Raw genomic sequence first — 114,459 nt, forward strand, 5'->3', positions numbered from 1 at the left:
GCCCGGGGAGAAGTGGCGTTGGTGTTTCGTGGATCACGTACTCGTGTGACCTCGGTCCGGGACGGTTCGACCGTCTGAGGCCTGGGTACGTCAACCCGGCGCGCGCTCTTCCGATTTGAGCCCGCCGAACCCCTAGCCACTGTGTGTGTTCATGTGTTTACTATGAGTGACAGCAAGGGGTTGGGGTCTCGGGGACAGGAAAGTTCGGAGCGCGATAACGTCACCGCTGAACCACGTATCGCGTTACCCCGAGACGAACCTCGGCCCTGTAACGCTTGTACCACCTTGGAGGTGAGGGTGTCCCAGATCGCAGGCGAGCCCGCGACCCAGGACTTCGTCGAAGTCCGGCTGCCGGCCGCGGGTGCCTACCTGTCGGTGCTGCGTACGGCCACGGCCGGCCTCGCGGCCCGTTTGGACTTCACCCTCGACGAGATCGAGGACCTGCGCATCGCAGTCGACGAAGCCTGCGCGATCCTGCTCCAGCAGGCCGTGCCCGGCTCGGTGCTCAGTTGCGTCTTCCGCCTCGTCGACGACTCGCTCGAGGTCACCGTCTCGGCGCCGACCACGGACGGCCACGCCCCCTCGCGGGACACCTTCGCCTGGACCGTGCTGTCCGCGCTCGCGGGCAAGGTCTCCTCCGCCGTGGACGAGGACAACACCGTTTCGATCAGCCTCTACAAACAGCGCGGCGCGGGACCCGGGCCGGCGTGAGGAACGGGGACGGGCCGGTGCGGGACGAAGAGCGCGGCACACGGGAGCGGCCGGCCGAGGGCACACGTGCCGGGAACGAGGCCCGAGGCATGGCGGACGGCATCGACGGCATCCCCGAGCAGGCCCGGCCGCATCCTCAGGACGAGGCCTCGCCCGAGGCCGTCGTCCCGGGCGACGGGCAGCTGGCCGGGGACACCCCCGTGCGACCCGTCCGAGCGGAGGCGAAGGCTCGGGAAAGGGCAACGGGCGGGACGATGAGCGAGCACGAGCGACACGCCGAGGAAGACGCGCCGGGTGCACGGGGCACGCAGGGCACGCGCCACGACCCGCAGGACCGCAGCGGGGCGCGCCTGATGTTCGCCGAGCTGCGCACCCTGGAGAAGGACAGCCCGGAGTACGCGGAGCTGCGCAACCGGCTCGTCCGCATGCACCTCCCCCTCGTCGAGCACCTCGCGCGCCGCTTCCGCAACCGCGGGGAGCCCCTGGACGACCTCACCCAGGTCGCCACCATCGGACTGATCAAGTCGGTCGACCGCTTCGACCCGGACCGCGGGGTGGAGTTCTCCACGTACGCGACCCCCACGGTCGTCGGCGAGATCAAGCGGCACTTCCGGGACAAGGGCTGGGCGGTGCGCGTTCCGCGCCGGCTCCAGGAGCTGCGGCTGGCCCTGACGACGGCCACCGCGGAGCTCTCGCAGCTGCACGGCCGCTCCCCCACCGTGCACGAACTCGCCGAGAAGCTGTCGATCTCGGAGGAGGAGGTCCTGGAGGGCCTGGAGTCGGCCAACGCGTACTCCACCCTGTCCCTGGACGTCCCGGACACCGACGACGAGTCCCCGGCGGTCGCGGACACCCTCGGCGCCGAGGACGAGGCGCTGGAGGGCGTCGAGTACCGCGAGTCGCTCAAGCCACTGCTGGAGGACCTGCCGCCGCGGGAGAAGCGAATCCTGCTGCTGCGCTTCTTCGGCAACATGACCCAGTCGCAGATCGCCCAGGAAGTGGGCATCTCCCAGATGCACGTGTCGCGGCTGCTGGCGCGCACGCTGGCGCAGCTGCGGGAGAAGCTGCTGGTCGAGGAGTAGCCGCGGCGACGGAGAGCGCCGGGCGCCGGCTACTTCTGCGCGCTGCCGGGGCCCCGGATGCCGAGCGCCTGGGTGGTCGCGGGGTTCACCAGCAGCACCAGCGCCGTGACCGCCACGACGGCGAGCACGATGCCCGCCGGGATGGCGACGCTGTCGGCGTTCAGCATGTTGTAGGCCACGGGCAGCGCCATGATCTGCGTGACGATGGCGGGCCCCCGGCTCCAGCCCCGCCGCGCGAGCAGACCGCGGGCGGCGAACAGCGGCAGCAGGGCGAGGACGATCAGGGTGACGCCGCCGGTGACGGCGGAGGTCCGGTCGTCGGGGTGGCCCGTGAGACCACCCACCAGCATCCAGGCTCCGCCGACGACGAGCGCCAGCCCCTCCAGGGCGGCCAGGGCGGCCGCGGCGGTCAGCCGCCCGGGGCGGGGGCCCGACTCTTCGGCGGCTTCGGGGGTGGGGTTCTGCTCACTGCTCACCCCTGAAGGGTAGCCCTCGCCGGCACCGGCGCCCGTGGGGGCGTCCGGCACGACGCGCGCAATGCGGCCCGCAGCGATCTCCCCCTCGGGCTGGGCCGGGTACCGCCCAGTAGGTACCCTGCACAGCATGCGTGCACTTCTCGTGGTCAATCCGGCGGCAACCACCACGAGCGCGCGCACGCGCGACGTCCTGATCCACGCGCTCGCCAGCGAGATGAAGCTGGAGGCCGTCACCACGGAGTACCGCGGGCACGCGCGCGACCTCGGCCGGCAGGCGGCGCAGAGCGACGACATCGAGCTGGTGGTGGCCCTCGGCGGCGACGGCACGGTGAACGAGGTCGTCAACGGCCTGCTGCACGCCGGCCCCGATCCGGAGCACCTGCCCGGCCTCGCGGTGGTCCCCGGCGGCTCCACCAACGTCTTCGCCCGCGCGCTGGGCCTGCCCAACCACGCCGTGGAGGCCACCGGCGCCCTGCTCGACGCGCTGCGCGACGGCAGCGAGCGGACCGTCGGACTGGGTCTTGCCTCCGGCACGCCCGGCACGGAGGACGAGGCGGTGCCGGCCCGCTGGTTCACCTTCAACGCCGGACTGGGCTTCGACGCCGGCGTGGTCGGCCGCGTCGAGCAGCACCGCGAGCGCGGCAAGAAGTCGACGCACGCCCTCTACGTCCGCCAGGTGATGCGCGCGCTCATCGGCGAGCCGCACCGCCGCAGCGGGACGATCACCCTGGAGCGGGCGGGCGAGGACCCGGTCACCGATCTGGTCCTGTCCATAGTTTCGAACACGTGCCCCTGGACGTTTCTCGGCAATCGCCCGATCTACGCGTCGCCGGAGGCCTCGTTCGACACCGCGCTCGACGTCTTCGGCCTCAGCCGCCTGTCGACGGCCGCGGTCGCCCGGTATGGGACCCAGTTGCTCACTTCGTCCCCCGAGCGCGGACCCCGTGGCCGACACGCCGCCTCCCTGCACGACCTGACCGACTTCACCTTGCATTCGAAGGTGCCACTGCCCCTCCAGATGGACGGTGACCACCTGGGGCTGCGGACCAGCGTGACGTTCACAGGCGTACGCCGTGCACTGCGTGTGATTGTGTGAGCAGAAGGGGCTAAAGTCCTTTCACTCGAACGTTTAGACCAGGGTCCACCCTCAGGAAGTACGGCTGTGACCTAGTCGACACCGATGAATCAAAAAAAACTTTCCGGAAGGGGTTGTATCCGCCGCCGAGGTTTGCGAGTCTCTTCTTGGCGATCGGAACGGCCCGCAAGACCGGCCTCCACAGATCACCGGAACCCCTCTTCAAATCACAGGACCACGCCGGGCAACCTGGCGGTAGGCCCTTCCCTTGTTGAGGGATTCGTGAAAGCGTTCACATTCACAAGCACCCTGCATGTAATACCAAGGAGAGGTAGCAGCCATGGACTGGCGTCACCGCGCCGTTTGCCGCGAGGAAGACCCCGAGCTCTTCTTCCCCATCGGCAACACCGGTCCCGCGCTGCTGCAGATCGAGGAAGCCAAGGCCGTCTGCCGTCGCTGCCCTGTCATGGAGCAGTGCCTGCAGTGGGCGCTCGAGTCCGGTCAGGACTCCGGCGTCTGGGGTGGTCTCAGCGAGGACGAGCGCCGCGCAATGAAGCGCCGTGCCGCCCGCAACCGGGCTCGTCAGGCCTCCGCCTGACCAGCCACCCCTGCTGACAGCCTGAGCTTGGCGGCGTGTACAGCGCGTACACAACCCCCGCTCCCGAGCCGCAGCGCGCAGTACCCCCGATGCGCATCGGACGATGGATCGCACGAGCACTGGCCTCGGACCTTCACGGGTCCGGGGCTTTTTGCTGTCCGGAGCGGTGACGGTCCGGTGCAGTCCGGACCGCGGCCCTCCCGCTACTTCTGCGTGGGCACCGGGATGTCCAGGATCACCCGGGTACCGCGCTCGGGGGCGGGGACCATGTCGAAGCTGCCGCCGAGCTCGCCCTCGACCAGGGTGCGCACGATCTGCAGCCCGAGATTGCCCGAGCGGTGCGGGTCGAAGTCCTCGGGGAGGCCGAGCCCGTCGTCCTGGACGGTGACCAGGAGCCGGGCCTCCTTGGTCGTGCCGCCGCGGACGGCGGAGACCTCGACCGTGCCGGTGTCGCTCTCCCGGAAGCCGTGCTCCAGCGCGTTCTGCAGGACTTCGGTCAGCACCATCGACAGGGGGGTGGCGACCTCCGCGTCCAGGATGCCGAAGCGACCGGTGCGCCGGCCGGTGACCCGGCCCGGCGAGATCTCCGCGACCATCGCCAGCACGCGGTCGGCGATCTCGTCGAACTCCACGCGCTCGTCCAGGTTCTGGGAGAGCGTCTCGTGCACGATCGCGATGGAGCCGACCCGGCGCACGGCCTCCTCCAGCGCCTCGCGGCCCCGGTCGGACTCGATCCGCCGCGCCTGGAGGCGCAGCAGGGCCGCCACCGTCTGGAGGTTGTTCTTCACCCGGTGGTGGATCTCCCGGATGGTGGCGTCCTTGGTGATCAACTCGCGCTCGCGGCGGCGCAGTTCCGTGACGTCGCGCAGGAGCACCAGCGATCCGATGCGGGTGCCCTTGGGTTTGAGCGGGATGGCGCGGAACTGGATGACCCCGTCGTGCGCCTCGATCTCGAACTCGCGGGGTGCCCAGCCGCTGGCCACCTTGGCGAGCGCCTCGTCCACCGGCCCGCGGGACGGGGCGAGTTCGGCGGTGGTCCGGCCGAGGTGATGGCCGACCAGGTCGGCCGCGAGGCCCATGCGGTGGTAGGCCGACAGGGCGTTCGGGGAGGCGTACTGGACGATGCCGTCGCCGTCCACTCGGATCAGGCCGTCGCCGACGCGGGGCGAGGCATCCATGTCGACCTGCTGGTTCTCGAACGGGAAGGCGCCCGCCGCGATCATCTGGGCGAGGTCGGAGGCGCTCTGCAGGTACGTGAGTTCCAGGCGGCTCGGGGTGCGCACGGTGAGCAGGTTGGTGTTGCGGGCGATGACGCCCAGGACGCGGCCCTGGCGGCGCACCGGGATGGACTCGACGCGGACCGGGACCTCCTCGCGCCACTCCGGGTCGCCCTCGCGCACGATCCGGCCCTCGTCCAGGGCGGCGTCCAGCATCGGACGCCGGCCGCGCGGCACGAGGTGGCCGACCATGTCGTCCTGGTACGAGGTCGGGCCGGTGTTGGGGCGCATCTGGGCGACGGAGACGTACCGCGTGCCGTCGCGGGTGGGGACCCACAGGACCAGGTCGGCGAAGGAGAGGTCGGAGAGGAGCTGCCACTCCGAGACCAGCAGATGGAGCCACTCGAGGTCGGAGTCGTCGAGTGCTGTGTGCTGGCGTACGAGTTCGTTCATGGAGGGCACGTGGCTGAGCGTACCTGGCGGTTTCCCGGGAACACCCGCGGGCCGCGGCGCCTGAGAGGGACCCTCAACCCTCCCGGCACCGCAGCCCGGAGCAACAACGGCCGTGGGGTGTGCGGTCCCGGTCGGCCGAAGGATGAGGAGCCGGGGCAGTCAGGGCAGAGAGCACCGGTTCCTCGGTCCGCCCTCCTGTGCGGGGAAGGCGGAAGCCTGACGATCACCTTGCGTGATACTCACGGCAAGTGTCTCAGTCGCCATTGTGGACTAGACCACTCGCCGTGTCCATGCGGTGGACGTCGTTTGTCGTTGTCGCATCCACCGACTGCTCGCACGTCCGAGCACCCGGCAGAAGCCTAACCCTGTTGGCTCAGGCACGGGGCCAGACGGCCAGGGCAATTTCCGCGAGCGCCTCCAGCTCGGTCCGGCTCGCGCCGTCGCGCGCCTGCTGGGACATGCCCTGGATCATGGCGCCGGTGTGCCGGGCGAGGGCGGCCGCGTCGGTGTCCGGGGGCAGCACGCCCGCGGTGACGTCGGCGTCGATCCGGCTCTCGATCGCGGCGATGTTGGCGTTGCGCCGGCGGCGCAGGGACTCCTCGACCTCGGCGATCGAGCAGTTGGCGGCCGCGTGGACGACGAGGCAGCCGTGCGGGCGACCGGGGGCGGTGTACTCGGCCGCGGCCTCGCGCAGCATCCGCGCCGTACCCGCCCTGGCGGTCGGCTCCTCGGCGAGGGCGCGCTCCCCGAAGGAGCCGTAGCGCTCGCCGTACTCCTGGACGACCTCCTCGAAGAGCGAACGCTTGTCGCCGAAGGCGGCGTAGAGACTCGGGGCGCCGATGTCCATGGCACGGGTGAGGTCGGAGACCGACGTCGCCTCGTACCCGTGCTCCCAGAAGGCCATCAGCGCCTTCTCCAGGGCCGTCGCGCGGTCGAAGGATCGGGGGCGGCCACGGGTCCTGCCGCTTCGGGGCGGCGTCGCGGCCCGTTCGTTCTTCTCGTCGCTGCTCACCATGGAGTGCATTTTATAGCGGGCACTAGAAAAATGTCGCCGGCCTGCTGTACGGTCATTTCTGTAGCGACCGCTAGACAATATCGAAGGGGGCGCCGACATGGGCGTGCTTGCGGGCAGGACGGCTCTCGTCACGGGGGCGAGCAGGGGCATCGGGCGAGGGATCGCGGAGCGGCTGGGCCGCGACGGCGCGCGGGTCGCGGTGCACTACGGCAGGAACGGGGCGGCGGCGAAGGAGACGGTCGCCGCGATCGAGGCAGCGGGCGGCTCGGCGTTCGCGATCGAGGCCGATCTGCGCGCCCCCGGGGCGGCCGAGGCGCTGTGGGAGGAGTTCGACCGGCACGCCGACGGGCTGGACATCCTGGTGAACAACGCCGGTATCGGCAGTGCGCGCCCGATCGGGGAGATAGGCGAGGAGGAGTACGACGCGGTCTTCGCGGTCAACGTGAAGGCACCGTTCTTCATCCTCAAGCACGGCATGGAGCGACTGCGCGACGGCGGCCGGGTCGTCAACATCTCCTCGGGACTGGCCCGTACCGCGGTGATGCCGGACAACGTGGCGTACGCGATGACGAAGGGCGCGCTGGACGTGCTCTCGCGTGACCTCTCCAAGGTACTGGGCACTCGTGGCATCACGGTGAACTCGGTGGCGCCCGGCATCATCGACACGGACAACACGGCCGAGCTGCTGCACGGGAGCACGGACGGCTGGGACCGGGCGGCGGCGCTCTCCGCGCTGGGCGGGGTGGGGGCCCCGGCCGAGGTCGCCGACGTGGTCGCGTTCCTCGCCTCGCACGAGGGCCGGTGGGTCACGGGGAGCTGGGTGGACGCGACGGGAGGTTCGCTGACGTGACACCGGCGTGAGGCCGCCACCGTCGGGCCGTGCCACCTGACCGTTTCGCCGCGCCCGCGGGGCCCGGCTCTGTTAGATTGGTCTAAACCACATAGCCAGTCCCGGACCCCGGGTGAGTCCTCTCTTCGAAACGGCAGGCAAGCGTGGAAGTTGTCATCGTTCCCGACGCCAGGGCAGGCGGCGAGCTGATAGCCGAAGCCATGGCGCAGTTGCTCCGGCGCAAGCCCGACGCCCTGCTCGGGGTGGCCACCGGCTCGACGCCGCTGCCGGTGTACGAGGCGCTGACCGCAAAGGTGCGCTCGGGCGCCGTGGACACCGCGCGGGCGCGGATCGCCCAGCTCGACGAGTACGTGGGGCTCCCGGCCGAGCATCCGGAGTCGTACCGCTCGGTGCTGCGGCGCGAGGTGCTCGAGCCGCTGGGTATCGACATGGACGCGTTCATGGGCCCCGACGGCACGGCGGCGGACGTACAGGGCGCGTGCGAGGCGTACGACAAGGCACTGGGCGGGGCCGGCGGGGTCGACCTCCAGCTGCTGGGGATCGGGACGGACGGGCACATCGGCTTCAACGAGCCGTGTTCCTCGCTCGCCTCCCGGACCCGGATCAAGACGCTCACCGAGCAGACCCGCGTCGACAACGCGCGCTTCTTCGACGGCGACATCGACCAGGTGCCGCACCACGTGATCACGCAGGGCATCGGCACCATCCTCGAAGCCCGGCACGTGGTGCTGCTCGCCACCGGCGAGGGCAAGGCGGACGCGGTGGCCGCGAGCGTCGAGGGGCCGGTGGCCGCCGTGTGCCCGGCGTCCGCGCTCCAGCTCCACCCGCACGCCACGGTCGTCGTCGACGAGGGCGCCGCCTCCAAGCTGAAGCTCGCCGACTACTTCCGGCACACGTACGCCCACAAGCCCGACTGGCAGGGAATCTGAGCGCACCCGGTCCCTCGCGACCGGACAGCCGCGTGCGGAGAGGGCGCCGTCCTGGGCGGACGGCGCCCTCCGTCGTCTCCGGCCTGCAACGCTCCACGCCGCCCCGACACGGGACGCCCTACGCCGACCCGACGCGTGACGCCCTACGCCAGCCCGACACGTGACGCCCTACGCCAGCCCTTCGGGTGGCGCCCTACGCCCCCTTGGGCGCGCCCGTTCGTCCTTCCGGCGGGCATCGGCGCCCCTCGCCCCCGGCAGGCGGCTCCCCACTCCTCCGGCGGAGAGCTCCCTTCGCCGTCCCTGTGGGCGGTGCGCCTCGTCGTCGCGGCGGGCCGGCCCTTCCCCGTCCGCCCCCTGGGGCGGAGGGCGGACCCGGCGGGGTCGGGGGCCGTGCGGCGGGGTGGGCAGCGTCCGCCCAGTGCCTGCCCACGGACACGCCCCGGCACCGCGCAACACCCCCAACCCCGTCCCACCACACCGCCGAACTCCCGCCCGCCGCCCCGCCCCGGCCCGGTTCGGTTCGGACGGGGCACGGACCCGCCGCCGATGGCGCGGGCCCCCAGCGCCTGGCGCGCCCCACCACCGCACCGTCGAGCACTCCGCCCCGCACGGCCTGACGCACCCCACCCACCGCACCGCCGAGCACCCCGCCCCGCACCACCGCCGAACGCCCCGGAACGCCGAAGGCGCCGGCCCTCACTCGAGGGGCCCGGCGCCTTCGGCGTTCCGGTGGACGTGGACGTGCGCTACGCGCCCGCGACGGCCTCCGCCGCCGCTCGGCCGCAGACGCGGGCCGCGCCGTGGGTGGCCAAGTGGAGGGAGCCGCGGGGTTCGGCGCGGGGAACGCCCATCTCGACCACGATCGTGTCGGGGCGGGCCGCCAGCAGCGTGTCCAGGGCCGCCGCCATCCAGGGGTGCCGGTGCTCGTCGCGGACGACGGCCACGATCCGGCGCTTCCCGGCGGCGGCCAGCACCTCTCCCCCGGCGTCCGGGCCGGTGAAGCTGCCGGTCTCCGTCCCGGGAAGCAGACGGGAGAGCTCGGCGGCGATGCCCCAGGGCGTCTCGTCGCCGACCGCGATGTTCGCGACCGGCGTCAGCGCGGCGACGTACGGCGGTGCGGTGAGCGGTGTGAAGCCGTCGGCGCCGGTGAGCCGCAGGGCGCGGCGGGCGGCGCGCAGGCCCACCTCGGTGTCGGCGGTGTCCCCGGCCCGGCCGTCCGGACGGTTCGCCGCGGCCCAGCCGGCCAGGGCACGGACGCGTTCGGCCGCGTCGGCCAGGCGTTCCTCGGGCAGCTCGCCCGAGCGGACGGCCTCGACCAGGGCGTCGCTCAGCCGCCGTACCGTGTTCTCGTCGGAAAGGCCCCCGCCCACACAGATCGCGTCGGCGCCGGCGGCGATGGCCAGCACACTGCCGCGTTCGATGCCGTACGTGCCGGCGATCGCCTGCATCTCGATGCCGTCGGTGACGATCAGGCCCTCGTAGCCCAGTTCGCCGCGGAGCAGGTCGGTGAGGATGCGCCGGGACAACGTTGCCGGACGGTCCGGGTCCAGCGCCGGGGCCAGGATGTGGGCGCTCATCACCGCACGGCTGCCGGCGGCGATGGCCGCACGGAAGGGGACCAGGTCGCGTGCGGCCAGCACGTCGCCGTCCACGTCGATGCGCGGCACGGCGTGGTGGGAGTCGACGGCCGTGTCACCGTGTCCGGGGAAGTGCTTGGTGCAGGCGGCCACGCCGGACGACTGCAGGCCGGTGACGTACGCGGCGGTGTGCCGGGCGACCAGATCGGTGCCCGCGCCGAAGGAGCGCACGCCGATCACCGGGTTGTCCGGGTTGGAGTTCACGTCGGCCGACGGGGCCCAGTTGAAGTTGACCCCGCAGTCCGCGAGCCGGCGGCCCAGTTCCGCGGCCACCTCGCGGGTGAGCCCGACGTCGTCCACCGCGCCGAGGGCGAGGTTGCCGGGGAAGGAGGAGCCGGTGCGCACCTCCAGGCGGGTGACATCGCCGCCCTCCTCGTCGATGGCGACGAGGACGTCCTCGCGCTCGGCACGCAGCCGCGCGGTCAGCGCGGCCACCTGCTCGGGCGTGCTGACGTTGCGTCCGAACAGTGCGACGGACGCCAGGCCCTCGCCGAGGCGGCGCAGCAGCCAGTCGGGGGCGGTGGTGCCGGTGAAGCCGGGCTGGAGGACCGCGAGCGCGTCGCGCGTGAGGGTGTCGGTGGCCCTGGCGATGGTGGTCATCGGTGGCGTCATCCCTTCACGGCGCCGGAGGTGAGGCCGGCGGCCATCTTCTTCTGCACCAGCATGAAGAACGCGACGACCGGTATCGCGATCAGTGTCGAGGCGGCCATGAGCGCGCCGTAGTCGGTGCCGCGGTCGGTGGTGAAGTTCATCAGCCACACGTTGAGGGTGTACTTGTCGTTGTCCTGCAGCACGATGTAGGCGAGCAGGTACTCGTTCCACGCGTTGATCAGGGAGAAGATCGACGCCGCCGCCAGTCCGGGGGCGAGCAGCGGGAAGATCACCCGCCAGAAGGCGCCCATGCGGGAGCAGCCGTCCACCATCGCCGCCTCTTCCAGCTCCTTGGGGATGTTCACGACGAAGCCGCGGATCATCCAGGTCGCGAACGGCAGCGTGGAGACGAGGTAGATGATGATCACACCCCAGTACTCGTTGATCGCGCCCAGGTCGTTCAGCTGGATGTAGAGGGGGATGAGCATGGTGGTCGGCGGCAGCAGCTGCACCAGCAGCAGAATGATCATGAAGACCTTGCGGCCGGCGAACTGGAAGCGCCCGATGGCGAAGGCGGCGATCGTGGAGAGGATCATCGCGCCGACGACCGCGGTCACGCAGATGATGAGGCTGGACTGGATCGCGGTGCCGAAGTTGGGCGCGTCGATCGCCCGGGAGAAGTTGTCCAGGGTGAGGGAGGACGGCCACAGCGTCTGGTCGTAGGACCGGATCTCGTGGTTGGGGCGCAGGGCGCTGATCACCAGCCAGTACACCGGGAAGGCCATCACCACGAAGGCGACGAGCCCCACGAGGTTGTAGAAGTGCCGGCTGCGCTTCTTGCGGTCGGGCCGCAGGGCGGTGTCGAGCGCGGGCTCCGTCGCGCCCGGGGCGGTCGTGGCGGTCGTGGTGCTCACTCGACGTCTCCGATCTTGATCAGCTGGCGCAGGTAGTAGACGGCCACGCCGGACAGGAGCAGCACGGTGATCAGCGCGATGGCGGCGCCCTGGCTGAAGGAGTTCGACTCGAAGGCCTTCTCGTAGGAGTACAGGCCGAGCAGGTTGTACTCCGGCTCCGGCTTGTTGCCGCGCATCAGGAAGACCTGGCCGAAGACGTTGAAGTCCCAGATCACGGAGAGCGTGGCGACCATCTGGAAGACCGGCTTGATGACGGGCCAGGTCACGTACCGGAAGACGCCCATGCGCCCGGCGCCGTCGAGTTCCGCGGCCTCCTCCAGCTCGGCGGGCACCTGGGTGAGCGCCGCGTACAGGGTGACGGCCACGAACGGCACCGCTCCCCACACCACCACGGCGCCGATGACGACGAAGCCCTGCTTGGGGTCGAGGAACCAGTTGTGGCCCTGGAAGTCGAGCCCGAGGTACTCGGTCAGCACCATGTTGGCGACGCCGTAGTCGGAGTCGGCGAACCAGCGGAAGATCGAGGTGGCCACGAGCAGCGGCAGCGACCAGGCGGCGATGAGCGCGCCGGTCAGCAGCAGCCGTACGGCCTTGGTCATGCGCTGCATGGAGTGGGCGAGGAAGAGCCCGATGGCCATGGTGGCGACGACGCATATGACCATGAACAGCACGGTGCGCCACAGGACGTCGTAGAACTCGCTCTCGCCCAGGATGTTGGTGAACTGCTCCAAGCCCACCCATTCGGCGGCCTGGCCGGTCCACAGTTCCCGTCTGCCCACGTCCTGGAAGGACATGATCACTGTCTTGATCAGCGGCCAGAGGAACACCGCGGCGAGTGCCACGGCGGCCGGCGCGATCAGGAGATAGGGCAGCAGGGGCCCGTTCGTCCACCGGCTTCGCCGGGGTGCGGACGGTGCCGGGCCGTCACCGGCGGGTGGCCGCGGGGCGGGCACCTCCGGGCCGGCGGTCTTGATGTCGGCGGCACTCACTGTGCTGGCCTTCCGTTCGAAGGGTTCTGCGTCGGAGCGGTGGCCGGTCCGCCGGAGGCGGTCGGCCACCCGACCGGCCCTGCCCGGCCGCATGGCCGGACAAGGCACCGGAGGTCAACGAGGATCGAGCGGGGAGGCTCAGGCGCTCTCGTTGATCAACGAGTTGATCTCCGCGTCCGCCTCCTTGGTGGCGTCGGCGACCGACTTGCCCTTGAGGATGTCGAGCAGCATCGTCTCGAGCGTTTCCTTCTTCTCGATCGCGGCCCAGCCGGGGGCGATCGGGGTGAACCAGGCGTCGGGGACCGCGTTGGCGACCGGGGCCGTCTTCGGATTGGCCTTCAGCGGCTCCAGCTGCTTGGTGTTGTTGGGCAGGATGTCCTTCTTGGCCCGCGCGGCCTGGGACTTCTCGTTGGTGAACAGCGCGATCCAGTCCTGCGCCATGTCCTGCTGGTCGGACTTGGCGATGGTGGCCAGGTCGGAGCCGCCGATGAAGGAGGGCAGCGCCTTGCCGTTCGGGCCGGGCATGCCCGCGGTGGCGATCTTGCCTTCCAGCTTCGGGTTGCCGTTCGTCTTCGAGTCGACGACGCTGCCGGCTTCCCAGGCGTTGCCGTAGAGCAGGGCCGTCTTCTCGTTGGCCATGACGTTGGCGTGGTCCTGCTCGTCCTTGGTCTGGTCGCCGTGGTTGTACTTCTTGACCAGGTCGATGAAGTGCTGGATGCCCTTCTGGGCCTCCGGCGTGGAAAGGCTGGCCTTCCACTCCTTGCTGCCCTCGTCGTACTTGGCGATCTCGCCGCCGTACGCGGCGACGTAGGACATGGCGGCGTACCAGTAGCGGCCCGGCAGGTACAGCGCGGAGAAGGCGTTGTCCGCCTTGTACTTGTCCTGGACCTTGTCGAGGGCCTTGAGCAGGTCCGCCTCGGTCGTCGGCAGCTTGTCCGACCCGGTGCCGGCCTTGAACATGTCCTTGTTGTAGACGGCGACGCGGGCACCCGCGTAGTACGGGACGCAGTACAGCTTGCCCTCGTACGTGCAGGTGTCCTCGAGACCGTCGATCCAAGTGTCCGAGTTGTCGTACTTCTTGGCGTCGACCTCGCCGAGGGCACCGTTGAGGATGTAGGTCATCGTCTCGGTGTTGCCGAGCTCGACCACGTCGGGGAACGAGTCGCCGGACAGGGCGGCGTCGAGCTTCTTGGTCTTGTCCGCCCACTGCTGGTACTGGACGTTGACCTTGACGCCGGGGTACTTCTTGTTGAATTCGTCATTGGCCTGCTTGACCAGTTCCGGCCAGCTGCTCTGGGCGTCCACCATGAGCCAGACGGTGAGTTCGCCCTCGCGGTCCTTCGGGTTCTGCTTGGACGATCCGTTGTCGTCGGAGCCCCCGCACGCCGCGATGGATGCCATCATGCCCGCGATACCGATCGCGGCTATCAGCTTGCGCTTCACGCCACCCTCCTCAGGGATGCCACAAACCCCCCTGCCTCCCTGCGGTTCAAGCGTGAACGCGTACCGCTCCTGGGGCCGGGACCTGGACCAATGGTGTAGACCAGTACGGGGAGCTTGGCCCAGACCAATAGGGCTGTCAAGGGTGTTCAACCACGCTCCCCGCGTCCGTGATGCGACCGAGATATGCAGGGACCTTTCATTGCGCAAGCGGCAGATCGGACGGACCCGGACCGGGTGTACCACTGCCCCGCGAATGACGTGCCGGTACGGTTCCGAACGCGGGTACCAGCACCGTCCGGCGGCGCTGTGGACTAGACCAACAACGGTCCCGGAGGTATACAGAGGGGATCACGGAGCGTGCCGGACCATGCCGGCGCGAAGCCGTGCCACGATGTGAGCCGTGGCCGACAGGGATAGCGGTCGCTTCGGCACCCGGAGCCGGGAAGGCAGAGCATGAGCACCGACGTCAGCAGTGCGGAGAACGAGGGTGGGACGACGGTCCGTACCGCGCGCGTGCCCAAGTACTACCGCCTGAAGAAGCACCTGCTCGACATGACCCGCACCCAGGCCCCGGGCACCCCGGTCCCGCCCGAGCGCACTTTGGCCGCGGAGTTCGACACCTCACGCACGACCGTGCGCCAGGCCTTGCAGGAACTGGTCGTCGAGGGCCGCCTCGAGCGCATCCAGGGCAAGGGCACGTTCGTAGCCAAGCCCAAGGTGTCGCAGGCCCTGCAACTCACCTCGTACACCGAGGACATGCGCGCCCAGGGCCTCGAACCGACCTCGCAGCTCCTGGACATCGGCTACATCACCGCCGACGACCGGCTCGCCGGGCTGCTGGACATCACGGCCGGCGGGCGGGTGCTGCGCATCGAGCGGCTGCGCATGGCCAACGGTGAGCCGATGGCCATCGAGACGACCCACCTCAGCGCCAAGCGCTTCCCGGCCCTGCGCCGCTCCCTGGTGAAGTACACCTCCCTCTACACCGCGCTCGCCGAGGTGTACGACGTCCACCTGGCCGAGGCCGAGGAGACCATCGAGACCTCCCTGGCCACCCCGCGCGAGGCCGGCCTGCTCGGCACCGACGTCGGCCTGCCCATGCTGATGCTCTCCCGGCACTCGCAGGACCGGACCGGCCAGCCCGTGGAGTGGGTGCGCTCGGTGTACCGGGGCGACCGCTACAAGTTCGTCGCCCGCCTCAAGCGGCCGCAGGACTAGACCAAGCCCCACCTGCACGGTCCCGATGCACGCCCTGACATTGCGTTTGGGGACCGATATGCGGACGAGGGCTTCCGCTGTCCTGAACCCGTCACCTACATTTCGTGCGCACTGCCACGAGGTGATCAGCGAGGGGACGGAGCCACCGCATGTCACAAGCCCCACCAGAGAGCAGAGAACCGGTGGTGACGCCGGTGCGCGTCGTCATCGGGCTCTGCCTTCTCGCACCGTTCGTCGCCATGCTCTGGGTCGGTTCGTACGCCAAGTCCGACCCGGCCTTCATCGGCATCCCGTTCTTCTACTGGTACCAGATGGCGTGGGTCGTCATCTCCACCGCGCTGACGATGACGGCGTACAAGCTGTGGCAGCGTGACCAGCGCGCCCGCCGGGAAGGCGGTTCCAAGTGAACGACGGCGTGAACGGCGTCGCACTCGCCGTCTTCATCTTCTTCTTCGTGCTCGTCACCGCCATGGGCTTCCTGGCCGCCCGCTGGCGCAAGGCCGAGAACGAGCACAGCCTCGACGAGTGGGGCCTCGGCGGCCGCTCCTTCGGCACCTGGGTCACCTGGTTCCTGCTGGGCGGCGACCTGTACACGGCGTACACCTTCGTGGCCGTTCCGGCGGCGATCTACGCGGCGGGCGCGGCCGGCTTCTTCGCGGTGCCGTACACCATCCTGGTCTACCCGCTGATCTTCACCTTCCTGCCGCGCCTGTGGTCGGTCTCCCACAAGCACGGGTACGTGACGACCTCGGACTTCGTGCGCGGCCGGTTCGGCTCGAAGGGGCTGTCGCTGGCGGTCGCCGTCACCGGCATCCTCGCCACGATGCCGTACATCGCGCTCCAGCTGGTCGGCATCCAGGCCGTACTGGACGTGATGGGCGTCGGCGGCGGCAAGGACACCAACTGGTTCATCAAGGACCTGCCGCTGCTGATCGCCTTCGGTGTGCTGGCGGCGTACACCTACTCGTCGGGGCTGCGCGCGCCCGCGCTGATCGCGTTCGTCAAGGACACGCTGATCTACATCGTGATCGCGGTGGCGATCATCTACATCCCGATCAAGCTCGGCGGCTTCGACGACATCTTCGCCTCGGCGAACGACAAGTTCACCGAGACGGGCAAGGGTGGGCTGATACCGGACCACGGCGGCCAGTGGACGTACGCCACGCTGGCGGTCGGCTCCGCGCTCGCGCTCTTCATGTACCCGCACTCGATCACCGCGACGCTGTCCTCCCGCAGCCGTGAGGTGATCCGCCGCAACACCACGATCCTGCCCCTGTACTCGCTGATGCTGGGCCTGCTGGCGCTGCTCGGCTTCATGGCGATCGCGGCCGGAGTGACGGTGGAGAACGGGCAGCTGGCGATCCCGCAGCTGTTCGAGAACATGTTCCCGGACTGGTTCGCGGGCGTGGCCTTCGCCGCGATCGGCATCGGCGCGCTGGTCCCGGCGGCGATCATGTCGATCGCCGCCGCGAACCTCTTCACCCGCAACATCTACAAGGACTTCATCAAGCCGGACGCCACCCCGGCCCAGGAGACCAAGGTCTCCAAGCTGACGTCCCTGCTGGTGAAGGTGGGTGCGCTGGTCTTCGTCCTCGGCATGGACAAGACGGTCGCGATCAACTTCCAGCTGCTCGGCGGCATCTGGATCCTGCAGACCTTCCCGGCCCTGGTCGGCGGCCTGTTCACCCGCTGGTTCCACCGCTGGGCGCTGCTCGGCGGCTGGGCGGTCGGCATGGTCTACGGCACGGTCGCCGCGTACGGCGTCGCCTCGCCGACGCAGAAGCACTTCGGCGGCTCCTCCGACGAGATCCCCGGCATCGGCGAGATCGGCTACATCGGCCTCACCGCCTTCGTGCTGAACGTCCTGGTCACCGTGGTCCTCACCTTCGTCCTGCGGGCGGTCAAGGCGCCCGACGGCGTCGACGAGACCAAGCCGAGCGACTACACGGCGGACGCGGGCGACCCGGGCGTCCAGGTGGAACTGCCGCCGGCCACGGCGGGCTCCTCGCACTGACCCTCGTATCGATGCGGGCCGCCGGAGGAATCCGGCGGCCCGTTGTCGTACCGGGGCACTGGCCCACGTACCGCGACACGACACCGGGACACAACATCTGGGGGTGCTCGCGCCGGTCGGCACAAGATGTATGCTCGTGCTCGCTGTCGCCGCAGGGGAATCCGGTGCGAATCCGGAACTGTCCCGCAACGGTGTACATGCGTGCATCCGTACGTCTCCGCACGTGCGCGCACGCATGTCCAGTCCGAGGACCTGCCGACGGTGCGCCCGGCCGCCTTGGCCCGGGTGCCATGACGTCCGGGCCTCGTGGAGTGGGCCGGTGGACGCGACGCCGTGCGCGCTCGTGAGCTGCCCCCTGCCCCCCGCCAGGCCCCGTGCCGAGCGAGGGAGTGCTCCACGTGACCATCGCGCCAGCCGATCCGGCTTCAGCGACCCCGGTGACGGCGACCGGGGAACCCGACGGACCCGGTGCCGCGCTGCTGCGGACCCTGACCGGGCTGACCGCCGACCTCCCCGACGCCGACCCCGGCCGGGTCGCCGCCGCCGCGCTGCGCGGCCGCTCCGCCCGCGCGGACGAGGCCGAGCTGCGCGAGCTCGCCACCGAGGCGGCGGCCGGGCTCATCTCCGAGGACCCGGTCTACTCGAGGCTCGCCGCCCGCCTGCTGGCCATCGGCATCCGCGCCGAGGCCGCCTCGCAGGGCGTCACCTCGTTCAGCGGCTCGGTCGCCACCGGTCACCGCGAGGGCCTGATCGCCGACCGCACCGCCGCGTTCGTACGGCTGCACGCGGAACGCCTGGACGCGCTGGTCGACCCGGCCGCCGACGACCGCTTCGGCTACTTCGGCCTGCGCACCGTGTACAGCCGCTACCTGCTCCGGCACCCGATCACCCGCAAGGTCGTCGAGACGCCCCAGCACTTCATGTTGCGGGTGGCCGCCGGACTCGCCGAGGACGAAAGCACGCGTTCGACCGACGAGGTGGCCGCGCTGTACGGCCTGATGAGCCGCCTGGACTACCTGCCCTCCTCCCCCACCCTCTTCAACTCCGGCACCCGGCACGCCCAGATGTCGTCCTGCTACCTCCTGGACTCCCCCAAGGACGAGCTGGACTCCATCTACGACCGCTACCACCAGGTCGCCAACCTCTCCAAGCACGCCGGCGGCATCGGCATCGCCTACTCCCGCGTCCGCGCCCGGGGTTCGCTGATCCGCGGTACCAACGGGCACTCCAACGGCATCGTGCCGTTCCTGAAGACACTGGACGCCTCGGTCGCCGCCGTGAACCAGGGCGGCCGGCGCAAGGGCGCCGCCGCCGTCTACCTGGAGACCTGGCACGCGGACGTCGAGGAGTTCCTGGAGCTGCGCGACAACACCGGCGAGGACGCCCGCCGCACGCACAACCTGAACCTCGCGCACTGGGTGCCGGACGAGTTCATGCGCCGGGTGGACACCGACGAGCCCTGGTCGCTGTTCTCCCCGGCCGACGTGCCCGAGCTGGTCGACCTGTGGGGCGCGGAGTTCGACGCCGCCTACCGCAAGGCCGAGGCGGCGGGGCTGGCCCGCAAGACGCTGCCCGCACGGGAGCTGTACGGCCGCATGATGCGCACCCTCGCGCAGACCGGCAACGGCTGGATGACCTTCAAGGACACCGCCAACCGCACCGCCAACCAGACCGCCGAGCCGGGCCACGTCGTCCACTCCTCCAACCTCTGCACGGAGATCCTGGAGGTCACGGACGACGGCGAGACGGCGGTCTGCAACCTCGGCTCGGTCAACCTCGGCGCGTTCGTGGACCGCGCGGCCGGTGACATCGACTGGCAGCGGCTGGACGCCACCGTCCGCACCGCCGTCACCTTCCTGGACCGGGTCGTCGACATCAACTTCTACCCGACCGAGCAGGCGGGCCGCTCCAACGCCCGCTGGCGTCCGGTCGGCCTCGGCGCGATGGGCCTCCAGGACGTCTTCTTCCAGCTCCGGCTGCCCTTCGACTCCCCCGAGGCCAAGGCCCTGTCCACCCGCATCGCCGAGCGGATCATGCTCGCCGCGTACGAGACCTCCGCCGACCTCGCGGAGCGCGACGGCCCGCTGCCGGCCTGGGAGAAGACCCGCACCGCCCGGGGCGTGCTGCACCCCGACCACTACGGCGTCGAGCACACCTGGCCCGAGCGCTGGGCGGCGCTGCGCGAGCGCATGACCGCCACCGGGCTGCGCAACTCCCTGCTCCTGGCGATCGCCCCGACCGCGACCATCGCCTCCATCGTGGGCGCCTACGAGTGCATCGAGCCGCAGGTGTCCAACCTGTTCAAGCGCGAGACGCTGTCCGGCGAGTTCCTCCAGGTCAACTCCTACCTGGTGGACGACCTCAAGCGGCTCGGCGTGTGGGACGCCCGCACCCGCGAGGCGCTGCGCGAGGCCAACGGCTCGGTACAGGGCTTCACCTGGATCCCCGAGGACGTCCGCGCGCTGTACCGCACCGCCTGGGAGATCCCGCAGCGCGGCCTGATCGACATGGCCGCCGCCCGCACCCCGTACCTCGACCAGGCCCAGTCGCTGAACCTGTTCCTGGAGACGCCGACCATCGGGAAGCTCTCCTCGATGTACGCGTACGCCTGGAAGCAGGGCCTGAAGACCACGTACTACCTGCGTTCGCGCCCGGCGACCCGCATCGCCCGCGCCGCCGCGCGAGCCACCACCGTCCCCGTGCAGGCCGGCCCGGACCCCGAAGCCGTCGCCTGCTCCCTGGAAAACCCCGAGTCCTGCGAGGCCTGCCAGTAATGACCACCGAGACCCCCGCACAGCCCACCACGAAGAACCTGCTCGACCCGGGCTTCGAACTGACCCTGCGCCCCATGCGCTACCCGGACTTCTACGAGCGCTACCGGGACGCCATCAAGAACACCTGGCACGTCGAGGAGGTCGACCTCCACTCGGACGTCGCCGACCTCGCGAAGCTGAGCCCCGAGGAACAGCACCTGATCGGCCGGCTCGTGGCCTTCTTCGCCACCGGCGACTCGATCGTCGCGAACAACCTGGTGCTGACGCTCTACAAGCACATCAACTCACCCGAGGCGCGGCTGTACCTGTCCCGGCAGCTCTTCGAGGAGGCCGTGCACGTCCAGTTCTATCTGACGCTGCTGGACACCTACCTGCCCGACCCGGACGACCGGGCCGCCGCCTTCGCGGCCGTGGAGAACATTCCCTCCATCCGCGAGAAGGCCGGTTTCTGCTTCAAGTGGATGGACTCGGTCGAGTCGATCGACCGTCTGGAGACGCGGGCCGACCGCCGCCGCTTCCTGCTCAACCTGATCTGCTTCGCCGCCTGCATCGAGGGCCTGTTCTTCTACGGCGCCTTCGCCTACGTCTACTGGTTCCGCAGCCGGGGCCTGCTGCACGGCCTGGCCACCGGCACCAACTGGGTGTTCCGGGACGAGACGATGCACATGTCCTTCGCCTTCGACGTGGTCGACACCGTGCGCAAGGAGGAGCCGGAGCTGTTCGACGACCGGCTCCAGCAGGAGGTCACCGACATGCTGCGGGAGGCCGTCGAGGCCGAGCTGCAGTTCGCGCGCGACCTGTGCGGTGACGGCCTCCCGGGGATGAACACCGACTCGATGCGGCAGTACCTGGAGTGCGTGGCCGATCAGCGTCTGACGCGGCTCGGCTTCGCCCCGGTGTACGGCTCCGAGAACCCCTTCTCCTTCATGGAGCTGCAGGGCGTTCAGGAGCTGACCAACTTCTTCGAGCGGCGCCCCTCGGCGTACCAGGTGGCGGTGGAGGGCACCGTCGACCTGGACGAGGACTTCTGAGTCTCCTCTCCCTCCCGGGTCATCTCCTGGGCCTCCCTGAGCTGACGGTCGATGCGCTTGTCGCGCACGATACCGATCACCGAGGGGAGGACCATGAGGACCAGGAGCCCGAAGGTCACGAGCATTCCGATCAGGGCTTCGATCTGGTTTCCGGTCATGACACCACTGTCGCTCCGGATACTCCTTACCGGGAGTGGCAGGACTGCCGTAAGGCCTCGATTTCCTGCCACTTCCGAGGCACACTGGCGGCATGCTGCAGAACGTGGCCGCCGTCCTGCTGGACGGCGTGCATCCCTTCGAACTCGGCGTCGTCTGCGAGGTCTTCGGCATCGACCGGAGCGACGAGGGCCTGCCCGGGTACGACTTCGCGGTGGTGTCGGCTCAGGGCCCGGCGCTGAGCACCCACGTCGGCGGGCTCTCCGTCTCCACGCCGTACGGCCTCGACCGGCTGGAGGAGGCCGACCTGATCGCCGTCCCGGCGGGCAGCGACTACGCCCGCCGGGAGTACCCGCCCGAGCTGCTGGCCGCCCTGCGGCGGGCGGTGGACCGGGGCGCGCGGGTGCTGAGCGTGTGCTCCGGGGTGTTCGTGCTGGGCGCCGCCGGGCTGCTGGACGGGCGGCGGTGCGCGGTGCACTGGCACCACGCCGAGGAGCTGGCCCGGCAGTACCCGACAGTGGCCGTCTCGCCCGACGTGCTCTACGTGGACGAGGACCCGGTGATCACCAGCGCGGGCACCGCCGCCGGCATCGACGCCTGTCTGCACATCGTGCGCAAGGAGCAGGGGCCGGAGGTCGCCAACCGGATCGCCCGGCGGATGGTCGTACCGCCGCACCGGGACGGCGGCCAGGCGCAGTACATCGAGCGGCCGCTGCCGCGCTCCTCCTGCGACACCGTCGGCGAGGTGCTGGCCTGGATGGAGCAGCACCTCGACGAGGAGGTCACCGTCGACCAGCTCGCGGCCCGGGCGCACATGTCCCCGCGCACCTTCGCCCGCCGCTTCCAGCAGGAGACGGGGACGACTCCGTACCGCTGGATACTGCGCCAGCGCGTGTTGCTGGCCCAGCGGCTGCTGGAGGCGACGGACGAGACGATGGACGCGATCGCCTGGCGCACCGGCTTCGGTACGGCGGCGGCCCTCAGGCACCAGTTCGTCAGGGCCCTGGGGACCACCCCGCACGCCTACCGGCGCACCTTCCGGGGACCGGAGGCGGTCACGGGCGCCTGAGCGTCACCGCGCCACGGGCCTGACCAGCAGGTCGTGCGGACGCAGCGTGATGCCGACGCGGACCGCGTCGTTCGAGCCTGCCACCTGCTCGAAGCGGTACTTCGTGGCGAGCGCCGCCGTGATCAGGGTCAGCTGCGCCATGGAGAAGTGGTCGCTCGGGCACTTCCGCTTGCCCGCGCTGAACGGCTTCATGGCGTATTTCGGCACATTCCCCGCGCGTTCCGGCAGCCACCGGTCCGGGTCGAACTCCAGGTTGTCGGCGTACGACTTCGGATCGCGCTGGATTGCGTACGGACTGTAGATGATGTCCGACCCGGCCGGAATGCGATAGCCACCGAGTTCGGTCTCGACGACCGCGCGGCGCGTCAATACCCATACGGCGGGCCGCAAACGCATGGCCTCCACGATGACATTGCCGGTGTGCGTGAGCTTGCGGACGTCCTCGAATGCCACGGGACGGCCGCCGGTGACCGCTTCGACTTCGTCGCGTATGCGGTCGGCATGTTCCGGGTGGTCGGCAAGTGCCTGCAGCAACCACATGATCGTGGAGGCGATGGTTTCACTGCCGGGGGTGAGTATCGCGACCACTTGGTCGTGGATCTCCTGTTCCCCGATCGGGTCCCCATTGTCGTCCTTCGCCTCCAGCAATGCCGTCAGCAAATCGTCCGGCTTTTGACCGGATGCGCGGCGCTCGGCGATGATCTCGTCGACCAGGCGGTGCAGATCGGCCAACGCGTCGTTGAAGGCGCGGTTGGCCGGAAGCGGCAGCCGGTACAGCGGCCCCAGCGGGACGACCATCCGCCGGTACATGCCGCGGAAGACGGTGGCGAGGGCGGTGCACAGCCGCTCGGCCCGCTCGTCCATGTACTGGCCGCGCAGCAGGCAGCGGGCGGCGACCCGCACGGCGACGCGGAAGGACTCCGAGGTGGCGTCGACGGTCCGTCCCGGCCGCCAGCGCTCGGTGAGGGCGTGCGCCTCCTCCTCCATGATCGGCCCGTAGGCGGGGATGGCGTCGAGCCGGAACGCCGGCTGGATGGTGCGCCGCTGGCGCCGGTGGAGCGGGCCGTTGGCGGTGGCCACGCCCTCCTTGCCGAGCAGGCCCTCCAGCGACTCCCACAGCGGGCCGGCTATGTGGTAGTCGGGGCTCAGGGCCAGGGCGCCGGTGAGGTCGGGGCTGGTGACCGCGTAGACGGTCTTGGGGCCGAGCTTGATGCGAACGATGTCACCGTGGTCGCGCAGCTGGGACATGAAGGCCAGCGGGTCGCGGGCCAGCCGCCAGCCGTGGCCGAGGAGCGGGACGCCGCCGCCCGCGACGGGCGGCTCGCGCAGCTCCGGTGCCGGGCCGGTCTGATCGGTCCGGGTCTCGGGATTGACGGACTCGACGGTCATTTTTCCTCACCTGCCGCTTCGTTGTTGACGTACGGGGGCGTGGACCGGTCGTCCCAGCTGTCGACCATGTACCGGCCGGACTCGTGATGGAACCAGTAGACGGAACTGAACCAGTTCCGCATATTGCCGACGCAGGCCCGTACGGCGCCGCTCAGTTCCTTTCCGCGGACGGTCCCGTCGGCGAGCGAGTCGGCGAACCGCAACGCGTCCTGTTCCACGGCGAGGAATTCGGTAATGCATTCCTCGACGCGTCGCCTGACTTCCCCGATGGCTTCTTCGAGGGTCAGTCCGTGATGCGTGATGAGACTGATTCCGAGATTGTGGACCTCGTCGCCCGCTATTTCCTTGGGCAGTGAGCAGAGGTCGTTGTACCAGGCGGCGAATTCCTGACTCAGCAGGGCCGCCCGACGATACGCCGGGTGCTTTCGAACGGCGTCCGGCAGTTCGCACCCCGCGCTCGGCTCCAGCAGGTCGGTCCAGATCCAGTGGGCGAACGTGAGCCGGCGCAGTTCGAGGTACTCCTCGACGCCGGGCACGATTGAGTGCGTGCGGTTGTGGAATTCGCGGTCGTAGGCCTCGATCACCGCGTGGAAGTGCCGGGCGAACCGGGCGTTCCAGGTCGCCGGCGCCGGCAGGAAGGAGTGCAGCCGCCGCACACTGTCGGCGAACCCGGCCACCAGTGTGTCCTCGTGGTGCAGGTGGTCCCCGGGTGAGTCGAGTGCCGTGTGCAGCCGGTCCCGCAGCCGTCGCCAGGCGGCGGGCCGGCCGTGGACGACGTCCCGGTCGTGCCGGTCGTCCCAGACGAAGAACCAGGCGCTGTAGTCCGCTATCGCCTGCATGACCTCGTCGGGGGCGCCCAGGTAGTACCCCGCCATGAGGTCGGTGTAGCACAGGCCATCGGCATATTCCGCGACCTTGTCCGCCGGCATGAGCCGTTTTTCGAGCATCCAGGTGCGTGTCTTCTCCTGGAGCTTCGGCCAATACGGGTGCAGTTGCCGGGGAAATGCCGCCTCGATCACCGGAAGGCGGAGCGATGGCGGTACCGCGATCGCGGTCGGTGTCGCTGTGGAGCCCTGTGAGAAAGCGTGCACGGACAAACCCCTCTCAGCCGCCGGTGGCGCACCCCCCGCACCGAGCGGGGCGTGCGCCGTTGCGTATCCCCGCACTTCCCATTCAGCACCACAACTGACCGTTCTGGGAACGGATTTGCTCCATTCACTACCCCAGCGTGCCGGAATTCTCCTGTTGTGTGGTGGCTTCAGGCAAACGAACGGCGCCCGCCCGGAGGAGACCCGGGCGGGCGCCGAACGCGCGTGGGGCGTGGGGCGGGTGACGCGTCGTCAGTCGTTCGCGACCACGGGATAGCGCGGCTCGTTCTCGGCCATCTGCCGCAGCGCGTCCTTGCGTTCGCGCTTGGAGAGCCGGTCGATGTAGAGGTACCCGTACAGGTGGTCCGTCTCGTGCTGCAAACACCGTGCGAAGTAGCCGGTGCCGCGCACCCGGACCGGGTTGCCCTTCTCGTCCTGCCCGGTCACCTCGGCGTAGTCGGGGCGGGCGAGCGGCGCGTAGGCGGTCGGCACGGACAGGCAGCCCTCGTTGCTGTCGTCCAGGCTGCGCCGGTCGGCGGGCAGCTCCACGAGGGTCGGGTTGCAGACCACGCCGACGTGGCGCACGCCCTGGTCGTCGGGGCAGTCGTAGACGAAGACCTTCTTCGAGACGCCGATCTGGTTGGCGGCCAGGCCCACGCCCTCGGCGGTGCGCTGGCTGGCGAACATGTCCGCGACCAGCTGCTGGAACTCCTCGCCGAAGGCGGTGACGTCCGCGCACTCCTTGTGCAGCACCGGGTTGCCGACCACCGTGATCGGCCGCGAGGTGCCGCGCTCACGCCAGGCGGTCTCGCGCTCCTCGCAGTCCTCGGTGTCGACGACGAACCCCTCGTCGTCGACGGGGAGCACGCCCGCGTGCTGCTGATCGGTGTCCTGCTGGGCCATGACCGACGTATGCCTTCCTCGTACAACCAAGGGGTGGTGCTGCTGGTGGTGACTGCTGCTGGAGTCTCCTGGTAAAGACTACGGGGCCGCTCAGCAGACCTCTTCCAGGTCCCGCCAGTCACGCGAATCCGGGCTGTCCGCGACCCACCCGTCCAGCAGCCCCTTCACCAGCCCCGCCGGCGCGGCCACCCCGCACTCCCGCTCCGGCACCCACATCTGCCCGTCGGTGCGGTGGCCGAGCGGCCCCGGATGACCGGGCTCACTGTGGTCGTGCGGGTCGAGGTGCTCGCCGTCTCCCTCGTCGGAGGGCATCCGGGACTCCGAGCACATGCGGCACAGCAGCCGTACGGACGACGACCAGTCCTCGGCGGCGAACCCGGCGTCGGCGGCGAGCTGCTCCAGGGCGTCCCGGTCGGACTCGGTGGCGGCCTCCAGGAGGACCACCCAGGTGGGCACGGGCGAGGGCGCCCACAGCTCGATCTCGTCGAAGACGGGGAAGGAGTGCCCGGCGGTGGTGGTCCGTTCCCCGTGCGGCACGCCGTCGTGCAGGACGACCTCGCCCCAGCGGCGGCCGGAGGACGGCAGCGGGATGGACAGCACCTCGATGCGGGCGGGGTCCAGCCGCCGCCCCCACACGACCTCGGCCTCCCCCTCCGGGGACAGCCGTACGGCCGCGCTGCCGAGGTCCATGCCGAGCGGCTCCCCGGCGTCGGTCGCGGCCCCTGGGGTGCGCAGTCCGTAGGCCTGCCAGGCGCGGCGGGCCAGCGGCCAGTCCTGGAGGGCGGTCGCGGCGATGCCCACGTTCCACCAGTCGGGCGCACCGGTGTCCCGGTCGAGCAGCGCCACGGCCCGCAGGCCCGCCGCTCTGGCCTGCTCCCAGTCGTGCCGGAACTTGTGCAGCAGCGCGAGGTTGAACCACGACTCCGACAGCCACGGTTCCAGGTCGGCGGCGCGCGTCAGCAGTGCGCCCGCGTCCTCGTAGCGACCGTCGCCGATCAGCGTGAACGCGCGGTCGGTGGCCTGCCGCCAGGAGGCGGAGGGCCGGTGCCGTCCCTTGCCGAAGATCCTCACGATTCCCGCCTGCCAGTTCCGTTCAGTGGGCTGGCTGTGCCTTTCCGCGCCCCCGGACACCTTCTCCTTCGCATCCAACCACGTACGGCCACGAGGTCGCTCATTACCCATGGGTTACCCAGTCGCGGGCACGCTAAGGCAGCCTCGTGACAGCACTCGGGCCAGTGCTTCCACGACGTCGGGAGCGTAGTCGTCCGCGGGGGCCAGCCGCAGCTCCTCCAGCGCCGTGAGGCCGCCGCCGGGGCCCGCGCCCCGTGCCTTCTCCTCGTAGGCGTTGACGGCCCGCACGATGCGCGCGGCGACCGGCTGCTCCCGGCACGGGTCGGCCTGCCGCTCCACCACCACCGCGACCGCCGCGTCGACGCCGGTCTGGCGGACGACGGCCCCGCCGAGCAGCGCGATCCGCCGCTGCTCGGTGACGGGCAGGGCGGCGGTGGCTCCCGCCGGGACCGGGTCGACCAGGCTCAGCTGGCCGATGTCGTGCATGAGGGCCGCGTACTCGAGAACGGTCAGCCCGGTGCCGGACAGTCCCAGTTCCCGTCCCACGGCGCTGCTGAGCTCGGCGACGCGACGGGCGTGCCCGGCCGGGGTGTACCCGGCGATCTCGGTGGCCCGGGCCAGGGAGGCGATGGTCTGCCGGTAGGTGGCGCGGACGGCCGCGTAGCGCCGGTAGGACAGCTGGGTGAGCAGCAGCGGCACGCTGAGGACGGGCAGCGCCCACAGTCCCGCGACGGCCACCGCCAGCGCCATCACCGCGCCCGTGGCGCACACCGCGGAGGTGATGCCGAGCATGCCGCGCAGCTCCTCGCGCAGCAGCGGGCCGAAGGGCCAGCCGGTGCGGGCGTGCGCGGGTGCCGCGGCGAGCAGGGCGTCGCACAGCGCGGTCAGGACGAGCAGCGCGATCAGCAGCAGCGCCTGGGCGGGGCCGCCCCAGTCGCGCCAGACGCCCTGGGTGGACAGCGGCTGGAAGCACACGGCGGCGAAGGCGACGGTGAGCAGGCGCCGCGCGAGGTGGTCGAGGACGGGTCCGCCGCCGCGCGCGATGTGCGGCACGCTGCCGAGCAGCGAGGCGGCGAGCACGACGGTGACGGTCTGGGCGACGCCGTGGTCGGCGGGCGTCCCGGCGACGTGCCCGAGCAGCGCGTACGCCAGCGCACCGGCGGCCGCCAGGGGCGCGGCCTCCCGGGTGTCGGCACCGGTGCGCCGGGTGAGTTCGCCGAGGGCGACCAGAGCGGCGAAGGCGAGGGCGACGGGCCGCTGCGCGAGCCCCGACCACAGCACGGAGGCGAGGCAGCCGAACGCGAGGAGCCCCGCGCCGGCGGGTATCAGGAGGAGCGGCGCCGGACACCGCCGTCGGTCCGGCGTCACGACGCCCCCTTGCCCGCGCCGTCCCGCGCCTCACCGCTCCGGCCCGCGGGCACCCCGGCGGGAGGCGGGGGACCGCCGTCGGACGTCACCGCCGGACGCCAGCCGTGCCGGCCCAGGGCCCGGACCAGCGCCCCGACCATCCGCGGGTCGAACTGTGCCCCGGCGCACCGCTGGAGCTCCGCCACGGCCACCGTGACGGGCCGGGCCCTGCTGTAGGAACGCGTGGACGTCATCGCGTCGAAGGCGTCGGCGACGGCCACCACCCGGGCCGACTCGGGGATGCGGTCGCCGGCCAGTCCGTAGGGGTAGCCACTGCCGTCGAGACGTTCGTGGTGGTGGAGGACGGCGGCCCTGGCCTCACCCAGGAAGCGGATGCCGCGCACCATCTCGTGCCCGTACTCGGGATGCAGTTCGATCACCCGGCGCTCCTCGGGCGTCAGCGGCCCGTCCTTGCGCAGTAGCCGGGTGGGCACCCCGAGCTTGCCCACGTCGTGCAGGATGCCGGCGAAGCGGAGCGTCTCGACGCGCTCGTCGTCCAGGCCCAGCTCACGGGCGATCATCATGGAGGCCTGGCCGACGCGCTCGCTGTGCCCGCGCGTGTAGCCGTCCTTGATGTCGACGGCCTGCACGAGGGCGCGGATGGTCGCCTGGTGCGCGGCCCGTTCCCGGTGGTACTGGGCGAACGCCCACCACGCCACGCACATCGGCAGCAGTACGAGCAGCGCGGCGACGGGGCCGTAGGGGCTGCGCCACAGGACGGCCATCATGAGCCCGGCGAGCCCGTGCACGGCGATCGGCCCGAGCGAACGGGAGAACAGCCCCCGCCAGGCCCGCCGTGCCGGCACCCGGTCGGCAAGGAGCAGGACGCCGCCGTCCAGCACGGTCAGCACCAGGCAGAACGCCAGTACCGCCGCCCCGGCCGGGACGAGCGCGTAGGGGAAGTCGGGGGCGACGACCGCGTCCCGGCCGCCGCACTCCCAATGCACCCGGGCGGCGGCCCACACGGCGAGCGTCAGTTGCGCGGCCCGCCAGATCCGCCGGAGCACGAAAGGACGCTGCGCCACCGGGGACAGCAGCGCCCCGGGCAGTGCCACGAGCGCGGCGGCCGGCGGCGGCAGCAGGAACGCCCCGGCGAGCAGCACGGGGTAGCAGGTCCCGACGAGACGGGACCTGGCGACCAGCTCCGAGCCCGCGTACAGCCCGGCGAGCAGGAGCACCGCCCACCACGGCGTGTGTGTCTGAGGCAGCGGGTGCAGGACGACCAGCGCGGCGAGGACGGCAACGGCGACGTACGCGCGCGCCCCCGCCGGTACCGCGTCCATGAGCCCCTCCCCCGGCCATGCCAGTCAGGCTCCGGAGCCTAGGGCGGCGGCGGGAGGGCGCGGGCAGATAACCCGCGGATTAGCACGTACGGGTGACGGCTCAGGACTCCTGCGGAGCCGGCGGCGCGGCCGTCACGTCGTGCTCGGGCACGGCCTGCCCGGAGCGGATCAGGTCGATCCGGCCCATGACCTTGGAACGCAGGTCACCCGGCACGTCGTCCTGTCCGCAGCACCGCTTGACCAGCTTCTTCACGGCCTGCTCCAGCCCGTACTTCTCCAGGCAGGGCGAGCACTCCTCGAAGTGGTGCTCGAACTTCACGCAGTCCGAGTCCGGCATCTCCTTGTCGAGGAACTCGTAGAGATGATCGAGGATTTCGCTGCACTCCGTCTCGTGCGGCTCTCCGCAGCTCATGACCCCGAGCCTTTCGCTTCGTTCGACTTGCCGGCGCCGGCCGGGACCAGACCGCGGTCGCGGGCGTAGTCCTCCAGCATGCCGCGCAGCTGACGGCGTCCACGGTGCAGCCGGGACATCACCGTACCGATGGGTGTCCCCATGATGTCGGCGATCTCCTTGTAGGCAAACCCCTCGACGTCCGCCAGGTACACGGCGATACGGAACTCCTCGGGGATGGCCTGGAGCGCCTGCTTCACATCCGAGTCGGGCAGGTGGTCGAGCGCCTGCGACTCCGCGGAGCGCAGACCCGTCGACATGTGCGACTCGGCGCGCGCGAGCTGCCAGTCCTCGATCTCCTCGGCCGCGCTGCGCTGGGGTTCGCGCTGCTTCTTGCGGTACGAGTTGATGAAGGTGTTGGTGAGGATGCGGTACAGCCACGCCTTGAGGTTGGTGCCCTCACGGAACTGGTGGAAGGACGCGTACGCCTTGGCGTAGGTCTCCTGCACCAGGTCCTCGGCGTCGGCCGGATTACGTGTCATGCGCAGCGCCGCCGAGTACATCTGGTCGAGGAACTCGAGCGCGTCCCGCTCGAAGCGCGCGCTGCGCTCCGCGGTCGACTCCGCGCCCGTTCCCCGGCCCTCGGGCTGCTCCGCCTGGCCGTGTTCGGTCCCTGCGTCGGTCCCAGTGACCGGACCCACCTCCTCCAGTGTTGTCGTGAAACCGAGACCGGTCTCACTCGAATCGGAGGATAGACGACGATCCGGTCCGCCCGCCGCCCGAATAGGGGCGGTCTTCGCCGCGTGCAGCACCGTCCAGTCCAGGTCGGATCGGCTGCTACGACTCGAATCCGACGCTGCCGGGCGCAGCCCGTCCACGGGGTGGTGGTGGGAGACGGGTGGGCAGAAGGTCGAACCCATGCGGCGGACTTCCTCTCCTACGGCGTCGGTGCTGATTCTCAGCAACGTATGTCCGCCACAACAGCGGGCGCCCGCCGGTCATTCCCGGGCGTTCACCCGAGTGAGCCGACCCACTTCGCGACTCCCTCGGTGATCAGTTCCAGGGCCCGCTCCTGCGTGATCTCCGCCCGCTTGGGCACGGCGAAGCCATGGTCGCCGTAAGGGATCTCGATCAAGTCGTACGTCCCTCCGGAAACCGCGGGGGCCTCGGGGAACTCCTCCGGCCTGCCGAACGGGTCGTTGCCGCCCTGCACGACGAGGGTGGGGACGCCCGCGCCGAGCAGTTCGTCCGCACGGGACTTCTCGGGCTTGCCCGGCGGGTGCAGCGGGAAGCTGAGGGCGAGTACGGCGTGGGCGCCCAGTTCGGCGGCGGTACGGCAGGCGACGCGGGCGCCGGCGCTGCGGCCGCCGGCGATCACCGGCAGGCCGGGCGCCTGGAGCGCGGGCCAGATTCCGCGCCAGCCGGTGTCCAGGGTCTTCGGCGCGGGCGCCAGCTTCTTTCCCGCCACCCGCCAGGGCTGCTCGACGAGGGCGACGGTCACGCCGTGCGCGGGCAGCGCGGCCGCCAGCGCCCGCAGGTCGCGCGCCTCGATGCCGCCGCCGGCGCCGTGGCTCGCGGCGAGGACGAGGCGGGGTTTCCGGGCGGGGTGCCAGGTGATGCGGGCGGGACCGGTGTCGGTGTCGACGTTCTCGGCGGTCTCGATGATCTTCTCGGTGTTCTCGCTGGTCACGTCAGAAGAGTGTGCCCTCTTCGGGGCCCTCCAGCTCCTTCAGCAGCTCCGGCCCGTTGTTGCGGACGTTGCTCACGGCCGTGGAGACGGGGAACGCGCGCATCAGTCCGGCGGGCGGGGGCGTGAGGAGGGAGGTCAGCTCGTCGGGGTCGGTGCGCGCCGGGTCGAGCCAGTCGTCCCAGCGGTCCGGCGTGAGCATCAGCGGCATCCGGGGGTGGATGTCGGTGAGGGCGTGCGGACCGTCGGCGGGGGCCACGGCGAGCGGCGTGGTCTCCGCCTCCGTGGTGATCACCGAGCAGGTCACCCACCAGGCCTGGGGGTGGTCGTCGGGCAGGGTCTTGTCCCGCCAGAACTCGTACAGACCGGCCATCGCGAAGACCGTGCCGTCGGCCGGGGTCACGAAGTAGGGCTGCTTCCGCGGGCGCTTCTTGCGGCCCTCCACCTCCAGGTCGCGCTCCTGCTTGCCGGTGACCCACTCGTAGTAGCCGTCGGCGGGCAGGATGCAGCGCCGACTGCTGAAGGCGCGGCGGTAGGAGGGCTTCTCGTGGACGGTCTCCGCGCGGGCGTTGATCATCCGGGCGCCGCCCTCGGGCGTCTTGGCCCAGGACGGGACGAGCCCCCACTTCAGCTTCCGCAGCTGGCGAACCGGCTTCGGGTCCTCGACGTCTTTCAGAGGACGGTCCAGGACGGCGTAGACCTCCTTGGTGGGGGCCACGTTGTAGTCGGGCTCCAAGGTCTCCTTGGGCTCCCACTTCTCGATCTCGAAGATTCCCGCGAGATCCTCGGGTCGACGACTCGCCGCATACCGTCCGCACATACGTGCCACACTGCCAGACCCCGCGTTCTCACGAGGAGCCCCCGCCCGAAATGGACCACCTCGCAACGGCCTCGCTCGCCTCCCTCTGGGACGAGGTCTCCGGCACCCAGCCCGATCCCGACCTGTGGGTGGTGATCGCCACCCTGGTCGCCGCGCTCGCCGTCGTGGTGCCGCACGGGCTGTGGCGGATAGCGCGCAACGCCATCACCATCGCCCACGAGGGCGGTCACGGGCTGGTGGCGCTGCTGACCGGGCGTACGCTGACCGGCATCACGCTGCACTCCGACACCAGCGGCCTCACCGTCAGCCGCGGCAAGCCGCACGGGCTCGGGATGATCCTCACCGCGGTGGCCGGCTACACCGCTCCCCCGCTGCTGGGTCTTGGCGGGGCCGCGCTGCTGGCCTCGGGTCGCATCACGCTGCTGCTGTGGCTGGCGACGGCGCTGCTCGTCGCGCTGCTGGTGATGGTCCGCAACGCGTACGGGGTGCTGACGGTGGTGCTGACCGGCGGCACGTTCGTCCTGGTGTCGTGGCTGGCGGGCCCGCAGGTGCAGGCGGCGTTCGCCTACGCGGTGGTCTGGTTCCTGCTGCTGGGCGGAGTGCGGCCGGCGTTCGAGCTGCAGGCCAAGCGGGCGCGGGGCGGCGCCGGTGACTCGGACGCGGACCAGTTGTCCCGGCTGACGCACGCGCCGGCCGGGGTGTGGTTCTTCCTGTTCCACGCGGTGTCGCTGTGCTCGCTGATCGGCGGGGGGCGCTGGCTGCTGGAGCTGTGACGCCCGGGCGCCCTCTTGCGGGCGCAGTGGTCGGCGCATATATGCACGGCAAGTGCACTGTCGCGATTTCGGTGCGGTTTCGACGCTTTTGATCAAGATCTCCGGTCGCGTTCAGCCATTAAAGTGGGGCCCATGACCGTGAACCCCGCGCACACCGCCCTCTGGCCCGCCCCGCACGCGAGCGGAGCCGTCGACGCGACCGTCCACGTGCCGGGGTCCAAATCGGTCACCAACCGCGCCCTGGTGCTGGCCGCCCTCGCCTCCGAGCCCGGCTGGCTGCGCCGCCCGCTGCGCTCCCGCGACACCGTGCTGATGGCGGAGGCGTTGCGCGCGATGGGCGTCGAGATCGAGGAGGGCGTCGGTCCGGACGGCACCGGCGAGTTCTGGCGGGTCATCCCGGCGGGCCTGCGCGGCCCGGCCACGGTCGACGTCGGCAACGCCGGCACGGTCATGCGCTTCCTGCCGCCGGTCGCCACCCTGGCCGACGGCGCCATCCGCTTCGACGGCGATCCGCGTTCGTACGAGCGTCCCCTGCACGGCGTGATCGACGCGCTGCGCGCCCTGGGCGCCCGCATCGACGACGACGCGCGCGGCGCGCTCCCGATGACCGTGCACGGCGGCGGCGCCCTGGAGGGCGGGCCGGTCGAGATCGACGCGTCGTCGTCCTCGCAGTTCGTCAGCGCCCTGCTGCTGTCCGGCCCGCGCTTCAACCAGGGCGTCGAGGTCCGCCACACCGGCTCCGCCCTGCCGTCCATGCCGCACATCCGCATGACCGTCGACATGCTGCGCGCGGTCGGCGCCCAGGTCGACACCCCGGAGTCCGGCGGCGAGCCCAACGTCTGGCGGGTCACGCCGGGCGCGCTGCTCGGCCGGGACCTCACCGTCGAGCCGGACCTGTCCAACGCCCAGCCGTTCCTGGCGGCGGCGCTCGTGACCGGCGGCAAGGTCCTGATCCCCGACTGGCCGTCCCGCACCACCCAGCCCGGCGACCGGCTCCGCGAGATCTTCACCGAGATGGGCGGTTCCTGCGAACTGACGGACTACGGTCTCGTCTTCACCGGTTCGGGCGCCGTGCACGGCATCGACGTGGACCTCGGCGAGGTCGGCGAGCTGACCCCGGGCATCGCCGCCGTCGCCGCCCTCGCGGACTCGCCCTCCACCCTGCGGGGGGTGGCGCACCTGCGCCTGCACGAGACGGACCGCCTGGCCGCGCTCACCAAGGAGATCAACGAGCTGGGCGGCGACGTCACCGAGACCGCCGACGGCCTGCACATCCGCCCGCGCCCGCTGCACGGCGGCGTCTTCCACACCTACGAGGACCACCGCATGGCCACCGCCGGCGCGGTCATCGGCCTCGCGGTCGAGGGCGTGGAGATCGAGAACGTGGCGACGACGGCCAAGACGCTGCCCGAATTCCCCGACCTGTGGACCGGGATGCTCGGGGCGTAGGGACGGATCGCCATGCGCCGCTACGGCAAGCACACCGACGAGGACGACATCCGCTCCCGCCCCAACCGCAAGGGCAACCGTCCGCGCACCCACACCCGCCCCAAGCACGAGGACGCCGCCGAGGGCCTGGTCCTGACCGTGGACCGGGGCCGCCTGACCTGCCTCGTCGAGGACCGGATCGTCATGGCGATGAAGGCCCGCGAACTGGGCCGCAAGGCGGCGATCGTCGGCGACCGGGTGGCGCTGGTCGGCGACCTCACCGGCAAGAAGGACACCCTCGCGCGCATCGTCCGCATCGAGGAACGCACCTCCGTCCTGCGCCGCACGGCGGACGACGACGACCCGTACGAGCGCGTCGTCGTCGCCAACGCCGACCAGCTCGCCATCGTCACGGCCCTCGCCGACCCGGAGCCACGCCCCCGCCTCATCGACCGCTGCCTGGTCGCGGCGTTCGACGGCGGCCTCACGCCGCTGCTGGTGATGACCAAGTCGGACCTCGCCCCGCCCGACGAACTCCTGGAGCTGTACGGCGCGTTGGACATCCCGTACGTCGTCACCAGCCGCGAGGAGCTGGAGAACGGCGCGGCGGCCGACCTCGTACGAGAACACCTGGACGGCAGGATCACGGCCTTCGTCGGCCACTCCGGCGTCGGCAAGACGACCCTCGTGAACACGCTGGTGCCCGAGGACCGCCGTCGCGTGACGGGCCACGTCAACGCGGTGACCGGCCGCGGCCGGCACACGACGACCTCGGCCCTCGCCCTCCCCCTGTCCTCCGAGGCGGGCGGCTGGGTCGTGGACACCCCGGGCGTACGGTCGTTCGGGCTCGCGCACATCGACCCGTCCCGAGTGATCAACGCCTTCCCCGACCTGGTGCCCGGCACCGAGGGCTGCCCGCGCGCGTGCAGCCACGACGAGCCCGACTGCGCGCTGGACGCGTGGGTCGCCGAGGGGCACGCCGACCCGGCCCGGCTGTACTCGCTGCGCCGGCTGCTCTCCACCCGGGAACGGAAGGAAGGCGACTGACGTTCGCGTTGTTCGCCGTACTGACCTTCGCGTTGTTTGCCGCGCGTTGGGACCGGTAAGGGCATAATCGCACCAAGCCGGATGCAAGCCTGAGCAAAACCGGACGCAGCGGTCACGGTACGACGGGACTACGGGAGGACATGACATGGCGTGGCTGCTGGTCATAGTGGCCGGGGTGCTCGAAACCGGTTTCGCCGTCTGCCTGAAGCTGTCGCACGGCTTCACCCGCCTCTGGCCCACCGTCGCCTTCTGCGTGTTCGCGCTGGGCAGCTTCGGTCTGCTGACCATGTCGCTGAAGAAGCTCGACGTCGGTCCGGCGTACGCGGTGTGGACCGGCATCGGCGCGGCGGGCACCGCCATCTACGGCATGATCTTCCTCGGCGACCTGGTCTCCACGCTGAAGATCGTCTCGATCAGCCTGGTCATCATCGGCGTGATCGGGCTGCAGTTGTCGGGCTCGGCGCACTGATCACCCGACGTCGGCGTCAGGACGCCAACTGGCGCGGCAGGACGGTGCGTACGAGTTCCGCCACGCCGCCCGAGCCTGGCGGGGCCGCGACGCAGGACAGGGCGAGGCGTACGGCCAGTTCGCAGGAGCGGGCCAGGTCAACGGTGTCCGGTGAGGGGTCGCCGTTCAGGGCGGCGACGGCGCGGTCGCGGACCAGAGCGACGAAGTCGCGGGGCGAGGGCAGCGGCCCGTCGGCCCGGCGCTGGGCCGGCACGACGGACGAGGACGGCACCGCCGTCAGGGGCGGGGCGGGCAGCCGCTCGCTCCAGCATCCGGTGAGCATCGCCCGGACCAGAGCGTTGTCGCGGGCGACGGAGACGGTCCACTCGGCGGTCGCGGTGAGCCGGTCACGGCGGGCGCCGGGGCCGCCACCGGCGAGCGCGCGCTCCACGCCGGCCAGGTACCCGTCCGCCTCCCTGCGGACGAGCGCCCGGGCGAGGCCCTCCTTGCTGCCGAACTCGTTGTAGAGCGTCTGCCGGGACACCCCGGCCGCCGCCGCCACGTCCACCATCCGCACGGCGGACCAGGGCCGACGCTCCAGGGCCAGGTAAGCGGCATTGAGCAGGGACTCCCGGGCTGCAGGCACCATCGCCTCCTCGGGCCGAGCGACTTGCCGCCCAGATTTGACGGGTATGCGCCCACTGTCAAGCCCCTTCGCACGCCCCGCCACCGCCCCAGCTGCGGGCAGTCGTGCCTCCCCCAGTGCCTGAACGGCCTGGGAGGTACCCCCAGGGCGGCACGGGTGGGCGGTGGGGGCACCTCCCGCTCGAGCGGAGCCGAGAGTGGGGGAGGCACCCCGCAGCGCCGGGTTGCGCACCCACCCCCGGCCCGCACCGACGCCGCGCGCCCTCCGCAGCCAGCCTCACCAACCCGATCGCGCCCCCGACAACCTCGCCACGCCCGCCAAACCCCTGGTAGCCCCTCCCCACCCCCGCCAGATACCGTGACCCGCATGCCCGACTACCTCGACGACCTCCGCCTCGCCCACGTCCTCGCGGACGCCGCCGACGCCGCGACGATGGACCGCTTCAAGGCCCTCGACCTCAAGGTCGAGACCAAGCCGGACATGACCCCGGTGAGTGAAGCGGACAAGGCCGCCGAGGAACTGATCCGCGGTCACCTCGCCCGAGCCCGCCCACGCGACGCCGTCCTCGGCGAGGAGTACGGCACCGAGGGCACCGGCCCCCGCCGCTGGATCATCGACCCGATCGACGGCACCAAGAACTACGTCCGCGGCGTCCCCGTCTGGGCCACCCTCATCTCCCTGATGGAAGCGGGCGAGGGCGGCTACCAGCCCGTCGTCGGCCTCGTCTCCGCTCCCGCCCTCGGCCGCCGCTGGTGGGCGGTGAAGGACCACGGCGCGTTCACCGGCCGCAGCCTGACCTCGGCCTCCCGGCTCCGTGTCTCCCAGGTCTCGACCCTCTCCGACGCCTCCTTCGCGTACTCCTCGCTCAGCGGCTGGGAGGAACAGGGCCGGCTCGACGGCTTCCTGGACCTGACCCGCGAGGTCTGGCGCACCCGCGCGTACGGCGACTTCTGGCCGTACATGATGGTGGCCGAGGGCTCGGTCGACATCTGCGCCGAACCCGAGCTCTCCCTCTGGGACATGGCCGCGAACGCGATCATCGTCACGGAGGCCGGCGGCACCTTCACCGGCCTCGACGGCCGCCCCGGCCCGCACAGCGGCAACGCGGCCGCGTCGAACGGCCGGCTCCACGACGAGCTGCTCGGCTACCTCAACCAGCGCTACTGATCCCCCTCAACGCCCTCCGACCGCCCTCTTGTTGACCCGCCCTTTACCTGCCACTCTGAGAGTCCCCACACTTGTGAACTTGTGAATCCATGAACTAACTCATGGATCACCGGCAGGAGGTGGCTCCACCCATGCTCGTCCGCGAAGCCATGAGCACGGTCGTCCTCACCATCGGCCCAGCCCACACCCTCCGCCAGGCCGCCGCGCTGATGGCCGCGCGCCGCGTCGGCGCGGCGGTCGTCCACGACCCCGACGCCGGCGGCATCGGCATCCTCACCGAACGCGACGTCCTGATCTCCGTGGGCCTCGGCCAGGACCCCGACACCGAGCGCGCCCACGCCCACACCACCACCGACGTCGTGTTCGCCTCGCCGTCCTGGACCGTGGAGGAGGCCGCCCGGGCGATGGCACACGGCGGCTTCCGCCACCTGATCGTCCTCGAGCGCGGCGAGCCCGCCGGCATCGTCTCGGTCCGCGACATCATCCGCTGCTGGGCCCCGGCCCGGGAGAGGACGCAACGCGTACCGGCCTGACGCTCCGCACCCGGCACCCGGAACGCGAAGCGGGCCGGAACCCCCGTCCCCGGGGATTCCGGCCCGCCGCCACGACAAGCGGTCCAGTGCTGGATGTGTCAGCCGCGCAGGGCCTGGACCGCGGCCTCCAGCCGCTTGCCGAAGTCACCGTCGGCCTGACGGAAGTTGTTGACCGCGCGCTCGATGATGTCGTCGCGCGAGACGCCGGAGAGGGCGCCGGCCAGGTTGTTGATCAGCCGCTCCTTCTCGTCGTCCGTCATCAGCCGGTAGAGGTTGCCCGCCTGGACGAAGTCGTTGTCCTCGGCGTGCGACGGAGTCGCGGTCTCGCCGGTGACACCGGAGACTGCGACCGGCTGCCACAGGGGCTTGTCCGTCTGGAACGGGCCGCCGAAGCTGTTCGGCTCGTAGTTCTTCGCACCCTTGTGCCGACCGTCGTACAGGTAGCCGTCACGGGAGTTGGTGCGCGCCTCGGTGGCGTGCGGACGGTTCACCGGCAGGTGGTCGGCGTTGATGCCGACGCGGTAGCGGTGGGCGTCGCCGTACCCGAACAGTCGGCCCTGGAGCATCTTGTCCGGGGACGGGCCGATGCCGGGCACGAAGTGCGCCGGGGAGAAGATCGACTGCTCGACCTCGGCGAAGACGTTCTCCGGGTTGCGGTTGAGCTCCAGCTTGCCGAACCAGACGATCGGGTAGTCCGCGTGCGGCCACACCTTGGTCAGGTCGAACGGGTTGAAGCGGTACGTCGCGGCCTCGGCGACGGGCATGATCTGCACGCCGACGGTCCAGGACGGGAACTCGCCCCGCTCGATGGCCTGGCGCAGGTCGCGCTGGTGCGAGTCGGGGTCCTCACCGGCGAGCTTGTCGGCCTCGGCCTGCGTGAGGGTCTTGATGCCCTGGTCGGTCTTGAAGTGGTACTTGACCCAGAAGGCCTCGCCGGCCTCGTTGTTCCACTGGAAGGTGTGCGAGCCGAAGCCGTCCATGTGGCGGTACGACGCGGGGATGCCGCGGTCGCCGAACAGCCAGGTCACCTGGTGCGTCGACTCGGGCGACAGGCCCCAGAAGTCCCAGACGTTGTCCATCTCCGTCGAGCCCGTGTACGGGTCGCGCTTCTGGGTGTGGATGAAGTCCGGGAACTTGATGGCGTCCCGGATGAAGAACACCGGGGTGTTGTTGCCGACGAGGTCGTAGTTGCCCTCTTCGGTGTAGAACTTCAGCGCGAAGCCGCGCGGGTCGCGGACGGCGTCCGCCGCACCCAGGTTGCCGGCCACGGTCGAGAAGCGGAGGAAGGTCTCCGTCTCCTTGCCGACCTCGGACAGGAACTTCGCCCGGGTGTACTTGGTGACATCGGCGGTGACCGTGAAGGTGCCGTAGGCGCCGGCGCCACGGGCGTGCACGACACGCTCCGGGATGCGCTCACGGTTGAAGTGGGCCAGCTTCTCGAGGAGGAGCTGGTCCTGGACGAGCACGGGGCCGCCGACGCCCGCGGTCTCGCTGTTCTGGTTGTCGGCTACCGGAGCACCGGCCTCCGTAGTAAGCGGTCCCTGAGTCACGTACGCCTCCTGCGCCAATCCTGCAAAACCTGTCCCTTGGCTAATGCCGGTACCGATCCTACAATGGACATTGTCTAAGTCAAGTAAGACTCCAAAGTCACACACGTTCGGGACCTGGTCCCCCTTGCTGTTAGGCTGGTGCGTATGAGTGACCTACTGGAACGGCTGCGTGGACGCGGCTGGCGCATGACCGCGCAGCGGCGCGTCGTGGCCGAGGTCCTCGACGGCGAACACGTCCACCTGACGGCCGACGAGGTGCACGCCCGCGCCGTGGGCAAGCTCCCGGAGATCTCCCGGGCGACCGTCTACAACACTCTGGGCGAGCTGGTCACGCTCGGCGAGGTGCTGGAAGTCGCGACGGACAAGCGCGCCAAGCGCTACGACCCGAACGCGCACCGGCCGCACCACCATCTGGTCTGCGCCCAGTGCGGCGCGATCCGCGACGTGCACCCGACCGGCAATCCGCTCTCCGACCTCCCTGACTCGGAGCGCTTCGGCTTCACCGTCTCGGACGTCGAGGTGACGTACCGCGGCACCTGCCCGAACTGCGCGGCGGCGTAAGCCCTCGCACGAAAGCCCCGGCACCGATGGGCGCCGGGGCTTTTCGCGTGGGCACCACCAACGCACCGAGGGCCGGAACCCTTTCGGATTCCGGCCCTCGGCCTTCAGTAGCGGGGACAGGATTTGAACCTGCGACCTCTGGGTTATGAGCCCAGCGAGCTACCGAGCTGCTCCACCCCGCGGCGATGAATGAAACATTACGTCAACCCCACGACCAGAAGCAAATCGCCTTAGCCGCCCTAGCTACGGGCAGCCGCGCCACCCTAGCTGCGAGCAGTCGCGCCTCCGTAGCTGCGGGCAGTCGTGCCGCTGGGGCGGCACGGGTGGGCGCAGCGGCACCCCGCCACGCCGGGCCGCGACACCCACCCCCGGCCCACGCCCTCACCGGCGAGCCCGCAACCCGCCCCAGCCCAGCGCAGCGTCACGCCGACAACTCCTGCCGCAACGCATCCCGCAGCCGAGCCGCCCGCTCTCCCACTTCCCGCGGCCCCAGCGACACCGCCCGTTCGGCCCACCGCTGCCCCTCCGCGAGCTCCCCCCGCCGCGCGCACACCAGCGCCAGCCGCAGCGCCGCCCGCCCGTGCCCGGCGTCGGCGGCCCGCCGCCACCACACGACGGCCTCCGGTTCGCTTCCCTCCCGGGCCAGCAGCAGCCCCAGGTTGAACGCGCCGTTGCGCGACCCGGCCTCGGCGGCCTCCCGGTACCACCGCGCCGCCTCCACCACGTCACCCCGCGCCGCGGCCATCATCCCGACCCGCACCTGGGCCCGCCGGTGCCCCTGGGAGGCCGCCCGCTCGTACCACTCCTCGCACTCGGATTTCTCCTGCTCCGGCTCACCGAGCTCGTGCTCGGGCGCCGGCGGCCGGCGCGCGTCGAGCACCGTCGCCAGCCGGTACGCGGCCTCGGCGCTGCCGCCGCCGGCCGCACACCGCAGGAACCGTTCGGCCTCGCGCTCGTCGCCGTCGCGCAGGCGCGCCATCCCCACCTGCAGTGCCGCTTCCGTGTGCCCGGCGGAGGCGGCCCGCTCGTACCAGCGCAGCGCCGCCCGCTCCTCGCCCCGCCCGGCGTGCAGGATGCCGAGGTTGAAGGCGGCGTCGACGCTGCCCGCCTCGGCGGCCTTGGAGAACCAGGGCTCGGCACCCGTCTCGTCCCCGGCCCGCAGCAGCAGGATCGCGAGCGCGTTGGACGCCTCCCGGTGCCCGGCGTACGCGGCCCGCCGGTACCACTGCTCGGCCTGCGTGGTGCGGCCCTGGTCGGCGCAGAGGAGCCCCAGGTTGTACGCCCCGTTGTCGTCCCCGGCGTCCATCGCGGCGCGGTACCAGCGTTCGGCGGTCTGGGTCTCGCCGCGCTCCGCGTGCAGCGCGCCCAGGGCGTTGGCGGCGTTGCCGTCTCCGTCCTGCGCGGCTCGCAGCCACCACACGGCGGCGCTCTCGGTGTCGCCGGCGTCCCGCAGCAGGAAGCCGAGCGCGCAGGCGGCGCGGGCCTCGCCGTCCTTGGCGGACGTCAGGTACCAGCGGCCGGCCTCCTTGAGCTCGCCCCGCCTCTCCAGGATCGTCCCGAGGTGCAGTGCGGCCCGCCGGTGACCGCGTGCGGCGGCCTGGCGGTACCACTGCTCGGCCTCGTCGGCCGTGTCCGTGTCATCTTCATCGCGCCCCCGCCCGGCGCACCGGTCCAGCGTCCGGGCCAGCCGGTACGCGGCCTCCCGGTGCCCGCGCTCGGCCGCGGCCCGCATCCACCGCTCGGCGCCGGCCTCGGCGCCACGGTGTTCCAGCAGGTCGGCGAGTGCGTAGGCGCCGAGAACATGCCCCTGCTCGGCGGACTGGCACAGCCAGTACTCGGCGGCGGGCTCGTCCCCGCGTTCACGGAAGTGGCGCCCCAGCGCGTGGGCGGCCGCGGCGGAACCGGCGACGGCGGCGATCCGCCACCATCCCGCGGCCTCGTCGGCGTAGCCGCGCTGGTGCAGCAGGACACCCAGGTTGTTGGCGGCGGCCCGGTCACCGGCGGCGGTGGCGGCACGCAGGTGGGTCTCGGCTCCGTCGAAGTCGCCGCGGCGCAGCAGCATCGCGCCGAGGACGCTCATCGCCTCGACGTCACCGGCTTCGGCGGCCAGCCTTCGGCGTACTTCCTCGGCGGCCTCGTCGGCGGCTTCCTGAGCCTCGTCCGCGGCCTCCTCCTGATCGGACGGCTGCGCAAAACGCCCTGTCCCGAACAGATTTGCCATGTCCCCCATAACGTCCATCGTCGCACCACCTGCAACCTGGGTACATCCGGTATACCGCAGCCAGTGAGGTCACTTCAGCGTTTTGTCGACATGCCCACAGGGAGACAAGTCAAACACAGATCTCCCCAACTTCCCCTGGCGGCGCGGCCGTCGGGCCCACCGGCACATGCGTTCGCACACCACGAAGGCCCGGATCCCTTAAGGGATCCGGGCCTTCGTGGTCGTTCGCACAAAGCTCACGAACTTCAGTAGCGGGGACAGGATTTGAACCTGCGACCTCTGGGTTATGAGCCCAGCGAGCTACCGAGCTGCTCCACCCCGCGCCGTTGTGTTCACAACCGTATCACGGCGCGGGACGGTCCCTGACCAGCCCTGACGGCCGACGGGGAGCAGCGTGGTCAGCCGGTGTCCGAGCCCGAGCCCGAGCCCCCGGTATCCCCGGTGGGCGTCGCGCTCGGCGTGGACTCGCCTTCCTGGGCCTTGTCCCCGCTCTTGTCGTCACCGTTCTTGTCGCCGGCGCCCTGGTCGGCCTGGGCCTGGGCCTTCTCGGCCCGCTCCAGCGCGTCCTCCAGGTCCTTCTGCGCCTCGGCGTACGCGGCGAGGTCCTTCTGCTCCAGCGCCTTCTGGCCGGCGTCGAAGGCCTTCTGCGCGTCGCTCAGCGCTTCCCGGACCGTCGGGTTGGTGGACGTCGGTGGCGGTTCGGTGGTGTCCTCGCCCTCGTCCGCCGGCGGATCGGTCCCGGCCGCCTGCTCTCCGAAGACCTTGTTGAGAGCCTCGTCGAGGGTGTTCTCGAAGGCGGTGTTGCCGCCGTAGCTCACCAGCACCTTGCGCAGCAGTGGGTACTTGAGGTCGCCACCGCGCACGTAGACCGGCTCCACGTACAGCAGTCCGCCGTCGAGCGGCACCGTCAGCAGGTTGCCGTACTCGACCTCGGAGTCGCCGCCTCTCAGCAGCCTGATGGTCTCGGCGATGTCCTGCTCCGAGTTCAACTGGCTCTGGACCTGTTTCGGTCCGTTGACGGTCGTGCTCGTCGGCAGTTTCAGGATTCTGATCTTGCCGTAGCCCTCCGTCCCCGCCTCGGCGTCGACCGCCATGAACGCGCTGAGGTTGTCGCGTCCGTTGGGCGTGAACGTCGTCGTCAGCGAGAACGCCTGCTGGTCCTGGTCGGGCATCTTCATGCTCAGGTAGTACGGCGGCACCGCGTCACCCGACTTGTTGGTCGGGTCGTCGGGCACCTGCCACACCTCGCTACCGCTGAGGAACGTGTTGGCGTCCTTCACGTGGTAGCGCGTGAGCAGCTCGCGCTGGACCTTGAACAGGTCCTGCGGGTAGCGCAGGTGCGACATCAGCTCGTCGCTGATCTCGCTCTTGTCCAGGACCGTGTTCGGGAAGGCCTTCATCCAGGTCTTCAGGACCGGGTCCTTCTCGTCCCACTGGTAGAGCTTGACGTCACCGCTGTACGCGTCGACGGTCGCCTTCACGGAGTTGCGGATGTAGTTGACCTGGTTCTGCTGGGCCACCACCGCCCGCTGGTCGTTGGCCGCGGTCAGCGAGTCGGCGGTGGTGTCGCCGAGCGTCGTGCGGGAGGCGTACGGGTAGCCGTTCGTCGTCGTGTAGGCGTCGACGATCCACTGGATACGGCCGTCCACCACCGCCGGGTAGGCGTCGCCGTCGATGGTCAGCCACGGGGCGACCGCCTCGACGCGCTCCTTGGGCGTGCGGTTGTACAGGATCCGCGAACCCTCGCCGATGGCACCGGAGTAGAGGATCTGCGGCTCGCTGAAGGCCGCCGCGTACGCCGCCCGGTTGATCGGGTTGGACAGGTCCACCCCGCCGTCGCCCTTGTAGCTGAAGGTCTTCTCGCCGGAGTCGTCGGAGTAGTCGATCTCCTTCTGGGGACCGCCGACGATCGAGTACGTGTTGGTCTTCTCGCCGTAGTAGATCCGCTGCTCGTACGTGCCGAGGTCGCCCTTGGACGGCAGGTCGGACTCGATGAAGACCGGGCGGCCCTCGGAGTCGACCTCGGTTCCCTTGGCCGCGACCACGCCGTAGCCGTGGGTGTAGCGGAAGTGGTTGTTGATCCAGTTCTTCTTGGGGATGCCGGCCAGGTTCAGCTCGCGCAGGCCGATGACCGTGTCCTGGTCCTTGCCGTCCTTGGAGTAGCGGTCGACGTCCAGGTTGGTCGGGAACGCGTAGTAGTTACGCATCTGCTGGAGCTGCTGGAACGTCGGCGAGATGACGTTCGGGTCCATGATCCGGATGGACGCGGCCTCGTCCACGTCGTCACGGAGCTTGGTCGGGTCCTTGGTCTTGCTGACGCCCGGGTACTCGGTGACCTGGGTGCCCTCGATGCCGTAGGCCTCGCGCGTCGCCTTCAGGTTCTTCTCGACGTACGGCGCTTCCTTGGCCTGCTCGTTCGGCTGGACCTGGAACTTCTGGACCAGTGCCGGGTACAGACCGCCGATGAGGATGGCGGAGAGCACCATCAGCCCGAAGCCGATCACCGGCAGCTGCCAGGTGCGGCGCCACAGGGTCGCGAAGAACAGCAGCGCGCAGATGACGGCGATGCAGAACAGGATCGTCTTGGCCGGCAGATAGGCGTTGGCGTCGACGTACCTGAGGCCGGTCCAGCTGTCGGTCGCCTTGAAGTCGCTGGACTTCACCGCCAGCCCGTACCGGTCGAGCCAGTAGGCGACCGCCTTGAGGGCGACGAAGACACCGATGAGCACCGACAGGTGCCCGGTGGCGGCGGCCGTGGCACGGGCGCCCGGGCTGGTGACGCGCAGCCCGCCGTACAGGTAGTGGGTGAGCGCGGCGGCGATCACCGAGATGATCACGGCCGCGAAGCCGAAGCCGAGCAGGAACCGGTACCAGGGCAGGTCGAAGGCGTAGAAGGAGACGTCCAGCTTGAACTGGGGGTCCTTCTGCCCGAAGGAGACGCCGTTGACCCACATCAGCCAAGTCCGCCACTGACCGGACGCGGAGGCGCCGGCGATGAGGCCGACCAGGGCGGTGATGCCGAGCAGCAGCCACTTCTTGTACGGGGCGATGCCCATCCGGTAACGGTCGAGATTCTGCTGCTCCATCGACATGGCGCTCAGCGGCGGACGCAGCCGGTGTGCCAGCCAGATGTTGAACCCGACGGCGAGCGCCATGAGCAGGCCGAAGACGAAGAAGAGACCGATCTTGGTCCACAGGGTCGTCGTGAAGACCGACGAGTAGTGGACCGACCGGTACCAGAGCCAGTCCGTCCAGAATCCCGCGAACATGGTGAACGCCATGCCGAGCACGGCGAGGACACCAAGTGTCATCAGCAGGGTTCGGACACGCCGGGACGGGCGGCCCACTCTGATCCGCGGCCCCGTCGGGGGGCCTCCGCCGCGGTCCGGCATCTGGAAAGCCAAGGTGCGCACCTCGAAGTTCGCTGTTGATCCGTCAGGCCCTCGGGTTCGTGGGCCCCCCGTGCGCCCCCGTGATCGTGGGCCCACACTTATGCAACTTACTCATCGTTTACTCGGTTCCCGATTCGGGCCAGTAACGAGGCAGGATTGTGACCATGTCCAACACCCCCATGGCAGCGAGCCCCCTCACCCGGGCCGTACTCGAGATCGACGAGTACGTCTCCGGACTCGGCTGGGACCAGCCCGCACGCCTCTTTGCACTTGTCGACACCGCGCGGCTGAGGGCCGATCAGCCCTCACTCGCGGACCGGCTCGGTCTTCAGGACGAGCCGGAGAGCTCCGGCCTGACCCCGATCGAGCAGGACGAGATTCCAACGGACCAGGCGCTCGACGAGTTCCTGGGCACCATCGCCTGGCCGGACGCGGTGGTCGGCTGCGCCCTCGTCGTGGAACGCCTGATGCTGCCGCCGTCCGCCGAGGCCCAGGTCCCGCAGGGCCTGAACGAGGCCAAGCTGGCGCAATGGGTGGCCGAGCACCCGGATCGCCAGGAGGTCCGCATGACGGTCGCGGTGCTGCGCGACGGTGCCCGCGACTCCGCGCTGCGGCTGCGGGAGAAGGACTCCGCCACGGACGTCCTCACCGGCTCCGACCTGGTGCCGGGCCTGGCCCAGGCACTGTCGGCGACCTTCGAGGAGTAGCTCCGGGCGTACGGGCTGTCCGTCCGGTCAGCCCTTCGCGCACGTCGGCAGGTCGTCCGTCTTCCCGGAGCGGATGTCCTCCAGCGCGCCGAGGGCGTCGTCGATGGTGTCCACCTTCACCAGGGTGAGCCCGTCGGGGGTGTCCTCGGCGGCGGCCGCGCAGTTGTCCTTGGGCGTCAGGAAGTACCGGGCGCCCTTGTCACGCGCGCCGATGGTCTTCATCCCGATGCCGCCGATGGGGCCGACCTCGCCGGTGTCGTCGATCGTCCCGGTGCCCGCGACGAACTTGCCGCCGGTGAGGTCGCCCGGCGTGAGCTTGTCGTAGATGCCGAGGGCGAACATCAGACCGGCGCTCGGTCCGCCGACGTCGGCCAGCTTGATGTCGATGGTGAACGGGAACGTGTGGTCGGTCCCGGCGGAGATCCCCACGATGGCGCGCTTCTCACCGCCGTCGTCGGAGGTCGCGGTGGTGACCGTGACCTTCTCCGTCCTGGTGGGCGTCCGGCCCTCCTTCTCCGCGTCGGCCTGCTCCTCGGCGGGCACGATCGTGAAGACGACGTCCTGTCCGGGCTTGTGCTCGGTCACCAGGTCGGCCACGTCGGTGGGCTTCTTGACGGGCGTGCCGTCCACGGCCTTGATCACGTCACCGGCGTGCAGCTTGCCCTCGGACGGGGAGTCCTTGAGCACCGTGGAGACGACCACCCAGGACTTCACGGGGATGTCCAGGGCCTTCAGAGCGGCCACCTTGGCGCTCTCCTGGGACTGGCTGAACTCCTCGGCGTTCTCCTGGGTGGCCTCTTCCTCGGTCTTGCCGTCCGGATAGAGGGTCTCGTGCGGCACCACGCGGTTGTCGTGCGCCAGCCAGCCGTAGACCGCCTCCACGAGGTTCATCTTGTAGTCGGCGCTGGTGACCCGCACGGTGGTCATGTTCAGATGACCACTCGCCTCGTACGTCTTGTGCCCGGAGATCTGCAGCACCGGCTCGCCGTCGTGGTCCCCCAGCGTGTTCACCGTCGGCCCCGGGGACATCTCCGAGTACGGCACGGGGATGAACACACCCGCGCACAGGAGTGCGATGAGCATCAGGGTGGAGGCGAGCATCGTTGCGGTACGGCGTGGCATGGCACGACAGTACGGGACGCGGCTGTCAGAACACCGTCAGGGCGTTCGGTCAGGTTCCGGTGCGGGGACGCTCCATCGCCTCGCGGAAGCGGGCGTACCCGTCGAGTTCCGGGCCGTCGCCACGGATCTTGCGGGTCCGGTTGGCCCAACTGCCCCACAGCCCCGCGCCGACAGCAGCCACAAGCGGAATCAGCAACCAGGCAAGCGCTGCCATGCCGACCTCCCAACCCCATGAGCGTCCGCTACTGACTGATCAGCAGATTAACCTTCCGCAGTGACAACGCTCACGCCGGGGGGTGGGTTACGCAACCGCAGCTTCGGGGGCGGCACCGCTGTCAGCAGGCGCCCACCCACTCCTCGGTGCCGTCGGAGAACGTCTGATGCTTCCAGATCGGCACCTCGTGCTTGAGGTCGTCGATCAGCTTGCGGCAGGCCTCGAAGGCCTCGCCCCGGTGCGGGCAGGACACGGCGACGACCACGGCCAGATCGCCGACCTCCAGATCGCCCACACGGTGGACCGCCGCAAGCGCCCGAACGGGGTACTCCGCGACGACCTTCCCGGCGATGCGTCGCATCTCGGCCTCGGCGCTCGGATGACAGGAGTACCCGAGCCGGTCGACGTCGGTGCCGCCGTCGTGGTTGCGCACGGTCCCCACGAACAGCGCGGTGCCTCCGGCCGCGTCGTCCCCCACGGCCCGGAAGACCTCGTCCACGGAGAGCGGCGTCTCCCGGATGCCGATCAGCTTCACGGGGTCGGGGGCGGCCAGCTCTCCGGGGTGGTCGTTCGTGGTTGCCATACGCCCATCGTGCCCCACGGCACGACGGCGTGGAATAGCGTGATCGCCCGGTACGCGCGCGTACGGCCTTGGAGCCTCCTACAGCGCCGCCGTCCCGGGCGGTGCGCCGGCGGTCCGGCGGCCACCGCGTCAGATCCGGCGCCGGGCCTTCCGCGCCCGCCGCACCACCGCGGCCGCACCCAGCAGCGCCACCGTCGCTCCGGCGGCTCCCGCGGCCGTCGCGTCCTTGCGCCCGAGGCGCCGCCCGGCGACCGTGTGCCGCCCGGAGACCTCCTCCAGCAGCTCCGCCAGCACCTCCTCGTTGGTGTACTTCGGCCGCCAGCCCGCGTCGTGCAGCCGGCTGCCGCTCACCACCCAGGGGTACATCGTGTACGCCAGGTCCCCGGCCGGGGAGGGCGTCAGGCCGATGCGGTGCAGTCGGGCCGCCGCGCCGAGCGCGACCGCCGAGGGCAGCTCCATCCGACGGATGCCGCTGAGCTCCTCGACCTCCTCCTGCTCCAGCCAGCCGTCGCACCCGACGGCCAGCTCACCGTCGGCCTTCTCCAGAACGGCGTACTCCAGGGCGCTGCACAGGTCGTCGACGTGGCAGAACTGCCAGGCCGGCCGCGACCCGGCCACGACGAGCAGCCGGGGCGACTCGAAATACCTGGTCAGCGCGGTGTCCATGCCTCCGACCAGCACCGCGGGGCGGACCACTGTCACATTGAGACCGGGGTGGGCGCGCGGCGCGCGCCGCGCGAGCCGCTCGATCTCCAGCAGGTCGCCGACGCCCGTGGCCTCGGCCGTGGCGCGGAGCTCGGCGTCCTCGGAGAGCGGCAGCTCGTTGTCCGGGAGGGCGCCGTAGACCATGGCCGAGGTGCAGAGCACGACCCGGTGCACGCCGGCCGCCGCGGCGGCGGTCAGGACGGTCTGCGTCCCCCGGACGTTGTAAGCCGTCCGGGCTGCCGCGTCGGTCTCCAGGTCGAGGTCGAGCGCCAGGTGCACGACGACGTCCGCGCCGCGCAGTTTCTCGGCGATGGCCGGGTCCCGCACGTCCAGGACCTGCCACCGCGCCGCCGCGCACTCCCCCCGCCGTTCGTCGATGGCCACGACCTGTCTGACCTCGTCGGACGCGGCCAGCCGCTCGGTGAGCAGCGCCCCGATCCCGGATGCGGCACCGGTGACCGCGACGACGGGTCCGCGCGCGCCGGGGCGTGCGGAACTGGTTGACTGGTTTCGCGCTGCGCGAACCTGCGGATCTGGGGAACTCACCGGGCGTCTCCAGCGGTTGTCTTCAGTACGAGCGCGCTCGACGCGTACGTACCAGGTGGCATCCATCCTGCCGCAGGCCGTCAGTCGGCGAAGCACCGAGGCCCGAACCGCCCCGGGTGTCTACGCTGGGTGGTGAAGTCGGGCAGCCGTGCCGCCGGAAAGAACCGGCGGCCCTACCAGCCGAGGAACCCCGTGAGTGACACCCCATTCGGATTCGGCCTTCCGCCGGAGGAGCCGGACGACGGCGACGAGGGCAAGAAGAAGGACCAGCAGAGCGGCGGTGGTCAGGGACCGGCCAACCCGTTCGGTTTCGGGATGCCCGGAGCCGGAGGCTTTGGCGGCCCCGGCGGCCCGGGCGCGGACAACCCGTTCGCCGCCATGTTCGGTTCCATGAACCCCAACGACCTGGGCGCCGCGTTCCAGCAGCTCGGCCAGATGCTCTCCTACGAGGGCGGCCCGGTGAACTGGGACATGGCCAAGCAGATCGCCCGCCAGACGGTCGCCCAGGGCACGCCGGACGGCACCAAGGACGCCAGCGTCGGCCCCGCCGAGCGCAATGCCGTCCAGGAGGCCGTCCGCCTGGCCGACCTGTGGCTGGACGACGCGACGGCCCTGCCCTCGGGCGCGGGCACCGCGGTGGCGTGGAGCCGCGCGGAGTGGGTCGAGGCGACCCTGCCCGCCTGGCGGGAGCTGGTCGACCCGGTCGCCGAGCGCGTCGGCACCGCCATGGGCGACGTGCTGCCCGAGGAGATGCAGGCCATGGCCGGCCCGCTGATCGGCATGATGCGGTCCATGGGCGGCGCCATGTTCGGCACGCAGATCGGGCAGGCCGTCGGCGTCCTCGCCGGCGAGGTCGTCGGCTCGACCGACGTGGGCCTGCCGCTCGGTCCGGCCGGCAAGGCCGCGCTGCTGCCGGCGAACATCGAGGCCTTCGGCAAGGACCTCGGCGTGTCCCAGGAGGAGGTGCGGCTGTACCTGGCCCTGCGCGAGGCCGCCCACCAGCGCCTCTTCGCGCACGTGCCGTGGCTGCGCTCGCACCTGTTCGGCGCCGTCGACGGCTACGCCCGCGGCATCAAGGTGGACACGGCCAAGCTCGAGGACGTCGTCGGCCAGTTCGACCCGCAGAACCCCGAGCAGCTGCAGGAGGCTCTCCAGCAGGGCATGTTCCAGCCGGAGGACACTCCGGAGCAGAAGGCGGCCCTGGCCCGTCTGGAGACGGCTCTGGCGCTCGTCGAGGGCTGGGTGGACGCGGTGGTGCACGCCGCCGCCAAGCCGCGCCTGTCGTCGGCCGACGCCCTGCGCGAGACGCTGCGCCGCCGTCGCGCCTCCGGCGGCCCGGCGGAGCAGACGTTCGCCACGCTGATCGGCCTGGAGCTGCGCCCGCGCCGCCTGCGCGACGCCTCCCGCCTGTGGGCGTCCCTGACGGACGCGCGCGGTGTCGACGGCCGGGACGGCCTGTGGGCCCACCCGGACATGCTGCCGACCGCGACCGACCTGGACGACCCGGACGGTTTCGTCCACCGCGAGCAGCTCGACTTCTCCGAGCTGGACAAGATGCTCGGTGAGGCGGCGGGCAAGCCCGACCTGAAGAAGAGGGACGAGAAGGGCTCCGACGAGGCCGACGGCAAGGGCGACGACAGCGAGTGAGTCTCCACGACGACGCCGTCCTGGTCCTCAAGGCGTACGAGGGCCAGGACGAGCTGTGCCAGACCTATCTGGACCATCTCGCGACGCACCCGGACGGCATGTGGAAGGCGTGCGGGGACGGGCACATCACGGCGAGCGCCATGGTGATCGACCCGTCCCGCGAGCGGGTCCTGCTGACCCTCCACAAGAAGATGCGCATGTGGCTGCAGATGGGCGGCCACTGCGAGCCGGCCGACGAGACGCTGGCGCGTGCCGCGCTGCGCGAGGCCACGGAGGAGTCCGGCATCGCCGGACTGCATCTGCTCTCCGGCGGTCCCGTGCGGCTGGACCGCCACCACACGCCCTGCGCCTGGCACCTGGACGTCCAGTACGCGGCGCTGGCGCCGGAGGGGGCCGTGGAGGCGATCAGCGAGGAGTCCCTCGACCTGCGCTGGTTCCCCTACGCCGAGGTCGCGGACGTGGCCGACGACTCGGTCGTACGCCTGCTGGAGGCGACCCGCTCCCGCCTGTGACCGGTAAGGGGTGACCGCTTGGCGATCACCCCTTACCGAATGTGGCTGTACCCGCGCTCAGCTCCAGACGTTGCCCTGGTTCTGACCGCGCGCCCCCTGCTGGCCCATGCCGTACTGGGCGGCGAGGCCCGAGCCGATCTGCGCGTTCTGCGGCGGCAGCAGCTCACTGGGCTGGACCAGCGCGAAGCCGCTGCCCATGAAGCTGAGCTCCCAGCCCTCCCCGGTGCTGCCCCGGCGCCGCCACACCCCGGAGGAGTGCGTCTGCGCCTGCATCTGCACGCGCAGGCCGGTGGACCAGGCGACGATCGCGTCGGCGTCGCAGTTGACGTACTTGTCGGGCGTCACCTGCATCAGCAGCGGGGAGCCCGAGGTCATCAGGGCGACCTTGCCCCGGCCGGTGATGTTGAGCTGGTACTTCCCCGACCCGGAGATGCCGTACAGGCTGTCGACCGCGATGACCTCGTGGTGCAGGGACGAGTCCATCGCCAGCACATAGCTGCTGTCGACGGTCAGTCCCTCCTGGTCGACCTCCATCACGTGGACGCACTGGGCGAGGTTGGCGAAGAAGACCGTGCCCTGCCCGTGGCAGCGCATCAGGTCCAGGCCCTCACCCGTGTTCGCACGCGCGCGTGACTGGTTGTTGCTCTGGTACTCGGCGTCGAACTCGACGAGCCCCTGGTAGGCGACCATCGTGCCTTTGCGGGCGAGCACGTCGTCGTGGCCCTCCAGGGCGACCCGGAGCATGTGCTTGTTCTGCAGGCTCCAGGCGTCCTGGGTCTGCTGGTCGTTGTAGGCGAAAAGCGGGCTCTGCATGGTGTTCTGGCTCCCCCTCAGCCCCGGACCCGGAGGCGGTCGGTGCTGTCCTCACTGGGCTGGACGACGACGATGCCCTGACCGGAGAAGGCCATCTGGTAGGCCTCGCCGCTGCCGCGGCCGATCAGTGACTGCGCCTTGAAGCTGCGCTTGCCCTTCACCTTGAGGTTCGGGGACCAGGCGACGAGCGCGTCGGGGTCGACGTACGTCTCGTCCTCGCCACCACCGCAGTCGACCACGATCGGCTTGCCCCGGGAGGTGAGGGCGACCCAGCCCTGTCCGGAGATCTTGGTGTTCCACAGGCCCTGCCCGGCGAACTTCGCCAGGCCCTTGACCCGCTCCACGCCCCACGTCAGGTGGGCGTCGAAGGCGAGCAGGTTGGTGGCGTTGACGGAGATGCCGTCGCCGTTGAGGTTGATGACGACGACGTTCGCGCCGTAGTCCGCGAGGTAGAGCAGGCCGTCGCCGGAGCACTTCATCAGGGGCGCGCCCTCGCCGGTCATCCAGTCCTTCGCGATCTGGCGGACGGCCGGCGGGTTGGGCTCGTACTGGACGAAGCCCTCGTAGGCGGTCATCGAGCCCACACGCGCGAGGAGGTCGTTCCCGGTCTGCATGGCGACCTTCAGCATGTGGTTGCCGTGGTTCTCCATGCGGGCGGTGACCGGTGCGGGAGCGTAGCCCGCGAGCGGCTGGTTCATGTCGGGCTCTCCCTCAGATCTCGTACGGCTGGACGATGACGAAGTTGCCGGGCGCCGCCCGGAACTGCAGGTTGACGCTCTCGCCCGTGTCGCCCGCGTAGGAGTTGCGGCGCATCCGCACCTGGCTGGAGACGACCACCTGGGCGGCGGCCGACCAGGCGACGACCGCGTTGCAGTCGGCGAAGGTGGTGGGTGTGACCGGCAGCACGACGGGCACGCCGTGCGTCTTGACGACGATCGTGCCGGTGCCCTGGAACTGCATCGTGAACAGCGCGCCACCGGGGATGCCGTGCCCCTCGATGCGACGGACCTCGTACTGGAGGCTCTCGTCGAAGGCGAGGACGTTCTCCGCGGAGACGCAGATGGCGTCGCCCTGGAGCTCGATCGGGTGCAGCATCGAGGAGTTGTCGGCGAGGAACACCTGTCCCTTGCCGGTGCAGCGCATGAGCTGCATCTCCTGGCCGGTGGCGTTGCCCACGACTCGGCCGGCGAATCCGGCGCCCTTGTAGCTGAAGTCGACCTTGCCCTGGTAGAGCACCATGCTGCCCTGCCGGGCGAGCACGGGCTGACCGTCCGCGCCGAGGTCGACGCGGACCAGCTTCTTGTTCTGCTGGGTCCAGCGCTGCCCGGTCGCCGTCTCGCGGAACTGCTGGAGCGCGGCCGTCACACCGGCGCCCTGGGGGGCTCCCTGGGGCACACCCTGGGGTGCCGCGCCCGGCGCCATGCCCTGCGGGGCTCCGTAAGGTGCCTGCTGGCCGTAGCCGGGAGGCGGGGTCGGCTGGCCGTAGCCGGCGGGCGGACCCTGCTGACCGTAGCCCGGAGGCGGAGTCGGCTGGCCGTACCCGGGTGGTGGTGCAGGGGTCTGGGGCGGCTGGGGCGCTTGCGGCTGGCCGTAGCCGGGAGGCGGCGGGGCGGTCTGGCCCGGCACCTGGCCGTGCGGCGGCTGCTGCTGGCCCGGCTGGCCGTACGGCGTGGGCGCCGGGGCGGGCGGAGGCACCGGGGAGCCGCCGGGCGGCGTGTTCATGGGCGCGACGATCGTCTGCGCGGCGTGCACGTCGGATCCGGGTGCCGGGGCGGGCGCCGGGGGCGGAGTGGCGCCGGCCGGCGGGGCGAAGCCCTGCGGGGCGGCCTGAGGCGCGGGAGCCGGGGCCGGTGCAGGGGCGGCGGGAGCGCCGAAGGCGGGCGGAGCCGAGGCCTGGGCCGGCGGCGCGAAACCCGGGGCGGCACCGTCGGCACCGGCCTGCGGCTGCTGCGGTGCGGGGGCCTCTTCCTCGGCCACCTCGCCGCCGAAGTTTCTCAGCAGCGCGTCCAGCCCGCCGTCGAAGCCCTGTCCGACTGCGGCGAACCGCCACACGTCCTTCAGGTAGAAGTCGCCCAGCATCACCGCGCGCTCGGTGGAGAACTCCGCACCGCTGAACGGGTACCGGGCCACCTCCTCGCCGCCCGCGACGATCCGGATGTAGCCGGAGGCGACCTGCGACATCTGTCCCGCGCCGTCGACCGTCGCCGTGAAGGACAGCTTCTGGATCTGCGGTGGGATCCTGTCGAGGGTGACACGGAACGACTCCGTGTCACCCGCCTGCGCACCCAGGAGCTGGATGGACTCCTCGGGGGTCTTCGGCTGGTTGAAGAACACGAAGTACCGGTCGTCCGACAACCGCTCGTCGGCGTCGAGACCGAAGCAGCTGATGTCGAAGCTCAGCCCGGGGCCCGAGATCTGCACGCCTACGTACAGATCCGTGCCCGCGGTGAGGTCACTGATCCTGGCCTTGTGGCCGCGTTGGAATTCCCTGGCCATGCGTTACGACCGTCCCCCATCCGAATGTGAGTGCGTCGCGCCAGGCTAACGGCAATCCCGGACAGCGGAAGAAGTCGGTACAGACCCGGTACAGAACCCGTGCGCCGCCGTGGCGTACCCCCGGCCGGGGCGTACTCGGGGCGCGTTACTCGCTGCGCGCGCCGGGTACGTGCGGTAGCCGGTCGGCGGCGACAACGCCCTCGAGGTACCCGCGGGCCCGCTCGGTCCGCGGGTACGCCTCCAGCAGCCGCCAGAACCGGGGACCGTGGCCGGGAACGAGCAGATGCGCCAGTTCGTGCAGGAGGACGTAGTCGACGACGTACTCGGGCATGCCCTGGAGGCGGTGCGACAGCCGGATGCTTCCCTCGGACGGGGTACACGAGCCCCATCGGGTGTTCTGGTTGGTGACCCAGCGGACCGAGGTGGGCCGGGCCCGCCCCTCGAAGTACTGGCCGGACAGGCACTCGGCGCGCTCGGCGAGTTCGGCGTCGCCGAGAACGCGTTTGCTCTCCTGGGCGGCGAGCTTGTCCAGCATGACGCTCACCCAGCGTTGCTCCTCCGCCTCGGACATGCGGGCGGGGATCAGCACGACGGTGCGATCGCCCTCGCGGTACGCGGAGACCGTCCGGCGTCGCCGGGTGCTCCTGCGGACCTCGATCGCGCTCGTCGCCGAGCCGTTCGGCGGCGGATTCGTCGGTGTGCGCTGGGGCGCCCCGGCGCGGTGCAGTGGGTCGGCGGACACGCCACGACGTTACCCGCTGCACACGGGGAAGTCCCGGCTCCGGGACGCTTCGGCCCCGATCCGGCACCCCTCGCTCGGCGTGTACGACTGATTCGTACGACGAATACCCACCGCCTGTGGACAACTTTCGACGCCTCGGCGCGCATCCGGGCATGCTGGCACTCGCCGGCGCATTCGCGACCGACCACGCGGACCGGCACGTGCAGAAGTCGTCCATCTGAAGACCCACGGGGGGCCTGGCATGCATCCGATGGTGAAGCCCGCGCTCAGGCGCGGCTGGCGTGATCTGAACACCGTGCAGTTCGGGATGACGCCCGCGCACGCGTTGACGCTCGGCCCGGTGGACACCGCGACGGGCAGCTTCCTGGAGCTGCTCAACGGCACCCGCGGTCGCGCTCTCCTGCGCGAGGAGGGACGCCGCATGGATCTGCCGGACGGACATGTCGACCGGGTGGTCGAGGGGCTCGCCCGTGCCGGTCTCCTCGACGACTCCAGGGGCGGCGGGCCGGACGCCGACGCCCTGCGGGAGAAGGGCGAGGTGCTCGACCGGCTCCGGCCCGACCTGGCCTCCCTCTCCCTGACCACGTGCGCTCCGGGGGAGGCGATGAGACACCTGGCCGCACGACGCGCCCTGCGGGTCCGGGTGAGGGGCGCCGGACGGGTGGGCGCGGTGCTGGCCGGCCTTCTGTCGGGCGCGGGCGTCGGCGTGGTCGACGTCCTCGACGGCGGGTGCGTCGAGCCCTGGGACGTCACCCCGGGCGGGCTTCCCGCCGAGTCCGTCGGGAGCCGCCGGGACGAGACGGCCCGCCGTGTCGTCCGCCGGGCAGCCCCCGGCCGGCCGCCGCGCCGTGGTCCCGCGGCACCGTCCGAGGAGGACGCCCCGGGGTTCTCCCTGGTGATCGTCGCCCCGCGCGACGACGTCGCGGTGCACGCCCCCGACCCCGCCGCCGCGGATTCCCTGATGGCCTCCGGCACGCCCCACCTGTACGCCGGTGTCGTCGAGGGAACCGGTGTGGTCGGTCCCCTGGTCCTGCCCGGCGAGACGGGGTGCGCGGGGTGCCTTCAGGCGGACCGCACCGACCGGGACCCGGCCTGGCCACGTCTGGTGGCGCAGTGGCGCTCCGGCGGCCGCCGACAGGTCCCTCCCTGCGATCTCACCCTGGCCACGACGGTCGCCGGGCTGGCGGCGGCCCACGCTCTCGCGTTCCTGGACGGCGGCACGCCCTCCAGCATCGGCACCCGCTGGGAGGTGTCGCTGCCGGGACTGCGCTGGCACACGCGCCCGGTTCCCGCGCACCCCGCCTGCCCGTGCGAGGCCGCCGGAAAAGGTAAGCAGGAACACATCCCCGTGGAGGGGGAGCGGCGCGCGACAATGGCTGGGCAAGGGCCGTCAGCGGACATTCGCCGTGAGGCAGAAGCCGCCCGGCCGGCTGGGACTTGGAGGGCGCATGTCTGATCTTCCGCGCAAGGCGGTCACCCGGACCGCCAAGCTCGCCGCGCTCCCGCTCGGCTTCGCCGGGCGGGCGACCTGGGGGCTCGGGAAGCGAATCGTGGGCGAGTCAGCGGAGATCGTCGGCGCGCAGTTGCAGCAGCGGACCGCGGAGCAGCTGTTCAAGGTGCTGGGCGAGCTCAAGGGCGGGGCGATGAAGTTCGGGCAGGCCCTGTCCGTCTTCGAGTCCGCGCTGCCCGAGGAGGTCGCCGGCCCCTACCGGGCGGCCCTGACCAAGCTGCAGGAGGCGGCGCCGCCCATGCCGACGCGCACGGTGCACGCCGTTCTCGCGGAGCGGCTCGGCGAGGACTGGCAGGACCTGTTCCTGGAGTTCGAGGACAAGCCGGCCGCGGCGGCGTCCATCGGCCAGGTGCACCGCGCGGTGTGGCACGACGGCCGCGAGGTGGCGGTCAAGGTGCAGTACCCGGGTGCCGGCGAAGCCCTGCTGTCCGACCTGAACCAGCTCAGCCGCTTCGCCCGCCTGCTCGGCCCTCTGGTTCCCGGCATGGACGTCAAGCCGCTGATCACGGAGCTCAAGGACCGGGTCTCCGAGGAGCTGGACTACGACCTGGAGGCACAGGCCCAGCGCACTCACGCCGAGGAGTTCGCGGAGGATCCGGACATCGTGGTGCCGGACGTGGTCCACCAGTGCGAACAGGTGCTGGTCACCGAATGGATGGACGGCGTCCCGCTGTCGGAGGTCATCGCGGACGGCACGCAGCGGCAGCGCGACCGGGCGGGTCAGCTGCTGGCGCACTTCCTCTTCTCGGGCCCGGCACGCACCGGCCTCCTGCACGCCGACCCGCACCCCGGGAACTTCCGGTTGCTGCCCGGCGGACCGGACGGCGAGGACGACTGGCGCCTCGGCGTCCTGGACTTCGGCACGGTCGACCGGCTCCCGGGCGGTCTGCCCGAGCCCATCGGGCAGGCTCTGCGCATGACGCTGGACGGCGAGGCGGACGCCGTCTACGAGATGCTCTGCTCCGAGGGCTTCGTCAAGGAGTCGATAGAGCTGGACCCCGACGCCGTCCTCGAGTACCTCCTGCCGATCATCGAGCCGGCCCGGGTCGACGACTTCACCTTCACCCGCGGTTGGATGCGGAGCCAAGCGGCCCGGATCGGCGACCCGCGCTCCCCCGCGTACCAGCTGGCCAAGCAGCTCAACCTGCCGCCCGCCTACCTCCTGATCCACCGCGTCACCCTGAGCACCATCGGTGTGCTGTGCCAGCTGGGAGCGACGGTGCGACTGCGCGACGAGCTGGAGGACTGGCTCGTGGGCTTCCTCTCCGAGGACGACGAGGAGGAGGGGTACGAGGTGGAGACGTACGACGTGGACGAAACGGCGGCGGAGGCCTGAGGCCCCGGTTCTGACATGCCGTGGGGCCGGTCCGTTCGGACGGACCGGCCCCACGGGGAAGGCTTCGCCTCCTGAGCCGGGAGGCCACCGCTTCGGGTGATCGGTTACTGCATCACGGCCATGGCGAGCGCCCGCCGGGCACGCATCGAGGCGCGCTCGGCCCGGCGCTGCATCCGGCGAGCGGCCGCCAGGCGCAGCGCCCGGCGTTCCTGCTCGGCCGCGTGCAGCCGGTCGTGCATATGCGCACGAGCCAGGGCTTCTGGGATGAGTTGCATCTCACGGGTCCTGTTCTGACGCGAGTCCTTCGCGTCGCTGGTGGTGAAGTCTTCAGGCGCGGTGCCTGCGATGTCGTGGGTGGACGGCTTCATCGGGGCCTGCTTCTTGGGGTCGTGCGTGAGGGGGCGGTCGATCGTTCCTGCGGTGTTCATGCCGTGACCGGGTTCTTGCGCGGGCGACCACGAGGCCGCTTCCGGGCGACGACGACACCCTGGACGAACAGCTCGCCACCCCAGACGCCCCAGGGCTCACGCCGCTCCTTGGCACCGGCGAGGCAGGCCTCGATCAGCGGGCAGGTGCGGCAGAGGGACTTGGCGTACTCGACGTCCGCCGGCGACTCCGCGAAGAAGACCTCCGGGTCGTAGGAGCGGCAGGGGACGGGCACGCCGAGGTTCTCGATGGCGTCGTCGAGCGCGGTGAGCGCGGTGAGCGGGGTCAAGGTGGGGTCCTCCGTGGGGCCGGGCTTGGGGATCGTGTCGGAAGGCGGTACGGACGGGGCGTGCGCTTCGAGTTGCACGGTTGGTCTTCCTCGTCTGGTCGTTCCGGCCGGTCGGCCGGGTGGCGGCTTGGTACCGGGTTCTTTTCTTGTCCCGAGGCTCCTTCGTGCCGTCGTCCCCGTTCGGGGACAAACAGAAGGGCCGCGGATCCCGGATGGGGTTCCGCGGCCCTGAAGGCGCCGGCCTGATCGAATCAGGCTGGATCACTCCAGGGTTCTGGCCCACGGAAGGCCCACATCAGGTGGTGCTGCGTCGTCTGCTTCCGGAATCCGGCACCGGTCGCGGTAAAGGCATAGGCCTGCGCCTGTGCCACTACTGCTGCTTCCAGTGCCTTGGTCGGTCGCTCATTGCGCTCACGGACGGGAAGGCCCGCGGGGGCAACGGAGGAGGACGCCGGGAGCACGGCACGAATGCCGGACAGACCGATGCCCGGGTTCGAGGCGCCGAGCATGCACAGGGAGACGGCCGAGCGATCGGTCATTTTGGCGGTGGAGCTGACGGTGGAGCTGAAGTTGATGCTGATCACTGGACTCGCCTCCTCTCGGCGTCTAGGGGACTGGACGAACCAGTCCGCGGATATGCAAGTACAACACGGATTCAGGGCCTCCGGGAAGGCCGCTGTTCCCGTGACCAAGAACCTATGGGGATTCCCGGGGCATGCGCAAACTATTTTTTCGACGAGTTGGTTTCAGCCGTCCCCGTCAAGCCCGGCGCCCTCCTGGCCTGCACAGATGGCCAGCACGTCGGCTCCGTAGCGATTGAGCTTGCGCATCCCGACACCTGGGATGCGTGCCAGCTCGTGCTCGTCCTCCGGGACGGACTCGGCGATCGCCATCAGCGTCTTGTCGGTGAAGACGCAGAACGCGGGCTGCCCGCTGAGCCCGGCCTGGACCGAACGCCACTCACGCAGCCGCTCGTAGACGCCCTCGTCCATGTCGGACGGACAGTCCTCGCAACGCATCAGCTTCATCTCACCCGCGTCGGTGAGCGTGCGCCCGCAGACCCGGCAGCGAGCAGGTGTCCGACGCGTCCGTCTCGGGGCGACGGCCGTGGCGCCGCTGCTCCCGGAGCCACGCTCCACGCCCCCGGCGCCGCCGGCCGTCGTACCCGCGCCGGACTTCCCCGATCCGGGCCGCAGCCCCTTCAGAAAACGGCTGGGGCGGCGACTGGGCCGCCCGCCGGGTGAGCGGGCGAGCGCCCAGGAGAGATGCAGGCGCTCCCGCGCGCGGGTGACGCCGACGTACAGGAGGCGGCGCTCCTCTTCGATCTGCTCATCGGTCTTTGCGTAGGTGATCGGCATCATCCCCTCGGCCACGCCCACCAGGAAGACGACGTCCCACTCCAGGCCCTTGGCCGAGTGCAAGGAGGCGAGGGTGACGCCCTGGACCGTCGGGGCGTGCTGCGCGCCCGCCCGCTCGTCGAGTTCGGCGACGAGGGAGCCCAGCGTGGCGCCCGCCGCGGCCGCAGCGAAGTCCTGGGCGAGGTTGACCAGGGCGGCCAAGGACTCCCAGCGCTCGCGGACGGCGCCGGAACCGGCCGGTGGCACGGGCGTCCACCCCTCCCCGGACAGCACCGCGCGCACCTGGGAGGGCAGGTCCACGGCGTCGTCGAGCAGGGAGTCGTTGCCGCCGAAGCGCGCCGCGGCCCGCAGGGCGCTGTGAGCCTTACGCACCTCCGGGCGGTCGAAGAAGCGCTCCGCGCCGCGCAGCTGGTAGGGGACCCCGGCGTCGGCGAGAGCCTGTTCGTAGGTCTCCGACTGGGAGTTCGTACGGAACAGGACGGCGATCTCGGCGGCCGGCACGCCCGCGCCGATGAGCTCGCGGATGCGGCGGGCGGCGCCCTCCGCCTCGGCCGGTTCGTCCGGGTACTCGGCGTAGACGGGTTCCGGGCCGGCGGGACGCTGGGAGACCAGCTCCAGACGGTGGTCGGCGGCCCGGCCGCGGGCCTGGGAGAGCAGACCGTTGGCGAGGTGGACGACCTGCGGGGTGGACCGGTAGTCGCGGACCAGCTTGACGACGGTGGCGCGAGGGTGACGGCTGCGGAAGTCGAGCAGGTGGTCGGGGGTTGCTCCCGTGAACGAGTAGATCGTCTGGCTGGCGTCGCCGACCACACAGAGGTCGTCGCGGTCCCCGAGCCAGAGCTCCAGGAGGCGCTGCTGGAGAGGACTGACGTCCTGGTACTCGTCGACCACGAAGTGCTGGTACTGGGCGCGGACCTGTTCGGCGACGTCCTGCCGGTCCTGGAGGACCGCGACGGTCAGCAGCAGCACGTCCTCGAAGTCGATCACGCCGCGCCCGCGCTTGAGGTCCTCGTAGGCAGCGTAGAGCTGGGCGATCTCCGCCGGGTCGCGGGGGGCCTCACGACCGGCCTTGGCCACCGCGAGGGCGTAGTCGGCAGGGACGGTCTGGGTCACCTTGGACCACTCGATCTCGGCGGTCGCGTCGCGCAGCTCGCCGCGGTCCAGGCGGATGCGGCACGCGGCCGCGGCGTCGGCGACGAGCTGGATCTTGCGGTCGACGAGCCTGGGCAGGGAGCCACCGATCGCTTTCGGCCAGAAGTACTGGAGCTGGCGCAGCGCCGCCGAGTGGAACGTCCGGGCCTGCACGCCCGCCGCACCGAGCTGGCGCAGCCGGCCGCGCATCTCCCCGGCGGCGCGGTTGGTGAAGGTGACGGCGAGCACACTGGTGGGCTGGAGGATGCCGGCGCGTACCCCGTAGGCGATGCGGTGGGTGATCGCCCGGGTCTTGCCGGTACCGGCGCCCGCCAGTACGCACACCGGACCGCGCAGGGCGGTCGCCACCTCGCGCTGCTCGGGGTCGAGCCCTTCGAGCACCGCGTCGGCCGAGTCCGGTACCTGCGGGAAGAGGGTGGAGTGCGTTGCTGCTGTCACACCGCCATGCTGCCAGGTCGCGCGTGACAGGTGCGTCGGTTGTCCACAGGCACGCACCGATAGTCGTACCAATGCGACAGTCGTCACGCCGCGGGCACGGCGCGGGCGTCTCACGGGAATGGTGGCGCCACCGCGGACGTTCCCTTCGTGCGGCCCTCCAGGAGCCGCCGATTTTCCCGAGCCGCCGAAGGAGCGCGAGAGACATGCCGGGCACTGTGACGATGTACAGCACCACGTGGTGCGGCTACTGCCGTCGGCTGAAGAGCCAGATGGACCGCGAGGGCATCGCGTACACCGAGATCAACATCGAGCAGGACCCGGAGTCCGCGGCGTTCGTGGAGAAGGCGAATGGCGGAAACCAGACGGTCCCCACTGTGCTCTTCCCCGACGGATCGACGCTGACGAACCCGTCGCTGGCTCAGGTGAAGCAGAAGGTCGGCGCGTAAGCGGTACGACACAGACAGAGGGGTGGCCCTCCCCGCTGGGGAGGGCCACCCCTCTGTCTGTGTCTCGCCTCAGAAGGAGCCGCGCGTGGGAAGCGGCTTGCCGTACCAGAGTTCGATCAGGCGGGCCGCGATGGAGATGCCGTAGGGCGGGAGCACCTCGCCGGACTCGAAGGCGGCGTCCAGCTCGTCGCGGGAGAACCAGCGGGCCTCGTGGATCTCGTCGCCGTCGACGTCGATCTCGGTCGAGGTGGCCTGCGCCATGAAACCCAGCATCAGGCTGGACGGGAAGGGCCAGGGCTGGCTGGCGACGTACTCGACGGGACCGACGGTGACGCCGACCTCCTCCTGCACCTCGCGGCGTACCGACTGCTCGATGGACTCGCCGGGCTCCACGAACCCGGCGAGCGTCGAGAAACGTCCCTCGGGCCAGTGGACCTGGCGGCCGAGCAGGAGCCGGTCCTCGTCGTCCGTCACCGCCATGATCACCGCGGGGTCGGTGCGCGGGTAGTGCTCGGCCCCGCACGCGGGGCAGCGGCGGATGTGGCCGGCCGCGGCGATGACGGTGCGCTCGCCGCAGCGGGAGCAGAACCGGTGCAGGCGCTGCCAGTTCTCCAGGGCGACCGCGTGGGCCATCAGACCGGCGTCGCGGGGCGACAGGAGCAGACCGGCCTCCCGCAGACCCGCCGGACGGGCGGACTGGTCCATGCGGCCGGGCAGGGAGTCCTTCTGGAGGGCGAAGTAGCTGACGCCGTCGTCGTCGGTGCCCAGGAAGTAGCGGTGTGCCTCGGTCAGCGGCGCCTCGAAGGACGGGGTCATGACGAGTTCGGTACGTCCGTCGGGCGTCTCGTCGATCAGGACCTGACCGCCGGAGACCACGAAACAGCGCGTCGAGGGGTGGCTCCACGCCGCCGCGAGCCAGGCCTCGTCGAGGCGGTGGTGGGCGGCACGGTCGATGCCGCTCGGGGCGGTGAGCGAGATGGGACGGTCGGCGGTGTGGTCGGTCCAGGTGGTCACGGGTGCTTCCAACTCCCCCGGTGAGCGTTTCGGTTCGGCAGGCGGTTAGCGGTTCGTGCGGCGGGTGGCGACCGGGTCCGGGAGGGCTCGGGCGGTGCGGCGGCCTTTCCAGTGTGCCGGGCGCGGCGCCTGCCCGGTCCTGGGCCGGACAGCCGCTCAGGGTGCGTGGCGCCAGTATTCCGCCAGGTCACCCCACAGGTGGGCGGCTGTTTCGACGCCCTTGAGCAGCAGGTCCAGCTCGACCTTCTCGTCGGGGGCGTGCCAGCCGTCGGACGGGACGGAGATGCCGAGGAAGAGCACCGGTGCGCCCAGCACCTCCTGGAGGTCGGCGGCCGGTCCGGAGCCGCCCTCACGGGTGAAGCGGACGGGTTTCCCGAAGGCCCGGCTCATGGCGCGGACGACCGACTGGAGCGCCGGGTGGTCCAGCGGGGTCAGGCACGGCCGGGTGGCCGAGCCGAAGGTGATCTCGCTGCGGATCCCGGCGGGCACCTGCTCGGCCGCCCAGGCGCGGACGGCCTTCTCGACGTGGTCGGGGTCCTGGCCGGCGACCAGCCGGAAGGACAGCTTCACCATGGCGGACGCCGGGACGATCGTCTTGTTGCCCGGGCCCTGGTAGCCGCCGCCGATGCCGTTGACCTCGGCGGTGGGGCGGGCCCACACCCGCTCCAGGGTGGTGTGCCCGGCCTCGCCGTGCGCCGCGCGGGATTTGGCCGTGCGCAGCCACTGTCCCTCGTCGAAGGGCAGCTCGGCGAAGAGGGCGCGCTCGCGCTCGGTGAGCTCGATCACACCGTCGTAGAAGCCCGGGATCGCCACGCGCGCGTGCTCGTCGTGCAGGGCGGCGACCAGGCGGGCGACGGCGGTGGCCGGGTTGGGGACGGCGCCGCCGAAGGAGCCGGAGTGGATGTCCTGGTCGGGTCCGTGCAGCCGGATCTCGCACTCGGCCAGGCCGCGCATGCCGGTGCACACCGTGGGGGTGTCCTCGGACCACATGCCGGTGTCGGAGACGATGACCGCGTCGGCGCGGAGCCGGTCGGCGCGCTCCTCGACGAGGGAGCGGAAGTGCGGGGAGCCGGATTCCTCCTCGCCCTCGATCAGCAGCTTGAGGTTGACCGCGGGGGCGGTGCGACCGGTGGCCGCCAGGTGGGCGCGGACGCCGAGAGTGTGGAAGAACACCTGTCCCTTGTCGTCGGCGGCCCCGCGCGCGTAGAGGCGGTTCTCGCGGACGACGGGCTCGAAGGGCTCGCTGTGCCAGCCGTCCTCGCGGGCGGCGGGCTGCACGTCGTGGTGGCCGTAGACGAGGACCGTCGGTGCCTGCGGGTCGCCGGAGGGCCATTCGGCGAAGACCGCGGGCGCGCCCGGTGTGGGCCACACCTCGGTGGTCGGGAAGCCGGTCTCCTTCAGTTTGGCGGCGAGCCAGTCGGCGCTGCGGCGCACATCGGTCGCGTGGTCGGGCTGGGCCGACACGGACGGGATGCGCAGCCACTCGACGAGGTCGTCGAGGAAGGCGGCGCGGTGGTGCTCGATGTACGTACGGACAGCGCTGTCCGGGGTGTCGCTCATGCTCACGAGCCTATCGGCCCGCACCGACACCCTGACCGTGCGGTTCGTCACCGACCGGGTCGGCCGACAGCAGGTGCTCCAGCGCGGCACGGTCCGGCAGCCCGGCGGGCCGGACGACTTCGCCCGTGCGCACGTACAGGAAGGCGGCGGTGACCGATTCCAGGGGTACGCGCTGCTGCTCGGCCCAGGCGAGGCGGTAGAGCGCGAGCTGGAGCGGGTCGGCGGTGCCGGCCCGGCTCGTCTTCCAGTCGACGATCTCGTACGTGGCCGTCTCACCGTCGCCCTCCTTGTAGACGGCGTCGATGCGGCCGCGTACGACTCGTCCCGCGAGCGAGAGCTGGAACGGCGCCTCTACGCGGTGGGGGGTGCGACGGGCGTACTCGGTGCGTTCGAAGGCGTCCTTCAGGAACTCGAGGTCGCGTTCGTCGGCGATCTCGGCATCGCTGCCCGGCAGCTCCTCCGGTTCCAGCAGGGGCAGCGTCAGCGGCTCGAAGCGTGCCTCGACCCAGGCGTGGAAGCGGGTGCCGCGGCGGGCGGCGGGCTGGGGCGGACGGGGCATGGGCCGGGCCAGCTCCTGTGCGAAGCCGTCCGGGTCGGCGGCCAGACTCAGCAGTTGGGACGCGGTCAGCGACGCCGGGAGCGGGACCTCGGTGACGCTTTCCCGGGCGCGCAGGAGCTCGCCGGTGAGGGCGTCGAGGTCGCGGTCCCAGGAGGCGACGGTGCGGGCTTCCTCCGGGGTGAGGCGGGCGGGGGCGGCGGGCCGGTCCGGAGGCGGCGCCTGGTGCGGGACGGCAGGGCGGACGGGCGGCGTGGCGGGGTGCGGTGGCGCGGCGTGCGGTGGCGTGGCGTGCGGTGGCGTGGCGGGACGGTCCGTGGTCCAGGAGTCCCAGTCGGCGGGGTCTTCCTCCGTCCAGCCGGGGTCGCGGGGGTCGTCTTCGTCCGGAAGTGCCTCGGCGTCGGGGGGCGGCGGCCAGTCGGGATCGTCGTAGGTGTCCGGGTCGTGGGTGGCGGCGGGGTGGTCGTCCTCTTGCGCGGCGAGGTCGTCCAGGTGGGCGAGGACCGTCTCGGCGGCGGCCCTGCGGCGGGCGAGGGCGTCGGCGTCGAGGGGCAGGGGCCAGGCGTGGTCGGCGGCGGCCCGGTGCAGGGCCGGGTTCTCCTCGTCCTCGGCGGGTTCGTCCGCCCATGCCTCGATCTCGCCGTGTCCGGCCGCGCAGTGCTCGTACAGGGCCATGAGGAAGTCGGACGGTCCGCGGGGCTTCTTCTGGCTGGGTCCCCACCAGTGGCCGGAGCCCAGCAGCAGGGAGCGGGGGCGGGTGAAGGTGACGTAGCCGAGGCGCAGCTCCTCGGTGTGCTGGTGTTCCTTCATGGCCTCGTGGAAGGTCTTCAGGCCCCGCGAGTCCCATGACTCGACCTCGGGCAGGGTGTCGGCGTCACCGCGCAGGCCGTGCGGCAGCACCTTTCCCTGGGCGGTCCACTTCTCGCGGCCCTGGCCGCTGGGGAAGGTGCCGTTGACCAGGCCCGGCACGGCGACGACGTCCCACTCCAGGCCCTTGGACTTGTGCGCGGTGAGCACCTTGACGGTGTTCTCGCCGCCCGGCAGGGCGTTGTCGAGGCCTTTCTCGTACTGGGCGGCGGTGCGCAGGAAGCCCAGGAAGGCGAGCAGGGTGGCCTCGCCGTCGCTCGCGGCGAAGGACGCGGCGACGTCCAGGAAGTTCGACAGGGTTTCGCGGCGGCGGGCGGCCAGGGCGTGAGGGGACGCCGACAGTTCGACCTCCAGGCCGGTGACGGCGAGGACTCGGTGCAGTACGTCCATGAGCGGGTCGGCGAGGGCTCGGCGCAGGTCGCGCAGTTCGGTGGCCAGCCGCGCGAAGCGTACGCGCGCGTCGGGCGAGAACGGCAGGCCGTCGTCGTCCCCGCTGCCGTCCAGCGGCGTCTCCAGGAAGGTGTCGAGGGCGTCCGCGAGCGATATCACCTCGGACGGGTCGACGCCCTCGACGGCCGCGGCGAGCCGCCGGTCGGGGTCGTCGTCGCCGTCCACGCGCGCGTGGCTCACCAGGAGCCGGGCGCGGCGCCCCAGCAGGGCGAGGTCCCGTGGGCCGATGCGCCAGCGCGGGCCGGTGAGCAGGCGGACCAGGGAGGCGTTGGCGCCGGGGTCCTGGAGGACTTCGCAGACGGCGACCAGGTCGGCCACCTCGGGCAGGTGCAGCAGCCCGGACAGGCCCACGACCTCGACGGGCACGTCGCGGGTCACGAGGGCGCCCTGGATCTCGGCGAAGTCGGTCGCCGTACGGCACAGGACGGCGATCTCACCGGGCGCCGTGCCGGTGCGCACCAGGTGGGCGATGGAGTCGGCGATCCAGTCGATCTCCTCCGCGTGGGTGGGCAGCAGGGCACAGCGGACCGTGCCGTCGCGTTCGGCGCCGGGGGCGGGGCGCAGGGCTTCCACGCCCGCGTGCATGGCGCGCAGGGGCTCGGCCAGGCCGTTGGCGAGGTCGAGGAGTCGCCCGCCGCTGCGGCGGTTCTCGCTGAGCGCCTGCCGGGCGGCGGGGCGGCCGTCGGCGTGCGCGAAGTGCTCGGGGAAGTCGTCGAGGTTGGCGACGGAGGCGCCGCGCCAGCCGTAGATCGCCTGGCAGGGGTCGCCCACGGCGGTCACCGGGTGGCCGGTGCCAGCGCCGAACAGACCGGCCAGCAAGATGCGCTGGGCCACCGAGGTGTCCTGGTACTCGTCGAGCAGTACGACCCGGAACTCGTCGCGCAGGACGCGGCCCACTTCCGGGAGCCCGGCCAGCTGTGCGGACAGGGCGATCTGGTCGCCGAAGTCGAGCAGGTCCCGTTCGCGCTTGGCGGCGCGGTAGCGGGTCACCAGGTCGGCGAGTTCGCGGCGCGCGGCGGCGGCCTCCGGGACCTTGCGCAGGTCGGCGTTGGTGAGCTTGGCGCTCTGGAGGGAGCCGAGGAGACCTGCGTCCCAGGCGCGCAGTTCCTCGGGCGCGACGAGGTGCTCGGAGAGTTCCGCGTCAAGGGTGAGGAGGTCCGCGACGAGGTCGGGGAAGGAGCGGGTGAGCGCCGGATAGGGGCCGGGCGCTTCGCGCAGGACTCGCGCGGCGAGCTGGTAGCGGGTGGCGTCGGCGAGCAGACGGGAGGTCGGCTCCAGTCCGAGGCGCAGTCCGTGGTCGGTGAGGAGGCGGCCCGCGAAGGCGTGGTACGTCGAGATCACCGGTTCGCCGGGCGGATCGTCCGGGTCGATCACGTCCGGGTCGGTGACGCCGGCCCTGATGAGCGCGGTGCGCACGCGTTCGGCGAGTTCACCGGCCGCCTTGTTGGTGAAGGTGAGGCCGAGAACCTGCTCCGGGGCGACCTGGCCGGTGCCGACCAGCCACACCACGCGTGCGGCCATCACCGTCGTCTTGCCCGACCCGGCGCCGGCCACGATCACCTGCGGGGCGGGCGGCGCGATGATGCAGGCCGTCTGCTCCGGGGTGAAGGGGATGCCGAGGAGCTCCTTGAGCTGCTCGGGATCGGTGAGATGGGCGGGCACGTCCAAGAGGCTAGCCGCGGGCACTGACAGCGAGTGCGCGAGCGCCGCCGGAGTCACCGGGAAGCGCAGGTCAGCAGGCATGGTGCGACTTGTCACACCGGTCGCGGGCGTTGGCTGCCGCGCCTCACTCCACGACGTGCCGTCCCTCCGGCCTTGCGCTGCACGACGCACGGAAGGCGCAGTGGGTGCAGTGCTGGCCCGCGGTCGGGGTGAACCGTTCGTCGAGGACCTTCCCGGCGGCCGTGGCCAGCAGGTCCCCGACCCACTCGCCGTCCGGTCCCTCCAGGGACTCCTGCGCCTGCACCTTGGGCAGGGTCTCGCCGCCGTCCCGCTTGGGCGCGCCCTGGCGGAGCTGGACGAGTTCGGCCCCGCCCGGTGCGGGGCGGGTGCCGTCGAAGGCCTCGTCGACGGCTCCCTCGCGGACGGCGAGCTGGTAGACGGCGAGCTGGGGGTGGTGAGCGACCTCGGCGGAGGTGGGCGCCTGTTTGCCGGTCTTGAAGTCGACGACATAGGCGCGGCCGTCGCCGTCGGTCTCCACGCGGTCCATCTGGCCGCGGATGCGCACCTCGTAGTCGCCCGCCTCCAGGGTCACGTCGAAGTCGTGCTCGCTGGCGACCGGCGTGCGTCCGGCGCGGTCCATCACGTGCCACTTCAGGAAGCGTTCGAGCGCCACGCGCGCGTTGGCCTTCTCCTGCGCCGACTTCCACGGCGCGTCGAAGGCGAGCGCGTTCCACACGGAGTCCAGGCGCTCCATGAGGACGGCGAGGTCGGCCGGGGTGTGCCCGGAGGCCACCTCGTCGGCGAGGACGTGCACCACGTTGCCGAAACCCTGTGCTGCGGTCGCGGGGGCGTCGGCCTTCACCTCTCGGCCCAGGAACCACTGCAGCGCGCAGGTGTTGGCCAGCTGGTCCAGGGCGCTGCCGGAAAGCGTGACGGGCTTGTCGCGGTCGCGCAGCGGGACCTTGCTCTCGGTCGGGTCCCACATGCCCCACCAGCGGTAGGGGTGGGCGGACGGCACCAGGGGACGACCGTCCTCGTCGGCGAGGGCGGCAAGGCGGGCCAGACGGCGGGCCGCGGCCTCCCTCAGCGGCTCGGAGACGCGCGGGTCGACCGTGGTGGCGCGCAGCTCGGCGACGAGTGCCGCGACGGCGAGGGGGCGGCGGGGGCGGCCCGTGACGTCGACGGGTTCGACGCCGAGTTCGGTCAGGAACCGGGAGGGCTGGTCGCCGTCGTCGGCCGGCGCCTTGACGGCGGTCACGACGAGCCGTTCACGCGCGCGCGTGGCGGCCACGTAGAACAGGCGGCGTTCCTCGGCGAGCAGCGCGCCGGGCGTCAGCGGTTCGGCGAGGCCGTCGCGGCCGATGCGGTCGGCCTCCAGCAGGGAGCCGCGGCGACGCAGGTCCGGCCACAGCCCCTCCTGGGCGCCCGCGACGACGACCAGCCGCCACTCCAGCCCCTTCGCGCGGTGGGCGGTCATCAGGCGGACGGCGTCGGGGCGGACGGCACGCCGGGTGAGGGTGTCGGCGGCGATGTCCTCGGCGTCGACCTCCTCCAGGAAGTTCAGGGCGCCCCTGCCGCCGGTGCGTTCCTCCGCGCGGGCGGCCGTCGCGAAGAGCGCGCACACCGCGTCGAGGTCGCGGTCGGCGTTGCGGCCGGCGGCGCCACCACGCCGGGCGGAGCGTTCCAGGCGGGTGGGCCACGGAGTTCCCTCCCACAGGTCCCACAGCGCCTCCTCGGCACTGCCGCCGCCCGCCAGGCGCTCGCGGGCCGTGCGGAGCAGCGCGCCGAGGCGCTGGGCGCCCCGCGCGTACGCGGGGTCGTGCACGGCCAGCCGTTCGGGCTCGGCCAGCGCCCGCGCGAGGAGTTCGTCCGAAGGCGGCGGCAGCGGGTTGCCGGCGGCCCGCTCCTCCTCGCGCAGGGCGCGGCCGAGGCGGCGCAGGTCTGCGGCGTCCATCCCGGCGAGGGGGGAGGTGAGCAGAGTGAGGGCGGTCTCGGTGGTGAGCCAGCACGATTCTTCCGCGCGGTGGGCGGGTTCACCGCGCGTGGAGGCTGCCGCGGTGTCTGCGCCGGCGTCAGCCACGGCTTCGGCCGCTGTGTCGGTGTCCGTGTCCGCTGCGGGCTCGGGCGCGGCTGCCTTCGCCTCGGTCTCCGGTACGGCGTCCACGACCGCGTCGGACTCGGGGCCGGCCTGTGCCACGGCTCCGGCGCCGGGTACGCGCCCCGGGTCGGCCGAGTCCTGGGGGCCGGCCTCGTCCTGGGGGCCGGTGGCGCCCCGTACGCCCCCGGCCTCGTCGCCGCCTTCCTCGGGCGCGGGTCCCCCCGCGTCACCGGCACCCCCGCACGATGCCGTGTCCGCCGCCTCGCCGGCACCCCCGCCCCGCGTCGCGTCCCCAGCCTCGACGCCGCCTTCCTCGGGCGCGGGTCCCCCCGCGTCACCGGCACCCCCGCTCGATGCCGTGTCCGCCGCCTCGCCGGCACCCCCGCCCCGCGTCGCGTCCCGCGCCTCGTCGGCGCCGGCCCGGGCGCTTCCTCCCGTCTCCGCCTCTGCCACGGCGCGCAGGGCCGTCAGCAGGGGCGCCACCGCCGGTTCGTGGCGCAGGGGGAGGTCGTCGCCGTCGATGTCCAGGGGTACGCCGGCCGCGGTGAGGGCACGCCGGACCGTGGGGATGCTGCGGGCGCCGGCGCGCACGAGGACGGCCATCTCGCCCCAGGGGACGCCGTCCTCCAGGTGGGCCCGGCGCAGGATGTCGGCGACGTTGTCCAGTTCGGTGCCGGACGTCGGGTACGTGTACGCCTCGACGCGCCCGCCGTCCCGGACCGGGGCCAGTTCGCGGTGGGCCCGCACCTTGCCTGCGGGGAGGCGGGTCAGCGGCATGCGCTGGGTCAGCAGTCGGGTCGCGGCCAGCAGGGCGGCCCCGGAGCGGCGCGAGGTCCGCAGCACCTCGACCGGCGCGGGGCGACCGTCCGCGCGCGGGAAGGCGGCCGGGAAGTCGAGGATGCCGTTCACGTCCGCGCCCCGGAAGGCGTAGATCGACTGGTCGGGGTCGCCGAAGGCGACGAGGGTGCGCCCGCCGCCGGCCAGGGCGTGCAGCAGCCGTACCTGGGCCGGGTCGGTGTCCTGGTACTCGTCGACGTACACCGCGTCGTACTGGGCGGCCAGCCGCGCGGCGACCTCGGGGCGGCGCGCGAGGAGCACCGCGCGGTGGACGAGTTCCGCGTAGTCGAGCACGCCCTGCAGGTCGAGCACGTCGAGGTACTCGGCGAGGAAGACGGCGGCGGCCCCCCAGTCGGGGCGGCCGATGCGCCCTGCGAACGCCTTCAGTGCCTGCGGGCCGAGGCCCAGCTCGCGGGTGCGGGCGAGCACCGCGCGGACCTCGTCGGCGAAGCCGCGGGTCGTCAGGCAGGCGCGCAGTTCGTCGGGCCAGCGCACGTGGGAGAGGCCGGCCCGTTCCAGGTCCACCTGCCCGGCGAGCAGCTCGCGCACGGTCACGTCCTGCTCCGGGCCGGACAGCAGCCGCAGCGGCTCCACGAACAGGTCGCTGTCCTGGTGGGCGCGGACCAGGGCGTAACCGAAAGAGTGGAAGGTGGTCGCCCTGGGGGCCCGTGCGGCGCCCATGCGCAGTGCCATCCGGTCGCGCAGGTCGACGGCCGCCTTGCGGCTGAAGGTCAGCACCAGGATGCGCTCGGGGTCGCCGCCGCGGGCGATCCGGTCCGCCACGGACTCCACCAGAGTGGTGGTCTTCCCGGTGCCCGGACCCGCGAGGACGAGCAGCGGCCCGTTCCGGTGGTCAACCACGGAGCGCTGAGCGGCGTCCAGACGAGGGGGGTCCATTCGCGTCGGCGGGGTACGCACCAGTCGGTAAGCGCCACGGCTCCCCCGTCGCACCTGGGGGTGCGACGGGTGTCGGGTGGAGGAAGAGGAGCTCACGTGGTTCGCCGGTCCTGGTGGGTGTGCTGATGGACTGCCCGCGCCGCGGGCGCGGCGGTGGCCGCGGGACGAGGGGGACCCGTGCGGCCGACGTTACGCCGACGGGTGAGGCGGAAGCAGTGCTTCCGCTCCTTCCCTCGGGTCCCTCATACACCTCGGGACCGCCAAGTCCCTCAGGTCCCTCTTGCCCGTCGGCTCACTCGGGGCGCGTGTGTCCCCCGCCCCACGAACGTACGCCATGCCATCGACATGCCCGAAGTGCCCCGTTTCCCTCATACGGATCACAGGTCACACGCCGACGGGTCCGATGGCGGAAACTCTCAAGTGTGACCCTGTGCGCGTTCGCCGCCGTCCCACCGCGCCCGCTTCAGGTCGAGGCGCGGCACATGGCCCTCCGCGGCTCTGCTCGCCTCCTTCAGGGGCGTACCCTCCTCCCGGTAGCGGTCGAGCGCCTTCAGTTCGCTCCCCGGGAGCAGAACGCCGTCCGCGCGGACGACGCGCCACCACGGAACCCCTCCGCCGTAGAGGGACATCACCCGCCCGACCTGCCGGGGGCCGCCCTCCTCCAGGTACTCGGCGACGTCCCCGTACGTCATGACGCGGCCCGGCGGAATCATCTCGGTCACCTCGAGGACCCGCTCGGCGTACTCGGGCAGCGCGTCCGCGTACTCCGAGCGGCCGTCGTCCGCAAAGTTCTGCTCGCTCATCCGCCCCATCCTGCCCCACCGCACCGACAACGGGACGCTGTCCCGACGGTGCGCGCACCTCGCCCGCGAGCGGCGCTTCCGGCAGACTGTGCGGCCCGCAGGGGCACCCTGATGCCTGCCGAGGCCGACGCGGCATGCCACCATCGTGCGGTCGGTGACCAGTGATACGAGAGCAAGAAGAGGCGATGAAACAGCAGGGTGTGCACCCCGAGGACGCCGAGGGCACCTCTGACTCTTCGTCGCGTCCGGATGACTCCTCGTCGCACCCGGACACCGCGGTCCCGGGCCGGTCGGCGACGGCGGCCGACCCCGACGACGTGGCCCACATCGACGAGGTGGAGGGCGACGAACCGCTGCTCCCCGCGCGCGTGCACCGTCCTTCCGACCTGATGCGGCTCCTGGTGGGCGTGCTCGCCGTCGCCGTACTGCTGGCCGTCGCCGCGTTCGCGCACGGCACCACCTCGGGTCTCGAACAGGACATCAACAAGGGCACCGGACAGGCACCCGACCTGCTGATCAAGATCGCGGGGCTGGCCTCCAGCATCGCGATCCTCCTGGTGCCGGTCGCGTTCGCGATCGAGCGGCTGATCAAGCGGGACGGACTGCGGATCGCCGACGGCGTGCTGGCGGCGGTCCTCGCACACGGGGTGACGCTCGCCACGGACCTGTGGGTCGCCAAAGCGGCCCCGGGCTCCATCCAGGAGGCGCTCACCCAGCCGTCGCCGGGCGACGTGCACGCGCTGACCGACCCAGTGCACGGCTACCTGGCGCCGGTCATCGCGTACATGACGGCCGTCGGCATGTCACGCAGGCCCCGGTGGCGCGCGGTCCTGTGGATCGTGCTGCTCCTCGACGCCTTCTCGATGCTCGTCACGGGCTACACGACACCGTTCTCGATCATCCTGACCGTCCTCATCGGCTGGACCGTGGCCTACGGCACGCTGTATTCGGTCGGCTCCCCCAACGTCCGCCCCACCGGCCGGACGCTGATGGCGGGCCTGCGGACCGTCGGGTTCCACCCCGTGACCGCCGCCCGCGAGGAGGTGGCGTCGGACACTGCGGAGACCGGTGACCGCGGACGGCGCTACTTCGTCACCCTGGAGGACGGCCGGCCCCTGGACGTGACGGTGGTGGACCGGGAGCAGCAGGCCCAGGGCTTCTTCTACCGCGCGTGGCGCAATCTCACGCTGCGCGGCTTCGCCACCCGCAGCAGCCTCCCGTCGCTGCGCCAGGCACTGGAGCAGGAGGCGCTGCTCGCCTACGCGGCGATCGCGGCCGGTGCCAACGCGCCCAAGCTGATCGCTACGTCCGAGCTGGGTCCCGACGCGGTGATGCTCGTCTACGAGCACACCGGCGGGCGCACTCTCGACTCGCTGCCCGACGAAGAGATCACCGACGACCTGCTGCGCGGCACCTGGGAGCAGGTGCGGGCCCTGCAGTCCCGGCGTATCGCGCACCGCAGGCTGGTGGGCGACGCCATCCTGGTGGATCGTTCCGGCACGGTGATCCTCACCGACCTGCGCATCGGCGAGATCGCCGCCGGTGACCTGCTGCTGCGCATGGACGTCTCCCAGCTCCTGGTGACGCTCGGCCTGAGGGTGGGTGCCGAACGCGCGGTCGCCTCGGCGGTGGCCGTGCTCGGCCCCGACGCCGTGGCGGACTGCCTGCCGATGCTCCAGCCCATCGCGCTCAGCCGCTCCACCCGCGCGACCCTGCGCAGGCTCGGCCGGGAGCGCGCCCAGCGCAACCGTGAGGCCGTCCTGGAGTCGTCCCGGCAGGCGAAGCTCGCCCGCGCGGAGGCGGCGGGCGGCGACGACGCGAACCAGGTGCAGGAGCAGACCGGCGAATCCGCCAGATCCGCGAAGCTCGAGAAGTCCGAGAAGAAGGCCGCGCGTGCCGAGCAGCGGGCGGAGAAGCGGGCCGTGGACGAGGCGCTGGAGGAGGGACGCGAGGAGGACCTGCTCACGCAGATCCGGCACGCCGTGCTGCGCATCAGGCCGCAGGCCCCCGTCGAGCCGGCCCGGCTGGAGCGGGTGCGGCCGCGCACGCTGATCAGCTTCATCGCCGGGGCCATCGGGGCCTACTTCCTGCTGACGCAGCTCACGCACATCGAGTTCGGCCCGCTGATCGCGAACGCCCAGTGGGGCTGGGTCGCGGCGGCCGTGCTGTTCTCGGCGGCGAGCTACATCGCGGCGGCCATGGCCCTGCTGGGCTTCGTACCCGAACGGGTGCCGTTCCTGCGGACCGTGGCCGCGCAGGTCGCCGGGTCGTTCGTGAAGATCGTCGCGCCCGCGGCGGTCGGCGGTGTCGCGCTGAACACCCGGTTCCTGCAGCGTGCGGGTGTGCGGCCGGGGCTCGCGGTGGCGAGTGTCGGCGCGTCGCAGCTGTTCGGGCTGGGCTGCCACATCCTGATGCTGCTGGCCTTCGGCTATCTGACCGGCACCGAGAAGACCCCGTCGCTGACGCCCTCCCGGACGGTCATCGCGGGTCTGCTGACGGTGGCGGTGCTCGTGCTCGTGGTGACCTCCGTGCCGTTCCTGCGGAAATTCGTCGTCACGCGCGTGCGGTCGCTTTTCGCCGGCGTCGTGCCGCGCATGCTGGACGTGCTGCAGCGCCCGCAGAAGCTGATCACCGGCATCGGCGGCATGCTGCTGCTCACCGCCTGCTTCGTGATGTGCCTGGACGCCTCCGTCCGGGCCTTCGGCGACGAGTCGGCGTCGATCAGTCTGGTGAGCGTCGCGGTCGTCTTCCTGGCGGGCAACGCACTGGGGTCCGCGGCACCGACGCCCGGCGGTGTGGGCGCGGTGGAGGCGACACTGACGGTCGGTCTGATCGCCATGGGCCTGCCCAAGGAGGTCGCCGCACCCGCCGTACTGCTGTACCGGCTGCTCACGCTGTGGCTGCCGGTGCTCCCGGGCTGGCTGTTCTTCAACCACCTGACACGGAAAGAGGCGCTGTAGTACTCCGGTGAGCGCTCCGTACGCGGCACACGGCAGGCTCCGGTGAGCGCACGGCATACCTCGTACGGCTCGTGCCCCGAGCGTGCGGCCACGCGCGGCCGCACGATGGACGCATGCCGAATCCTTCCCGGTTGCGCGCCGCCGCCCTGACCGCCGCCACCTCCGTGGTCATGTGCACCGCCCTCCTGTCCGGCTGCAGCGACGACTCCGGGAGCGGCTCCGACGGGAACGACGACCTGGCGGCCCAGAAGCTCCGCTGGCAGGACTGTCCGGCCCCTTCCGAGGCCGAGGGCGGCGGTGCCGCGCCCTCCCCGCTGCCGGACGGGGACGAGTGGCAGTGCGCCACCATGAAGGCGCCGCTCGACTGGGACGATCCCCGGGGGAACACGATCGGCCTCGCGCTGATCCGGGCCGAGTCGAGCGGCCCGGCCGACCGGCGGATCGGCTCGCTCATCTTCAACTTCGGCGGCCCGGGCGGCTCGGGCGTCACCACGCTGCCCGCCTTCGGCCAGGACTACGCGAAACTGCGCACCCGCTACGACCTGGTCAGCTTCGACCCGCGCGGCGTCGGCCGCAGCGCCCCCGTGGAATGCCTGGACGACAAACAGCTCGACGCCTACTTCCAGCAGGACGCCACCCCCGACGACGCCGCCGAGCGCCGGGAACTGGTGGACAACACGGAGGACTTCAACGCCGCCTGCGAGAAGAACTCCAAGAGGGTGCTGCCGCACGTGGCCACGACCGACGCTGCCCGCGACATGGACCTGATGCGCCAGGTCCTCGGCGACGACAAGCTGCACTACTTCGGCATCTCCTACGGCACCGAACTCGGCGGCGTCTACGCCCACCTGTTCCCGAAGCACGTGGGGCGCGCCGTCTTCGACGCGGTCGTCGACCCGACACAGACCCCGGAACAGGGCTCGCTGGGGCAGGCCGAGGGCTTCCAGCTCGCCCTCGACAACTTCGCCGAGGACTGCGTCTCGAAGGCCGAGGAATGCCCCGTCGGGGACAGCGCCCAGGACGTCAAGGACCGCATCGCCCGGCTGCTGAAGGACCTCGACAGCAAGCCGATCCCCGGCATCTTCCCGCGCGAACTCACTCAGACCGCCGCGACCGGTGGCATCGCGCAGTCGCTCTACTCGAAGGACTTCTGGGAATACCTCACCGAGGGCCTCGTGCAGGCGTACGACGGTGACGGCACGATCCTCATGGCGCTGTCGGACTCGCTGAACGGGCGCAACGAGAACGGCGAGTACAGCAACATCACCGCCGCCAACGTCGCCATCAACTGCGCCGACGACAAGCCGCGGTACGACCCCGCGTACGTGGAGAGCAAGCTGCCCCAGTTCCGGAAGGCCTCGCCGGTGTTCGGCGACTACCTCGCCTGGTCCATGCTCAGCTGCACCGACTGGCCGGTGCCCGGCGCCGCCGACCACCCCGACGTCAGCGCGCCCGGTGCGGCTCCGATCCTGGTGATCGGCAACACCGGTGATCCCGCGACTCCCTACGAGGGTGCCGGGAGAATGGCGGAGGCACTGGGCAAGGGTGTCGGCGTGGAGCTGACCTACAAGGGCCAGGGGCACGGTGCCTACGACAGCAAGAACAAGTGCGTGCAGGACGCCGTCCACGGCTACCTGCTGGACGGCGAGGTCCCGGCCGTCGGCACGGTCTGCTCCTGACCTCGTCCGCACCCAGGGATCTGCACCCGAGGATCGGCACCCCGGTCGAACGAAAGCGCAGGTCAGAGGGTTATCCACAGGGCACGGCAGGCTCAGCGCACTCCGCCTACCATGGCATGACCGCCATCCGCCGCACGGCGCGGACGGCTCGCGAGGGGGAGAGCGATGACGCGTCTCGTACGGTGGACGGCTCTGACGGCAGCCGCGGCACTGCTGACGGCAGGCTGCAGCGGCGGCTCGTCCGGAAAGGACGAGGCCGATGGAGGAACAGGCAGCCCCCGGCCTTCGCCGGCGGCTCCCTCGGGAGTGCCCGAGTCGCTGGCCTCCCAGGAACTCGACTGGGGCCGTTGCAAGGGCACCGCGGACTCCCCCGCCCCTGACGGCGACTGGCAGTGCGCCACGCTCAAGGCGCCCTTGGACTGGGCCGAGCCGGACGGCGACACGATCGACCTGGCGTTGATCCGGGCGAAGGCCACCGGCGGCGAGCGCATCGGCTCCCTGCTGTTCAACTTCGGGGGGCCCGGCGGCTCGGGCGTCTCCATGATGCCGTCCTACGCCGACACCGTCTCCTCCCTGCACGAGCGGTACGACCTGGTGAGCTGGGACCCGCGCGGGGTAGCCGCCAGCGAGGGCATCCGCTGCCGCGGCGACGAGGCGATCGAGGACGCCGAGTCGGTGGACTCCACTCCGGACACCACCGCCGAGGAACAGGCGTATCTGAAGGACGCCGCCGACTTCGGCAAGGGCTGCCAGAAGTCCGCCGGCGAACTGATGTCACACGTGTCGACCACGGACACCGCCCGCGACATGGACCTGATGCGGCATGTCCTGGGCGACACGAAGCTGCACTACTTCGGCATCTCCTACGGCACCGAACTCGGCGGCGTCTACGCCCACCTGTTCCCGGAGCACGTGGGCCGCATGACCCTCGACGCCGTCGTGGACCCGACCGCCGACACGATCGGCCACGCCGAGAACCAGGCCCGGGGCTTCCAGCGCGCCCTGGACGACTACCTGAAGTCCACCGGGCAGGACCCGAAGCAGGGCTCGCGGGAGATCGCCGACCTGCTGGAGCGGCTCGACGCCGAACCGCTGCCGACGTCGTCACCGGGACGCGAGCTGACACAGACCCTCGCACTCACGGGCATCGTCCTGCCCCTCTACAGCAAGTCCGGCTGGCCGGCCCTGACCAGCGCCCTGGCGGCCGCCGAGGAGGGCGACGGCTCGGAACTGCTGGCACTCGCCGACGGCTACAACGAGCGCGACCCGTCGGGGCACTACGGCACGACGACCCACTCGCAGCGGGTCATATCGTGCCTGGACGACAAGCAGCGGCCGACCCTGGAGGAGACGAAGAAGCTGCTGCCTCAGTTCGAGAGGATCTCCCCCGTCTTCGGGACCTTCCTCGGCTGGGACACGGCCGGCTGGTGCCACGACTGGCCGGTGCCCGGTCAGCACGAGACCCCGGAGGTGAGCGCGCCCGGCGCGGCTCCGGTCCTCGTGGTCGGCAATACCGGCGATCCGGCCACGCCCTACGAGGGTGCCCGCAGGATGGCGGACGAGCTGGGCGAGGACGTGGGTGTGGTGCTCACCTGGAAGGGCGAGGGGCACGGGGCGTACGGGAGCGGGAGCGACTGTGTCGACTCCGCCGTGGACGCCTATCTGCTGAAGGGCACGGTGCCGGAGGACGGCAAGGTCTGCTCATGACGACGGCGGGGGCTCCGGGCACCTGCGGTGCGCGGAACCCCCGCCGTACGGGAGGCGTGGCCGTTGCCCGGCCTGCCGGGACCCGGTCAGTAGACGGGCTTCTCCGGCTCGATCTGGTTGACCCAGCCGATCACGCCGCCGCCGACGTGGACGGCGTCGGAGAAGCCTGCGGACTTGAGGACCGCGAGGACTTCCGCACTGCGGACACCCGTCTTGCAGTTCAAGACAATCTTCTTGTCCTGCGGGAGGCTCTCCAGGGCGGAGCCCATGAGGAACTCGTTCTTGGGGATCAGCCGGGCGCCCGGGATGGAGACGATCTCGAACTCGTTCGGCTCGCGGACGTCGATGAGCTCGATGCTCTCACCGTCGTCGATCCACTCCTTGAGCTGCTTGGGAGTGATCGTGGAGTCGGCGGCCGCCGCCTGGGCCTCTTCGGAGACGACGCCGCAGAAGGCCTCGTAGTCGATGAGCTCGGTGACGGTCGGGTGCTCGCCGCAGACCGCGCAGTCGGGGTCCTTGCGGACCTTGACCTGGCGGTACTGCATCTCCAGGGCGTCGTAGATCATCAGGCGGCCGACCAGCGGCTCGCCGATGCCCGCGAGGAGCTTGATGGCCTCGTTGGTCTGGATGGAGCCGATGGACGCGCAGAGCACGCCCAGGACGCCGCCCTCGGCGCAGGAGGGGACCATGCCGGGGGGCGGGGGCTCCGGGTAGAGGCAGCGGTAGCAGGGACCGTGCTCGGACCAGAAGACGGAGGCCTGGCCGTCGAAGCGGTAGATCGAGCCCCAGACGTAGGGCTTGTTGAGCAGCACGCAGGCGTCGTTGACCAGGTAGCGGGTCGCGAAGTTGTCCGTGCCGTCGACGATCAGGTCGTACTGGGCGAAGATGTCCATCACGTTGTCGGCCTCGAGCCGCTCCTGGTGAAGGATCACGTCCACGTACGGGTTGATGCCCTTGATCGTGTCGCGGGCGGACTCGGCCTTGGGGCGGCCGATGTCGGCCTGGCTGTGGATGACCTGGCGCTGCAGGTTGGACTCGTCGACCTCGTCGAACTCGATGATGCCGAGCGTGCCGACACCGGCTGCCGCCAGGTACATCAGGGTCGGCGAGCCGAGGCCGCCCGCGCCCACGGCGAGCACCTTCGCGTTCTTCAGCCGCTTCTGCCCGTCCATCCCCACGTCGGGGATGATCAGGTGGCGGGAGTACCTGCGGACCTCGTCTACGGTGAGCTCGGCGGCCGGCTCGACCAGGGGTGGCAGCGACACGGGGACTCCGTTTGTCGGTCAGTAATTACGGTTGTTCTCTTCGCAACACTGCCACGGCCTTTTTCATTCCGAGACACCCGTCCCGATACGCGAGACGATGTCGTCCCAGTAGCCGGGCATCGTCTCCCAGGGGTCCACCCTGCCGCCCCGGTCGGTGCGGTCGGTGAACCAGATCGTCGCGGCGCCCTGCCAGCGGGCGATGCGCAGTGCTTCCTCCAGGTGTCCGCGGGGCACTCCGTGGACGAAGTGGCAGAAGCGCTCGGGCGGGTAGTCGGCGCTCCACTCGGCCGCCTGCGACCAGCGGTAGTCACTCCAGGCGCCCGAGAAGGTCACCAGTTGGTCGGCGTACTCCGCATACCCGGGGTGGGGGTGGGTGCCGTGGCCGAGGACGATGTGGGCGTCGTCACGGATCACCCGAAGCGTGCTGATCGTGCGGCGGACCTCGGGGAGCGCGGCCCGTTCGGAGGGGCAGCGGTCGAGGAGGAAGCCGTCGACCCGGTACCAGTCGAGGTGGCGGTGCGCGTCGGAGATCAGCTCGCCGAAGCTTCGGGCTCCGTACGCGGCGTCGAGGTGGCCGAGGACGCGGACCCCCGCGTTGCGCAGCCGGCCGGCGGCCTCCAGGCAGTGCGGGTCGGGGTGGGCTCCGGGGCCGTCGGCGACGTTCAGCACGACCCAGTGCAGGGGCGTGCCGGGCCAGGCAAGGTCCGCCCACTCGCCGGGGGCGACGAGGGGATGGGCCAGCCCCGGGATGCCGAGGCCGGTACGGACGCCGGTGCTCGCGGTGCCCGCTGCGGTGCTGGTCAGATACGGCATGCCGCCTCCATCCAGATATCGGCGAGGGACTCTTCGAGGGCGATCCTGGGCCGCCAGCCGAGCCGGTCGCGTGCGGTGCGCACATCGGCCTGCTGCCAGCTGCCGCAGCCGTCCGGGTAGGGGTAGGCCACCGGGGCCGCGTGCTCGGCGTCGGCGCGCTCGCCGCGGTGCCCGAGGGGCTCGGGGCGGTGGTGGCCGAGGGCGTCGGCGCGGTGGTGGCCGAGGGCGTCGACACGGTGGCCGACGGATTCGGTGCGCGGGTGGCCGATGGTCGGCCGGAGTCCGCCGGGCGGGCCGTCGAGTTCGTGCAGGGCACCGCCGTAGCCGGCCACGCGGGCGAGGGTCGCGGCGGCGTCGCGCAGGCGTACGGCCCGGCCGGAACCGATGTTGATGACACCCTGCGCCGCGGAGAGCGAGGCGGCGTGCACGGCGCGGGCGACGTCGCGGACGTCGATGAAGTCGCGCTGCGCACCGAGGCCGCCGAGCCTCAGCTCGCCGTCGCCGGACTGCATCGCGCGGCGCATGGCCTCTGCGAGTCGGCCCAGCGGGGAGCCCGCGGGTGTGCCCGGGCCGGCGGGTGAGAAGACGCGGAGGACGACGGCGTCCAGACCGGAGCCGAGGACGAGTTCGGTGGCGGCGAGTTTGCTGACGCCGTAGGGGCCGCCGGGGCGGGGCACGGCGTCCTCCGCGGTGGACGAGCCGGGCTGGCTGGGCCCGTACTCGGCGCTGCAGCCGACCTGCACCAGCCGGGCCCCGCAGCCGCTGCGGCGCAGGGCCTCGCAGACGGTGGCGACGGCGACGGTGTTGTGCCGGGTGAGGTCGCGTGCGCCGCCCCGGGTGGCCCCCGCGCAGTTCACGACGACGCCGGGGTGGACGGCGTCGAGGAAGCGGGTGAGGGCGCCGGGGCTGCCGCTTGCGAGGTCGAAACGGACGTCGGCGTCGTCGCCGCGGCCCAGCGCGGTGAGCTGGACGGCCGGGTCGGCGAGCAGGCGTTCGGCGACGAAGCGGCCGATGTAGCCGTTGGCTCCGATCAGCAGGACTCTCATCGGGCGGCTCCCGGTGCCGAGGCGTCGGGTCGGGAGGTGGTCATCTGGGGGCTCCTTCAGGGGATGGTGCGGACGTGTGGGGGGTATCCGGGGAGGTGGTCAACGCGGGTGCTCCGGCGCCGCGTGAGCGGATGCCTTGGTCAGGCGGCGGGTCGCGTGGACCAGGAGGATCAGGGCTCCGGTGCCGCAGGCCGCCGTCGGGACGACGGCCGGGCCGCAGGCGGCGACCAGCGCATCCACGGGGACGGCCAGGAAGCCGCAGCCGGGGAGACGGGCGGCGAAGACCGTGGCCACCGCTGCCGCCTCCGCCAGGGCCGCGGCGGTGAGAATCAGCGCGGGGGCGTGCGTGTGGCCGTGCACGGTGAGCAGGCGGGCGAGCAGGAGGAGGGCGCCGAGGGCGAGCACCTGCGGGTGGGCGGCGGGTTCCCGGAGTACCGCGCCGGTCAGCGCCGCCAGCGCCGTGAGGGCGGCCATGAACAGGGTGAACGTGCCGAGCAGCAGGGGGCGTACGGAGGCGGAGAAGTCCGCCAGGCCCCGGCTGGCCGTCAGTCTGCGGCGGGCGCGCACCGCGAAGAGGCGGGCGCACCCGGCAGCGGGCGCGCAGGCCAGGGCCAGGGCCAGTACGGGGGCCGCGGCGACGGGCCACGGTCCGTCGGCGGTCCCGTCGGGCAGGGCGTCCGGGCCGCCGGAGAGAGCGGTGCGGAGCAGGCCGTCGCCGAGGATGGCGTAGCCGATGAGCCACCAGGTCCAGGTACCGGAGGTCCGCGTGCCGGCGCTCAACGGCCCTCGGCGCAGTACCGCGCGCAGGGCGAGGGCCACCGCGAGCGCTCCGACGGTGACCGCGACCAGGCGTGGCCGGCCGTCGGTGAGGCGCAGGGCGGCCACGGCGGCGGCGCACAGGGCGCCGGGCAGCACGGCGAGCGCGACCCAGGCGAGTGGTGCCCGGGGGGTCGGCTGGTCCGCGGGGCGCGGGGGCGTGTCGGCGTCACGCGGGACGCGGGCGTACATCTCCTCCGCGAGGGAGAAGACGTCCCGGTGGCGGAAGCGTGCGGCGGTCCGGTCGGTGACGCCGTGGGCCTCCAGCCCGGCCGCGATCTCCAGCGGGTCCACGGCGCGTTCGCACAGCTCGCGGTGCCGGTGCATCAGGGCCTTCACCGGGTCCGCGGCGACGCGGCGAGCGGCGGACGGCGGACGCGTACCGGCATCCTCCGGCCCGGCCGCGGCCCAGTCACGGTCCAGTTCGTGGAGGCCGCTCATCGGACCCCCTCGGTCGCGGAAACCGAGGCCGCGGCTCGGACCCCCTCGGTCACGGAAGCCGAAGCCGCGGCTCGGACCCCCTCGGTCACGGAAGCCGAAGCCGCGGCTCGGACTCCCTCGGTCGCGGAAGCCGAAGCTCCGACCCCCTCGACCGCCGGCACCACAACCGCAGCCCGCGCCCCCTCAGTCACGGAAACGGGAACCCCGCCCCGCGCCCCGTCGGTCGCCGACAGGGGAACCGCGGCCCGGCCTCCCCCGATCGCCGGTGGCGAAGTCCCGGCTCCGGGCACGTCGTCGGTATGTGAGGTCCGGGTCGTGGCCCGGACGGGGGTGCCCGTCGCCCAGGCCGGGCCGCCTCGGGCCACGGCACGGGTCGTGGTGTCCGTCCAGCGGCCGGGAACGTGCGCCTCGGCGGGGACGGAGAACGGGAGGGGCTCGCCGGTGTCGTCGAGGACGACGCGGCGTGCGGGTGTGCGCGAGAGGATGTCGAGGTAAATGCCGTGAAATGCCGCGACGTTCTGCTCGACGGTGAACAGTTCCAGTGCGCGGGCGCGCGCGGCGGCACCCAGGCGCGCACGGCGCTCGGGATCACGCAGCAGGGCGACGCACGCCTCGGCGAGCGCCCGGGGGTTGCGCGGAGGCACGACGAGTCCGGTGCCGCCGATGGCCTCCACCACCGCGCCGACGTCCGTGGACACCGTCGCCCGGCCGCAGAACATGGCCTCGACCAGGCCCGCCGGGAACCCCTCGACGACGCTGGAGAGGACCACCAGGGCTCCCGAGGCGTACGCGTCGGCGCGGGAGGGAAGTTCCGGCCCGCCGATCTCCTCGAAGGACACCGGGTTGCTGCCGACGGCGTGCGGTCCGTCGGCCTCGTCGGGGAAGAGCTGCGCGGCCAGGCCCTTGCAGTGGGCGAGGTAGGCCGCACCCTCGGGCCCGGAGGGGCCGCCCACGATCCTGAGGCGGGCCTTGGACTCCTCCTTGCGGATCTCCGCGAAGGCGTGCAGCAGCGAGACGAGGTCCTTGGCCGGCTCGACCCGGCCGACCCAGACCAGGGTGTGCGGATCGGCGCGTTCCGGGGACTCCCCCGCCTCGGCGAAGGGGGTCGCGTCCATGCCCGGGTGGACCGTGCGGAGCTTGGCGCGGTCGGCTCCGCAGCGCTCCTGCCAGCGTCGGGCATGCGTGTTGCCGGGCGTGATCAGGGCCGCGCGCCGGTAGGTCTCGGCGGCCAGCCGGCCGTGGAAGGCGGCCAGCAGGAACCGTATGGAGGGCGAGGAGTCGGGTTCCGTGAGGTAGTGCGCCCGCAGCCGCACCCCGTACTCGGTCACGAGCAGGGGCACCTCGCAGAAGTGCCGGGCGAGCAGCCCCGGCAGGGCGGCGGTGCCGCCGGAGGCCGCGTGGCACAGATCGACGGCGCCCAGGCCGTCGTCCTCGTACCAGTCGAGCGACAGGGGGCGCAGGACGCGTTCGAGGCGCGCGGCGACGGTGAGCAGGTCGGGCACGCGCGCCTCGCGCGCGGAGCGGTGAGCACCGGGCGCGCGACAGGCGCTTTCCAGGGCGCGTACGGCGGTCTCCGAGCGCAGTGCGCGGGGCAGTCCGCCCTCGTCGCGGGCGAGTTCGGCGAGGCCGTACAGCGCGTTGGCGAAACGGTCCGCCTCATGGGCGAACCGGTCGTGGGTGCCCGTCGCGTCCGCTCGCGACGCCGCGGTCTCCGCCCGGCCGGAGGCTTCTTCGGGGACGGTCGCGCAGAGGATCGCGACCAGTTCGCCGTAGTACTCGGCAAAGCGCCGGCGCGTGCGCCGTCCGTACACGACCCCGTCGTCCTCGGCGTCCCACAGCGACGCGGTACGCACCCGGCCGACCTGCGGCGGCAGCGGAACCCAGCCCTCGGCCTCCTGGCGCTCGCTGCGGGTGAGCGCGTAGACGTCGAACTCGTGCTGCTCGAGCCCGCGCACGAGCCGGTCGCACCAGAGTCCGGGCTCACCGTTCACATACGGATAGCCACCCTCCGTAAGCAGTCCGATGCGCACGCGCGCACCCCCGATCTCCCGTTTGGGGAGCCGCCGTTGGCCCGGCGGCTCGCAGCGGGACGAACGTATGCGGACAAGGCGGTGGCGCGATGGACGGTTGTCCATCGCGCCACCAAAAGGGGTGAACGGTCGTAACTTTCCTGTGCGGGATGCGTTCGGTCGCGCTAAGGGGTCAGTCAGTCACGAAGCGTGACGCGGTGGCCGCACCTCACCGTTCGCCGGTCAACTGTTCGGGTAGGCCCAAGGGTTGGGGCGGCAGTCGATTCCGTCGTGGTCGACGAACTTCGTCTGCTGCTGCATGACCGGGGCGAGTTCGCCGTCCTTGTCGCAGGTGACGTGGTTGTGGCCGATGCGGTGGCCGACCTCGTGGTTGATGAGCATCTGCCGGTAGCCGTGGATGTCGTCGCCGTACGGCTCGGCGCCCTGCGCCCACCGGTAGGCGTTGACCATCACGCGCTTGGTGGCGGCCGAGTCGCAGGACACGTTGTCCACGGTGGTGTCCAGGCCGGACTTGGCGCACCATTCGGCGGTGGTGCCGGGGCTGGCCAGCGTGATCACGAATTCGGGGTCGCCGGAGTAGATGCGCGTGAAGGTGTGGGCGCCGTTGTGGGCCCAGCTCCGGTCGTCGTTGAGCGTCTTGTGGATGGCCTCGGCGAAGAGTTCGCCGTCGAGGTCGAGCCCCTGCTCCACGTCCACGCGATAGGTGTGCTTCTCACCCTTCTCCGGCCCCTCGGCGATGCCGGCGATGGCCTCGAACTCCCCGGAGCCCTTGAGCGTGGCGTCGAGCGGGTACGTCTTGCCCATCTTCTGCTCGTACGTCAGCGGCTTCGCGGACTCGGGCGCGGAGGGCGTCGGCCGGTCGTCGTCACGCGACGCGGAGTCATGGGCGCCGCGGGCCTGGTCGGTGGCGGACTGCGACCGCACGCCCTCGCCGTCCGAGCCGTCGGCGACCTGCCCGGCCACGACGACCGCCAGCACGGTGGTGACGGCGGCCGCGGCGATGCCGGTGAAGGTCCTGCCCTTGCCGCCCTTGGCCGTCGCGGGTTCGCCCGTGGGCGGTGTGTCGTCGGCGTGGACAGCGGCGCCGGGGCCCGGGCCGCCGGGTCCGTCGCCCGCGCTCCAGTCGGTGACGGAGGCGTAGGGGTCGGCGGGCTGCGCGGGGACGGGGGCACGGCGCCGGGGGCGGGGCGCGAAGGCGTCGCCGTCGCCCTCGAAGGCGTCCAGGTACTCCTGCCGCGGCCCGCCCGGCGGGGCCTGCCGCTGTCGCGGGAAGGGCGAGCCGGGTCCGGCGGGCCCGCCGGGAGGCCCCGGGTGCGTGCGCGGGCCGCCGGGCGGTGCCGTCGGGGCGCCGTACCCGGCGCCGACGCCGGTCGGTCCGCTCAACTCACCCCAGCCGCCACCGGGTTCACGCTGCTCGGGGTGACCACCCCGAACCCGCGGCACGCCGTGCGCCGGCGTGCCGTCGGGGAGCCCGGGCACGCCGCGCGCGGGCGTACCGTCCGCGCCCCGCGGAAAGCCACGCCCCGACGCGCCGCCCTCGACCCGAGGAAAGCCATGCGCCGGGGCCCCACCGGGGACACCCGGGGCCCCACCGGGGACACCCGGGGCCCCCCCGGGGACACCCGGGGCCCCACCGGGAACAGACGGGAACCCGCGCGCCGGAGTACCCTCCCCCGGCCTCGGTCCCGGCCCCGGTCCCGCGTAACCCTGACGTCCGCCATCGCCGCCCCGAGGGCCGCCCGGTGCTCCATGGGCAGCGGTGCCGGGGGCTCCGCTCACCGGTGGTGGCGTCTGGTCCCCGGCCGGAGGCTCGGCTGCCCGGCGCCGGCCCAGCAGGCCGGAACGGCTCTCCCGCGCGGGCGTGTCCGCGCCGGCGGGCTTGGGGGCGGGTCCGCGTCGGCTGTGGCGTCCCACGTCGCGCCTCAGCCTCCTGTGCTCTGGTTGGCGGTCTCGTCCTCGACGACCGCGTCGGTCCGCTCGCCGGCCGCCGGCTCCCCGGTGTCCGCGAGGAGCTCGCGGAACGCCGTGGCCAGCGTCTCCGGATACTCCATCATCGCCACGTGACCCGCGTCCGGCAGGGTGAGCAGCCGGGAGTCACGGAAGGCGCGGGCGGCCCGCTGGGCCATGCGGTGGCCGACGAGTTGGTCCCGTCCACCGTAGACCAGGAGCGTGGGTGCGAGAACCCGTTCGGCCTGTCGCCACAGCCCGTGCTGGCCGCCCAGCGTGTACGCGTTGACGATGCCACGCGCGGTGCGCGCCATCGCGTCCCAGAAGTACGGCAGTTGCAGCCGCCGCTCCATCTCCTCGACGGCGTTGCGGAAGCCCTCCTCGCTCACCCTCCCGGGATCGCCGTAGCAGAGCGCCGTCACGCCGCGCACCCGCTGCTCCGCGGTCCACTCCCGGGTGAGCCGGGTGAACAGCGCCGCCACCCCCGGCACCGCCAGGAGCCCCGTCGGCACGGCGCCGCGCTGCACGCGGATCTCCGGCAGCGCGGGCGACACGAGGGTCAGCGTCCGCACCAGGTCGGGCCGCGCGGCGGCGACACGCGTGACGACGGCGCCGCCGAGCGAGTTGCCGAAGAGGTGCACGGGACCGCGCCCGGAGGCGTCGAGGTAGCGGACGACCGCGCGCGCGTGGCCCGTGATCGAGTAGTCGCCGTCGTCCGGTGGCGGGGAGTCGCCGAAGCCCGGCAGATCGACGGCCTCGTTGTCGACGACGCCGTCCAGCAGCGGCATCAGCGCCGACCAGTTCTGCGAAGAGCCGCTGAGGCCGTGGACGTAGAGGGCCGGCGGCAGTCCCGCGCGGGCGGGCGGGCGCGAGCGCACCGTCAGGGTGATGTCGGGCAGGTGGACCGACCGGAGACGCTCACCGTCCGCGACCTTGACGGCCGCGACCTTCGGCAGCACGTTGGCGGGCGAGGCGGACGGCGGCTCGGTCGAAGACATGCGGCAATATTACGAGATGATCACACTGGGGTTCATGTGTTCGCCATCACAGGAACGAGTGCGCCCCGGCCGCACGGAAGACCACGGAAGACCACGGAAGGCCGTGGACGGCCACGGACGGTCACGGACGGCCACTTACGACGCATGGCGTCCGGATCGGGTGTCTCCTACGCTCATGGAGTGGGCACCCACGTGTGGCCCCTGCACCTTCAGGGACGTTCGTAGGAAGGGAGCCCAGCATGACCGTCGACCCGACCGACCCGGAGACCTTCGAGGACGAGGTACAGGAAGCGGAGGAGTCCGACGTCGAGGCACCGGACGCCGACGCCGCCGAGCAGAAGGCGGACATCGCGCCGCAACGCGACGATCCGCTCACCGGCCACGACCCGGACCGCGCCAACGAGGCCGACCTGGCGGAACAGGCCAGGGTCGTCTCCCACGACGAGGACGACTACCGCTGAAAAGGCTCGCCGAGCAGGAAGGAGGACGATTTCTGCCCGGCCTGGACCCTTTTGAAACCTGTTGTGCGGCTTTCGCCACCGTCCGGTCCGTGAAATTCTGCGCTCGCACCGCACACACCACGGTTACCGAAAAGTACGATGGCGGCGCGGCGCACACCGCACGAGGACGACTATGGGAGGCGGCGTGACAGCCATCGAGCAGACAGAGGCGGTACGCCCGCGGGGCACACGCCTTCCCCGCCGAGCCCGACGCAACCAGCTGCTGGGCGCCGCACAGGAAGTGTTCGTGGCCCAGGGCTACCACGCGGCCGCGATGGACGACATCGCCGAGCGGGCCGGTGTCAGCAAGCCGGTGCTCTACCAGCACTTCCCGGGCAAGCTCGACCTGTACCTCGCCCTGCTGGACCAGCACTGCGAGGCCCTGATCCAGTCGGTGCGCCACGCGCTCGCGTCGACGACCGACAACAAGCAGCGCGTCCGGGCGACGATGGACGCCTACTTCGCGTACGTCGAGGACGACGGCGGCGCCTTCCGCCTGGTCTTCGAGTCGGACCTGACCAACGAGCCCGCCGTGCGCGAGCGCGTCGACAAGGTCACCAACGAGTGCGCCGAGGCGATCTGCGACGTCATCGCCGAGGACACCGGCCTCTCGCGCGCGGAGTCGATGCTGCTGGCCTCCGGTCTGGGCGGCCTCGCTCAGGTGGTGGCCCGCTCCTGGCTGCACAGCGACCGCAGCGTGCCCCGCGACCAGGCGGTGCAGCTGCTGACCTCGCTCGCCTGGCGGGGCATCGCCGGTTTCCCGCTGCACGGCACCGAGCAGCACTGACCGGCACGTCCGCGGGACTCACGGGACTCCTGTTCCCGTCCGCTGTTCGCTCCTGGCGTTCTCCGGCGGAGCGTGTACGTCCCCTCACCGGGCTAATGTGTGCTGGGTACGGCGCGGAAGATCGCGCACTTCACTGACCGTCGGAGGGACATAGCCGTGGAGGTCAAGATCGGCGTGCAGCACGCGCCCCGCGAGATCGTTCTGGAGAGCGGTCAGACTGCCGAGGAGGTCGAGCGCGTGGTCGCCGAGGCACTGGCCGGCAAGTCGCAGCTGCTGAGCCTCGTGGACGAACACGGCCGCAAGATCCTGGTGCCGGCCGACCGTCTCGCCTACGTCGAGATCGGCGAGCCGTCCCCGCGCAAGGTGGGCTTCGGCGCGCTGTAGCCGGCGGACGCGGGACGACGGACGAAGTTGCGGGAGGGGCCCGGCGGTGAGTCACCGCCGGGCCCCTCCCGTACGTCCCGTGCACGGGTGGAGCACAGTTCACCCACAGGGGGAGGGTTGTATTCCGCAGGTCAGGGGTAAGACGGCTGTGACCGTTTCGGGCAGGCCGGCCGCGTGGGAGGGACCCCGACATGCTCTTGGAAGCGCTCAGCGCCGCGATCCTCGGCCTCGCCCTGGCATGGGCCGCCGCCCACCGTCTGCCACACCGGCTGCCGGCCCCCGTCCTGGTGTTGCCGACGGGCATCGCCGGGGCGCTCTTCGGGGCGTTCGTCACGCACACCGCGCTGGGCGCCGGCGGTCTCGTGCTGGTCCTGCTGGGCTCGGCGGCTCTCTCCGCGGCCTCGCTGTCGCTGCTGCTGCGTCCCGCGGCGAGACTGCGCCGACGCTCGGCCACCGCCTGAGCGACCGATCGGCCGCCTCCGCCGACGGCCGACGATCACCGGACCGCCCGTCCGCCCCTGCCGACGATCACGGGACCGCCCGTCCGCCCCTGCCTACGACCTCCCGGCCGTCCCCGCCGACGGCCGCGCACGGGTCACCGCACACGGACACGGCCACCGCCCGCCGCGACGCACCGGCCCGCCACCCCGCGCGCCCCGGCGCCCGCGCCCGCCTCGGTCAGGCCGCCAGCCCCAGGGCCGCCATCCGCTTGGTGTGGGCCTCGGTGATCCGGGAGAACATCTTGCCGACCTCGGCGAGGTCGAAGCCGTCCGCGACGCCGCCCACCAGCATCGTCGACAGCGCGTCCCGGTCGGCGACCACGCGCTGGGACTGGGACAGGGCCTCGCCCATCAGCCGCCGCGCCCACAGCGCGAGCCGCCCGCCCACGCGCGGGTCCGCGTCGATCGCCGCGCGCACCTTCTCCACGGCGAAACCGGCGTGCCCGGTGTCGTCGAGCACCGCAAGCACCAGTTCGCGGGTGTCGGAGTCGAGACGGGCCGCGACCTCGCGGTAGAAGTCACTGGCGATGGAGTCGCCGACGTAGGCCTTGACCAGCCCCTCCAGCCAGTCGGAGGGGTCCGTCTGCTTGTGGAAGCCGTCGTAGGCGGCCACGAACGGCTCCATCGCCGCCGTCGGCTCCTCGCCGATCCCGGAGAGCCGGTCGCGCAGCCGCTCGAAGTGGTGGAACTCGGCCGACGCCATCTTCGCCAGCTCCGCCTTGTCCGCCAGCGTGGGCGCCAGCTTGGCGTCCTCCGCGAGCCGCTCGAACGCCGCCAGCTCGCCGTACGCGAGTGCGCCGAGCAGATCCACGACAGCGGCGCGATACTGCGGGTCGGCGGCGGCCGTCGCCCAGTCCCGGGCGGCGACCGAAGTGGGTTCGGCGGTGGCGTCTGCGGCGTTGCCAGGCTTGTCAGAGCTCGTCATGCAGCGCACAATAGCTCGCCCGTCGCGCGCCGGAAGGCCCCCGGTGGCCCCCGGCCGACCGTCGGCCGACCCCGGGTGGAACAGTGTGACGACGACTACGTGTCCAAATCGGCCATCGCGTGTGCGCGAATCCGGGGTATGGTGGTAATGCGCCTGCCGAGTATGTGACGTACGGGTACGTGACATCGTCGTCGGGCCGCACGCATGAGGATGCCCGGTCGGTGGCCCGATCGGCTCCGACCCGACAGCCCTCCCTGCCGTACGCCACACTGCGTACGGAATCCGGAGGGGGACCCTCAGTGGTACGAGCGCTGGAGCGTCGACAGAGGTCCCGTGTCCTACGGCTCACCCGTCCGTAAGGCAGCCGACGTCCCCGACACGGTCCGGCACGACCCGCGCGCTCGCCTCGCACCACGTACACAGAAGAGGCAGCACCCTGACTACGACGTTCCGATCCCTCGGGATCCTCCCCGAGACCGCCGAAGCCCTCGAAGCCGTCGGCATCAACACCCCCTTTCCGATCCAGGAGCTGACGCTCCCCGTGGCCCTGTCCGGCACGGACGTGATCGGCCAGGCCAAGACCGGCACCGGCAAGACGCTGGGCTTCGGCCTCCCGCTCCTCGAGCGGGTCACCGTCCCCGCCGACGTCGAGGCGGGCCGCGCCGCTCCCGAGGCCCTGACCGACGCCCCGCAGGCCCTCGTCGTCGTCCCGACGCGCGAGCTGTGCCAGCAGGTCACCAACGACCTCCTGACGGCCGGCAAGGTCCGCAACGTGCGCGTCCTCGCCATCTACGGCGGCCGGGCCTACGAGCCCCAGGTCGAGGCCCTGAAGAAGGGCGTCGACGTGATCGTCGGCACCCCGGGCCGCCTGCTGGACCTCGCGGGCCAGAAGAAGCTGAGCCTCAAGCACGTCAAGTGCCTGGTCCTCGACGAGGCCGACGAAATGCTCGACCTGGGCTTCCTGCCCGACGTCGAGAAGATCATCAACATGCTGCCGGTCCGGCGCCAGACCATGCTGTTCTCGGCCACCATGCCGGGTGCGGTCATCGGACTGGCCCGCCGCTACATGTCGCAGCCGACGCACATCCGCGCCACCTCGCCGGACGACGAGGGCGCGACGGTCGCGAACACGAAGCAGTTCATCTACCGCGCGCACAACATGGACAAGCCCGAGATGGTGGCGCGCATACTGCAGGCCGAGGGCCGGGGCCTGGCCATGGTCTTCTGCCGCACCAAGCGCACGGCGGCCGACCTGGCCGACCAGCTGAAGCAGCGCGGCTTCGCCTCCGGCGCGGTCCACGGCGACCTCGGCCAGGGCGCCCGCGAGCAGGCGCTGCGCGCCTTCCGCAACGGCAAGGTGGACGTGCTCGTCTGCACCGACGTGGCCGCCCGCGGCATCGACGTCGAGGGCGTGACGCACGTCATCAACTACCAGTCGCCGGAAGAGGAGAAGACGTACCTGCACCGCATCGGCCGCACCGGCCGCGCGGGCGCCAAGGGTACGGCGATCACCCTCGTCGACTGGGACGACATCCCCCGCTGGCAGCTGATCAACAAGGCGCTGCAGCTGGACTTCAACGACCCGCCGGAGACGTACTCCACCTCCCCGCACTTCTACTCCGACCTCGGCATCCCCGAGGGCACCAAGGGTGTACTGCCGCGCTCGGAGCGCACGCGTGCCGGGCTGGACGCGGAGGAGCTGGAGGACCTGGGCGAGCCGGGCGGCCGCGGTGGCCGCACGCGCGGCGACCGGGGTGGCCGGGGCGGCCGGGACGAGTCCCGTTCCGCCGACCGCGAGCGTGCGCCCCGTACGCCGCGACGCCGCCGCCGGATGCGCGGCGGTGCGCCGGTGGACGCAGGCGCCGCCGCGACCACCGCACCCGAGGCCGTGACCGGCGGCGCGGACAGCGCCGCCGACGCCGGTCCGGACACCCCCCAGGGGCCCCGCACGCTGCGCCGCCGGCGCCGTACGCGCGGTGGAGAGCCGGCCCAGCAGCCGGTGACGCCGACGACGGCCGACGCCCCTGCCGCACCGGCCGTGGCGGACACCGCGCCCGCGATGCCGGAAGCCGCGGATGTGACGGAGGCTCCCGCGAAGTCGCGCCGCCGCCGCACCCGCAAGTCGGCCGAGGCGCAGGTCACCGCGGTCGAGACCACCCCGGTGGTCGAGTCGCCGGTCGTCGACGCCGCTCCGGTGGCCGAGGCCCCGGCACAGAAGCCGCGCCGCCGCACCCGTAAGGCCGCGACCACCGCCGAGACGGCGGTCGACACGGCGGAGGCGGCGACCGAGGTCGCGCCCGAGCCGACGGAGGCCAAGCCGCGCCGAGCCCGCAAGACGGCCACCGCGAAGGCGGCCGCCGCCACCGACACGGCCGAGGCGATCGGCACCGCGGTCCAGGCACCGGAAGCCGCCGAGGCCAAGCCGCGCCGCACCCGGAAGACGGCCGCCGCCAAGGCGGAGACCGCCGCCGACACGGCCGAGGCCACCGAGGCCAAGCCGAAGGTCCGCCGCACCCGCAAGACCGCGGCGGCCACCGAGGCCACCGCCGAGATCCCGGCGCAGTCGGCACAGGGGCCGGAAGCCGCCGAGGCCAAGCCCCGACGCACCCGGAAGACGGCCGCCGCCAAGGCGGAGACCGCCGCCGACACGGCCGAGGCCACCGAGGCCAAGCCGCGCCGTACCCGCAAGGCAGCCGCTACCAAGGCGGAGGCCGCCACGGACACGGCGGAGGCCACCGAGGCCAAGCCGAAGGCCCGCCGCACCCGCAAGACCGCGGCGGCCACCGAGGCCACCGAGGCCGCGGTCCAGGCACCGGAAACCGCCGAGGCCAAGCCCCGACGCACCCGCAAGACGGCCGCCGCCAAGGCGGAGACCGCCGCCGACACGGCCGAGGCCACCGAGGCCAAGCCGAAGGCCCGCCGCACCCGCAAGACCGCGGCGGCCACCGAGCCCACCGAGGCCACCGCCGAGATCCCCGCCCAGTCGGCGCAGGAACCGGAGGCCGCGCCGCGGCGCCGGACCCGTAAGGCCGCGACCACGGTGGAGGCGCCCGCGGAGGCCGCCGACACGGCCGAGGCCAAGCCGAAGGCCCGGCGCACCCGCAAGACGGCCGCGGCCGCCACGCGTCCCGCGGATTCCCCGGAATCCGGCGAGAGCTGACCGCCGCCGCTTCACCCAGCCGTCGGCCCGGCCCCGCGACGAACGCGGGGCCGGGCCGACGGCGTTCCCCTACCCGAGCGGGGAACTCCGCGGAACTCCTCCTCCCACCCCGCTCCCCCGCACCGGCTCCACCCCCACCCCGCCCGATAGCCTCTGCCCGTGAGCAGGAACGCCGCCTTCACCCCGCCCTCCGACGCCCGCGCGTACCGGCTGCGTACCGGGCGCGGTGAGTTCGCCGTCGTCGACTCGCCCGTGGCCGACGGGGTCGAACCGCGGGGGACGGTGCTGATGCTGCCCGGGTTCACGGGGAGCAAGGAGGACTTCACCCTGCTGCACGAGCCGCTCGGGACGCGCGGGTACCGGACGGTCGCCGTGGACGGGCGGGGACAGTACGAGTCCGACGGGCCCGAGCACGACGAGGCGGCCTACGCGCGGGACGAACTGGCCCGGGACGTGCTCGCGCAGGTCGGCGCCCTCGGGACGCGGGTGCATCTCCTCGGGCACTCCCTCGGCGGGCAGATCGCCCGGTCGGCCGTCCTCCTCGACCACGCCCCCTTCGTGTCCCTCACGCTGATGTCCTCCGGCCCGGCACGGATCTCCGCCTCCCAGCAGCAGCGGGTCAAACTGCTGCGCGACGCGCTCGACACCATGACGATGGCCGAGGTCTGGCAGGTGATCCAGGCGATGGGACCGCCCGAGGAGGTCGGCGCCCCCGCCCCCGCCCACGGCCCGGAAGACCCGGAGCGGCTGCGTGACCGCTGGCTGGGCACCAGGCCGGCGCAGCTGCTCGCCACCGGGCGGCAGCTGTGCACCGAGCCGGACCGGGTCGCCGAACTCGCCGCCACGCCACTGCCGTGCCACGTGCTGTCGGGCGCCTACGACGACACCTGGCCGGTCCCCCTGCTGGACGAGATGGCCGTACGGCTGGACGCTCGCCGGACCGTCGTCGACGGCGCCGAGCACTCCCCCAACACCGACCAGCCCCTGCCGACCGCTCGCGCCCTCGCCGGTTTCTGGGACGACGTCGCCCCGCGCTCACGGCCGAGCGGACCCCAGGGCTGTCCAGCCGGTTAGTACTGCGCCCGCAGGTGCTCCCAGAACCCCTCCCGCAGCGCCCGCCGCAGGTCGGCCTGGCCACGCAGCGAGTACTGCAGCAGCCCCTCGGCCTCCACCAGCAGGTCTTGGTCGACCGAGCCGGGGAGGTAGGGGTGGCCGGGGAGGAGTTCCACCAGTGATTCGCGGCCCCGGGAGGCCAGCCACTTCGCCGCGATCTGCGCGCCGACGAAGCGGACGTCCTCGCGGGCGGGGCGGACGGCGGCGCCGGTCACCTCGTAGGTCTGGGCCGTGCGCCGGGAGACGTACGGCTTGAAGAAGTCCAGGTCGAAGGTGCGCTGACTGTCGACCTCCCAGAGCAGCGGGTCGGCCTGGTTGCGCCCCTCGGGGGCTTCGATGCCCCACAGGTGGACGCGTGCGCCGTAGCCCTGGGCCGCCTCGACCGCCGACACCAGGTCCTCGTCGCCGCCGAGCAGGGCCGCGTCGCTGATCGCCCGGTGCCGGGCGAGGGACTCCAGGTCCGAGCGGATGAGGGAGTCGACGCCCTTCTGCTGGTTGTTGGCGTTGAGGTTGCCGAGGCGGACCTTCACGTCCGGGAGCTCGGCGATGGACTGCTGCTCGGCGGTGTGGATGCGGCGCCGGGCACCGTCGTACCAGTAGACCCGCAGGAGGCGGCTGTCCGCGAAGATCGTGCGCGCCTTGTCGATGAGGGCCTCGATCAGGCCTTCCGCGTCCAGGTCGAAGGCCCGGCGGTCCTCGGTCCCCGCCACCAGACGCCCCGCCGCCGCGTAGAGGTACCCGGCGTCGACGAAGATCGCGTGGGTCGAGGGCGTCTTCGCCACCTCGGCGAGCATGCGCTGCAGCAGCTCGTTGGTGCGATCGATGCGGGCGCCCAGGGACGCGAGGTCGTCGTTCATCGCCTCCCATTGTCCCGGCGGTCACGCTGCGAACACAACCGGTCCCGGTCAGTCTGGTTCCGGGCATCCGGCGGTTCCGCAACGATCGGCTTACCTGTCAGTAATTAGCACTTCGAAAAATTTCCTTAGCGTAGGGAATGTTTGCATCACGCATGCCGTTGACAATGAACGACTCCCCGGGCACCGACGACCCGGGAGCCACACCAGTAGTTCTCCTCAGGAGGATGACCAGATCAAGGGAGAGGCCATGCGCTTTGAAGTCATGCGACTCGACGACGTCGACGGGACCCCCGTGGACACGACCGTCGTGGACGCCGCCTCCGTGAACCGCATCGTCCAGCAGGCCGCCGCCATCGGGCAGCGCCTGTGGATCCGCCCCGCCGACACCTCGGCCTTGTAGCGCGGACGACCGCACGCACGCACCAGGGCCCCCGCACACAAGCCGTGCGGGGGCCCTCGCGTCGTGTCACGCGCCCTGGACCACCTGCGTGACCCCGTTGATGATCTGCTGCACGGCGATCGCGGAGAGCATCATGCCCGCGAGGCGGGTCACCAGGACGACGCCGCCGTCCTTGATGACGCGGATGATCAGCAGCGAGTACCGCATCACCAGCCACAGCACCACGTGGATCGCGAGGATCGCCGCCCACACCGACACCTGCGTGGTGACGCTGTCGGCCTTCTGCACCGCCAGGATGACGGACACGATCGCGCCGGGCCCGGCGAGCAGCGGCATGCCGAGGGGCACGAGTGCGACGTTGACGTCCTTGGTCTGCTTCGGCTCGTCCGTCTTGCCGGTGAGCAGGTCGAGCGCGATCAGCAGGAGCAGCAGCCCGCCCGCGATCATCAGCGCGGGCACGGACACGTGCAGGTAGTCGAGGATCTGGTGCCCGAGGAGACCGAACACGGTGATCACGCCACCGGCGACGCAGACGGCCTGGAAGGCCATCCGCTTCTGCACCTTGGCGGGCCGGCCGGAGGTCAGCCCGAGGAAGATCGGGGTGATCCCGGGGGGATCCATGATGACAAAAAGGGTCAGGAAGAGGGAGCCGAAGACGGCGATGTCGAACATGGGTGAGCTACTGGCCTTGCGGGAGAAGTGAAGGTGGGCGGGCGGGGAGTGCGGCTCAGACTCCGCCGGCTCCCGGCACCGGGAAGGCCCCGAACGCCCGCCGCGTGATCTCCCCGTACACCTCGGGGTCCGTCGTGTACTCGCCGAGCAGACAGGTCTTCCGGCTGCCGTGGTAGTCGCTGGACCCGGTCACCAGGAGCCCCAGCTCCTTGGCGAGCCCCCGCAGCCGCGCCCGCGCGTCCGCGTCGTGGTCCATGTGGTCGACCTCGATGCCGTCGAGCCCGGCGGCGGCCAGGTCGGCGATCGTGGCCTCGGGCACCGTGCGCCCGCGCTTGGCGGCGGCCGGGTGCGCGAACACGGCCGCACCGCCGGCCGCCTTGATCAGCCGCAGCGCGTCGAAGGGGTCGGTCTCGTGCTTCTCGACGAAGGCTCGGCCGCCGTCGGCCAGCCAGTCCTCGGTGAAGGCGTCGCCCACGGTCGGTACGACACCCAGTTCGACGAGGGCGGTGGCCACGTGCGGCCGCCCGACCGAACCGTCGCCCGCGATGCGCGCGACCTGCTCCCAGGTGACCGGCACGCCCAGGGCGTTCAGCTTGGCGACCATGCCCTTGGCCCGCGGCACCCGGTCGTCCCGGACCAGCTCGCGCTCGGCGAGCAGGGCGGGCTCCTCGGGGTCGAAGAGGTAGGCCAGCATGTGCATGCTGATGCCGTCGACGCGGCAGGAGAGCTCGGCGCCGGTGACGAGGGTGAGGCCCTCGGGCAGCGCGGCGACGGCCTCCGCGTGACCGCGGGTGGTGTCGTGGTCGGTCAGCGCGACGACGTCCAGCCCGGCCGTGGCGGCCTTGCGGACCAGCTGGGACGGGGTGTCCGTGCCGTCGGACGCGGTGGAGTGGGTGTGCAGATCGATGCGCACGACGCTGACTCCAAGCGGTGACGGGACGGAAGGGGACGCTCAAGGATAACCGGAACTCGGGCCGCCAGTGTCACACCCGAACCGGGCCGGCGCCCACTACACATCGACTCCCGCCGAACCTACGGCCCACCGGCTCGGACGGCTACGGCTTGAGCAGCCGCGGCGACAGCGCCCCGCAGGGCACCAGGTCGATCTCCGCACCCGCGTCCCTCAGGTCGGTCAGCACCAGTTCCTCGTACATCAGCAGCGCGGCCTGCTCCGGCCACGCGACGGCCCACAGCCACATGCCGAGGGCTTCCCCGGCGAAGACCGCGCGGTCGACGGGGGCGCCGGAGACGTGCCAGAGGGGGGTGGGGCGGCCGGCGGCCAGCACCTTGGCCTGGGGCGGCTTCTCGACGTTCATGTACGGCCCCGGGTCCGGGGCGTCGAGGCCCGCGTAATGCGCGCCAAGGCCGACGCCGAGTTCCTCGGCGACCAGGATCAGCTCCCCGACACCGCCGAGCGGACCGGGGCCGGAACAGGCCACGGCGGTCGCCCGGCCGCCACTGCGGTCGTCACCCGCGCTGGCCACACCGGTGAACAGCCAGCCGACCGGCAGCGGCCACGGCATCCACACCGGCACCTGCGTGCGGTGCACCACGACGCCGAGCGCCTCGACGCTGGGCGGGAGCACCGGCTGCAGCGGGTGCACCGTGCCGTGCAGGTCGCACTGCCAGGAATCGGCGAAGAGGCCGGGAGCCCTGACCCGGCCACCACACTTCGGGCAACTGGGTTCGCCCCTCATAGAGCCCCACGGTCCTACCCTCGCTCCCCCACGTCAAGGACGATCACCCATCCGGGCGGCAGGGCTGACCGGGGAAAAGTAGATGTATCTTGCATTAATTAGCATCGCTAACTTACTATGTGCATACACCAACCAGTCGTCGGCATTGGAGCACTGCATGGACACCTTCGACGCGGGTGCGGGCGGCATCCTGCGGCAGCCCAAGGCGGTGTGGGCGACCGCCGGCGCGTCCGTCGTGGCCTTCATGGGCATCGGGCTCGTCGACCCGATCCTGCCGTCCATCGCCAAGGGCCTGGACGCGAGCGCCAGCCAGGTCTCCCTCCTGTTCACCTCCTACTTCCTCATCACCGCCCTCGCGATGCTGGTCACCGGCTTCGTCTCCAGCCGCATCGGCGGCCGCAAGACGCTGCTGCTCGGACTCGCCTTCGTCGTGGTCTTCGCGGGCCTGGCGGGCACCTCCGACACGGTCGGCCAGCTCGTCGGCTACCGGGCCGGCTGGGGCCTGGGCAACGCGCTGTTCGTCTCGACGGCCCTCGCCGTGATCGTCGGCGCGGCGGCCGGCGGCAGCGCCGCGGCGATCCTGCTGTACGAGTCGGCCCTCGGCCTCGGCATGGCCTGCGGCCCGCTGCTGGGCGCGCTGCTCGGCGACGCGAGCTGGCGCTATCCGTTCTTCGGCACGGCCTTCCTGATGGCCATCGGCTTCCTGTGCATCACGGTGTTCCTGAAGGAGCAGCCGAAACCGGCCCGCAAAACCTCGCTGCTGGACCCGGTCAAGGCACTGGGCCACGGCGGCCTGGCCTCCGCCGCGGTCTCGGCGTTCTTCTACAACTACACGTTCTTCACGGTGCTGGCCTTCACCCCGTTCGTGCTGAACATGACGCCGTACAAGTCGGGCGCGGTGTTCTTCGCGTGGGGCGTGCTGCTCGCCGTCTTCTCGGTCCTCGTGGCACCGCGGATGCAGAAGCGCTTCGGCTCGCTGAAGGTGCTCGGCGGCTCGCTGGTGCTGCTCGCCGCCGACGTACTGGTCCTCGGCTACGGCAACCACACCACGGCGATCGTCTGCACGATCCTGTCCGGCGCGTTCATCGGCGTGAACAACACCGTCTACACCGAGCTGGCCCTCGGGGTGTCGGACGCGCCGCGTCCGGTGGCGAGCGCGGGTTACAACTTCGTGCGCTGGTTCGCGGCCGCCGCCGCGCCCTACTTCGCGCCGAAGATCGAGGAGTGGACCGACATCCACATCCCGTTCGTGGTGGCGGCGGTCACCGCCGTCCTGGGCGCGGTCGTGGTCCTCGTACGGCGCCGGGCGCTCACGCACGAGGCCGAGGAGCTGGAGCCGAAGCACGCGACCGAGGACGGGGTCACCGCCTTCGCCAACTGACCGACGACAGCCGGTGAGTTACGTCACTCCAGCGTGACGGACCTGCGGGACGGATCCCGCAGGTCCGTCCCCTGGGTGAGCCAGCGTTCCTGGAGGGCCTGGGCGCCGTGCACGCGCTTCCAGGCGGCCTCGTTCGGCGTCATCGGCAGCAGCGGCAGGAACCGCACGGCATCCAGCGGCGCGTCCAGCTCCAGGTCCTCCACCAGGCCGCCCGGCTCGGCGACCAGGACCGAGGTGAAGGGCGCCCCCGGCCACAGCGGCTCACCGACGTCCAGTGACGCACCGGGCGCCACGACGACCCCCTCGACCTGCGGCGAAGCCGCCAGCACGGCGAGCGGGCGGAGCACCTTGTCGGTGTCGGCGGGACCGGGCCGGACCGAGAGGACCAGCTCGGCGCGCGGGCCCTTGACCGGGTCGGCGAGCACGGCCGTGGGGTCCGCCATGGGCTGCGCGGACATGCCCAGGGTGGCGTAGCGGACGATGTCGCCCTCCTGGCCGCCGCCCGGGAAGCGCAGTACCTCGATGCGGTCGGTGCCGAGGAAGGTGACCGCCGCGCGCGCGTCCGGTTCGCCCAGTGCGCTGAGCAACCGGGCCTCGACCAGAGGAAGAACATCAGCCATGCGGCGAGCATAGAACTCGTCAGTACAAGGCAAAGCGGCGCCTTGACACGTCGGGTGACTGATACTCTGGGCCAGCGGCTCGGGGCAGCGCGCGAAAGCGCCGCGATCAAGACCCCGACGCCTGAAGACTTCCCTACGGGGAACCCTCCCAAACGAGGGAATCGATCGTCCCTCACGAGGGACCGGCCGGAGGAGGTGGGCGGCATGGACCGAAGTCGACCGTGCAGTACCACCCGCTCTTCCGGCCGCTGACGCGGCCGCCCCGGCTCACCGCCCCCGCGGCTCCCCGTCTCCAGCGCGCCCGCACACGGAAGAGCACTTCGTCTCGTTTTGCCTGATCCGGTCCGTCGACCTCGGCAACGACGTCGACCGATCCGGGTCAGCCGCTGAATCAGCAGCGAAGCCGGCCACCGCGACGGTGCGGTGCTCCCCGCTTTGTGGACGTGCCGAGCACGTACGGCCAGGACGTCCTCATTCCGGGTGGTTCCACCCGCCGCCGGCCCCGCTCGCTGCCCGTCGCGAAGGAGCCTGCCATGTCGATGATCCGTGACCTGCGCGCCGCGGTCCGCCCGTCCCGCGTCTCACTGCGCAAGGACAACGGCGCCTACGACACCACCCGTGACCCGGCGACCGCCACCGCCGTCGTCGACTGCGCCGTCTACCGCGACGGCGCCCGCGTCGAGACCGAAGCGCCGCTGAGCCCGCACCGGGCGATGCGCCAGGTGCGCCGCGACGGCGGGTTCGTGTGGATCGGCCTGCACGAGCCGACCGAGGACGAATTCGCCGGTATCGCCCGGGAGTTCGGCCTGCACCCGCTGGCCGTGGAGGACGCGGTCCAGGCCCACCAGCGGCCCAAGCTGGAGCGCTACGACGACTCCCTGTTCACCGTCTTCAAGACCATCCACTACGTCGATCACGACGAGCTCACCGCCAACAGCGAGGTCGTCGAGACCGGCGAGGTGATGTGCTTCACCGGCCGGGACTTCTTCATCACCGTCCGGCACGGCGGGCAGGGCTCGCTGCGCGCACTGCGGCACCGGCTCCAGGAGGACCCCGAGCTGCTGCTCAAGGGCCCCTCCGCGGTGCTGCACGCCATCGCCGACCACGTCGTCGACGGTTACATCGCGGTCGCCGACGCGGTGCAGGACGACATCGACGAGGTCGAGACGGAGGTGTTCTCGCCAGGCCGCAAGGGCAGCCCGCGCGGCACCGACGCCGGCCGGATCTACCAACTCAAGCGCGAGGTCCTGGAGTTCAAGCGCGCCGTCTCCCCGCTGCTGCGCCCCATGCAGCTGCTCAGCGAGCGGCCGATGCGGCTGATCGACCCGGAGATCCAGAAGTACTTCCGGGACGTCGCCGACCACGTGGCCCGGGTGCAGGAGCAGGTCGTCGGCTTCGACGAACTGCTGAACTCCATCCTCCAGGCCAACCTCGCACAGGCATCCGTCGCGCAGAACGAGGACATGCGCAAGATCACCTCGTGGGCGGCGATCATCGCCGTACCGACGATGGTGTGCGGGGTGTACGGCATGAACTTCGACCACATGCCGGAGACCCACTGGAAGTACGGATACCCCATGGTCATCGGCGTCACCGTGGCCATCTGTCTGGGCATCCACCGCACCCTCAAGCGCAACGGCTGGCTCTGAGCCGGCCACGGCGCCCCTGGATAGGCTGACCGCATGACAAGCGAGCTGCTCGACCAGGCCCTCGTCGAGGAGGCCACGAAGAAGTCCGGCCTCATCTGGGTCAGGGGGCCGGGGGTGCCCGCCCGCGCGCTGTGGCACGTCTGGCAGGAGGGCGCGGCGCTCGTCGTCGGCGACGGTCCCGGCGAGCAGCCGCTGCCGGGGCTGGCCGACGGGGCCGCGGCCGAGGTGACCGTGCGCAGCAAGGACAAGGGGGGCCGGCTGGTCTCCTGGACGGCACGGGTGGTGGAGCTGCCCTCCGGGTCCGAGGCGTGGCAGGCCGCGGTCGCCGGCCTCAAGGGCAAGCGGCTGAACGCCCCGGACGGCGAGGCGATGACCGACCGCTGGGCCCGTGAGTGCCGGGTGCTGCGCCTGGAACCGACAGGGGCCACGGCGACGCTGCCCGACGGTTCGCTGGCGAAGGCCCCGCTGCCGAGCCCGGCGACGACGCGCGAGCCGGTCCCGGCGGGGCTGCCGCGGCTGCTGCTCAAGCGCCGCAAGCGTCGCTAGCGGGACCTCACGACGTCGGCAGCTGCTTGCCGTAGTCCAGGGTGTCGTCCTTCGGCGGCTCCTCGAGGGCGAAGTCCTTGTTCCAGTCCGAGAAACCGATGGTGCCGGCGCTGCCCGCGCGGACCAGGCGCAGCGGATACGGGGTGCCCTCCAGGGAGACGTCCAGCGAGCCGCCGGCGCCCTCGCCGCCGGTGATGCGGATGGTGCGCACGCCCGCCTGCTCGTGGCGGCCGTCGGTCTCCACCGTGCCGTGCAGGGCCAGCAGACCGCCCAGGAGGACGTCCTTGTCCGTGAACCCGCTGAACTTCTTGTACACGGGGTCGCTCTCCGGCACCTTCACGTACTTGCCCGCCAGCTTCTCGGCGGCCTTGGCGTCCCCGCCGTCGTGGCTCCAGAACCCGGCGTCGGCCTTGAGGAAGAGCTGGTCGCCGACGCGCAGCAGCCCGAACGTCGCCCCCTCGGCGGCCACCGACCCGGTCCCGCCGTCGGACTTCAGCCGCATGTCGAGGGTGTACGTGCTCCCGCCCGCCTCCACGGAGCCGTGCAGGCGCACCGCCTCGGCGGCCCCGGCGGCCGAGCGGGCCTTCGCGTGGATCTTGTCGGCGGGGAGCTTCCCGAGGCCGTTGGTGCCCGCGTCGGGATCCTCACTGCTGCATCCCGTCAGCCCCGCTCCCGCCACCGTCAGGGCGCACACGGCGCCGATCAGTGCGGCCCTGCGGAATCGGCGCCGGGGAGTCACGAACACAGGAGGGGCTGCCTTTCTGACACGGGCGGACAAGGAGCCGGCCGGGCACCCGGGAGCTGTCGCGCAGGCCCTGGCGGCGTACCGCAGCGTACCGGGGCCCCGGACGGCGAACGGAGCCAGTCCGTCCGGACCGGCCGCCAGGGCGGAGCCGTTCGGGACGGGCTAGCCTGAAGCCCGTCCGAGCGGGCAATTCGGAAAAGAGACACCGTACGAAACAGCTCTCACACAGGAAAAGGAGCCGCGGCCATGGCAGCGGGCGCCCCCCGGATCTTCGTCTCCCACCTCTCCGGCATCGCCGTCTTCGACCCGGCCGGCGACCAGGTGGGGCGTGTCCGCGATCTGGTCGTCATGCTCCGCGTCGGCCGCAAACCCCCTCGGGTGCTGGGCCTGGTCGTCGAACTCACCACCCGCCGCCGCATCTTCCTGCCCATGACCCGGGTCACCGGCATCGAGTCCGGCCAGGTCATCACCACCGGGGTGCTCAACGTCCGGCGCTTCGAGCAGCGCCCCACAGAGCGGCTGGTCTTCGGTGAACTGCTCGACCGGCGGGTCGCCCTCACCGAGACGGGTGAGGAGGTCACCGTCCTCGACCTGGCCGTGCAGCAGTTGCCGGCCCGCCGGGACTGGGAGATCGACAAGGTCTTCGTCCGCAAGGGGAAGAAGGGCGGCGCCTTCCGGCGCAACAAGGGCGAGACGCTCACCGTGGAGTGGTCCGGCGTCACCGGCTTCTCCGTGGAGGAACAGGGGCAGGGCGCCGAGAACCTCCTCGCCACCTTCGAGCAGCTGCACCCCGCCGACCTCGCCAACGTCCTGCACCACCTGTCGGCCAAGCGTCGCGCCGAGGTCGCCGCCGCCCTCGACGACGACCGCCTGGCCGACGTGCTGGAGGAGCTGCCGGAGGACGACCAGATCGAGATCCTCGGCAAGCTCAAGGAGGAGCGCGCCGCGGACGTCCTGGAGGCGATGGACCCCGACGACGCGGCCGACCTGCTCGGTGAGCTGCCCGAGGCGGACAAGGAACGGCTGCTGAGCCTGATGCAGCCCTCCGACGCGGCCGACATGCGGCGGCTGATGGCGTACGAGGAGCACACGGCCGGCGGTCTGATGACGACCGAGCCGATCGTGCTGCGGCCCGACGCCACCGTCGCCGACGCCCTGGCCCGCATCCGCAACCCCGACCTGTCCCCGGCGCACGCCGCCCAGGTCTACGTCTGCCGCCCGCCCGAGGAGACCCCGACCGGCAAGTACCTGGGCACGGTCCACTTCCAGCGCCTGCTGCGCGACCCCCCGTACACCCTGGTCGGCTCGATCATCGACGACGACCTGCAACCCCTGGACCCGGACGCCGCGCTGCCCGTGGTCGCCGGGTTCTTCGCCACGTACGACATGGTGGCGGCGCCGGTCGTGGACGACTCGGGGGCGTTGCTGGGCGCGATCACGGTGGACGACGTACTGGACCACATGCTGCCCGACGACTGGCGGGAGACCGAGTACCACCTGGACGAGACGACGGGGGAAATGAGCGCCGATGGTGCCTGAGCGCGAGACGACGACCCGTGAGCGTGCCACGTCGGGAGCGACCGCGTCCTCCCGTGTGCGGGCCCGGCTGGACCAGCCCCGTCCGCCGCGCCGGCGGCTGCTGCCGGAGTGGGACCCGGAGTCCTTCGGGCGGCTGTCGGAGCGCGTCGCGCGTTTCCTGGGCACCGGGCGGTTCATCGTCTGGATGACGGTCGTCATCATCCTGTGGGTGGTGTGGAACGTGTCCGCGCCCAGCGGCCTGCGCTTCGACGAGTACCCGTTCATCTTCCTGACCCTGATGCTGTCCCTCCAGGCCTCCTACGCCGCCCCGCTGATCCTGCTCGCGCAGAACCGGCAGGACGACCGGGACCGGGTCAACCTGGAGCAGGACCGCAAGCAGAACGAGCGGTCGATCGCCGACACCGAGTACCTGACCCGGGAGATCGCCGCCCTGCGCATCGGGCTGGGCGAGGTCGCGACGCGGGACTGGATCCGCTCGGAGCTCCAGGACGTGCTCAAGGACCTGGAGGAGCGGCAGAACGGCCATCACCCCGACCGCGGGGTATTCCCGGCGGATCGGTCCGCGGGGCGTGACGTACACGACCGCTGACGGGGCTTTCCGTGCCCCGTGGGCGGCGCCGTACCATCGACCCTATGGCTACGGAAGACGCGGTGCGCGAAGCACTGGCGACGGTGAACGACCCCGAGATCAACCGTCCCATCACCGAGCTCGGGATGGTCAAGTCGGTGGAGATCGGCGCGGACGGAGCGGTCGCGGTCGCCGTGTACCTGACGGTCTCCGGCTGCCCCATGCGGGACACCATCACGCAGCGCGTGACGGAGGCGGTGTCGCGGGTCGAGGGTGTCACGCGCGTCGACGTCGAGCTGGACGTGATGAGCGACGAGCAGCGCAAGGAACTGGCGAACGCCCTGCGCGGCGGCCAGACCGAGCGCGAGGTGCCCTTCGCCAAGCCCGGCAGCCTCACCCGCGTCTACGCGGTCGCCTCCGGCAAGGGCGGCGTCGGCAAGTCCTCGGTGACGGTGAACCTGGCCGCGTCGATGGCGGCGGACGGCCTCAAGGTCGGCGTCGTGGACGCCGACATCTACGGCCACTCCGTGCCGCGCATGCTGGGCGCCGACGGGCGCCCCACCCAGGTCGAGAACATGATCATGCCGCCTTCGGCCAACGGCGTGAAGGTCATCTCCATCGGCATGTTCACGCCGGGCAACGCGCCGGTCGTCTGGCGCGGCCCGATGCTGCACCGCGCGCTCCAGCAGTTCCTGGCCGACGTGTACTGGGGCGACCTGGACGTCCTGCTGCTCGACCTGCCGCCCGGCACCGGTGACATCGCGATCTCCGTCGCACAGCTCGTGCCGAACGCCGAGATCCTGGTCGTGACGACCCCTCAGCAGGCCGCCGCCGAGGTGGCGGAGCGGGCGGGCGCCATCGCCGTCCAGACCCACCAGAAGATCGTCGGCGTGGTCGAGAACATGTCCGGCCTGCCCTGCCCGCACTGCGACGAGATGGTCGACGTCTTCGGCACCGGCGGCGGGCAGATGGTGGCCGACGGCCTGACCCGCACGACCGGTGCGTCGGTGCCGGTCCTCGGCGCCATCCCGATCGACGTCCGGCTGCGCGAGGGCGGCGACGAGGGCAGGCCCGTGGTGCTGTCCGACCCGGACTCCCCGGCGGGCGCGGCGCTGCGCTCGATCGCCGGGAAGCTGGGCGGGCGCCAGCGCGGCCTCTCGGGGCTGTCGCTGGGGATCACGCCGAAGAACAAGTTCTGACGCAGTCCTGACGCCCCGTACGGCTCCGTACGAAGACGGGGGCGCTGTCCGGGTGGACGGCGCCCCTTGCCGCGTCCAGGGTCAGGCGTAGTCCGCGATGTCCTTCACCACGGCGAAGGCCAGCCCGTACGCGCTCATCCCGCGCCCGTACGCCCCGAGGTGGACGCCCTGCTCGGTGGAGCCGGCCAGCACCCAGCCGAACTCGGACTCCCGGTAGTGGAAGGACGTGGGCACGCCGTCCACGGGCAGGGACAGCGTCGTCCAGTCGGCCCCGTCGAGGTCGTCCGCGAGGACCCACGCGGTCTCCGTCTGCTGCTCCAGCCAGTCGTCCCGCAGCGCGTGGTCCATCTGGCCGGGCCAGGTGAAGGACAGCAGCCCCACGCCGGCCAGCCAGGCCGCGGAGGAGACCGAGGTGGCCTCCAGCAGTCCCGTGCCGTCGGCGCTGCGCCGGTCGGGGTTGGCCGCGACGGTCACGACGACCGCGAACTTCTCCTTGGCGTCCTGGTCGTCACCGGACACGTGCTCGTTGCGCACCGACGGTTCGTCGCCGTGCCCGATCGAGCCGTGCTCCACGGTTTGGTCGGCCGCCGTTCCGACCTGCATCAGCCAGCGCCGCCCCGTGAAGGCCTCGTCGAGGCCGTACCACGGGAAGGGCGCACGCAGGTAGCCGTCGATCGTCCGCCGGGCGGAGGGGACCTCTTGTCCATCCTCCGCGCCCGGCGTCTGCGCGACCGCCTGACTCGTCGTCTCCATGTGCCCGGACGCCTCCTCGCTCTCGTCGGTCCGGAACGGCCCGCCCCCCTTCGGGCGCACTCGTCCGGTCCGCACAACAACTCGGGCAGCATAGCCACCTCACTGGCGGCAACCGGGAAACCGCCCGGCGCGTGGGTCGCGCGGGCGTCGTCTTCGAGCCTCGCACGCCCCGTCCGGTATGTGATACGCGTCACGTGCGGGGTGTGCGGTGCGGGAGTCGGCTCAGGTGGCGTCGGCGTCGAAGGGCGGACGGTCGTCGCGGGCGGGGACCTCGGGCTTCTTCGACATGTCGACACGGCCACCCGTGGAGCCGGACGAGGAGGAGCCGGACGAGGAGGAGGAGCCGGACGACGACTCCGACTCACGGCCGTGCACCGAGTCGGCGACCTCGGCCATCTCCTTCTTCAGGTCGAAGCCGTTGCGGATCTCCTTGAGCCCCAGTTCGTCATTGTCCAGCTGCTTGCGGATGAACGTCTTGGGGTTGAGGTCCTCGAACTCGAAGTCCTTGAACTCGGGGCCCAGCTCCTGCCGGATGTCCTGCTTGGCACTGTCCGAGAACTCCCGGATCTTCCGGATGGTGCGGGACACGTCCTGGATGACCTTGGGGAGCTTGTCCGGGCCGAACACGAGCACGGCGAGGACGACGAGTGTCACCAGCTCGAGTGCGCCTATGTCATTGAACACCTGAAGCTCCTTGGGATGTCCGGGCCGCCACCACGGTACCCGCCGATCCCGTCCGACCGGTACCGTCCCGTGAGCCCCGAGTGGGTGTATGCGGGCGCTTTCCGAATTGTTTGCCTTCCTGGTCCCTTGTCGGGACCGCGAGGCGGTCAGTCACCGCCGGAGGAGCCGAGGACCAGTGAGACGTGCGTCTCCTTGCCGTCGCGTTCCAGCGTCAGTTCCAGGCGGTCGCCGGGGCGGTGGGCGCGGGTCTTGACGATGAGTTCCTCGCCGGAGTGCACGCGCGTCCCGTCGACGGCGGTGATCACATCGCCCGCCTCGATACCGGCCTTGTCGCCCGGTCCGCCCACGGTGACCGGAGGGCCGCCGTCGCCGCCCTTGGCGGCCACCCGGGCGCCGTCGCCCGCGTAGGCCATGTCGAGGGTGATGCCGATGACCGGGTGGGTGGCCTTGCCGGTGTTGATCAGCTCCTCGGCCACGCGCTTGCCCTGGTTGATGGGGATGGCGAAGCCGAGCCCTATCGAGCCGGCCTGGCCGCCGTCCGGTTCGACGCCGCCGCCGTCGGCGGACCGGATGGCGGAGTTGATGCCGATGGCCCGGCCCTGGGCGTCCAGGAGGGGGCCACCGGAGTTGCCGGGGTTGATCGGCGCGTCGGTCTGCAGGGCGTCGACGTACGACACGTCGCTGCCGTCGCCCTCCTCGCCGCCCGCGGTGATCGGCCGCTCCTTGGCGCTGATGATGCCGGAGGTGACGGTGCCGGCCAGGTCGAAGGGGGCGCCGATGGCGACCACGGGATCGCCGACCTGGACGTTGTCGGAGTTGCCGAGGGGCAGGGGGGTGAGGCCGCTGACGCCCTTCACCTTCACCACGGCGAGGTCGTATCCGCCGTCCCGGCCGACGACCGTGGCCTCGGCGGTGTCGCCGCTGTTGAAGGTGACGGTGATCTCGCCGCCGGAGCCGGCGGGCTCCACGACGTGGTTGTTGGTGAGGATGTGGCCGCGGTCGTCGAGGACGAAGCCGGTGCCGGTGCCCGCGGCGTCGCTGCCGCTGACGTGCAGGGTCACCACGCTGGGCAGGGCGCGGGCGGCGATCCCGGCCACGCTGTCCGGGGCCCGCTCGGTCGACTCCTTCCCGGCCTGCGGGAGCTCCACCGTCCCCACGCCGCCGTTGCGTTCCAGGTAGGCGCCCACGACGCCGCCGATGCCGCCGGAAACGAGCGCGATGACCAGCGCCCCGCCGACGATCACCTTCCTGGCCCGCCTGCGCCGCTGGTCCCGCGTGGGCACGGCCGCGCCGTTCTGCTGGAGGGAGGCGGTGGTGGAGGCGGCCCAGGGGTCGTAACGCCCCCAGGGGTCGGCGTTCGTTCCGTCCCCGCCGCTCCCTGCTCCGGCCGGATCGGGCAGCGCGTCCGGGGGCTGGGCCGGGGACGGCACCGCGGGGGCGAAGGGTCCGGCGGCTTCGGTCGGCGCCTCAGGCGCCGGCGGCGCGGCGTCGGCGAACGCCGGGTCGGGCGCCGCGGCCGGAGGCTGGGACAGAGACGGCACCGCTGGGGCCAGGGGTCCGGCAGGTTCGACGGGCGCCCCGGACACCGGCGCCGGCTGCCGCGCCGGCGGCACGGCGTCGGCGAACGCCGGGTCGGGCGCCGTGCCCGGGGGCTGGGCCGGGGACGGCACCGCGGGGGCCGGGGGCGCGACGGAAACGCCGGACGCCTGCGGGACGGGCGGCGGGGCGTCGGCGAACGCCGGGTCGGGCAGCGCGCCGGGGGGCGGTGCCACGGGGCCGGCGGTGGTGTGGGGCGCCGTCGCGACCGTGCCGTGCGCCGGCGTGGTCGCCGGATGCTGCACCGGCGGTGCGGGGGCCCAGGGGCCCGGCTCGCCGTACGGAGGGGTGCTGTACGGGTCGGGGTCGTGCAGCGGCCTGGGGCGCTCGGCCACCGATGCGGCACCAGTGAGGTCACCGGCCGCTCCGGCGTCGCCTTCCGTGCCGGTGGGGCGGGCGGCATCGCCGTTCGCGTCGCTGCCGACCGGGGCACCGGCGGGCGTGGCGGTGTGCGCGGGGGCGTCGGCGGGCGCGGCCGCGCGAGAGGGGGCGTCGACGGGCACGGCCGCGCGGGCAGCGGCGTCGGCGGGCACGGCCGCGTCGCCCGGCGCGGCGCTGAGGGCGGCGGGGTCGGCGGGCGTGGCGGTGGTCCCGGTGGCCCGTGGGTCGGCATCGGTATCCGGGCGGGTGCCGGCGCTCGGGTCGGCGCCGCTGATCGCGCGCGCGCCCGTGTCCTCGATGCCGGTCCGGCGTGGGTCGGCGGAGCCGTCCGGCACGGCCGTCGGCCGGTCCAGCTCGTATTCGCCCGCGGCGGGTTCCGCCGGGCGTTCGAGCTCGAAGTCGCCCCCGCCGGCCGCCTCGTCACCGGTGACGGTGGCGTGCGCCGCGCGAGGGCGTTGCAGCTCGAAGTCGCCGTCGGTCGCGTCGTCGGACGAGCGGGGACGGCTCCACCACTTCGCCTTCGTGGGCTTCCCCTCGTTCATCTTCTCCCCCACAGCTGGCCGCAGATCGTCGGCTCCAAGGGCTCTGGTGCCGTCCCGGGATTCAATCAGGTTCCCGGGCCGGCGCGCAGATCCCGGTCAGGGGGCCGGACGGTGGGAGGCGGCGGGGGTCGCCCCGGGGTAGGGCGACGCGAGCGGGTCGGGGACGGGTGCGGCGAGCAGACCGGGCGGCCTGACGTCGGCGGCGGTGGCCCAGGAGGCCAGGGCGAGTGGCGGAACCGCTTCGAGCGGACGTATCAGCGGGGACACGGCGGCGGCACCGGCCGTCACCGGAGTGGTCAGCGCGCGCACGGTCTGCTCCCGGGGATCGGCGCCCGCGGGGGCCGGGAGTCCGGGCAGCAGCGGCGCGGACACCTCGGTGGGGGCGACGGGGGTGTCGCCGAGCGCCCCCTGCCCCAACCCCTGCGCGAGCAGCGGCGCGCCCGAGCGGCGGCGCTGGCTCTCCGAGGTCGTGGCCGCGCCGGCGCCCTGGGTGCGCGCCGGGGTCGCATTGCTGCCGCTGCCGGAGCCGCGGGCCTCCGTGGTGGTGTCCGGGGTGCCGACGGTGACACCGCCCAGCGCGATCGCGGCCAGCGACACCGCTCCCGCGGCGGCGAACGCGAACCGCAGGCCGCGCGAGGACGACCGCTCGGCCTCGTGCCTGCTCACGTCGTGGACGCGGAAGCCGCGCCCCAGCGAGGGCGGCGCCGGCAGGGGGGAGTGCGGCCGGGAGGAATGCGGCCGGGCCGGGACGTAGCCGAACTCGAACCGCTCACCCCGCTTCGTCCCGAAGACCCCGTCGAAGCCCGCGGAGAATCCCGAGCCGTCCAGTGGCGAACCGCCGCCGTCCGTGTCGTCTCCGCCCGGCAGCCCCTGGAGACGGGCCAGGAAGCTCTCGGACGGGGCCGGTGGTGCCGCTTCGGCGAAGACGTTCTTCAGCCGGCGCTGCGCGTCGACCTCCGCCTTGCACTTCGGGCAGGTGGCGACGTGCGCGAGTACGCGCTCACGCGCGTCATGACCGAGCTCCCCGTCCACCAGGGCGGAGAGTCGGTCTCCCAGATGCTGCTCTGCGAGGTGTCCCTCGGCTTCAGGACGTGACCCACTCACGCGCTCGTGCCCCCTCCTCCCAGTGCGGGAACACGGGCCGCGAACGAGCGACGCCCGGCACGCGCCTCGGGAGAGCGGTGCGCGAGTGCCTTGCGCAGCTGGGAGCGGCCGCGGTGGATCCGGGAGCGGACCGTGCCGAGCTTGACGCCCAGGGTCGCGGCGATCTCCTCGTACGACAGCCCCTCGATGTCGCACAGGACGACGGCCGCGCGGAACTCGGGCGCGAGGGTGTCCAGGGCCTGCTGGACGTCCGCGTCGAAGTGGGCGTCGTGGAAGACCTGCTGCGGGGTGGGCTCCTTGCTGGGCAGCCGCTCGGCCGCGTCGTCGCCGAGGGCGTCGAAGCGGATGCGCTGCTTGCGGCGGACCATGTCCAGGAAGAGGTTGGTGGTGATCCGGTGCAGCCAGCCCTCGAAGGTGCCCGGCGTGTAGGTCGACAGGGACCGGAAGACGCGGACGAAGACCTCCTGGGTGAGGTCCTCGGCGTCGTGCTGGTTGCCCGTGAGGCGGTACGCGAGGCGGTAGACGCGGCCGCTGTGGGTGCTGACGATCTCCTCCCAGGTGGGCGGAGTCCACGCCTGCCCGTCCGCGTCGCTGGTGAAGGTCGCGGTCTGGGTGTGTCCCG

Annotated in this window: 100 protein-coding genes, 2 tRNA genes and 1 riboswitch (2 of these 103 cut by a window edge); of the genes, 42 read left to right on the forward strand and 60 right to left on the reverse strand. The window is 71.8% G+C overall.

The genetic code is table 11. The annotated features are described in order from the left end of the window. The 3 genes from KUM03_RS08895 to KUM03_RS08905 all read left to right on the forward strand — a co-directional run. On the forward strand, positions 1-49 hold the 3' end of the coding sequence (locus KUM03_RS08895; protein ID WP_217246483.1) for a UBP-type zinc finger domain-containing protein. Its footprint begins 212 nt before the window's first position; 49 of the gene's 261 nt are visible here — the last part of the coding sequence; its start codon lies beyond the left edge, outside the window; its stop codon occupies positions 47-49. A gap of 248 nt (positions 50-297) precedes the next feature. Then, positions 298-711, forward strand: coding sequence for an anti-sigma regulatory factor (locus KUM03_RS08900; protein ID WP_019326945.1), 414 nt, complete (start codon positions 298-300; stop codon positions 709-711). Positions 712-728: 17 nt separating this feature from the next. Then, the gene (locus KUM03_RS08905; RefSeq protein ID WP_217246484.1) at positions 729-1,793 is read left to right on the forward strand and encodes an RNA polymerase sigma factor SigF; all 1,065 of its coding nucleotides are present in this window, start codon (positions 729-731) and stop codon (positions 1,791-1,793) included. 29 nt (positions 1,794-1,822) lie between these two features. Here the strand turns inward: KUM03_RS08905 and KUM03_RS08910 are convergent, their stop codons facing one another. Further along, the gene (locus KUM03_RS08910) at positions 1,823-2,269 is read right to left on the reverse strand and encodes a hypothetical protein (protein WP_217246485.1); all 447 of its coding nucleotides are present in this window, start codon (positions 2,267-2,269) and stop codon (positions 1,823-1,825) included. A 127-nt stretch (positions 2,270-2,396) separates the two neighbouring features. On the opposite strand from KUM03_RS08910, the gene KUM03_RS08915 reads away from it, so the two are divergent. Beyond that, positions 2,397-3,365, forward strand: a complete 969-nt coding sequence (locus tag KUM03_RS08915; RefSeq protein WP_217246486.1) for a diacylglycerol kinase family protein — start codon at positions 2,397-2,399, stop codon at positions 3,363-3,365. 319 nt (positions 3,366-3,684) lie between these two features. After that, entirely contained in the window at positions 3,685-3,942 is a 258-nt protein-coding gene (locus tag KUM03_RS08920) for a WhiB family transcriptional regulator (RefSeq protein ID WP_003973730.1), read from the forward strand. Positions 3,943-4,145: 203 nt separating this feature from the next. Here the strand turns inward: KUM03_RS08920 and KUM03_RS08925 are convergent, their stop codons facing one another. Both KUM03_RS08925 and KUM03_RS08930 read right to left on the reverse strand, forming a co-directional pair. Beyond that, positions 4,146-5,621 (reverse strand): sensor histidine kinase, encoded by a 1,476-nt coding sequence (locus KUM03_RS08925; protein ID WP_217246487.1) that lies wholly within the window; start codon positions 5,619-5,621, stop codon positions 4,146-4,148. 364 nt (positions 5,622-5,985) lie between these two features. Then, entirely contained in the window at positions 5,986-6,627 is a 642-nt protein-coding gene (locus KUM03_RS08930; protein ID WP_217246488.1) for a TetR/AcrR family transcriptional regulator, read from the reverse strand. Positions 6,628-6,724: 97 nt separating this feature from the next. On the opposite strand from KUM03_RS08930, the gene KUM03_RS08935 reads away from it, so the two are divergent. Together KUM03_RS08935 and nagB are read left to right on the forward strand one after the other, a co-directional pair. Continuing rightward, positions 6,725-7,477, forward strand: coding sequence for an SDR family oxidoreductase (locus KUM03_RS08935; protein WP_217246489.1), 753 nt, complete (start codon positions 6,725-6,727; stop codon positions 7,475-7,477). 143 nt (positions 7,478-7,620) lie between these two features. Beyond that, positions 7,621-8,406 carry a glucosamine-6-phosphate deaminase gene (gene nagB / locus KUM03_RS08940; protein WP_217246490.1) on the forward strand — a complete coding sequence of 262 codons (786 nt, stop codon included), beginning with the start codon at positions 7,621-7,623 and terminating at the stop codon, positions 8,404-8,406. A 746-nt stretch (positions 8,407-9,152) separates the two neighbouring features. Here nagB and KUM03_RS08945 read toward each other — a convergent pair. The 4 genes from KUM03_RS08945 to KUM03_RS08960 all read right to left on the reverse strand — a co-directional run bounded on the left by KUM03_RS08945 (position 9,153) and on the right by KUM03_RS08960 (position 13,980). Then, a complete protein-coding gene (locus KUM03_RS08945) occupies positions 9,153-10,643 on the reverse strand; it encodes a glycoside hydrolase family 3 protein (protein WP_217246491.1) in 1,491 nt (496 codons plus the stop codon). A gap of 8 nt (positions 10,644-10,651) precedes the next feature. After that, positions 10,652-11,548, reverse strand: coding sequence for a carbohydrate ABC transporter permease (locus KUM03_RS08950; RefSeq protein ID WP_374225284.1), 897 nt, complete (start codon positions 11,546-11,548; stop codon positions 10,652-10,654). Then, complete coding sequence (locus KUM03_RS08955) at positions 11,545-12,537, reverse strand: carbohydrate ABC transporter permease (protein WP_217246492.1); 993 nt, start codon at positions 12,535-12,537, stop codon at positions 11,545-11,547. Before KUM03_RS08955 ends, KUM03_RS08950 begins: the two co-directional genes overlap by 4 nt. A gap of 138 nt (positions 12,538-12,675) precedes the next feature. Continuing rightward, complete coding sequence (locus KUM03_RS08960) at positions 12,676-13,980, reverse strand: sugar ABC transporter substrate-binding protein (RefSeq protein WP_217246493.1); 1,305 nt, start codon at positions 13,978-13,980, stop codon at positions 12,676-12,678. Positions 13,981-14,433: 453 nt separating this feature from the next. Between KUM03_RS08960 and KUM03_RS08965 the strand changes: the two genes are divergently transcribed. The 5 genes from KUM03_RS08965 (at position 14,434) to KUM03_RS08985 (ending at position 21,017) form a co-directional block, all read left to right on the forward strand. Then, entirely contained in the window at positions 14,434-15,198 is a 765-nt protein-coding gene (locus KUM03_RS08965) for a GntR family transcriptional regulator (protein ID WP_073724313.1), read from the forward strand. Between the two features lie 149 nt (positions 15,199-15,347). Next, positions 15,348-15,605, forward strand: a complete 258-nt coding sequence (locus KUM03_RS08970) for a DUF3311 domain-containing protein (protein WP_217246494.1) — start codon at positions 15,348-15,350, stop codon at positions 15,603-15,605. Further along, the gene (gene mctP / locus KUM03_RS08975) at positions 15,602-17,212 is read left to right on the forward strand and encodes a monocarboxylate uptake permease MctP (RefSeq protein ID WP_217246495.1); all 1,611 of its coding nucleotides are present in this window, start codon (positions 15,602-15,604) and stop codon (positions 17,210-17,212) included. The genes KUM03_RS08970 and mctP overlap by 4 nt, the downstream gene beginning before the upstream one ends. 96 nt (positions 17,213-17,308) lie before the next feature. After that, a riboswitch (cobalamin riboswitch) is annotated at positions 17,309-17,487 on the forward strand. A gap of 123 nt (positions 17,488-17,610) precedes the next feature. Further along, on the forward strand, positions 17,611-19,986 hold the full coding sequence (locus tag KUM03_RS08980) for a ribonucleoside-diphosphate reductase subunit alpha (protein ID WP_217246496.1): 2,376 nt from the start codon (positions 17,611-17,613) through the stop codon (positions 19,984-19,986). Continuing rightward, on the forward strand, positions 19,986-21,017 hold the full coding sequence (locus KUM03_RS08985; RefSeq protein ID WP_217246497.1) for a ribonucleotide-diphosphate reductase subunit beta: 1,032 nt from the start codon (positions 19,986-19,988) through the stop codon (positions 21,015-21,017). The genes KUM03_RS08980 and KUM03_RS08985 overlap by 1 nt, the downstream gene beginning before the upstream one ends. Here the strand turns inward: KUM03_RS08985 and KUM03_RS08990 are convergent. After that, complete coding sequence (locus KUM03_RS08990; RefSeq protein WP_217246498.1) at positions 20,930-21,175, reverse strand: hypothetical protein; 246 nt, start codon at positions 21,173-21,175, stop codon at positions 20,930-20,932. The two genes, KUM03_RS08985 and KUM03_RS08990, sit on opposite strands and share 88 nt — an antisense overlap. 92 nt (positions 21,176-21,267) lie before the next feature. Between KUM03_RS08990 and KUM03_RS08995 the strand changes: the two genes are divergently transcribed. Then, on the forward strand, positions 21,268-22,242 hold the full coding sequence (locus tag KUM03_RS08995) for a GlxA family transcriptional regulator (RefSeq protein WP_217246499.1): 975 nt from the start codon (positions 21,268-21,270) through the stop codon (positions 22,240-22,242). 3 nt (positions 22,243-22,245) lie between these two features. Here KUM03_RS08995 and KUM03_RS09000 read toward each other — a convergent pair whose 3' ends face one another. The 10 genes from KUM03_RS09000 to KUM03_RS09045 all read right to left on the reverse strand — a co-directional run bounded on the left by KUM03_RS09000 (position 22,246) and on the right by KUM03_RS09045 (position 32,281). After that, positions 22,246-23,631: a cytochrome P450 gene (locus tag KUM03_RS09000; protein ID WP_217246500.1), complete on the reverse strand. Its 1,386-nt coding sequence runs from the start codon at positions 23,629-23,631 to the stop codon at positions 22,246-22,248. Then, the gene (gene cyc1, locus KUM03_RS09005; protein ID WP_217246501.1) at positions 23,628-24,722 is read right to left on the reverse strand and encodes an epi-isozizaene synthase; all 1,095 of its coding nucleotides are present in this window, start codon (positions 24,720-24,722) and stop codon (positions 23,628-23,630) included. Before cyc1 ends, KUM03_RS09000 begins: the two co-directional genes overlap by 4 nt. 249 nt (positions 24,723-24,971) lie before the next feature. Beyond that, positions 24,972-25,622, reverse strand: a complete 651-nt coding sequence (gene def / locus KUM03_RS09010) for a peptide deformylase (protein ID WP_217246502.1) — start codon at positions 25,620-25,622, stop codon at positions 24,972-24,974. A gap of 90 nt (positions 25,623-25,712) precedes the next feature. Next, positions 25,713-26,693, reverse strand: a complete 981-nt coding sequence (locus KUM03_RS09015) for a hypothetical protein (protein WP_217246503.1) — start codon at positions 26,691-26,693, stop codon at positions 25,713-25,715. 114 nt (positions 26,694-26,807) lie between these two features. Then, the gene (locus tag KUM03_RS09020; RefSeq protein WP_217246504.1) at positions 26,808-28,061 is read right to left on the reverse strand and encodes a metal-dependent phosphohydrolase; all 1,254 of its coding nucleotides are present in this window, start codon (positions 28,059-28,061) and stop codon (positions 26,808-26,810) included. Then, complete coding sequence (locus KUM03_RS09025) at positions 28,058-29,383, reverse strand: HD-GYP domain-containing protein (protein ID WP_217246505.1); 1,326 nt, start codon at positions 29,381-29,383, stop codon at positions 28,058-28,060. The genes KUM03_RS09020 and KUM03_RS09025 overlap by 4 nt, the downstream gene beginning before the upstream one ends. 100 nt (positions 29,384-29,483) lie before the next feature. Next, positions 29,484-29,795 (reverse strand): mycothiol system anti-sigma-R factor, encoded by a 312-nt coding sequence (gene rsrA, locus KUM03_RS09030; protein WP_217246506.1) that lies wholly within the window; start codon positions 29,793-29,795, stop codon positions 29,484-29,486. Beyond that, positions 29,792-30,475: an RNA polymerase sigma factor SigR gene (gene sigR / locus KUM03_RS09035; protein WP_217246507.1), complete on the reverse strand. Its 684-nt coding sequence runs from the start codon at positions 30,473-30,475 to the stop codon at positions 29,792-29,794. Before sigR ends, rsrA begins: the two co-directional genes overlap by 4 nt. A gap of 311 nt (positions 30,476-30,786) precedes the next feature. Next, positions 30,787-31,464: an alpha/beta family hydrolase gene (locus KUM03_RS09040; protein ID WP_217246508.1), complete on the reverse strand. Its 678-nt coding sequence runs from the start codon at positions 31,462-31,464 to the stop codon at positions 30,787-30,789. A gap of 1 nt (position 31,465) precedes the next feature. Next, positions 31,466-32,281, reverse strand: a complete 816-nt coding sequence (locus KUM03_RS09045; protein ID WP_217246509.1) for an SOS response-associated peptidase — start codon at positions 32,279-32,281, stop codon at positions 31,466-31,468. 50 nt (positions 32,282-32,331) lie between these two features. Here KUM03_RS09045 and KUM03_RS09050 point away from each other — a divergent pair, with 50 nt between their 5' ends. The 4 genes from KUM03_RS09050 (at position 32,332) to KUM03_RS09065 (ending at position 35,998) form a co-directional block, all read left to right on the forward strand. Beyond that, on the forward strand, positions 32,332-33,054 hold the full coding sequence (locus tag KUM03_RS09050) for a M50 family metallopeptidase (protein WP_217246510.1): 723 nt from the start codon (positions 32,332-32,334) through the stop codon (positions 33,052-33,054). A 132-nt stretch (positions 33,055-33,186) separates the two neighbouring features. Next, a complete protein-coding gene (gene aroA, locus KUM03_RS09055; protein WP_217246511.1) occupies positions 33,187-34,503 on the forward strand; it encodes a 3-phosphoshikimate 1-carboxyvinyltransferase in 1,317 nt (438 codons plus the stop codon). 12 nt (positions 34,504-34,515) lie between these two features. Continuing rightward, positions 34,516-35,529 carry a ribosome small subunit-dependent GTPase A gene (gene rsgA / locus KUM03_RS09060; protein WP_217246512.1) on the forward strand — a complete coding sequence of 338 codons (1,014 nt, stop codon included), beginning with the start codon at positions 34,516-34,518 and terminating at the stop codon, positions 35,527-35,529. A gap of 145 nt (positions 35,530-35,674) precedes the next feature. Further along, on the forward strand, positions 35,675-35,998 hold the full coding sequence (locus KUM03_RS09065; RefSeq protein ID WP_217246513.1) for a multidrug efflux SMR transporter: 324 nt from the start codon (positions 35,675-35,677) through the stop codon (positions 35,996-35,998). A 16-nt stretch (positions 35,999-36,014) separates the two neighbouring features. On the opposite strand, the gene KUM03_RS09070 is transcribed toward KUM03_RS09065, so the two are convergent. Further along, on the reverse strand, positions 36,015-36,626 hold the full coding sequence (locus KUM03_RS09070; protein WP_217246514.1) for a TetR/AcrR family transcriptional regulator: 612 nt from the start codon (positions 36,624-36,626) through the stop codon (positions 36,015-36,017). A gap of 363 nt (positions 36,627-36,989) precedes the next feature. On the opposite strand from KUM03_RS09070, the gene hisN reads away from it, so the two are divergent. Further along, positions 36,990-37,790, forward strand: coding sequence for a histidinol-phosphatase (gene hisN, locus KUM03_RS09075; RefSeq protein ID WP_217246515.1), 801 nt, complete (start codon positions 36,990-36,992; stop codon positions 37,788-37,790). Positions 37,791-37,921: 131 nt separating this feature from the next. Further along, a complete protein-coding gene (locus KUM03_RS09080) occupies positions 37,922-38,323 on the forward strand; it encodes a cyclic nucleotide-binding/CBS domain-containing protein (protein WP_217246516.1) in 402 nt (133 codons plus the stop codon). Positions 38,324-38,421: 98 nt separating this feature from the next. Here KUM03_RS09080 and KUM03_RS09085 read toward each other — a convergent pair whose 3' ends face one another. After that, positions 38,422-39,873, reverse strand: a complete 1,452-nt coding sequence (locus tag KUM03_RS09085) for a catalase (RefSeq protein WP_217246517.1) — start codon at positions 39,871-39,873, stop codon at positions 38,422-38,424. A 144-nt stretch (positions 39,874-40,017) separates the two neighbouring features. Here KUM03_RS09085 and KUM03_RS09090 point away from each other — a divergent pair, with 144 nt between their 5' ends. Continuing rightward, positions 40,018-40,434 (forward strand): Fur family transcriptional regulator, encoded by a 417-nt coding sequence (locus tag KUM03_RS09090; protein WP_217246518.1) that lies wholly within the window; start codon positions 40,018-40,020, stop codon positions 40,432-40,434. A gap of 108 nt (positions 40,435-40,542) precedes the next feature. Here the strand turns inward: KUM03_RS09090 and KUM03_RS09095 are convergent. From KUM03_RS09095 to KUM03_RS09110, 4 genes are all read right to left on the reverse strand, one after another. Beyond that, positions 40,543-40,616: transfer RNA gene (locus KUM03_RS09095), tRNA-Met, on the reverse strand. Positions 40,617-40,855: 239 nt separating this feature from the next. Then, entirely contained in the window at positions 40,856-42,664 is a 1,809-nt protein-coding gene (locus tag KUM03_RS09100; protein WP_374225285.1) for a tetratricopeptide repeat protein, read from the reverse strand. A 240-nt stretch (positions 42,665-42,904) separates the two neighbouring features. Beyond that, positions 42,905-42,978, reverse strand: a tRNA-Met gene (locus KUM03_RS09105). A gap of 75 nt (positions 42,979-43,053) precedes the next feature. Further along, the gene (locus KUM03_RS09110) at positions 43,054-46,047 is read right to left on the reverse strand and encodes a UPF0182 family protein (RefSeq protein ID WP_217246672.1); all 2,994 of its coding nucleotides are present in this window, start codon (positions 46,045-46,047) and stop codon (positions 43,054-43,056) included. Between the two features lie 164 nt (positions 46,048-46,211). On the opposite strand from KUM03_RS09110, the gene KUM03_RS09115 reads away from it, so the two are divergent. After that, a complete protein-coding gene (locus KUM03_RS09115) occupies positions 46,212-46,754 on the forward strand; it encodes a PPA1309 family protein (protein WP_217246520.1) in 543 nt (180 codons plus the stop codon). 27 nt (positions 46,755-46,781) lie between these two features. On the opposite strand, the gene KUM03_RS09120 is transcribed toward KUM03_RS09115, so the two are convergent. The 4 genes from KUM03_RS09120 to KUM03_RS09135 form a co-directional block, all read right to left on the reverse strand. Then, entirely contained in the window at positions 46,782-47,876 is a 1,095-nt protein-coding gene (locus tag KUM03_RS09120; RefSeq protein WP_217246521.1) for a PDZ domain-containing protein, read from the reverse strand. A gap of 49 nt (positions 47,877-47,925) precedes the next feature. Beyond that, positions 47,926-48,090, reverse strand: a complete 165-nt coding sequence (locus KUM03_RS09125) for a hypothetical protein (protein WP_217246522.1) — start codon at positions 48,088-48,090, stop codon at positions 47,926-47,928. A gap of 121 nt (positions 48,091-48,211) precedes the next feature. Then, positions 48,212-48,673 carry a molybdenum cofactor biosynthesis protein MoaE gene (locus KUM03_RS09130; protein WP_217246523.1) on the reverse strand — a complete coding sequence of 154 codons (462 nt, stop codon included), beginning with the start codon at positions 48,671-48,673 and terminating at the stop codon, positions 48,212-48,214. A 129-nt stretch (positions 48,674-48,802) separates the two neighbouring features. Next, a complete protein-coding gene (locus KUM03_RS09135) occupies positions 48,803-49,924 on the reverse strand; it encodes an SDR family oxidoreductase (RefSeq protein WP_073724366.1) in 1,122 nt (373 codons plus the stop codon). 192 nt (positions 49,925-50,116) lie between these two features. Here KUM03_RS09135 and KUM03_RS09140 point away from each other — a divergent pair, with 192 nt between their 5' ends. Both KUM03_RS09140 and KUM03_RS09145 read left to right on the forward strand, forming a co-directional pair. Further along, a complete protein-coding gene (locus KUM03_RS09140) occupies positions 50,117-51,571 on the forward strand; it encodes a zinc-dependent metalloprotease (protein ID WP_217246524.1) in 1,455 nt (484 codons plus the stop codon). Beyond that, positions 51,568-52,083, forward strand: coding sequence for an NUDIX hydrolase (locus KUM03_RS09145; protein WP_217246525.1), 516 nt, complete (start codon positions 51,568-51,570; stop codon positions 52,081-52,083). Before KUM03_RS09140 ends, KUM03_RS09145 begins: the two co-directional genes overlap by 4 nt. Positions 52,084-52,140: 57 nt before the next feature. Here the strand turns inward: KUM03_RS09145 and KUM03_RS09150 are convergent, their stop codons facing one another. The 4 genes from KUM03_RS09150 to KUM03_RS09165 form a co-directional block, all read right to left on the reverse strand. After that, complete coding sequence (locus tag KUM03_RS09150) at positions 52,141-52,896, reverse strand: AIM24 family protein (RefSeq protein ID WP_217246526.1); 756 nt, start codon at positions 52,894-52,896, stop codon at positions 52,141-52,143. Positions 52,897-52,913: 17 nt separating this feature from the next. After that, entirely contained in the window at positions 52,914-53,594 is a 681-nt protein-coding gene (locus KUM03_RS09155; protein WP_217246527.1) for an AIM24 family protein, read from the reverse strand. A 13-nt stretch (positions 53,595-53,607) separates the two neighbouring features. Continuing rightward, complete coding sequence (locus KUM03_RS09160; RefSeq protein ID WP_217246528.1) at positions 53,608-55,392, reverse strand: TerD family protein; 1,785 nt, start codon at positions 55,390-55,392, stop codon at positions 53,608-53,610. 145 nt (positions 55,393-55,537) lie between these two features. Next, positions 55,538-56,134: a M48 family metallopeptidase gene (locus KUM03_RS09165; protein ID WP_217246529.1), complete on the reverse strand. Its 597-nt coding sequence runs from the start codon at positions 56,132-56,134 to the stop codon at positions 55,538-55,540. A 241-nt stretch (positions 56,135-56,375) separates the two neighbouring features. Here KUM03_RS09165 and KUM03_RS09170 point away from each other — a divergent pair, with 241 nt between their 5' ends. Beyond that, positions 56,376-57,590 carry a TOMM precursor leader peptide-binding protein gene (locus KUM03_RS09170; RefSeq protein WP_217246530.1) on the forward strand — a complete coding sequence of 405 codons (1,215 nt, stop codon included), beginning with the start codon at positions 56,376-56,378 and terminating at the stop codon, positions 57,588-57,590. Next, entirely contained in the window at positions 57,583-58,980 is a 1,398-nt protein-coding gene (locus KUM03_RS09175; protein WP_217246531.1) for an AarF/ABC1/UbiB kinase family protein, read from the forward strand. Before KUM03_RS09170 ends, KUM03_RS09175 begins: the two co-directional genes overlap by 8 nt. Positions 58,981-59,084: 104 nt before the next feature. On the opposite strand, the gene KUM03_RS09180 is transcribed toward KUM03_RS09175, so the two are convergent. The 4 genes from KUM03_RS09180 to KUM03_RS09195 form a co-directional block, all read right to left on the reverse strand. Then, positions 59,085-59,408 carry a hypothetical protein gene (locus KUM03_RS09180; RefSeq protein WP_217246532.1) on the reverse strand — a complete coding sequence of 108 codons (324 nt, stop codon included), beginning with the start codon at positions 59,406-59,408 and terminating at the stop codon, positions 59,085-59,087. Further along, the gene (locus tag KUM03_RS09185; RefSeq protein WP_073724386.1) at positions 59,405-59,773 is read right to left on the reverse strand and encodes a WhiB family transcriptional regulator; all 369 of its coding nucleotides are present in this window, start codon (positions 59,771-59,773) and stop codon (positions 59,405-59,407) included. Before KUM03_RS09185 ends, KUM03_RS09180 begins: the two co-directional genes overlap by 4 nt. Before the next feature lie 173 nt (positions 59,774-59,946). Next, complete coding sequence (locus KUM03_RS09190; protein ID WP_217246533.1) at positions 59,947-60,279, reverse strand: hypothetical protein; 333 nt, start codon at positions 60,277-60,279, stop codon at positions 59,947-59,949. A 162-nt stretch (positions 60,280-60,441) separates the two neighbouring features. Then, positions 60,442-62,643, reverse strand: coding sequence for an ATP-dependent DNA helicase UvrD2 (locus tag KUM03_RS09195; protein ID WP_217246534.1), 2,202 nt, complete (start codon positions 62,641-62,643; stop codon positions 60,442-60,444). Positions 62,644-62,846: 203 nt separating this feature from the next. Between KUM03_RS09195 and KUM03_RS09200 the strand changes: the two genes are divergently transcribed. Continuing rightward, positions 62,847-63,089, forward strand: coding sequence for a mycoredoxin (locus KUM03_RS09200; protein WP_055417962.1), 243 nt, complete (start codon positions 62,847-62,849; stop codon positions 63,087-63,089). Between the two features lie 69 nt (positions 63,090-63,158). On the opposite strand, the gene nudC is transcribed toward KUM03_RS09200, so the two are convergent. From nudC to KUM03_RS09225, 5 genes are all read right to left on the reverse strand, one after another. After that, positions 63,159-64,103: an NAD(+) diphosphatase gene (gene nudC, locus KUM03_RS09205; protein ID WP_217246535.1), complete on the reverse strand. Its 945-nt coding sequence runs from the start codon at positions 64,101-64,103 to the stop codon at positions 63,159-63,161. Between the two features lie 156 nt (positions 64,104-64,259). Then, complete coding sequence (locus tag KUM03_RS09210; RefSeq protein ID WP_217246536.1) at positions 64,260-65,663, reverse strand: dipeptidase; 1,404 nt, start codon at positions 65,661-65,663, stop codon at positions 64,260-64,262. A 10-nt stretch (positions 65,664-65,673) separates the two neighbouring features. After that, positions 65,674-69,198: an ATP-dependent DNA helicase gene (locus KUM03_RS09215; protein ID WP_217246537.1), complete on the reverse strand. Its 3,525-nt coding sequence runs from the start codon at positions 69,196-69,198 to the stop codon at positions 65,674-65,676. A gap of 124 nt (positions 69,199-69,322) precedes the next feature. Beyond that, complete coding sequence (locus KUM03_RS09220) at positions 69,323-73,030, reverse strand: ATP-dependent DNA helicase (protein ID WP_254399058.1); 3,708 nt, start codon at positions 73,028-73,030, stop codon at positions 69,323-69,325. A 416-nt stretch (positions 73,031-73,446) separates the two neighbouring features. Next, complete coding sequence (locus KUM03_RS09225; RefSeq protein ID WP_302185844.1) at positions 73,447-73,833, reverse strand: MGMT family protein; 387 nt, start codon at positions 73,831-73,833, stop codon at positions 73,447-73,449. A 185-nt stretch (positions 73,834-74,018) separates the two neighbouring features. Between KUM03_RS09225 and KUM03_RS09230 the strand changes: the two genes are divergently transcribed. From KUM03_RS09230 to KUM03_RS09240, 3 genes are all read left to right on the forward strand, one after another. Continuing rightward, on the forward strand, positions 74,019-76,793 hold the full coding sequence (locus KUM03_RS09230; RefSeq protein WP_217246540.1) for a lysylphosphatidylglycerol synthase domain-containing protein: 2,775 nt from the start codon (positions 74,019-74,021) through the stop codon (positions 76,791-76,793). Between the two features lie 113 nt (positions 76,794-76,906). Continuing rightward, the gene (locus KUM03_RS09235; RefSeq protein WP_217246541.1) at positions 76,907-78,472 is read left to right on the forward strand and encodes an alpha/beta hydrolase; all 1,566 of its coding nucleotides are present in this window, start codon (positions 76,907-76,909) and stop codon (positions 78,470-78,472) included. A 165-nt stretch (positions 78,473-78,637) separates the two neighbouring features. After that, positions 78,638-80,179: an alpha/beta hydrolase gene (locus tag KUM03_RS09240; protein ID WP_217246542.1), complete on the forward strand. Its 1,542-nt coding sequence runs from the start codon at positions 78,638-78,640 to the stop codon at positions 80,177-80,179. A gap of 86 nt (positions 80,180-80,265) precedes the next feature. Here the strand turns inward: KUM03_RS09240 and moeZ are convergent, their stop codons facing one another. From moeZ to KUM03_RS09275, 7 genes are all read right to left on the reverse strand, one after another. Further along, positions 80,266-81,444, reverse strand: a complete 1,179-nt coding sequence (gene moeZ, locus KUM03_RS09245; RefSeq protein ID WP_217246543.1) for an adenylyltransferase/sulfurtransferase MoeZ — start codon at positions 81,442-81,444, stop codon at positions 80,266-80,268. Positions 81,445-81,507: 63 nt separating this feature from the next. Next, positions 81,508-82,257: a spherulation-specific family 4 protein gene (locus tag KUM03_RS09250; RefSeq protein WP_217246544.1), complete on the reverse strand. Its 750-nt coding sequence runs from the start codon at positions 82,255-82,257 to the stop codon at positions 81,508-81,510. Beyond that, on the reverse strand, positions 82,245-83,303 hold the full coding sequence (locus tag KUM03_RS09255; protein ID WP_217246545.1) for an NAD-dependent epimerase/dehydratase family protein: 1,059 nt from the start codon (positions 83,301-83,303) through the stop codon (positions 82,245-82,247). Before KUM03_RS09255 ends, KUM03_RS09250 begins: the two co-directional genes overlap by 13 nt. Before the next feature lie 99 nt (positions 83,304-83,402). After that, a complete protein-coding gene (locus KUM03_RS09260) occupies positions 83,403-84,560 on the reverse strand; it encodes a hypothetical protein (protein WP_254399059.1) in 1,158 nt (385 codons plus the stop codon). After that, on the reverse strand, positions 84,557-86,590 hold the full coding sequence (locus tag KUM03_RS09265) for a DUF3492 domain-containing protein (RefSeq protein ID WP_217246546.1): 2,034 nt from the start codon (positions 86,588-86,590) through the stop codon (positions 84,557-84,559). Before KUM03_RS09265 ends, KUM03_RS09260 begins: the two co-directional genes overlap by 4 nt. A gap of 222 nt (positions 86,591-86,812) precedes the next feature. Beyond that, complete coding sequence (locus KUM03_RS09270; protein WP_217246547.1) at positions 86,813-88,504, reverse strand: DUF3152 domain-containing protein; 1,692 nt, start codon at positions 88,502-88,504, stop codon at positions 86,813-86,815. Between the two features lie 8 nt (positions 88,505-88,512). Further along, positions 88,513-89,535 (reverse strand): alpha/beta fold hydrolase, encoded by a 1,023-nt coding sequence (locus KUM03_RS09275; RefSeq protein WP_217246548.1) that lies wholly within the window; start codon positions 89,533-89,535, stop codon positions 88,513-88,515. A gap of 239 nt (positions 89,536-89,774) precedes the next feature. On the opposite strand from KUM03_RS09275, the gene KUM03_RS09280 reads away from it, so the two are divergent. From KUM03_RS09280 to KUM03_RS09295, 4 genes are all read left to right on the forward strand, one after another. Then, complete coding sequence (locus tag KUM03_RS09280; RefSeq protein ID WP_217246549.1) at positions 89,775-89,996, forward strand: hypothetical protein; 222 nt, start codon at positions 89,775-89,777, stop codon at positions 89,994-89,996. A 184-nt stretch (positions 89,997-90,180) separates the two neighbouring features. After that, a complete protein-coding gene (locus tag KUM03_RS09285) occupies positions 90,181-90,822 on the forward strand; it encodes a TetR/AcrR family transcriptional regulator (protein ID WP_043383261.1) in 642 nt (213 codons plus the stop codon). A gap of 156 nt (positions 90,823-90,978) precedes the next feature. After that, on the forward strand, positions 90,979-91,206 hold the full coding sequence (locus KUM03_RS09290) for a DUF3107 domain-containing protein (RefSeq protein ID WP_217246550.1): 228 nt from the start codon (positions 90,979-90,981) through the stop codon (positions 91,204-91,206). A gap of 191 nt (positions 91,207-91,397) precedes the next feature. After that, the gene (locus KUM03_RS09295) at positions 91,398-91,667 is read left to right on the forward strand and encodes a hypothetical protein (protein ID WP_217246551.1); all 270 of its coding nucleotides are present in this window, start codon (positions 91,398-91,400) and stop codon (positions 91,665-91,667) included. A gap of 217 nt (positions 91,668-91,884) precedes the next feature. Here KUM03_RS09295 and KUM03_RS09300 read toward each other — a convergent pair whose 3' ends face one another. Continuing rightward, complete coding sequence (locus KUM03_RS09300; protein ID WP_217246552.1) at positions 91,885-92,631, reverse strand: ferritin-like domain-containing protein; 747 nt, start codon at positions 92,629-92,631, stop codon at positions 91,885-91,887. Positions 92,632-93,160: 529 nt separating this feature from the next. Here KUM03_RS09300 and KUM03_RS09305 point away from each other — a divergent pair. Both KUM03_RS09305 and KUM03_RS09310 read left to right on the forward strand, forming a co-directional pair. Further along, positions 93,161-95,791 (forward strand): DEAD/DEAH box helicase, encoded by a 2,631-nt coding sequence (locus KUM03_RS09305; protein ID WP_217246674.1) that lies wholly within the window; start codon positions 93,161-93,163, stop codon positions 95,789-95,791. A 159-nt stretch (positions 95,792-95,950) separates the two neighbouring features. After that, complete coding sequence (locus KUM03_RS09310; RefSeq protein WP_217246553.1) at positions 95,951-96,865, forward strand: alpha/beta fold hydrolase; 915 nt, start codon at positions 95,951-95,953, stop codon at positions 96,863-96,865. Here KUM03_RS09310 and KUM03_RS09315 read toward each other — a convergent pair. Beyond that, positions 96,862-97,761, reverse strand: coding sequence for an NYN domain-containing protein (locus tag KUM03_RS09315; protein ID WP_217246555.1), 900 nt, complete (start codon positions 97,759-97,761; stop codon positions 96,862-96,864). The genes KUM03_RS09310 and KUM03_RS09315 overlap by 4 nt on opposite strands. 247 nt (positions 97,762-98,008) lie before the next feature. On the opposite strand from KUM03_RS09315, the gene KUM03_RS09320 reads away from it, so the two are divergent. Next, a complete protein-coding gene (locus tag KUM03_RS09320; RefSeq protein WP_007444413.1) occupies positions 98,009-98,161 on the forward strand; it encodes a hypothetical protein in 153 nt (50 codons plus the stop codon). 66 nt (positions 98,162-98,227) lie between these two features. On the opposite strand, the gene KUM03_RS09325 is transcribed toward KUM03_RS09320, so the two are convergent. From KUM03_RS09325 to KUM03_RS09335, 3 genes are all read right to left on the reverse strand, one after another. Next, positions 98,228-98,833, reverse strand: a complete 606-nt coding sequence (locus KUM03_RS09325; RefSeq protein WP_217246556.1) for a MarC family protein — start codon at positions 98,831-98,833, stop codon at positions 98,228-98,230. A gap of 55 nt (positions 98,834-98,888) precedes the next feature. Further along, positions 98,889-99,746, reverse strand: coding sequence for a PHP domain-containing protein (locus KUM03_RS09330; RefSeq protein ID WP_217246557.1), 858 nt, complete (start codon positions 99,744-99,746; stop codon positions 98,889-98,891). Positions 99,747-99,888: 142 nt separating this feature from the next. Beyond that, positions 99,889-100,530, reverse strand: coding sequence for a DUF6758 family protein (locus KUM03_RS09335; protein WP_217246558.1), 642 nt, complete (start codon positions 100,528-100,530; stop codon positions 99,889-99,891). Between the two features lie 157 nt (positions 100,531-100,687). Between KUM03_RS09335 and KUM03_RS09340 the strand changes: the two genes are divergently transcribed. Further along, positions 100,688-101,911, forward strand: a complete 1,224-nt coding sequence (locus KUM03_RS09340; protein ID WP_217246559.1) for an MFS transporter — start codon at positions 100,688-100,690, stop codon at positions 101,909-101,911. A 23-nt stretch (positions 101,912-101,934) separates the two neighbouring features. Here the strand turns inward: KUM03_RS09340 and KUM03_RS09345 are convergent, their stop codons facing one another. Then, entirely contained in the window at positions 101,935-102,531 is a 597-nt protein-coding gene (locus KUM03_RS09345; RefSeq protein WP_217246560.1) for a suppressor of fused domain protein, read from the reverse strand. A gap of 533 nt (positions 102,532-103,064) precedes the next feature. Between KUM03_RS09345 and KUM03_RS09350 the strand changes: the two genes are divergently transcribed. Both KUM03_RS09350 and KUM03_RS09355 read left to right on the forward strand, forming a co-directional pair. Then, positions 103,065-104,180: a magnesium and cobalt transport protein CorA gene (locus KUM03_RS09350; RefSeq protein ID WP_217246561.1), complete on the forward strand. Its 1,116-nt coding sequence runs from the start codon at positions 103,065-103,067 to the stop codon at positions 104,178-104,180. Positions 104,181-104,213: 33 nt separating this feature from the next. Further along, positions 104,214-104,726: a hypothetical protein gene (locus KUM03_RS09355; protein ID WP_217246562.1), complete on the forward strand. Its 513-nt coding sequence runs from the start codon at positions 104,214-104,216 to the stop codon at positions 104,724-104,726. A 7-nt stretch (positions 104,727-104,733) separates the two neighbouring features. On the opposite strand, the gene KUM03_RS09360 is transcribed toward KUM03_RS09355, so the two are convergent. Beyond that, positions 104,734-105,471, reverse strand: a complete 738-nt coding sequence (locus KUM03_RS09360) for a hypothetical protein (protein WP_217246563.1) — start codon at positions 105,469-105,471, stop codon at positions 104,734-104,736. 246 nt (positions 105,472-105,717) lie between these two features. Here KUM03_RS09360 and KUM03_RS09365 point away from each other — a divergent pair, with 246 nt between their 5' ends. From KUM03_RS09365 to KUM03_RS09375, 3 genes are read left to right on the forward strand one after another with little or no spacing between them, the layout of a single operon-like run. Further along, complete coding sequence (locus KUM03_RS09365) at positions 105,718-107,010, forward strand: magnesium transporter MgtE N-terminal domain-containing protein (RefSeq protein WP_217246564.1); 1,293 nt, start codon at positions 105,718-105,720, stop codon at positions 107,008-107,010. Continuing rightward, positions 107,000-107,599, forward strand: coding sequence for a DUF1003 domain-containing protein (locus tag KUM03_RS09370; RefSeq protein ID WP_217246565.1), 600 nt, complete (start codon positions 107,000-107,002; stop codon positions 107,597-107,599). The genes KUM03_RS09365 and KUM03_RS09370 overlap by 11 nt, the downstream gene beginning before the upstream one ends. Before the next feature lie 44 nt (positions 107,600-107,643). Then, positions 107,644-108,777 carry an Mrp/NBP35 family ATP-binding protein gene (locus KUM03_RS09375; protein ID WP_217246566.1) on the forward strand — a complete coding sequence of 378 codons (1,134 nt, stop codon included), beginning with the start codon at positions 107,644-107,646 and terminating at the stop codon, positions 108,775-108,777. An 81-nt stretch (positions 108,778-108,858) separates the two neighbouring features. Here KUM03_RS09375 and KUM03_RS09380 read toward each other — a convergent pair whose 3' ends face one another. The 5 genes from KUM03_RS09380 to sigE form a co-directional block, all read right to left on the reverse strand. Beyond that, positions 108,859-109,530, reverse strand: a complete 672-nt coding sequence (locus KUM03_RS09380) for a hypothetical protein (protein ID WP_217246567.1) — start codon at positions 109,528-109,530, stop codon at positions 108,859-108,861. Positions 109,531-109,752: 222 nt separating this feature from the next. Beyond that, complete coding sequence (locus KUM03_RS09385; RefSeq protein ID WP_217246568.1) at positions 109,753-110,214, reverse strand: sec-independent translocase; 462 nt, start codon at positions 110,212-110,214, stop codon at positions 109,753-109,755. A 146-nt stretch (positions 110,215-110,360) separates the two neighbouring features. Then, positions 110,361-112,124, reverse strand: a complete 1,764-nt coding sequence (locus KUM03_RS09390) for a trypsin-like peptidase domain-containing protein (RefSeq protein ID WP_374225290.1) — start codon at positions 112,122-112,124, stop codon at positions 110,361-110,363. 705 nt (positions 112,125-112,829) lie between these two features. Further along, the gene (locus KUM03_RS09395) at positions 112,830-113,837 is read right to left on the reverse strand and encodes an anti-sigma factor (protein WP_217246570.1); all 1,008 of its coding nucleotides are present in this window, start codon (positions 113,835-113,837) and stop codon (positions 112,830-112,832) included. After that, positions 113,834-114,459 carry the 3' portion of an RNA polymerase sigma factor SigE gene (gene sigE, locus KUM03_RS09400; RefSeq protein ID WP_073724459.1) on the reverse strand. The gene runs 46 nt beyond the window's last position, so the window shows 626 of its 672 coding nt (coding positions 47-672); its start codon lies beyond the right edge, outside the window; the stop codon is at positions 113,834-113,836. Before sigE ends, KUM03_RS09395 begins: the two co-directional genes overlap by 4 nt.

It is taken from the genome of Streptomyces sp. AC602_WCS936, assembly GCF_019049125.1.
In the GTDB taxonomy this organism is placed as follows: domain Bacteria; phylum Actinomycetota; class Actinomycetes; order Streptomycetales; family Streptomycetaceae; genus Streptomyces.

Excerpts from the sequence above, each read along its gene's own strand:
- KUM03_RS09325 (WP_217246556.1), bottom strand. The coding sequence starts at position 98,833 with ATGTTCGACATCGCCGTCTTCGGCTCCCTCTTCCTGACCCTTTTTGTC.
- KUM03_RS09355 (WP_217246562.1), top strand. The coding sequence starts at position 104,214 with ATGACAAGCGAGCTGCTCGACCAGGCCCTCGTCGAGGAGGCCACGAAG.
- def (WP_217246502.1), bottom strand. The coding sequence starts at position 25,622 with ATGGCCCAGCAGGACACCGATCAGCAGCACGCGGGCGTGCTCCCCGTC.
- KUM03_RS08935 (WP_217246489.1), top strand. The coding sequence starts at position 6,725 with ATGGGCGTGCTTGCGGGCAGGACGGCTCTCGTCACGGGGGCGAGCAGG.
- KUM03_RS09345 (WP_217246560.1), bottom strand. The coding sequence starts at position 102,531 with ATGGCTGATGTTCTTCCTCTGGTCGAGGCCCGGTTGCTCAGCGCACTG.
- KUM03_RS09275 (WP_217246548.1), bottom strand. The coding sequence starts at position 89,535 with ATGTCTTCGACCGAGCCGCCGTCCGCCTCGCCCGCCAACGTGCTGCCG.
- KUM03_RS09230 (WP_217246540.1), top strand. The coding sequence starts at position 74,019 with ATGAAACAGCAGGGTGTGCACCCCGAGGACGCCGAGGGCACCTCTGAC.
- KUM03_RS09120 (WP_217246521.1), bottom strand. The coding sequence starts at position 47,876 with ATGCCACGCCGTACCGCAACGATGCTCGCCTCCACCCTGATGCTCATC.
- KUM03_RS09260 (WP_254399059.1), bottom strand. The coding sequence starts at position 84,560 with ATGAGCGGCCTCCACGAACTGGACCGTGACTGGGCCGCGGCCGGGCCG.
- KUM03_RS09220 (WP_254399058.1), bottom strand. The coding sequence starts at position 73,030 with ATGGACCCCCCTCGTCTGGACGCCGCTCAGCGCTCCGTGGTTGACCAC.
- KUM03_RS08990 (WP_217246498.1), bottom strand. The coding sequence starts at position 21,175 with ATGACCGGAAACCAGATCGAAGCCCTGATCGGAATGCTCGTGACCTTC.
- KUM03_RS09280 (WP_217246549.1), top strand. The coding sequence starts at position 89,775 with ATGACCGTCGACCCGACCGACCCGGAGACCTTCGAGGACGAGGTACAG.
- KUM03_RS09110 (WP_217246672.1), bottom strand. The coding sequence starts at position 46,047 with ATGCCGGACCGCGGCGGAGGCCCCCCGACGGGGCCGCGGATCAGAGTG.
- KUM03_RS09125 (WP_217246522.1), bottom strand. The coding sequence starts at position 48,090 with ATGGCAGCGCTTGCCTGGTTGCTGATTCCGCTTGTGGCTGCTGTCGGC.
- KUM03_RS09250 (WP_217246544.1), bottom strand. The coding sequence starts at position 82,257 with ATGCCGTATCTGACCAGCACCGCAGCGGGCACCGCGAGCACCGGCGTC.
- KUM03_RS09350 (WP_217246561.1), top strand. The coding sequence starts at position 103,065 with ATGTCGATGATCCGTGACCTGCGCGCCGCGGTCCGCCCGTCCCGCGTC.
- KUM03_RS09300 (WP_217246552.1), bottom strand. The coding sequence starts at position 92,631 with ATGACGAGCTCTGACAAGCCTGGCAACGCCGCAGACGCCACCGCCGAA.
- KUM03_RS09080 (WP_217246516.1), top strand. The coding sequence starts at position 37,922 with ATGCTCGTCCGCGAAGCCATGAGCACGGTCGTCCTCACCATCGGCCCA.
- KUM03_RS09235 (WP_217246541.1), top strand. The coding sequence starts at position 76,907 with ATGCCGAATCCTTCCCGGTTGCGCGCCGCCGCCCTGACCGCCGCCACC.
- KUM03_RS09240 (WP_217246542.1), top strand. The coding sequence starts at position 78,638 with ATGACGCGTCTCGTACGGTGGACGGCTCTGACGGCAGCCGCGGCACTG.
- KUM03_RS09210 (WP_217246536.1), bottom strand. The coding sequence starts at position 65,663 with ATGAGCGACACCCCGGACAGCGCTGTCCGTACGTACATCGAGCACCAC.
- KUM03_RS09170 (WP_217246530.1), top strand. The coding sequence starts at position 56,376 with ATGCATCCGATGGTGAAGCCCGCGCTCAGGCGCGGCTGGCGTGATCTG.
- KUM03_RS09090 (WP_217246518.1), top strand. The coding sequence starts at position 40,018 with ATGAGTGACCTACTGGAACGGCTGCGTGGACGCGGCTGGCGCATGACC.
- KUM03_RS09375 (WP_217246566.1), top strand. The coding sequence starts at position 107,644 with ATGGCTACGGAAGACGCGGTGCGCGAAGCACTGGCGACGGTGAACGAC.
- KUM03_RS09180 (WP_217246532.1), bottom strand. The coding sequence starts at position 59,408 with ATGAACACCGCAGGAACGATCGACCGCCCCCTCACGCACGACCCCAAG.
- rsgA (WP_217246512.1), top strand. The coding sequence starts at position 34,516 with ATGCGCCGCTACGGCAAGCACACCGACGAGGACGACATCCGCTCCCGC.
- KUM03_RS09130 (WP_217246523.1), bottom strand. The coding sequence starts at position 48,673 with ATGGCAACCACGAACGACCACCCCGGAGAGCTGGCCGCCCCCGACCCC.
- hisN (WP_217246515.1), top strand. The coding sequence starts at position 36,990 with ATGCCCGACTACCTCGACGACCTCCGCCTCGCCCACGTCCTCGCGGAC.
- KUM03_RS08985 (WP_217246497.1), top strand. The coding sequence starts at position 19,986 with ATGACCACCGAGACCCCCGCACAGCCCACCACGAAGAACCTGCTCGAC.
- aroA (WP_217246511.1), top strand. The coding sequence starts at position 33,187 with ATGACCGTGAACCCCGCGCACACCGCCCTCTGGCCCGCCCCGCACGCG.
- KUM03_RS09070 (WP_217246514.1), bottom strand. The coding sequence starts at position 36,626 with ATGGTGCCTGCAGCCCGGGAGTCCCTGCTCAATGCCGCTTACCTGGCC.
- KUM03_RS09150 (WP_217246526.1), bottom strand. The coding sequence starts at position 52,896 with ATGCAGAGCCCGCTTTTCGCCTACAACGACCAGCAGACCCAGGACGCC.
- KUM03_RS08920 (WP_003973730.1), top strand. The coding sequence starts at position 3,685 with ATGGACTGGCGTCACCGCGCCGTTTGCCGCGAGGAAGACCCCGAGCTC.
- KUM03_RS09025 (WP_217246505.1), bottom strand. The coding sequence starts at position 29,383 with ATGGACGCGGTACCGGCGGGGGCGCGCGCGTACGTCGCCGTTGCCGTC.
- KUM03_RS09050 (WP_217246510.1), top strand. The coding sequence starts at position 32,332 with ATGGACCACCTCGCAACGGCCTCGCTCGCCTCCCTCTGGGACGAGGTC.
- KUM03_RS09000 (WP_217246500.1), bottom strand. The coding sequence starts at position 23,631 with ATGACCGTCGAGTCCGTCAATCCCGAGACCCGGACCGATCAGACCGGC.
- KUM03_RS08965 (WP_073724313.1), top strand. The coding sequence starts at position 14,434 with ATGAGCACCGACGTCAGCAGTGCGGAGAACGAGGGTGGGACGACGGTC.
- KUM03_RS09295 (WP_217246551.1), top strand. The coding sequence starts at position 91,398 with ATGCTCTTGGAAGCGCTCAGCGCCGCGATCCTCGGCCTCGCCCTGGCA.
- KUM03_RS09155 (WP_217246527.1), bottom strand. The coding sequence starts at position 53,594 with ATGAACCAGCCGCTCGCGGGCTACGCTCCCGCACCGGTCACCGCCCGC.
- KUM03_RS09225 (WP_302185844.1), bottom strand. The coding sequence starts at position 73,833 with ATGAGCGAGCAGAACTTTGCGGACGACGGCCGCTCGGAGTACGCGGAC.
- KUM03_RS09255 (WP_217246545.1), bottom strand. The coding sequence starts at position 83,303 with ATGAGAGTCCTGCTGATCGGAGCCAACGGCTACATCGGCCGCTTCGTC.
- KUM03_RS09320 (WP_007444413.1), top strand. The coding sequence starts at position 98,009 with ATGCGCTTTGAAGTCATGCGACTCGACGACGTCGACGGGACCCCCGTG.
- KUM03_RS08995 (WP_217246499.1), top strand. The coding sequence starts at position 21,268 with ATGCTGCAGAACGTGGCCGCCGTCCTGCTGGACGGCGTGCATCCCTTC.
- KUM03_RS09365 (WP_217246564.1), top strand. The coding sequence starts at position 105,718 with ATGGCAGCGGGCGCCCCCCGGATCTTCGTCTCCCACCTCTCCGGCATC.
- KUM03_RS09315 (WP_217246555.1), bottom strand. The coding sequence starts at position 97,761 with ATGAACGACGACCTCGCGTCCCTGGGCGCCCGCATCGATCGCACCAAC.
- KUM03_RS09065 (WP_217246513.1), top strand. The coding sequence starts at position 35,675 with ATGGCGTGGCTGCTGGTCATAGTGGCCGGGGTGCTCGAAACCGGTTTC.
- rsrA (WP_217246506.1), bottom strand. The coding sequence starts at position 29,795 with ATGAGCTGCGGAGAGCCGCACGAGACGGAGTGCAGCGAAATCCTCGAT.
- KUM03_RS08930 (WP_217246488.1), bottom strand. The coding sequence starts at position 6,627 with ATGGTGAGCAGCGACGAGAAGAACGAACGGGCCGCGACGCCGCCCCGA.
- KUM03_RS09115 (WP_217246520.1), top strand. The coding sequence starts at position 46,212 with ATGTCCAACACCCCCATGGCAGCGAGCCCCCTCACCCGGGCCGTACTC.
- KUM03_RS09370 (WP_217246565.1), top strand. The coding sequence starts at position 107,000 with ATGGTGCCTGAGCGCGAGACGACGACCCGTGAGCGTGCCACGTCGGGA.
- KUM03_RS09380 (WP_217246567.1), bottom strand. The coding sequence starts at position 109,530 with ATGGAGACGACGAGTCAGGCGGTCGCGCAGACGCCGGGCGCGGAGGAT.
- KUM03_RS09335 (WP_217246558.1), bottom strand. The coding sequence starts at position 100,530 with ATGAGGGGCGAACCCAGTTGCCCGAAGTGTGGTGGCCGGGTCAGGGCT.
- KUM03_RS09175 (WP_217246531.1), top strand. The coding sequence starts at position 57,583 with ATGTCTGATCTTCCGCGCAAGGCGGTCACCCGGACCGCCAAGCTCGCC.
- KUM03_RS08970 (WP_217246494.1), top strand. The coding sequence starts at position 15,348 with ATGTCACAAGCCCCACCAGAGAGCAGAGAACCGGTGGTGACGCCGGTG.
- KUM03_RS09160 (WP_217246528.1), bottom strand. The coding sequence starts at position 55,392 with ATGGCCAGGGAATTCCAACGCGGCCACAAGGCCAGGATCAGTGACCTC.
- KUM03_RS08915 (WP_217246486.1), top strand. The coding sequence starts at position 2,397 with ATGCGTGCACTTCTCGTGGTCAATCCGGCGGCAACCACCACGAGCGCG.
- KUM03_RS09100 (WP_374225285.1), bottom strand. The coding sequence starts at position 42,664 with ATGGGGGACATGGCAAATCTGTTCGGGACAGGGCGTTTTGCGCAGCCG.
- KUM03_RS09340 (WP_217246559.1), top strand. The coding sequence starts at position 100,688 with ATGGACACCTTCGACGCGGGTGCGGGCGGCATCCTGCGGCAGCCCAAG.
- KUM03_RS09200 (WP_055417962.1), top strand. The coding sequence starts at position 62,847 with ATGCCGGGCACTGTGACGATGTACAGCACCACGTGGTGCGGCTACTGC.
- KUM03_RS08945 (WP_217246491.1), bottom strand. The coding sequence starts at position 10,643 with ATGACCACCATCGCCAGGGCCACCGACACCCTCACGCGCGACGCGCTC.
- KUM03_RS09045 (WP_217246509.1), bottom strand. The coding sequence starts at position 32,281 with ATGTGCGGACGGTATGCGGCGAGTCGTCGACCCGAGGATCTCGCGGGA.